This window comes from Frankia casuarinae, from assembly GCF_000013345.1.
GTDB classification, from domain to species: domain Bacteria; phylum Actinomycetota; class Actinomycetes; order Frankiales; family Frankiaceae; genus Frankia; species Frankia casuarinae.
On record NC_007777.1, the window covers coordinates 2,289,660 to 2,405,002 of the forward strand.

The 115,343-nt window shown below is 69.0% G+C and carries 91 protein-coding genes, 1 tRNA gene and 7 pseudogenes (2 of these 99 cut by a window edge); 56 read left to right on the top strand and 43 right to left on the bottom strand.

Features of this window, described 5'->3' with window-relative positions; all coding sequences use genetic code 11:
* The 6 genes from hypE to FRANCCI3_RS09815 all read left to right on the top strand — a co-directional run.
* Positions 1-332, top strand: partial view of a hydrogenase expression/formation protein HypE gene (hypE, locus tag FRANCCI3_RS09790; RefSeq protein ID WP_011436382.1) — the 3' end only. The gene continues 748 nt to the left of window position 1, outside the view; only the last 332 of its 1,080 coding nucleotides appear in the window; its start codon lies beyond the left edge, outside the window; it ends in the stop codon at positions 330-332.
* 602 nt (positions 333-934) lie between these two features.
* Positions 935-1,360, top strand: coding sequence for a cold-shock protein (locus FRANCCI3_RS09795; RefSeq protein WP_011436383.1), 426 nt, complete (start codon positions 935-937; stop codon positions 1,358-1,360).
* 171 nt (positions 1,361-1,531) lie between these two features.
* The gene (locus FRANCCI3_RS09800) at positions 1,532-2,737 is read left to right on the top strand and encodes an ISAs1 family transposase (protein WP_011436384.1); all 1,206 of its coding nucleotides are present in this window, start codon (positions 1,532-1,534) and stop codon (positions 2,735-2,737) included.
* Between the two features lie 297 nt (positions 2,738-3,034).
* Positions 3,035-4,111 carry a toll/interleukin-1 receptor domain-containing protein gene (locus tag FRANCCI3_RS09805; RefSeq protein ID WP_011436385.1) on the top strand — a complete coding sequence of 359 codons (1,077 nt, stop codon included), beginning with the start codon at positions 3,035-3,037 and terminating at the stop codon, positions 4,109-4,111.
* 525 nt (positions 4,112-4,636) lie between these two features.
* A complete protein-coding gene (locus FRANCCI3_RS09810; protein WP_023840405.1) occupies positions 4,637-4,942 on the top strand; it encodes a hypothetical protein in 306 nt (101 codons plus the stop codon).
* Positions 4,943-5,062: 120 nt separating this feature from the next.
* On the top strand, positions 5,063-5,329 hold the full coding sequence (locus FRANCCI3_RS09815) for a hypothetical protein (RefSeq protein WP_023840404.1): 267 nt from the start codon (positions 5,063-5,065) through the stop codon (positions 5,327-5,329).
* Positions 5,330-5,823: 494 nt separating this feature from the next.
* On the opposite strand, the gene FRANCCI3_RS09820 is transcribed toward FRANCCI3_RS09815, so the two are convergent.
* Positions 5,824-7,236, bottom strand: a complete 1,413-nt coding sequence (locus tag FRANCCI3_RS09820) for a hypothetical protein (protein WP_011436388.1) — start codon at positions 7,234-7,236, stop codon at positions 5,824-5,826.
* Positions 7,237-7,567: 331 nt separating this feature from the next.
* Here FRANCCI3_RS09820 and FRANCCI3_RS09825 point away from each other — a divergent pair, with 331 nt between their 5' ends.
* Genes FRANCCI3_RS09825 through FRANCCI3_RS09845 form a run of 5 tightly spaced genes read left to right on the top strand, consistent with a single transcriptional unit; the run spans position 7,568 to position 9,476 of the window.
* Entirely contained in the window at positions 7,568-7,909 is a 342-nt protein-coding gene (locus FRANCCI3_RS09825) for a DUF397 domain-containing protein (protein ID WP_023840402.1), read from the top strand.
* Positions 7,902-8,204 (top strand): hypothetical protein, encoded by a 303-nt coding sequence (locus FRANCCI3_RS09830; RefSeq protein ID WP_070130442.1) that lies wholly within the window; start codon positions 7,902-7,904, stop codon positions 8,202-8,204. Before FRANCCI3_RS09825 ends, FRANCCI3_RS09830 begins: the two co-directional genes overlap by 8 nt.
* Positions 8,201-8,482, top strand: a complete 282-nt coding sequence (locus FRANCCI3_RS27945) for a hypothetical protein (RefSeq protein WP_041257868.1) — start codon at positions 8,201-8,203, stop codon at positions 8,480-8,482. Before FRANCCI3_RS09830 ends, FRANCCI3_RS27945 begins: the two co-directional genes overlap by 4 nt.
* Positions 8,479-8,952: a hypothetical protein gene (locus FRANCCI3_RS09840; protein WP_041257870.1), complete on the top strand. Its 474-nt coding sequence runs from the start codon at positions 8,479-8,481 to the stop codon at positions 8,950-8,952. The genes FRANCCI3_RS27945 and FRANCCI3_RS09840 overlap by 4 nt, the downstream gene beginning before the upstream one ends.
* Positions 8,949-9,476: a hypothetical protein gene (locus FRANCCI3_RS09845; RefSeq protein ID WP_011436391.1), complete on the top strand. Its 528-nt coding sequence runs from the start codon at positions 8,949-8,951 to the stop codon at positions 9,474-9,476. Before FRANCCI3_RS09840 ends, FRANCCI3_RS09845 begins: the two co-directional genes overlap by 4 nt.
* Positions 9,477-9,764: 288 nt before the next feature.
* On the opposite strand, the gene FRANCCI3_RS09850 is transcribed toward FRANCCI3_RS09845, so the two are convergent.
* Together FRANCCI3_RS09850 and FRANCCI3_RS09855 are read right to left on the bottom strand one after the other, a co-directional pair.
* Positions 9,765-10,841, bottom strand: coding sequence for an IS3 family transposase (locus FRANCCI3_RS09850; protein WP_235463097.1), 1,077 nt, complete (start codon positions 10,839-10,841; stop codon positions 9,765-9,767).
* 322 nt (positions 10,842-11,163) lie between these two features.
* Positions 11,164-12,426 carry an IS110 family transposase gene (locus FRANCCI3_RS09855; RefSeq protein WP_011436393.1) on the bottom strand — a complete coding sequence of 421 codons (1,263 nt, stop codon included), beginning with the start codon at positions 12,424-12,426 and terminating at the stop codon, positions 11,164-11,166.
* 523 nt (positions 12,427-12,949) lie between these two features.
* Here FRANCCI3_RS09855 and FRANCCI3_RS09860 point away from each other — a divergent pair.
* Positions 12,950-13,228: pseudogene (locus tag FRANCCI3_RS09860) on the top strand (IS607 family transposase); the annotation flags it as partial.
* 108 nt (positions 13,229-13,336) lie between these two features.
* Here the strand turns inward: FRANCCI3_RS09860 and FRANCCI3_RS26865 are convergent.
* Entirely contained in the window at positions 13,337-13,480 is a 144-nt protein-coding gene (locus FRANCCI3_RS26865; protein WP_011436395.1) for a hypothetical protein, read from the bottom strand.
* A 319-nt stretch (positions 13,481-13,799) separates the two neighbouring features.
* Here FRANCCI3_RS26865 and FRANCCI3_RS09865 point away from each other — a divergent pair, with 319 nt between their 5' ends.
* Entirely contained in the window at positions 13,800-15,083 is a 1,284-nt protein-coding gene (locus FRANCCI3_RS09865) for an ISAs1 family transposase (RefSeq protein ID WP_049760812.1), read from the top strand.
* Positions 15,084-15,092: 9 nt separating this feature from the next.
* Here FRANCCI3_RS09865 and FRANCCI3_RS09870 read toward each other — a convergent pair whose 3' ends face one another.
* Positions 15,093-15,812: a PhzF family phenazine biosynthesis protein gene (locus FRANCCI3_RS09870; RefSeq protein WP_011436396.1), complete on the bottom strand. Its 720-nt coding sequence runs from the start codon at positions 15,810-15,812 to the stop codon at positions 15,093-15,095.
* 149 nt (positions 15,813-15,961) lie between these two features.
* Here FRANCCI3_RS09870 and FRANCCI3_RS09875 point away from each other — a divergent pair, with 149 nt between their 5' ends.
* Positions 15,962-16,498: a DUF1003 domain-containing protein gene (locus tag FRANCCI3_RS09875; RefSeq protein WP_011436397.1), complete on the top strand. Its 537-nt coding sequence runs from the start codon at positions 15,962-15,964 to the stop codon at positions 16,496-16,498.
* Between the two features lie 90 nt (positions 16,499-16,588).
* Here FRANCCI3_RS09875 and FRANCCI3_RS09880 read toward each other — a convergent pair whose 3' ends face one another.
* From FRANCCI3_RS09880 to FRANCCI3_RS09890, 3 genes and pseudogenes are all read right to left on the bottom strand, one after another.
* Positions 16,589-17,791, bottom strand: a complete 1,203-nt coding sequence (locus FRANCCI3_RS09880; protein WP_011436398.1) for a cytochrome P450 — start codon at positions 17,789-17,791, stop codon at positions 16,589-16,591.
* 548 nt (positions 17,792-18,339) lie between these two features.
* Positions 18,340-19,161: pseudogene (locus FRANCCI3_RS09885) on the bottom strand (RNA-guided endonuclease InsQ/TnpB family protein); the annotation flags it as partial.
* 18 nt (positions 19,162-19,179) lie between these two features.
* On the bottom strand, positions 19,180-20,304 hold the full coding sequence (locus FRANCCI3_RS09890) for an IS630 family transposase (protein WP_035958574.1): 1,125 nt from the start codon (positions 20,302-20,304) through the stop codon (positions 19,180-19,182).
* Between the two features lie 70 nt (positions 20,305-20,374).
* On the opposite strand from FRANCCI3_RS09890, the gene FRANCCI3_RS09895 reads away from it, so the two are divergent.
* Positions 20,375-20,725, top strand: coding sequence for a hypothetical protein (locus FRANCCI3_RS09895; RefSeq protein ID WP_011435470.1), 351 nt, complete (start codon positions 20,375-20,377; stop codon positions 20,723-20,725).
* A gap of 726 nt (positions 20,726-21,451) precedes the next feature.
* Here FRANCCI3_RS09895 and FRANCCI3_RS09900 read toward each other — a convergent pair.
* On the bottom strand, positions 21,452-22,351 hold the full coding sequence (locus FRANCCI3_RS09900; RefSeq protein ID WP_011436401.1) for a MurR/RpiR family transcriptional regulator: 900 nt from the start codon (positions 22,349-22,351) through the stop codon (positions 21,452-21,454).
* 283 nt (positions 22,352-22,634) lie between these two features.
* Here FRANCCI3_RS09900 and FRANCCI3_RS09905 point away from each other — a divergent pair, with 283 nt between their 5' ends.
* The 4 genes from FRANCCI3_RS09905 to FRANCCI3_RS09915 all read left to right on the top strand — a co-directional run bounded on the left by FRANCCI3_RS09905 (position 22,635) and on the right by FRANCCI3_RS09915 (position 25,461).
* Entirely contained in the window at positions 22,635-22,841 is a 207-nt protein-coding gene (locus tag FRANCCI3_RS09905) for a hypothetical protein (RefSeq protein WP_131728914.1), read from the top strand.
* Positions 22,834-22,971 (top strand): hypothetical protein, encoded by a 138-nt coding sequence (locus tag FRANCCI3_RS26870; protein WP_157493373.1) that lies wholly within the window; start codon positions 22,834-22,836, stop codon positions 22,969-22,971. Before FRANCCI3_RS09905 ends, FRANCCI3_RS26870 begins: the two co-directional genes overlap by 8 nt.
* A 680-nt stretch (positions 22,972-23,651) precedes the next feature.
* Complete coding sequence (locus tag FRANCCI3_RS26875; protein WP_011436403.1) at positions 23,652-24,614, top strand: hypothetical protein; 963 nt, start codon at positions 23,652-23,654, stop codon at positions 24,612-24,614.
* Between the two features lie 13 nt (positions 24,615-24,627).
* Positions 24,628-25,461: a L,D-transpeptidase gene (locus tag FRANCCI3_RS09915; protein WP_011436404.1), complete on the top strand. Its 834-nt coding sequence runs from the start codon at positions 24,628-24,630 to the stop codon at positions 25,459-25,461.
* Between the two features lie 69 nt (positions 25,462-25,530).
* On the opposite strand, the gene FRANCCI3_RS09920 is transcribed toward FRANCCI3_RS09915, so the two are convergent.
* Entirely contained in the window at positions 25,531-26,142 is a 612-nt protein-coding gene (locus tag FRANCCI3_RS09920) for a DUF4386 domain-containing protein (RefSeq protein WP_201783636.1), read from the bottom strand.
* A gap of 47 nt (positions 26,143-26,189) precedes the next feature.
* Between FRANCCI3_RS09920 and FRANCCI3_RS09925 the strand changes: the two genes are divergently transcribed.
* From FRANCCI3_RS09925 to FRANCCI3_RS09985, 14 genes and pseudogenes are all read left to right on the top strand, one after another.
* Entirely contained in the window at positions 26,190-26,525 is a 336-nt protein-coding gene (locus FRANCCI3_RS09925) for a TetR/AcrR family transcriptional regulator C-terminal domain-containing protein (protein ID WP_011436406.1), read from the top strand.
* 428 nt (positions 26,526-26,953) lie between these two features.
* Positions 26,954-31,153, top strand: coding sequence for a non-ribosomal peptide synthetase (locus FRANCCI3_RS23365; RefSeq protein WP_023841242.1), 4,200 nt, complete (start codon positions 26,954-26,956; stop codon positions 31,151-31,153).
* A gap of 65 nt (positions 31,154-31,218) precedes the next feature.
* Positions 31,219-32,352, top strand: a complete 1,134-nt coding sequence (locus FRANCCI3_RS09935) for a hypothetical protein (RefSeq protein ID WP_011436408.1) — start codon at positions 31,219-31,221, stop codon at positions 32,350-32,352.
* Between the two features lie 24 nt (positions 32,353-32,376).
* The gene (locus FRANCCI3_RS09940) at positions 32,377-35,157 is read left to right on the top strand and encodes a type I polyketide synthase (RefSeq protein WP_011436409.1); all 2,781 of its coding nucleotides are present in this window, start codon (positions 32,377-32,379) and stop codon (positions 35,155-35,157) included.
* Between the two features lie 173 nt (positions 35,158-35,330).
* Positions 35,331-35,468 (top strand): annotated as a pseudogene (locus FRANCCI3_RS24390) (response regulator); the annotation flags it as partial.
* A 109-nt stretch (positions 35,469-35,577) separates the two neighbouring features.
* Positions 35,578-36,834, top strand: a complete 1,257-nt coding sequence (locus tag FRANCCI3_RS09945) for a DUF2254 domain-containing protein (protein ID WP_023841240.1) — start codon at positions 35,578-35,580, stop codon at positions 36,832-36,834.
* 332 nt (positions 36,835-37,166) lie between these two features.
* On the top strand, positions 37,167-37,778 hold the full coding sequence (locus tag FRANCCI3_RS09950; RefSeq protein WP_035732345.1) for a wax ester/triacylglycerol synthase domain-containing protein: 612 nt from the start codon (positions 37,167-37,169) through the stop codon (positions 37,776-37,778).
* 13 nt (positions 37,779-37,791) lie between these two features.
* Positions 37,792-38,337: a WS/DGAT domain-containing protein gene (locus FRANCCI3_RS09955; RefSeq protein ID WP_011436413.1), complete on the top strand. Its 546-nt coding sequence runs from the start codon at positions 37,792-37,794 to the stop codon at positions 38,335-38,337.
* A gap of 216 nt (positions 38,338-38,553) precedes the next feature.
* Entirely contained in the window at positions 38,554-41,649 is a 3,096-nt protein-coding gene (locus FRANCCI3_RS09960) for an FAD-binding and (Fe-S)-binding domain-containing protein (protein WP_011436414.1), read from the top strand.
* Positions 41,650-41,692: 43 nt separating this feature from the next.
* The gene (locus FRANCCI3_RS09965) at positions 41,693-42,733 is read left to right on the top strand and encodes an SDR family oxidoreductase (RefSeq protein ID WP_011436415.1); all 1,041 of its coding nucleotides are present in this window, start codon (positions 41,693-41,695) and stop codon (positions 42,731-42,733) included.
* 179 nt (positions 42,734-42,912) lie between these two features.
* Positions 42,913-43,119: a hypothetical protein gene (locus FRANCCI3_RS25305; RefSeq protein WP_023841235.1), complete on the top strand. Its 207-nt coding sequence runs from the start codon at positions 42,913-42,915 to the stop codon at positions 43,117-43,119.
* Between the two features lie 123 nt (positions 43,120-43,242).
* Complete coding sequence (locus tag FRANCCI3_RS27295; RefSeq protein WP_051623852.1) at positions 43,243-43,644, top strand: hypothetical protein; 402 nt, start codon at positions 43,243-43,245, stop codon at positions 43,642-43,644.
* Positions 43,645-43,996: 352 nt separating this feature from the next.
* The gene (locus tag FRANCCI3_RS09980) at positions 43,997-45,088 is read left to right on the top strand and encodes an enolase C-terminal domain-like protein (protein WP_011436418.1); all 1,092 of its coding nucleotides are present in this window, start codon (positions 43,997-43,999) and stop codon (positions 45,086-45,088) included.
* A 139-nt stretch (positions 45,089-45,227) separates the two neighbouring features.
* Positions 45,228-46,271, top strand: coding sequence for a S1C family serine protease (locus tag FRANCCI3_RS09985; protein ID WP_011436419.1), 1,044 nt, complete (start codon positions 45,228-45,230; stop codon positions 46,269-46,271).
* Between the two features lie 108 nt (positions 46,272-46,379).
* Here FRANCCI3_RS09985 and FRANCCI3_RS09990 read toward each other — a convergent pair whose 3' ends face one another.
* Both FRANCCI3_RS09990 and FRANCCI3_RS09995 read right to left on the bottom strand, forming a co-directional pair.
* A complete protein-coding gene (locus FRANCCI3_RS09990) occupies positions 46,380-48,524 on the bottom strand; it encodes an ATP-binding SpoIIE family protein phosphatase (RefSeq protein ID WP_023841232.1) in 2,145 nt (714 codons plus the stop codon).
* A gap of 159 nt (positions 48,525-48,683) precedes the next feature.
* Positions 48,684-50,897, bottom strand: coding sequence for a PQQ-binding-like beta-propeller repeat protein (locus FRANCCI3_RS09995; protein WP_035941677.1), 2,214 nt, complete (start codon positions 50,895-50,897; stop codon positions 48,684-48,686).
* 247 nt (positions 50,898-51,144) lie between these two features.
* Here FRANCCI3_RS09995 and FRANCCI3_RS10000 point away from each other — a divergent pair, with 247 nt between their 5' ends.
* The 5 genes from FRANCCI3_RS10000 to FRANCCI3_RS10020 all read left to right on the top strand — a co-directional run bounded on the left by FRANCCI3_RS10000 (position 51,145) and on the right by FRANCCI3_RS10020 (position 55,399).
* Positions 51,145-52,317: a cobalamin-independent methionine synthase II family protein gene (locus FRANCCI3_RS10000; protein ID WP_011436422.1), complete on the top strand. Its 1,173-nt coding sequence runs from the start codon at positions 51,145-51,147 to the stop codon at positions 52,315-52,317.
* Positions 52,314-53,153: an isopenicillin N synthase family dioxygenase gene (locus FRANCCI3_RS10005; RefSeq protein ID WP_023841231.1), complete on the top strand. Its 840-nt coding sequence runs from the start codon at positions 52,314-52,316 to the stop codon at positions 53,151-53,153. Before FRANCCI3_RS10000 ends, FRANCCI3_RS10005 begins: the two co-directional genes overlap by 4 nt.
* Before the next feature lie 108 nt (positions 53,154-53,261).
* Complete coding sequence (locus FRANCCI3_RS10010; protein WP_011436424.1) at positions 53,262-53,927, top strand: GPR1/FUN34/YaaH family transporter; 666 nt, start codon at positions 53,262-53,264, stop codon at positions 53,925-53,927.
* A 93-nt stretch (positions 53,928-54,020) separates the two neighbouring features.
* Positions 54,021-54,800: a phytanoyl-CoA dioxygenase family protein gene (locus FRANCCI3_RS10015; protein WP_011436425.1), complete on the top strand. Its 780-nt coding sequence runs from the start codon at positions 54,021-54,023 to the stop codon at positions 54,798-54,800.
* On the top strand, positions 54,797-55,399 hold the full coding sequence (locus FRANCCI3_RS10020) for a phosphonate degradation HD-domain oxygenase (RefSeq protein WP_011436426.1): 603 nt from the start codon (positions 54,797-54,799) through the stop codon (positions 55,397-55,399). Before FRANCCI3_RS10015 ends, FRANCCI3_RS10020 begins: the two co-directional genes overlap by 4 nt.
* A 414-nt stretch (positions 55,400-55,813) precedes the next feature.
* Here the strand turns inward: FRANCCI3_RS10020 and FRANCCI3_RS10025 are convergent, their stop codons facing one another.
* A complete protein-coding gene (locus tag FRANCCI3_RS10025) occupies positions 55,814-56,827 on the bottom strand; it encodes a GlxA family transcriptional regulator (protein WP_023841230.1) in 1,014 nt (337 codons plus the stop codon).
* Positions 56,828-56,928: 101 nt separating this feature from the next.
* Here FRANCCI3_RS10025 and FRANCCI3_RS10030 point away from each other — a divergent pair, with 101 nt between their 5' ends.
* Positions 56,929-58,230 carry an MFS transporter gene (locus FRANCCI3_RS10030; protein WP_011436428.1) on the top strand — a complete coding sequence of 434 codons (1,302 nt, stop codon included), beginning with the start codon at positions 56,929-56,931 and terminating at the stop codon, positions 58,228-58,230.
* A gap of 42 nt (positions 58,231-58,272) precedes the next feature.
* Here the strand turns inward: FRANCCI3_RS10030 and FRANCCI3_RS26880 are convergent, their stop codons facing one another.
* The 5 genes from FRANCCI3_RS26880 to FRANCCI3_RS24400 form a co-directional block, all read right to left on the bottom strand.
* Complete coding sequence (locus FRANCCI3_RS26880; RefSeq protein WP_157858559.1) at positions 58,273-58,440, bottom strand: hypothetical protein; 168 nt, start codon at positions 58,438-58,440, stop codon at positions 58,273-58,275.
* Positions 58,441-58,510: 70 nt separating this feature from the next.
* The gene (locus tag FRANCCI3_RS10035) at positions 58,511-59,740 is read right to left on the bottom strand and encodes an O-succinylhomoserine sulfhydrylase (protein ID WP_011436429.1); all 1,230 of its coding nucleotides are present in this window, start codon (positions 59,738-59,740) and stop codon (positions 58,511-58,513) included.
* Entirely contained in the window at positions 59,737-60,459 is a 723-nt protein-coding gene (locus FRANCCI3_RS10040) for a TenA family transcriptional regulator (protein ID WP_011436430.1), read from the bottom strand. Before FRANCCI3_RS10040 ends, FRANCCI3_RS10035 begins: the two co-directional genes overlap by 4 nt.
* Positions 60,456-61,007: a hypothetical protein gene (locus FRANCCI3_RS10045; protein WP_023841229.1), complete on the bottom strand. Its 552-nt coding sequence runs from the start codon at positions 61,005-61,007 to the stop codon at positions 60,456-60,458. Before FRANCCI3_RS10045 ends, FRANCCI3_RS10040 begins: the two co-directional genes overlap by 4 nt.
* Positions 60,982-62,022 (bottom strand): homoserine O-acetyltransferase/O-succinyltransferase family protein, encoded by a 1,041-nt coding sequence (locus FRANCCI3_RS24400; RefSeq protein ID WP_011436432.1) that lies wholly within the window; start codon positions 62,020-62,022, stop codon positions 60,982-60,984. The genes FRANCCI3_RS10045 and FRANCCI3_RS24400 overlap by 26 nt, the downstream gene beginning before the upstream one ends.
* A gap of 236 nt (positions 62,023-62,258) precedes the next feature.
* Between FRANCCI3_RS24400 and FRANCCI3_RS27955 the strand changes: the two genes are divergently transcribed.
* Both FRANCCI3_RS27955 and FRANCCI3_RS27960 read left to right on the top strand, forming a co-directional pair.
* Positions 62,259-62,558, top strand: coding sequence for a hypothetical protein (locus FRANCCI3_RS27955; RefSeq protein WP_083771072.1), 300 nt, complete (start codon positions 62,259-62,261; stop codon positions 62,556-62,558).
* Between the two features lie 778 nt (positions 62,559-63,336).
* Positions 63,337-63,576: pseudogene (locus tag FRANCCI3_RS27960) on the top strand (DDE-type integrase/transposase/recombinase); the annotation flags it as partial.
* Between the two features lie 40 nt (positions 63,577-63,616).
* Here FRANCCI3_RS27960 and FRANCCI3_RS10065 read toward each other — a convergent pair.
* Positions 63,617-65,053 (bottom strand): DHA2 family efflux MFS transporter permease subunit, encoded by a 1,437-nt coding sequence (locus FRANCCI3_RS10065; RefSeq protein ID WP_082456732.1) that lies wholly within the window; start codon positions 65,051-65,053, stop codon positions 63,617-63,619.
* Positions 65,054-65,293: 240 nt separating this feature from the next.
* On the opposite strand from FRANCCI3_RS10065, the gene FRANCCI3_RS10070 reads away from it, so the two are divergent.
* Positions 65,294-65,698: a winged helix-turn-helix transcriptional regulator gene (locus tag FRANCCI3_RS10070; RefSeq protein WP_011436436.1), complete on the top strand. Its 405-nt coding sequence runs from the start codon at positions 65,294-65,296 to the stop codon at positions 65,696-65,698.
* 336 nt (positions 65,699-66,034) lie between these two features.
* On the opposite strand, the gene FRANCCI3_RS10075 is transcribed toward FRANCCI3_RS10070, so the two are convergent.
* Positions 66,035-66,361 carry a putative quinol monooxygenase gene (locus tag FRANCCI3_RS10075; protein WP_011436437.1) on the bottom strand — a complete coding sequence of 109 codons (327 nt, stop codon included), beginning with the start codon at positions 66,359-66,361 and terminating at the stop codon, positions 66,035-66,037.
* A gap of 394 nt (positions 66,362-66,755) precedes the next feature.
* On the opposite strand from FRANCCI3_RS10075, the gene FRANCCI3_RS10080 reads away from it, so the two are divergent.
* Complete coding sequence (locus FRANCCI3_RS10080) at positions 66,756-69,551, top strand: FAD-binding and (Fe-S)-binding domain-containing protein (RefSeq protein ID WP_236701475.1); 2,796 nt, start codon at positions 66,756-66,758, stop codon at positions 69,549-69,551.
* Positions 69,552-69,625: 74 nt separating this feature from the next.
* Here FRANCCI3_RS10080 and FRANCCI3_RS10085 read toward each other — a convergent pair whose 3' ends face one another.
* Positions 69,626-70,324, bottom strand: a complete 699-nt coding sequence (locus tag FRANCCI3_RS10085) for a GntR family transcriptional regulator (protein ID WP_011436439.1) — start codon at positions 70,322-70,324, stop codon at positions 69,626-69,628.
* A 260-nt stretch (positions 70,325-70,584) separates the two neighbouring features.
* Complete coding sequence (gene ctaD, locus FRANCCI3_RS10090) at positions 70,585-72,300, bottom strand: aa3-type cytochrome oxidase subunit I (protein WP_011436440.1); 1,716 nt, start codon at positions 72,298-72,300, stop codon at positions 70,585-70,587.
* A 709-nt stretch (positions 72,301-73,009) separates the two neighbouring features.
* Between ctaD and FRANCCI3_RS10100 the strand changes: the two genes are divergently transcribed.
* The 3 genes and pseudogenes from FRANCCI3_RS10100 to FRANCCI3_RS29000 form a co-directional block, all read left to right on the top strand.
* A complete protein-coding gene (locus FRANCCI3_RS10100) occupies positions 73,010-73,570 on the top strand; it encodes an LGFP repeat-containing protein (protein ID WP_011436442.1) in 561 nt (186 codons plus the stop codon).
* A gap of 310 nt (positions 73,571-73,880) precedes the next feature.
* Positions 73,881-74,849 (top strand): IclR family transcriptional regulator, encoded by a 969-nt coding sequence (locus FRANCCI3_RS23370; RefSeq protein ID WP_160172397.1) that lies wholly within the window; start codon positions 73,881-73,883, stop codon positions 74,847-74,849.
* Positions 74,850-75,000: 151 nt separating this feature from the next.
* Positions 75,001-75,258, top strand: a pseudogene (locus tag FRANCCI3_RS29000) (PEP/pyruvate-binding domain-containing protein); the annotation flags it as partial.
* A gap of 279 nt (positions 75,259-75,537) precedes the next feature.
* On the opposite strand, the gene FRANCCI3_RS10115 reads toward FRANCCI3_RS29000, so the two are convergent.
* Positions 75,538-77,109, bottom strand: coding sequence for a DHA2 family efflux MFS transporter permease subunit (locus FRANCCI3_RS10115; protein ID WP_011436445.1), 1,572 nt, complete (start codon positions 77,107-77,109; stop codon positions 75,538-75,540).
* Positions 77,110-77,284: 175 nt separating this feature from the next.
* On the opposite strand from FRANCCI3_RS10115, the gene FRANCCI3_RS10120 reads away from it, so the two are divergent.
* Positions 77,285-77,902, top strand: coding sequence for a MarR family winged helix-turn-helix transcriptional regulator (locus tag FRANCCI3_RS10120; RefSeq protein WP_011436446.1), 618 nt, complete (start codon positions 77,285-77,287; stop codon positions 77,900-77,902).
* A 196-nt stretch (positions 77,903-78,098) separates the two neighbouring features.
* On the opposite strand, the gene FRANCCI3_RS10125 is transcribed toward FRANCCI3_RS10120, so the two are convergent.
* The 3 genes from FRANCCI3_RS10125 to FRANCCI3_RS10135 all read right to left on the bottom strand — a co-directional run bounded on the left by FRANCCI3_RS10125 (position 78,099) and on the right by FRANCCI3_RS10135 (position 82,060).
* Positions 78,099-79,331, bottom strand: a complete 1,233-nt coding sequence (locus tag FRANCCI3_RS10125; protein ID WP_011436447.1) for an aminotransferase class I/II-fold pyridoxal phosphate-dependent enzyme — start codon at positions 79,329-79,331, stop codon at positions 78,099-78,101.
* Positions 79,332-79,499: 168 nt separating this feature from the next.
* A complete protein-coding gene (locus FRANCCI3_RS10130; protein ID WP_011436448.1) occupies positions 79,500-80,627 on the bottom strand; it encodes a sulfotransferase family protein in 1,128 nt (375 codons plus the stop codon).
* Positions 80,628-81,439: 812 nt separating this feature from the next.
* Positions 81,440-82,060, bottom strand: coding sequence for an NAD(P)-dependent oxidoreductase (locus FRANCCI3_RS10135; RefSeq protein ID WP_011436449.1), 621 nt, complete (start codon positions 82,058-82,060; stop codon positions 81,440-81,442).
* A 108-nt stretch (positions 82,061-82,168) separates the two neighbouring features.
* On the opposite strand from FRANCCI3_RS10135, the gene FRANCCI3_RS10140 reads away from it, so the two are divergent.
* The 3 genes from FRANCCI3_RS10140 to FRANCCI3_RS24420 all read left to right on the top strand — a co-directional run bounded on the left by FRANCCI3_RS10140 (position 82,169) and on the right by FRANCCI3_RS24420 (position 85,014).
* Positions 82,169-82,558 (top strand): winged helix-turn-helix transcriptional regulator, encoded by a 390-nt coding sequence (locus FRANCCI3_RS10140; protein ID WP_011436450.1) that lies wholly within the window; start codon positions 82,169-82,171, stop codon positions 82,556-82,558.
* Between the two features lie 510 nt (positions 82,559-83,068).
* A complete protein-coding gene (locus tag FRANCCI3_RS10150; RefSeq protein ID WP_011436451.1) occupies positions 83,069-84,148 on the top strand; it encodes a daunorubicin resistance protein DrrA family ABC transporter ATP-binding protein in 1,080 nt (359 codons plus the stop codon).
* Positions 84,145-85,014 carry an ABC transporter permease gene (locus FRANCCI3_RS24420; protein ID WP_011436452.1) on the top strand — a complete coding sequence of 290 codons (870 nt, stop codon included), beginning with the start codon at positions 84,145-84,147 and terminating at the stop codon, positions 85,012-85,014. Before FRANCCI3_RS10150 ends, FRANCCI3_RS24420 begins: the two co-directional genes overlap by 4 nt.
* A 1,839-nt stretch (positions 85,015-86,853) precedes the next feature.
* Here the strand turns inward: FRANCCI3_RS24420 and FRANCCI3_RS29005 are convergent.
* Positions 86,854-88,359: pseudogene (locus tag FRANCCI3_RS29005) on the bottom strand (BTAD domain-containing putative transcriptional regulator); the annotation flags it as partial.
* A gap of 227 nt (positions 88,360-88,586) precedes the next feature.
* Between FRANCCI3_RS29005 and FRANCCI3_RS10165 the strand changes: the two are divergent.
* A complete protein-coding gene (locus FRANCCI3_RS10165; RefSeq protein WP_011436454.1) occupies positions 88,587-89,990 on the top strand; it encodes a DUF2786 domain-containing protein in 1,404 nt (467 codons plus the stop codon).
* A gap of 118 nt (positions 89,991-90,108) precedes the next feature.
* On the opposite strand, the pseudogene FRANCCI3_RS29010 reads toward FRANCCI3_RS10165, so the two are convergent.
* Positions 90,109-90,273, bottom strand: a pseudogene (locus FRANCCI3_RS29010) (IS5/IS1182 family transposase); the annotation flags it as partial.
* 236 nt (positions 90,274-90,509) lie between these two features.
* On the opposite strand from FRANCCI3_RS29010, the gene FRANCCI3_RS24425 reads away from it, so the two are divergent.
* Positions 90,510-91,333, top strand: a protein-coding gene (locus FRANCCI3_RS24425) for an IS5 family transposase (protein ID WP_085949870.1) whose coding sequence is annotated in 2 segments (ribosomal slippage) — positions 90,510-90,861 and positions 90,861-91,333 — 825 coding nt in all. Because the reading frame shifts where the segments join, the coding sequence is not laid out codon by codon here.
* Between the two features lie 21 nt (positions 91,334-91,354).
* On the opposite strand, the gene FRANCCI3_RS10185 is transcribed toward FRANCCI3_RS24425, so the two are convergent.
* The gene (locus FRANCCI3_RS10185) at positions 91,355-91,963 is read right to left on the bottom strand and encodes a heme-binding beta-barrel domain-containing protein (protein WP_011436457.1); all 609 of its coding nucleotides are present in this window, start codon (positions 91,961-91,963) and stop codon (positions 91,355-91,357) included.
* Positions 91,964-92,184: 221 nt separating this feature from the next.
* The gene (nifJ, locus tag FRANCCI3_RS10190) at positions 92,185-95,700 is read right to left on the bottom strand and encodes a pyruvate:ferredoxin (flavodoxin) oxidoreductase (RefSeq protein ID WP_035959116.1); all 3,516 of its coding nucleotides are present in this window, start codon (positions 95,698-95,700) and stop codon (positions 92,185-92,187) included.
* Positions 95,701-95,918: 218 nt separating this feature from the next.
* On the opposite strand from nifJ, the gene FRANCCI3_RS10195 reads away from it, so the two are divergent.
* Positions 95,919-96,887 carry a ParA family protein gene (locus FRANCCI3_RS10195; RefSeq protein WP_011436459.1) on the top strand — a complete coding sequence of 323 codons (969 nt, stop codon included), beginning with the start codon at positions 95,919-95,921 and terminating at the stop codon, positions 96,885-96,887.
* Positions 96,888-97,101: 214 nt separating this feature from the next.
* A tRNA-Leu gene (locus tag FRANCCI3_RS10200) sits at positions 97,102-97,186 on the top strand.
* Here FRANCCI3_RS10200 and FRANCCI3_RS27975 read toward each other — a convergent pair.
* From FRANCCI3_RS27975 to fxlM, 7 genes are all read right to left on the bottom strand, one after another.
* The gene (locus tag FRANCCI3_RS27975) at positions 97,151-97,546 is read right to left on the bottom strand and encodes a hypothetical protein (RefSeq protein WP_082456821.1); all 396 of its coding nucleotides are present in this window, start codon (positions 97,544-97,546) and stop codon (positions 97,151-97,153) included. The genes FRANCCI3_RS10200 and FRANCCI3_RS27975 overlap by 36 nt on opposite strands.
* A gap of 183 nt (positions 97,547-97,729) precedes the next feature.
* Positions 97,730-98,881 carry a hypothetical protein gene (locus tag FRANCCI3_RS10205; RefSeq protein ID WP_011436461.1) on the bottom strand — a complete coding sequence of 384 codons (1,152 nt, stop codon included), beginning with the start codon at positions 98,879-98,881 and terminating at the stop codon, positions 97,730-97,732.
* On the bottom strand, positions 98,878-99,723 hold the full coding sequence (locus FRANCCI3_RS10210) for a thiopeptide-type bacteriocin biosynthesis protein (RefSeq protein ID WP_011436462.1): 846 nt from the start codon (positions 99,721-99,723) through the stop codon (positions 98,878-98,880). Before FRANCCI3_RS10210 ends, FRANCCI3_RS10205 begins: the two co-directional genes overlap by 4 nt.
* Before the next feature lie 12 nt (positions 99,724-99,735).
* The gene (locus FRANCCI3_RS10215; protein WP_011436463.1) at positions 99,736-100,974 is read right to left on the bottom strand and encodes a lanthionine synthetase C family protein; all 1,239 of its coding nucleotides are present in this window, start codon (positions 100,972-100,974) and stop codon (positions 99,736-99,738) included.
* On the bottom strand, positions 100,971-104,066 hold the full coding sequence (locus tag FRANCCI3_RS10220) for a lantibiotic dehydratase (RefSeq protein ID WP_011436464.1): 3,096 nt from the start codon (positions 104,064-104,066) through the stop codon (positions 100,971-100,973). The genes FRANCCI3_RS10215 and FRANCCI3_RS10220 overlap by 4 nt, the downstream gene beginning before the upstream one ends.
* A gap of 85 nt (positions 104,067-104,151) precedes the next feature.
* Positions 104,152-104,346 carry an FxLD family lanthipeptide gene (locus tag FRANCCI3_RS10225; RefSeq protein ID WP_023841893.1) on the bottom strand — a complete coding sequence of 65 codons (195 nt, stop codon included), beginning with the start codon at positions 104,344-104,346 and terminating at the stop codon, positions 104,152-104,154.
* A 70-nt stretch (positions 104,347-104,416) separates the two neighbouring features.
* Entirely contained in the window at positions 104,417-105,643 is a 1,227-nt protein-coding gene (gene fxlM / locus FRANCCI3_RS10230) for a methyltransferase, FxLD system (protein ID WP_011436465.1), read from the bottom strand.
* A gap of 1,136 nt (positions 105,644-106,779) precedes the next feature.
* Here fxlM and FRANCCI3_RS10240 point away from each other — a divergent pair.
* On the top strand, positions 106,780-107,838 hold the full coding sequence (locus FRANCCI3_RS10240; protein ID WP_011436466.1) for an NAD-dependent epimerase/dehydratase family protein: 1,059 nt from the start codon (positions 106,780-106,782) through the stop codon (positions 107,836-107,838).
* A 29-nt stretch (positions 107,839-107,867) separates the two neighbouring features.
* Here FRANCCI3_RS10240 and FRANCCI3_RS10245 read toward each other — a convergent pair whose 3' ends face one another.
* The 3 genes from FRANCCI3_RS10245 to FRANCCI3_RS10255 all read right to left on the bottom strand — a co-directional run bounded on the left by FRANCCI3_RS10245 (position 107,868) and on the right by FRANCCI3_RS10255 (position 110,746).
* Positions 107,868-108,311, bottom strand: a complete 444-nt coding sequence (locus tag FRANCCI3_RS10245; RefSeq protein ID WP_011436467.1) for a hypothetical protein — start codon at positions 108,309-108,311, stop codon at positions 107,868-107,870.
* A gap of 18 nt (positions 108,312-108,329) precedes the next feature.
* Positions 108,330-109,166: an IS5 family transposase gene (locus FRANCCI3_RS10250; protein ID WP_011435557.1), complete on the bottom strand. Its 837-nt coding sequence runs from the start codon at positions 109,164-109,166 to the stop codon at positions 108,330-108,332.
* Between the two features lie 755 nt (positions 109,167-109,921).
* The gene (locus FRANCCI3_RS10255; RefSeq protein WP_011436468.1) at positions 109,922-110,746 is read right to left on the bottom strand and encodes a DUF3050 domain-containing protein; all 825 of its coding nucleotides are present in this window, start codon (positions 110,744-110,746) and stop codon (positions 109,922-109,924) included.
* Positions 110,747-111,915: 1,169 nt separating this feature from the next.
* Here FRANCCI3_RS10255 and FRANCCI3_RS10265 point away from each other — a divergent pair.
* On the top strand, positions 111,916-112,407 hold the full coding sequence (locus FRANCCI3_RS10265) for a carboxymuconolactone decarboxylase family protein (protein WP_236701542.1): 492 nt from the start codon (positions 111,916-111,918) through the stop codon (positions 112,405-112,407).
* Between the two features lie 188 nt (positions 112,408-112,595).
* Here FRANCCI3_RS10265 and FRANCCI3_RS10270 read toward each other — a convergent pair whose 3' ends face one another.
* The 3 genes from FRANCCI3_RS10270 to FRANCCI3_RS26890 all read right to left on the bottom strand — a co-directional run.
* On the bottom strand, positions 112,596-112,856 hold the full coding sequence (locus FRANCCI3_RS10270) for a hypothetical protein (protein ID WP_011436471.1): 261 nt from the start codon (positions 112,854-112,856) through the stop codon (positions 112,596-112,598).
* 163 nt (positions 112,857-113,019) lie between these two features.
* On the bottom strand, positions 113,020-114,282 hold the full coding sequence (locus FRANCCI3_RS23375) for a cytochrome P450 (protein WP_011436472.1): 1,263 nt from the start codon (positions 114,280-114,282) through the stop codon (positions 113,020-113,022).
* Positions 114,279-115,343: the 3' portion of a 2-polyprenyl-6-methoxyphenol hydroxylase and related FAD-dependent oxidoreductase-like protein gene (locus FRANCCI3_RS26890; protein WP_011436473.1), read on the bottom strand. It continues 375 nt past the right edge of the window; only the last 1,065 of its 1,440 coding nucleotides appear in the window; its start codon lies off the right edge, out of view; the stop codon is at positions 114,279-114,281. Before FRANCCI3_RS26890 ends, FRANCCI3_RS23375 begins: the two co-directional genes overlap by 4 nt.

Sequence of the window (115,343 nt, forward strand, 5' to 3'; positions counted from 1 at the left end):
CGACACTCAACGAGATTGCGCGGACCGCGCGGGTGGGAATCGTCATCACCGAACGGCATGTTCCCGTTCCCGAGCCGGTCCTCGACGCCTGCAGCATTCTCGGGCTGGACCCCTTCTACATCGCCAACGAGGGCAAGCTCGTGGCGATGGTCGCGCCGCGGGACGCCGATCGGGTGCTCGAGGCGATGCGCGCGCGCCCACTCGGCCGAAACGCGGCTGTGATAGGTACGGTGACCGCGGAACACCCGGGAATGGTGGTCGCGAGGACCGGTCTCGGCGCGAGCCGCCTGGTGGACCTCCCGGTCGGTGAGCAACTTCCCCGAATCTGCTGAATCTCTGAGCTGTTTTCGAGTCCAGGGTGGACCCGTGCATTCCGGTCCGCGCCTCCGTCGCCGAATTCGACAAGATCCCCGGGCAGGTGGAATGGTGAGGTGCATGCCTGTCGGCCTCTCGGTGGCGGGCTGGGGCTCAGGGAGTGACCGGCTGGCGCGCCGCGGGCGTCCGGCGGAATGCGGAGAGGACGTCCTCCGGACGCTCGGAGACGGGCGTCGGCGGCTCGGGATGGCGGCGATCATGGTCGGGTGGCCGGGAACGGTCTGTACGTGAACATGGTTGTAAGCGTAGACCTCTCGCCCGGCGATGTCGAACACGCGTTCGTTTCTGTGGTCGCGGCTCCGTCTTGGGGGTGTGGTCGTAATCGTGAAAGGATGACCCGTCGTTCCGCGTTGAACGTTGGTCTCAACCGAGGTAGCGTAGGCGGGTATTGGCGCGGTTGTTTCCGTCGAGGGCGAGAGTGGAGGCATCAGGCTTGCGGTCGGTTGGGGCTGTGGTGGTATGCTTCACTCTTAAGTCGTCCGGCCCGCCATGTGGCGGTTGGGCGGACGAAGCGGCGGTGGATAATCGTATGGTCTTTCGGGTGTTGTTGAGGTGAGTCGTGAGTACAGGTAAGGTTCTTCGCTTCGACCATGTTCGGGGTTACGGTTTCATAGCTCCCAGTGACGGTGGAGACGATATTTTCCTACATGCCAACGATCTTCTTGTTGAGAAGAATCTCGTCATCCCTGGGGCCGTCATGGAGTTCGAGATCGAGGAGGGCGAGCGTGGGCTGAAGGCCAGTGCGGCCCGCATCCTCAGGTCCGCGCCCGCGGCTTCGGGTCTGGCCGCTCCGGCGCCGACGAGGGGAACCGTCCACGCGGACGATTCCGACGCTCTCTGCGACGTCCTGCCGGTCGGGGAGTTCACCCAGGAAATCACCGAACTGTTGCTCCGGATCGACCCGACCCTGACGGGGACGCAGATAGTCCGGATCAGAAGCGAGCTGATGGGCGTGGCCGAGAAGTACGGTTGGATCGAGAGCTGACGCGTATCCGGGCAGGGCGACGTCAAAGTAGGTACGGCGTGGCGTCTTGAGTTTGTGGTCGGCTACTGCTAGGGGTCGGGCCGCGAAGGGCCCTGGAACGCGGCAGACGCGGCACCTACAGGAAGATCTGAGTTCTCACGCAAAGGTCTTCCAGAAGCAGGTGCCGCGTCCGTGTCTGTAGTGTCCCCCATGTTGTGGCTTGAGTGTCAGCAGGAGCAGGTTGAGGTCTCGACAGCCGCGCAGGTCGCGGGGCTGGTCGCGGTGTTGCGGCGGGTACCGGACTGGCGCGACCCGCGGGGTGTTCGCTACGAGCTCGCGCCGGTCCTGGCGTTGTGGGTCGCGGGCAACATCGCAGGTCACGACACCACCGTGGCGGTGTGGGAGTGGGCCTGCGCCCTCCCGGTCGGGGTGCTGGCCGGCCTCGGGTTCCCTCGTCGGGTGCCGTCGGAGCGCACGATCCGGCGGATCGTGGAGGAAGGCCCGCCCGGGCAGTTGGACCAGGCGCTGTCGGGCTGGACCGCCGCGGTCGCGCCCGGGCCCGCGGACCCGGGCGGCCTGGTAGCGGTGGCCTTTGACGGGAAGGTGATGAAGGGCGCCCGTTCCCGCCCGCCACAGGGGTCGGTGCGCCAGGAGGCGGTCGTCGAGGCCGTCCGCCACGACACCGGGACCGCGCTCGGGCATCAACGGGTCGTGGCCGGCGACGAGATCGCCTCGGTACGGAGGCTGGTCAACCGGGTGTGTGACCACAACACGCTGGTCACGACCGACTGCCTGCACGCACACGAACCCTTGGCCCGGGCGATCCGGGCGAAGGGCGGCCACTGGCTTTTCTCGATCAAGGGCAACCAGCCCACCGTGCGGGCGAAGCTGGCCGGGCTGCCGTGGGACGAGTTCGGAAACCAGCACGTGACCCGGGAGAAGGCCCACGGCCGGATCGAGGAACGCGCGCTGAAGGCGTTGACCCCCTCCGCGCCGTCCCTGGTCGGGTTCCGAGGTACCCGGCAGGTGGTCAAGCTGGCCCGGACCACCCGCCGTAAGAAGACCACGACCAGCCCGGCTGCGACCTCGACCGAGGAGTTCTACCTGGTCACGAGCCTGTCCACCGACCAGGCCAGCCCCGCGCAGCTGGCCCGGTGGGCTCGTGGCCACTGGACGGTCGAGGCCATTCACCATGTCCGCGACCGGACCATGGACGAGGACCGCCACACCATCCGCACCAAGAACGCCGCCCTGAACTGGGCCATCGCCCGCGATACCACGATCAGCGCACTACGCCTGGCAGGCTACAAGAACATCAGACAGGCCCGCCGAGCCACCATCAGAGACCCTGGGCTCGTCCTCCAGATCATCGCCCTGACCAGCCAAAACAGACTTTGACGGAGCCCTGGTATCCGGGCGTCTTTCTCACGTCCGGCTCTCCCTTCCCCGGACGTGGGAGGGCCTCGGAGGCCTCGGGGCGGGAGGATAAGGATCCCCCCGGGGCGGTCCAGCGGAGTCGGGCAGGTGCCGTCGTTCAGCGTCCCGCGCGGCGGCTGTTCTTCCTGCCGAGGTGTCAACTGCCGCGTATCGTCGCGCAAACGAAAGTACACCGTGTCCTATATCACAGATTCGGGGGCCCGCGGAGTCCGTAGTAGGACGACCTGACGCGGTCTGTGCCGGTGGCACACTGGCCGGGTGACCGACGGGGGCAACACGGACGACGCGACCGGTTCCGATCCGGACTGGGACTTCTTCGTCTCGTACACGGCAGTTGATCGCGAATGGGCGGAGTGGATCTCCTGGCAGCTCGAAGCAGACGGCTACCGCGTCCTCGTCCAAGCCTGGGACTTCGTCCCCGGATCGAACTGGCAGATCCGCATGCAACAAGGCGTCCAACACGCCCGACACACCCTCGCCGTACTCTCCGGCGCCTACCTGACCTCGATCTACGGCCATGCCGAATGGCAAGCCGCCCACGCCGCCGACCCTCACGGCTTCAAACGCAAACTCCTCCCGGTACGGGTCGAAGACTGCCCACGGCCAGGACTCCTCGGCGCCGTCGTCTCCATCGACCTGTTCCACCACGACGCCGACAAAGCCGGCCGACACCTCCTCGACCACGTCCGCCACACCCTCACCGGACGCGCTAAACCCACCACACCCCCCAACTTCCCCACACACCGACCGAACCCACCAACCCACGAACCGGCCTTCCCCGCAAACGAACCCGCACCCACCGACACATCCCCTGACCCGCATGACCAGCAGAGCACCGAAGATCTACTCGCCCACCAACGCCGCACCCTCGGCCCCGATCACACCCACACCCTCGCGACCGCCAACTTGCTCAGGTCGCCCCTGGGCAACCTTGGCGAGCACGCCGCGGCACGCACCCTGTTCGAGGACACCCTCACCCGCCAACGCGCCACCCTCGGCCCCGACCACACCAATACCCTCACGACCGCCATGGCGCTCGGCTGGACCCTGGGCAACCTTGGCGAGCACGCCGCGGCACGCACCCTGTTCGAGGACACCCTCACCCGCCAACGCGCCACCCTCGGCCCCGACCACACCAATACCCTCACGACCGCCATGGCGCTCGGCTGGACCCTGGGCAACCTTGGCGAGCACGCCGCGGCACGCACCCTGTTCGAGGACACCCTCACCCGCCAACGCGCCACCCTCGGCCCCGACCACACCAATACCCTCACGACCGCCATGGCGCTCGGCTGGACCCTGGATCGGCTTGGAAAGCGGCATCTCGGACGTTAGTGATCATTCGGAAAAGATGCCCCCCGGCTGGGTGTATTTGCGCTTTCGGGATCTTCATCGCAGAACCGAAAGTACACCGTGATCTGCGACACAGAACCGAAGTGGATGCGGACGTCCTGCGGCGATCCATACAGGTGGCGACCGTAGTACTTGGTTGGAGTCTCTGGGGATGCCGCCCGACGGTCGGGCCGACTGGGCGCCGAACCTCGCTCGCAGCTCGGTCCGGCTCTCCGTCCCAGCCCTTGGTCTGGCGCTCGCTCCGCACCTCGGGGCTGCCCGCATGGGGTCCGACGACACGAACGGCCATTCCATGAATGGAGGCAGGAAACGGTGACCATGCCGGCAAAAAACGGCGTGGGCGTTTCCTGTGAAACATTCCCATCCGCGCGAAATGCCTGCATGGTGTGGATCTTCAGGGTCTTATGGATGGTGGAAGGTAAGTGAATAGGCGGCCCGGAGTGGTGTTACCAGCACCAATCTCCGGGCCTTGATCCCAAATCCTGCGTGAACAGGAGTGTGGAACCCATGGCCATGGTGCCATATGGGCCGATCGGTGGCGGTAACCGGTCGGTGACGAGCGTGGATCTCCAGGTGCATCCGGCGGAGTCGGCGGATGTGCATCTTCCGATGCCGGGTCCTCGGTTCTCGGTGATGCGTCCGACCCTGCTGCTTCCGGCCGGGGTGCGGGTGAGCGTGGCCGGTGACATGCCGTATGACGTGGCGGCGCGCTGGTGGGACTCGCTGACGGTCGCGGGGTCGGCGGCGAGCCAGTGGTACTACTCGCAGATCAACGGCTGGCCCGGTGGTCATCGTCGGGACGGGGGCCGGTGATGGCGGGCTCGCTGCGGGCGTTGCACTTCATCCGTCAGGATGCCGGCGGCTACGGCGACCTGGCAGACCAGCGGGCGGTGTTCGCGGTGGCATGTACGGCGCGCGGCTGGCGGGCCGGGGGTGCGGTCCGCCAGATCGGGTCCGCACGCCTGGTCGGCGGTCGTCCGGCTGGTCGGGTCGGGGGCGTACGGCGTGGTCGTGGTCGACACGCTGGAACGGCTCGCGGCCACCGAAACCGGGCGGATGGCGGTCCTGGGCCTGCTGCGCCGGACGGGGGTGCGGCTGCTGGTCGCACGCGAACCCCTCGACACCGGCGACGCGATCGGCCGTGCCCTCGCCGATTCCCTGCTCGACCCGGAGGAACAGCGGACACCGCTCGCGGCATGACCTGACCCACGGCTGAGCAAACCCGGGTTCGGGGGCTTCCACGCCACCCGACCCGGGTTTTGATCTTTCACAGAGCCCCGGCTGAGCTGATCTCCTCCGTCGGTCGGGCGGCGGAGGCGATCAGCGGACGTGCCGCGCCTTCCCCCTCCTCCAGAGTGAGGGCCGGGGTTTGGGGCGGAGCCCCAACAACCAGCAACGGCATTACCCTCGCCGGACCTCGCTCGACCCGTCGACCATCCGCGTGGACCAGCGGCACCCTGACCGCCGATCGTCACGGTCGTCACGGACCCCCTGGCGGGGGTCTGACGGGCCGACGGGCCGACGGGCCCACGGGGCGACGCTCCGGCCGGGGTGCCGACCGGAGGGAGGCGGGGCCCCGGCCGGGTGTGGCGATCCCGTAGGCGCGGCGCGCACGGCGACGCGCGGCGCGTGCGGCAGGCCCCCCGCGGCGGCCGAAGGCCGCCCTTGACGGGGTAGAGAACATTGGCGACGATCTAGATGGTTGGGCCTGCTGGGAGCGCACGGCGCTCAGATGAGACCTGTTCACCCAGGTCGCGGACGGGTTCGAGCCGTGCCCACTCCTCGTTGCGGGCGAGGGTGCGCCAAATACCGGCGGCCCGGTTGAAGGTCGGGCCGTTGGTCACTTCCTTGCCGTCAACGATCATGAGGGCGTCGCTTGCTGCGGTGGCTGCCTGTTCGGGGTCCGGGTGGGTGCGGTGGATGAAGGCCCGTGCGAGTGCGAGATGGGTGCCGGCGGTGCTGACGTACCGTCCGGTTCCGCTGAGCATCGCCAACGATGCGCGGGCGTGTGGCTCGGCTTCGTCACCCTTGCCGAGATAGCCGAGTACCACCGCATTGAAAGCTTCGCTGGACTCTTCGTCAATCGGTGAAGGTCCTGGCAGGCGGTTGCCGGTCCAGACATGATCATTCATGGTCCGCAAGGCGGTTAGTGCTTCGTCTTCGCGGCTGGTGATGGCGTAGGCGCGGGCCTGTGCGCAGGCGAGGAGCGGGACGATATAGGGGTGCGCCTGCGGCTGGGCCTGGGCGGCGATGTCCGCAGCGGTCTCGAACTCGCGGGCGAAGAAGGCCACGGCGGAGCGCATGGCGGCAACCGATCCGGCAAGTAGTGGGTTACCGGCTGCCTGGGCGTGTTGAGCGGCGAGGACGAAGAACGTCAACGCGCCGTCGTCATCGCCCATGTCGAAGGCGAGTCGACCACGGTAGAAGGCGTATTGGCCGGCGAGGAGTTCGAGGTCGCGACGGTCGGTGCCGGTGACTCTGGTTTCCAACCGGGCTTCCGCATCGTCCCACGCCTGTTCGACGGGTCCGAGTAGATCCGCGTGCGGTGTCGTGGAGTAGATCCGGGTGAGGCGTTGGATGCCCTGGTGGAGCTGGGCGACACTGAGGGGGTCCGGGGTGGACGCGGCGATGGCGCGGGAGATCTGCGCGGCGCGGCTGGTGGCGCCAGTCGTGGCGGTGCTGGCGGCAAGAAGGATGCCGGTGCCGAGTAGGTCACGGCGGCGCGACGGACTCACCTCCTCGCGGGGCGGCCCGCTGCCGGGCTCCGCCTGAGCGGGAACCATGACGGGACGTGGTAGCACGGGCGGCGGGGCTACGGCCTGTGTCTCACGGTAGCGAGTGGGATTCCGGGTCAGCAAATCTTCCACGGAAACGTGAAACATCTCCTCCAACACCCGGCATGCCGCCGGATAGGGCCTGGTGGCGACCTGGCCGGCGATCCACCGTTTCGCCTGCCGGTCGCTGAGTGGCCCCGGCACCCGAAGATCGTTGTTTTCCCGGCTGAGTGTGCGGGCGGTGGTGTCGAAGACACGGCGGAAGTCGTCGCAACTCCAGTTCCGATCATGAAGTAGTCGGGCGAGCATCGTGTCGCTGCGGGGCGGGGCCATCAGCGGTCCTTCCGACTGTCTGGCGGGGTCTGAGGTCCTGGTCAGGTGCCATGTTCCGACCGCCGGCCTCGAATGTCACGGGATGGCATCAGGAAGGCACGGATGGCATGCGGATGCCGTGCCGTGCCGTCATGGTGGCGGCGTTCCCCTGCGCCCCGACGGTCACTGTGATGCCTGGTTCGGTGGCCGATAGTGATGCCCGGCGGTTCTGGTCGGGTTGGCCTTCGTGTCCTCGGCGGGCGCCGTGAACGGTTCCGGGCGGGCTGTTCCACGCAGGTGGGGCCTGCCCGGGGCCACCTTGTTGTGATCACGAGACGAGGGGGGTCCTGGCGTGGGCCGGTGGGAGGACGAGCACTTTGCCCGGTTGGAGTGTGAGGTGCCGGTGCGGGGCCGGGATCGTCTGGCCTGGTGGCGGACGGCGCGGGCTGGCCTGGGGGCGGTGGAGGTGGCCGCGGTGCCGGTCGGGACGCTCGGGCTGCTGGATGCCCCGGGGGTGGCGGTGCGGCACGGCCGGGTTCCGGCGGGGGCGGGGTTGCTGTTCGAGGCCGGGGAGTGGGCGGTGTTCCTGGCCGGGGTGGGTCGGGGTGAGTTCGGGTTCGCCCGGTTGGCGGCGTTGCCGGTTCCCTCGGTGCCGGTTCCCCCGGCTGCCGGGGCGGGGGCCGGTGATGGGTGAGCAGGCCTGCGCCGGGGGCGGGGCGATGTCCGGTGCCAGGGCTGGTCGGGGGGAACACCCGGGCTGGTCGGAGGCGTGGTCGCGGATCCTGGCCGGTACGGGGGCGGATCAGGCGGCCACGGTGTGGGTGGTGGCGGTGGTCGACGGGCCGGAGCGGGACGTGGACGGGGTGGTGGGTTACTTCGCCACCCCCCGGGACGCGGACCGGCATGCCCGTGCCCACGGATACGGGGAGTGGCTGGTGGTGCCGGCGTTGGTGCTGCACCGGCCGGATGATCCGGTGGTGATCCTGTGACCGGATGGCCGTTGCTGGTCCTGGACGGCGACGGCGTACTGATCACCAGCTTTCCGCGGGCGGAGTTCGACCGGGCGCACCGGTGGGCGCATGCCCGGGCCGGGGAACCGGTGGTGGAACTGCCCATTCTGGTGGAAGACCTGCTGGTACGGGTGACATGGACGATCGGCCGCACCTCGTGCACGGCAACCCGCTGGGGAGTGCTGCCGGACGGGCCGGCGGCACGGCTGGGCTGTCTGCTCCACGGTGGCGCCCGGTCGGGACGGGAGACACGGTGACCCGGCTGTGGGACGTGCAGGCCGGCAACGTTCCAGACGTGGAGCTCCCCGGTGGCGACGGGCTGCTTCTGGCCGGGCCGGTGCTGGACGTGGACTGTAACCGCGCTGTGCAGGTGAGGGTCCGGCCGGTGGAGGACGGGCCGTTGCTGCCCGCGGCGGTGGCGGCCACGGCACAGGACGGGGTGGCCACGGTGACGGCGCACCCCCGGACCTGCCCGCCGGGGAACACCCGGCTGGCGTTTCTGCTCGGCCGGTACATCCACGGGGACCGGGTGGCGGCCGGGGTGGACATGCCGGTGGTCACGGTCGGCTGTGCGCTGCGACCCGAAGAGTTCGGGGGGGTCGGCATCATGCCGGTGTCGCATCGGGTTCGCCTGCTGGACGGCGGTGGCCGGTGGGTGGAACACACGATGTGGGAAGTGATGTCCCTGCCCCGGTACGCGGCCTTGGCCAGAGAGAACCGGCTATGAGCCCAGACGCGAGGAACGGCGATCCGCCAGGCCGGGTGTGGACGATCAAGCAGGGCAGGATTCCCCGGTGGGGCCGCTGTCTCGGCGGCCGGACGGGCGACGGGTTTCTCATCGCCCGGCCGGTCCGTAGCTCTGCGGCGGGCAGCCGGCTGCGCATGGCGTTCTACCCGGCGGGATTGAAGCCGCTGGCGATGGAAGCGCTCGGGGCTGCGATCGCGGCGCCGGATGTGCGGGGCACGGTGACCATCCATACCCGGGGGTGTGCGGTAGAGGCCACGGGGTTGGCGGTAGTGATCGGTCTGCGGCTACGGGCACAGCACCCCAAGGATGATCTTGGGGTGATCACGATGGGGGGTGAGGTTCCCGACCGGTACGACGGGATGCCGGGTGAGTGGGTGCCGCATCGGGTCCGGGTGGTGGGCACGGAGGGCCGGGCGCGGCTGCGCACCGGGTGGGAACTCGTCCCCACCCGGAAGATCCGGGATCTTGCCGCCCGGGTGCGAAGGGACGGCATCCGCCTGTGAGCCCGTGACGGGTAGAGGTCCGCCTGCCTGTCACTGCGGGGAGGACCCTGCCCTGCCCCCAACCACCGGGCGGGGTCCTCCCACCCTGAAGACGTGGCCGGCAGGCCTGCGCTTCCCTGCCGGTCACCTGACCGGCCTCAGATCCGGGTTGCGCCCCCTCGCGCCCGGTTCGGGGTCTTCTCGTATACGGCGGGGACGGTAGTGCTCTACCGGTGGTGGGGATGCTTGGGGCTGGCTGGCAACGGCGGCGGAACCTGTCAAGATTTTTGAGGCAAGATTCTTTGTGGACTAGCCTGCGTTCGATCCCTGTTTCGATCTCTGTCGAGGGATGACCTCCGATCGTTCGGGGGCACCGTCGGTGACCGGCTCGGCCTGGTCGTCGGGCTTCGTGTTGATCCCGGCGGGCTTCGGCAGCGGCGGCGGGACCGGCCGCCGGTTCACGAACCGCTCCGGGTGCGCGGCGTAGGCCGCGTCAAGCACCCGGGCCCGCGCGGCGTGCGCCTGCCCGGCCAGGCCGAAGTAGACGGCCGCCGGCGAGAGATAGCCGATCCCGGAGTGCTTGTGCGCGGTGTTGTACCAGGTGAAGAACCCACGGCAGAACCGGCGTGCCTGCTCGATCGAGTCGAAACGGTCAGGGAACTCGGGCCGGTACTTCAACGTCTTGCACTGCGATTCGGAGAACGGGTTGTCGTTCGAGACCCGCGGTCTGGAATGCGACCGGACGATGTCGAGGTCGGCCAGCAGCAGCGCGAGGGTCTTCGACGTCATCGACGAGCCACGGTCGGCGTGCACCGTCAGCCCCGACGTGTCGACGCCGTACTTCTCGCACGTCTGGCTGACCAGCTCCTTCGCGAGTTCCCCGGACTCGTTCGGCGCAAGCAGCCAGCCCACGACATACCGGCTGTAGACGTCGAGAATGACGTACAGGTAGTAGTACTCGTGTTTCGACCTGCCCTTGAGCTTGGTGATGTCCCACGTCCACACCTGGTTCGGTGCGCACACGAGCAGCTCGGGCTTCACGTGCGACGGGTGCGACGCCTGGGCGCGGCGCTCCCCGGTCTGCCCCGCCGCGGCCAGGATCCGGTAGAACGTCCGCCACGACGCCAGGTAGCCCCCCTCGTCGAGCAGAGTCGCCCACACGTGCGCCGGCGAGGCGTCCCGGAACCGCTCCGAGTTCAACACCTCCAGCACCCGTTCCCGCTCCCGCGCGGACAACGCCCGCGGCTGGACCCGCTCCCGGTGCGGCTTCGGGACCGGCCGCGGCGGCACCGAAGCCGGCGGACGATGACGCCGGTAGAACGTCGCCCGCGACCGGCCCGTTAACTCGCAGGCCTTCTTCACCCCGACAACCCCGGCCAACTCCACCGCGCAGGCGTCAGCTATCCGTTCTCCTTCGGCGACGACTCCCGGGAAATCTCGGGAATGCTTTCGGAGAGCGCCTCCAAAAGCGCGTTGGCTTTTCCCATGATGCCCACCACGCGCCGGGACGCCTCAAGCTCCTTGTCCTTCCGGGCCAGCTCCGCCCGCAACTGCTCGATCTCCCTGTCCCGCGGGTCCGCCGCCGGCCGGCCACGCTTCCTAAAGGGAAAACAGGGTGACCGTTGATCGGGACGTACCCACATGGGGCGTGCCGCCTCAGCGCCGTGGCGGGGCTGGGTCGGGTGGTGTGGTGGTCCGCTGCCTCGGGTCACGCGGCCTTGGTGTCGGTGGGCTGGTCGGTTCGTCTGGTGATGACCGCGTCGTAGCCGAGGGCGTCGAGCTGGCTGATCAGGCGTTGGGCGTGGCGGTTGGGGTCGCGGCGTCGGGTGAAGTAGTCGGCGCCGAGGTCGTGGTAGGGCTCGCCTCGGTCGAGCATGTGGAAGGCGGCGACGAGGATCGAGTGCTCGACGGCGACCCTGGCTTTGGCGGGGCCGCGGCGGGCTTTGATCCGGTGATATTGGGCGTTGAGGTAGCTGTTCTTGGTGCGGCTGGCGGCGCGGGCGGCGTCGTGCAGGTAGATCCGCAGCCATTTCGACCCTTTGCGGGTCCGGCCGCCTTTGGACTTGCCGGCGGACTCGTGCTGGCCGGGGCAGCGGCCCGCCCAGGAGGCGAGCCGTTCGGCGGAGCCGAAGACGGTCATGTCGACGCCGATCTCGGCGATCAGGCATTCGGCCATGCGGCGGTCGACCCCGGGGATCGTGTCCAGCAGGGCGACCTCATCCGCGAAAGGGGCGATCACCCGGTCGATCTCGGTCGAGAGCCGGTCGATGGCCTCGTCCAGGTAGTCCAGCTTGGACAGGATCTCCCCGATGATGATCGCGTGATGGCCGGTGAAGAACGCGGTCAGCGCCTCTTGCAGCGCCGGGATCTTCTTACGGAGCTGGCCCTTGGCGAGCTCGGCGAGCACGACCGGGTCGGTGGTCCCCGCGACCAGCGCGTCGAGGATCGCCCGCCCGGACTTCCCGAGCACATCCGACGCGACCGACGACAGCTTGATCCCCGCGTCCTGGAGGACCTTGTCGAGGCGCTGCGCCTCCCGGGTCCGCTCGTCGATCTGCGCGCGGCGATACCGGGTCAGGTCACGTAGTTCCCGGATCGGCTGGGGCGGCACGAACGACGGGCGGACCAGGCCGTACTCGACCAGCTCCGCGATCCACGCCGCGTCCGCCGCATCCGTCTTACGGCCCGGCACGTTGCGCAGATGCCGGGCATTGAGCAGCCAGCACTCGGCGACCGCGTCCTCCAGAATGTGGAACGGCGCCTTCCAGAAAACCCCGGTCGACTCCATCCCGACCCGGGTCACGCCCAGCCCCGTCAGCCAGTCCCGCAACGCCAACAGCTCACGCGTCGTCGTCCCGAACGTGTGCAACTCGACCCGGCCAGGCCCACCCGGATCGGAGATCCGCGCACAGGCGACGATCTCGTCCTTGTGCACGTCCAGACCGGCGCACCGCGCCACCTGCCGCTCCACCAGACCCCCTCATACATCGAGACAGACCAGGCGGCCGACCGGGGGGATCAGATGATCAAAGAGTCTAAAGGTCGCGCTCGAAGCAGCAGTCCCACGTGCCTGAAGATCCCCACGTCACACTAGAAGACGGGCTCCACCTACGGCACCAAGGCAGCCCGACGTCGACCGGCCGACCACCAGCGATTTTCCATCGCCCCACGTGGCCGGCCAGTAGCCGCGTGAGGTCGATGCGGTGACGCTCGATCGCATCAGCGCCATCCCGGTGGTACTTCGATAGCCGCAGATAGAGCCAGATCGGCCGCGTCCCTGACCGAACCTCGACGCCGTAGGACCGAAAGGGCGGATAGACCACGGCCCGTGTGCGTCGGCCTGGGCGACGCAGGAACGGGTGTTCTTCGCCTGTTTCGGGGTTGATGGCGATGCCTTCGACCGTTCCGTCACTTAGTTCGCGTTCCATAGGGTGTACTTTAGTTTGCACGACTCAGCGCTTAATAATGTACTTTGGCAGGCTATAGTGGGCCATGCCCTGCTACGCGGCACGCAGGTAGCCACGATCGTTGTCGAGTATCGCGACCGGTTCGGCCGGTTCGGCGTCGAGTATGTCGACGCCGACCTTGCCGCGTCCGGCCGCCGGCTGCTGGTCGTCGACCCCGCCGGGGTGGATGAGGACCCCGCCGGGGTGGATGACGATCTGGTCGGGGACGTGACCGAGATCCTGACGTCGCTGTGCTTCCGGCTGTATGGTCGGGAGGCCGCCGCGGACCGGGTCCGGCGCGCGGTCGCAGCCGCCGTCGAGGAAGCCCGTGAGGGTCCTCCAGGCGTATCGGGTTCGCTCTTGACCCGGAACGACGCCCAGCTCGCCGACCTGCGCCGGTATGCCAGCGCAGGTCGGTTCGTTTACAAACGGAACCTATAGCTCGACGAAGCCGGACACGCAGGTGATCGTGTCGCCGCCGATCCAGACCGTGCCGTCCGCATCAGCGGAGATGTGCACCCGTCCGGTCCGGTGGAGCAGTGTTCCCTGGCTCACCGTGTAGGGCAGGGTGACCCGCAAAGTCTGTTTGTGCAGGTAGACGGTGTGAGACGGGGTGCGGGGGGCTGGGGCCGGTGGTGGTGTGAGGATCCGGGCCCGGCTGCTGTTTCGTCGCTGTGAGTAGCGCGTGTGAGGGTGGGTTCCGGCGCCGGCGGAAACGCCACCGATGACGTTCTGTGACAGCCGGTGGGGTGGGTGGGGCGGTGGGGCCGTGGGGTCCGGGGGAACAACGGCGGGCCACCACGGTGAGGGTGGCTGCGGTGAGGCAACGGGGTCCCGGTAGGACGGGGATTGCCTAGATCACCAGCCGTAGGGAGCCCCGTTGCCGGTCCAGTCTCGCATGCCCGTCACTCCCACCGATCTCGGACAGGCCGGGTCGGGGCAGCTGGTCCGGATGCGGCGGTCGCTGCGGGTCCTGGGGGCGCACGGCGGTGAGGTGCAGGGGCTCGCCGACGTACTCGCCGGGGTGCCTGACCCGCGGGACCCGCGAGGGATACGTCACCGGCTCCCGGTGATCCTGGGACTGTCCGCCGCAGCGGTCGCCGCGGGGGAGAAGTCGGTGGAGGAGATCGCGGCCTGGGCTGCGCACGCCCCGACGCAGGTCCTGACCGCTCTCGGGGCGCGGGTCCATCCGGTGACCGGGCAGCCGCAGGCACCGTCGGTGGACACGATGATCCGGGTCCTGTCCGCGGTGGACAGCTCGGCGCTGGCGAGGGCGGTCGGGATGTTCGCCGCGGCCCGCGCCCGCCAGGCCCGTGGTGGTGGGCGGCGGGTGGTCGCGGTCGACGGGAAGACCCTGCGTGGCGCGGCTGGGCCTGAGGGGCGGGCACCGCACCTGCTCGCGGTCGCCGAACACGGCACGGGTGTGGTGCTCGCCGAGCATGAGGTCGGCGCGAAGACGAACGAGGTCACCGCGTTCGCACCGCTGCTCCGCGAACTGCATTCCCATGATCCGCTGGATGGGGTGGTGGTAACCGCTGATGCGTTGCACACGACCCGCGCCCACGCCGACCTGATCGTCACCGAGCTGGGAGCGCACTTCGTGTTCACGGTGAAGGCGAACACCCCGGCGTTGTCGGTCGACTGCCACCAGGCGACCGACTGGACGAAGATCCCGATCGGGCACAGCGCCGAGGGCAGGGCCCATGGACGGTTCGAACGACGCACCATCCAGCTGGCCCAGGCCAGCGAGGCGATCCGTGCCCGCTATCCCCATGCCCGCACCGTGGCGCGGATCCGCCGTCATGTCCGGCGGACCGTGACCACCGGCACGGGCCGGGCCCGGGTCACCCGGACGATCCCGAGCACTGTCACGGTCCACGTCCTGACGAGCCTCACCCTCGACGCGGTCACACCCGCTGATCTCGCGGGCTACGCCCGAGGGCATTGGACGATCGAGAACAAGGTCCACTGGGTGCGCGATGTGACGTTCCGTGAGGATGCCTCGCGGGTTCGGACCGGCCCACTGCCCCGCATCATGACCACGCTCCGTAACCTGATCATCGGGCTGATTCGCCTCGCTGGCCATAACCGCATCGCCCCGACCATCCGCAGAATCCGACACGACAACGCCCTGCTCCTGGCCATCCTCACTCTCGACAACCCCGCTGACCTGCATCAATGACTTTGCGGGTCACCCTGCCGTGTAGGGTGCGCTCGCTCGCCCGGTCCGGAGCAGCCATTGGGCGACGGACGCGTTGAGGCTTCCGGTTACCGGATCCTCCCTCGTCGTGCCGTTCACGGGGAAGAAGGCCCGAACTTCGAACGTCTCGGTCGACTCGGGCGGATACGGGCCGAGCACGCCGAGATGCAGGTCGACGATGCCCGGTTGCAACGCGAGGACCGCCTCGGCGCTGTCGAGTAGAACAGCAATCCATCCCGGCCCGTTATCCGCCCACTCGGCGGCCACGATGTCATCGCGGGCGATGCCCAGCGCCGTGCCGATGCGCTGGACGAGGGCCTCCTTAACCGGCCCCGAGCGTCGCAGCGGGGGTGCGGCGAACGCGAGTCCGTCCGCGGTCCGCCGGACGGGAACGAGCCCGGCACCACACTCCTGAACGACCACATCGCCCCGTTCGGCCGGAGGCCGGGTGGTCAGCCAGGCGTGGCAGGTACCCAGCGTGGGATGCCCTGCGAAGGCCAGCTCGGCACCGGGTGTGAAGATCCGGACCCGGTAGTCGGCGTCCGATGAGGTGGGCGGCAGGATGAAGGTAGTCTCCGAGAGGTTCGTCCACCGGGCGAACCGCTGCATCTCCTCCGGGTCGAGTCCCGATCCGTCGAGCACGACGGCTACCGGATTGCCCTGATACGGGGATCTTGAGAAGACATCGATCTGTTGGAAGGGACGCGGCATCGGCCCAGTGTCCCGCGGGCCGCCGGCTGACCGCGCGGATGCAGGTGAGGAATTCCTGGATTCCGATCGCCAGGCGGCTGGAGGCGATGGAGCGTCACCAGGAGCGGGCCGGCGCGGGAACGCATCCGGGTGCATATCAGCATGAAGGCATGAGTTCCTCCGCCGACACCCATGGCCGACCCCGTCACGCCGAAGCGGGTGGCCGCCCGCATCCGCGTATTTCCAACGAGCGGATCGCCTTCGCCCGGATGCGCACCTCGCAGGACCGCGGGGCGGATCTGATCACCTCCTTCGCGGGATCGCTGCCCTTCGTCTACCTGCATGCGGTCTGGTTCGGCGGCTGGATCCTGTTGAACGAGGGCGTGTTCGGCGAGGGCGCCGTCTTCGACCGCTACCCGTTCGGCCTCCTGACGATGATCGTCAGCTTGGAGGCGATCTTCCTATCGACGTTCGTGATGGTCAGCCAGAACCGTGAGGCCGCCCGGCAGAACCTCCGTGCCGAACTCGACTTCGAGACCAACCTGCGGTCCGAGGTGTGGTCGGTCCACATCGGGCGGGCGCTCGGGCTTGACCCCGACGAGGTGGAACGGGACGTCCAGGAGCTCGTCGCGCACGCCCGCGCGGAGATCCGTAACGGCCAGGCCCAGCCGATGGGTCCGGGAGTGATGGATCCGGGAGTGTCGTGACGCCTCAGGTTCATCGTCGGCGACGACGCGAATCCGGTGCCTGGTGCCCGGCGCCGGGCGTGTGGGGCCGGGTCAACCGAGCGCGACGATTCAGTCGAGCGTGACGACGAGGCCGCGCAGCTCGTAGGCCGCGATCTCGTCCCGGAGGGTGACCTGGGGTGGGCTGGCCATGTGCAGGCCGTCGAGCATGAACAGCTTGTGCAGGAAGATGTCGGTTTCGTGGATGGCGACGTGTGCGCCGGGGCATTTGTGGGGGCCGTCGCCGAAGCTCAGCCCCGCCGGACTCACGCCGTCGCCGATCGGGCGGGCGGGGCGGACTGTGTACGGGTCGGCGCCGATGGCCTGCGTGTCGATGTTGGTGCTGCTCACCGCGATGTCGATCTGGGCGCCGGCTGGGATCGTTAGCGGGCCGTGCGGGCCCGGTAGCTGGATGTCGGCCGTCGTGCGCCGTTTGAGAGTGGAGATGACCGGTTCCAAGCGCAGGAACTCGTGCAGGATCGCGATCCGTTCGGTCTGGTCAGCGTCGTGGTAGCGGGCGCGCAGTGTGTCGTCGGTGAACAGGTGCCAGGCGGCGACGTTGATGAACTCCCGGGTGGTGATCATTCCTGCGGGTGCGAAGGTGACGCACTCGGCGAAGATTTCGGCATTGGTGCAGCCTTGGTCGATCATGTGTGAGATGAGGTCATCCGTGCGTCGCCGACGGCGGGCGCGTACCGCGGGGCGCACGTCGGCGAGGTAGAAGGCGAGGGCGTGGCGGTTCTGCCGGATGAACTGCCTGATGCCGCGGATGCTGGTGACATTCGGCGGTCCGAGGTCTCCCTGGGCGAACCGTTCCAGGCGGGCGGCCATGCCGGGGCGGCTGTTGGTGAGGCCGATCACCGCGGCGGCGACCTCGACGGCGAGGGCGAAGCTGAGCTCGGACAGGTCGACGCTCCGCTCGCGGCGCAACCGGTCGATCTGCTCGTCGGCGACGCGGTGCATCAGCTCGCGGTAGTGCTCGTCGACCCTGCGTAGAGTGAAGAATCGTGCGGTCAGCCGGCGGCGTTCCCGGTGCTCGGGGCCGTCGCTGTGCAGCACCGGTCGGCGGATCCGCTTGGGAATCGCCTTAGATGCGTCGATACCGAGGCCGGCCTGCTTGGTTTCCAAGCTGCGCAGCACCGCCTGCCCGGCGGCGTACCCGCTGATCCGCCATACGCCGTCGGCGCCCTGTACGACCGGGCATCCGCCGTTCGGGTCTTCGCGGTCGATCTTGCGTGCCGACGTCCCGACGTCGGTCACCACGGGATCCGCCATGGATTCTCCTTCCCAGGGCACTCCGGAAACCGGCCGGGGCGCGGCTTCAGGGCCGTCATGACTGACCGGTGCGGCGATGGAGTGCTGCTGATGCCTATCGAATCGTTGGTGGATGCGAGGGAAAGCCGCCGCCGCCGCCCCTGCGGCTGGCTTGTTCGGGTAACGGCTCGAGGCGGAGTCGGGTGGCATCGGAGGAAGCCGTCGGCCGGACGCCTGAAACCTCTTGCAACCACTTGTGAGCCGGCAATGATGCCCCCTGCGCGGGGAATCCGTGACGGTCCCGGCCATGACGGCCCGCCGGGTTCGGCGGCATTCCTCAACGGTTCTGGCCGCTTTTCACGCTCCGCTTTTCACGCTCCGCGTCCGGGTCCGGGTCCCGTCCGACTTTACCGGAAGGATTGGGAGGGCCGGCTCATTCGTGCCCTCATTCGTGCCCTCCGGGGCGCAGCAGCGGGCCGTGATCTGACTACCCAATTGTGTCAGTTGGTGGGCGGGGCGTTCACGCCGAGCGTGGTCACGGCGCTTTTTCGGAAGCTCGCCGTCATGGTCTACGGCAGACCCGGCAAGGCGATCGCGACGGGAATCACGTGTCGCGCCCTTCCGTGCCGCGTGAAGGATTTCACGCCGACCGGGACGCCCTCCGTGTCCCGCCGTGTCCCGCCGTACTTCCCGCCGGATGCCACCTCGGTGGTGCGGGTGACGCTCTTCCCGGCCATGGCCGTGCCGGGTTCCCGCTTCACAGCCACCCGCCCACCAGGGTGGGTCTTACGGTCGGCTCCACGGGCGTTTATCGTCTCCGACGTACTGGCGGCGACGAGGTGACGCAGGTTGACCGCGGCGTTGGCGTCGCGGTCGGCCACCAGCCCGCAGGACGGGCAGGTGAAGATGCGGTCCGGCAGGGTCAGGTTTGGGTTTCGCCCGCCACAGCCGGAACAGGTCTTGCTCGAGGGGTACCAGCGGTCCGCGACCACCAGGGTCGATCCGTACCAGAGGGTTTTGTAGGCGAGCTGGCGGCGGACCTCGGCCATGCCGGTATCGGACACGGCACGGGCGAGGCGGCGGTTACGGACCATTCCGGCCACGGGCAGGTCTTCCACCACGATCGTTTCGTGGGACGTCGCGAGCCGGGTGGTGAGCTTGTGCGGCCCGTCGCGGCGCAGCTTCCGCAGCGACCGGGCCAGCGGCTTCGGGTTCGCCACGGTCTCACCGGTCGACAGGACGGCGAGGTGGCGCACCCCGAGGTCGACACCGACCGTCACGGCGGCACGCTGCCGCCGTGACGGGCCGGTGGGAACCTCCCGCTCGACCTCGACGGTGAACGATACGAACCAGCGGCAGGCCGTGCGCGACACCGTGGCGCCTAGTGGTCGTCGCTGCAAGTTCGCCGGTTATGCGGCGAGGGCGAGGCCGCTGGCGGTCTTGAGGAGATCGGCGCGGGTGTACTTCCAGTCGAACGGGGCCGCGGTCTGGTTGTAGAGGTCCTGGAAGCCCATGACCCGGTCGCCGAGTGCGTCGAGGTCGGCGAAGTCCCCGCGTTCGATGGCCTTGCGCTGCAGGATCGAGAAGTAGATCTCCACCTGGTTCAACCAGGAGGCGTGGACCGGGAGGTGGACGAGCGTCGCGGTCGGATGGGCCGCGCTCATCCGGCGGATCGAGGTCTGGCCGTTGTGGGAGGAGCCGTTGTCGACGACCCAGAACACCCTGCGTGCCGAGGCGTAGGGCTCGGCCGTCATGACCTGGTCGACGAGCCGGTGAAACGGGGCGATGCCGGTGGTCGGCTCGATCCGGCCGATGACGTGGGCATGGTGGACGTCGTAGGCGGCGAAGTAGGCCAGGGTGCCGCCGCGTTGGTACTCGAACTCGACGCGCGGTCCGTGACGGGCCTGGGCGGGCGCGGTCGGGTGGCAGCGGCGCAGTGCCTGCAGTTGGGACTTCTCATCGGCTGAGATCACATAGTCGTTCTCGCCGAGTGGTGCACCGTCCCAGATCCGAGCGTAGAGATCGAGGACCCGGGAGGCCTTCGCGACGAACGCCGGATCCCTGGGGAAGATCCACGAGCGGTGCTGCCAGGGGCGGATCGCATCCCGGGCCAGCCAGCGTCCGACCGACGACGCTGACACGCCCGCCACGATGCCCTCCCGGGCCGCGTGGCGGGCGAGTTCGGCGTTCGACCAGCGTTCCAGCGGCGCACCGACGTCCGCGGGCCGGGTGCACGCCAACGCCTTGACCTCGGCGACCTGCACCGCGGTGAACCGGGCCGGCCGACCCGAACGGGGCCGGTCCACCAGCCCGGCGAGCCCTTCACGGGCGAACCGGCCCCGCCACTTGCCCACGGTGTCCTCGCAGACACCGAGATCGGTGGCGATCGTCGTGTTGCTCGCACCGTCGGCGGCGGCGAGCACGATCGCCGCGCGCAGCCAGTCACGGCGCGGCACCGTCAACGAACGGGCACGGCCCGCCAGAACGGCACGGACGTCGCAGGTCAGGGTGATCGCGGTGGCACGGCGGGACACCCTCCCGGTCCTACCGGGCCAGCCACGCCCCCAAGGCACACCACGATCAACCCCCGGCCACAATCAGACCGTGGCGGGTATCCCGGAATCGACGAAGATCTCCTTGCGGCAGCGTCTCGTCGCGCATGCCGCCACGAACTGGCCCGGGATCAGCGTGTCCACCCGCTACCGGGGTCGGTTCGCCTACGTCACCGCGACCGATCCCGACGGCGACGACCAGCCCCTGTGCCGGCTCCGCTACGGCGGCTACGCCAACCAGTGGGGCTTCGCGATCTGGCGCGCCAGCCACGACGACTACGCCGACTCCGTCCTGGCCGACGGCTCACCGACCGGCACCGCCGAAGCAGCCCTCGACCTCGCCGCCGGCCTCTACCTACCCGCCACCACCCATCACCGACGAACTAACGGCGGCGACCACTAGGAGGCGGGCCCGACCATTCGCCAGCCGCCCGGTCAGCGCGCCCATCGGCTCGCGGACCTTCACCCGGCCGATCCGGGGCAGCTTCACATGCCGGTCGTCGGCCGGCACGCTGGTTGTTGTTCGGGTCGAGCGCGAACCGGTACGCCCGCAACGCCTTCACGCCGGTCGTCCTTCGTCCACCTGAACACGGTGCCCGTCGGGTTGGCCCGAACGGAGAAGTAGCACGTGATCAACCCGCCGAGGCCGGTCCTGAATGAGGGCTCCGCGTAGGTCTCCTCGTAAGTGTCCTACCAGGGGAAGGCCAACCGGCGGGGTGCCCTGTCGAGGACGCTGGGTGCCCGGTCGAGGACAACACGGCCGGCGAACGTGATGACCGCCAACACTCACGAGCGTTCACGAGGTCAGGTCCCAGATTCGCCGGCCGAAGGCCAGTCGAAGGATCGTGGTCACCGCAGGAGCGGGTGCGGTGGGAGGCCGGCGCACGGTTTACACGGTCTGCGTAGTTCGTGCGGTCAGCGCGGGGTGAGAGGACCGCCGCTACCGCCGCCGGCCTGCCGTGGCCGTCTCGCTGGCCGTCTCGACCGTGTATAACCAGCCAACCGCTGGACCGTTTTCCGGTCAACGAGAACGATCAGATCACCGCCGTACCGGACCGGGAGATGGCCACCCTCGCCATGGCCACCCTCGCCGTCACCCTCCGCGGGTTCACCTCCGTGATCTCGGGTGTCAGATCCGGTGTTCGGTGAGTACCTCGGCGGTGAGTTCCTGGGCTTTCTGGGCGCGGTCGGGTTGCGCGAGGTGGACGGCCACGAACAGGGCGTCGAGGACCGTCGCGTGGATGATGCGGCTGCTCATGGCCTCGACTCGATAGTTTGTTTCGCTGCTGCCGGCGACGAGGGCTACGTCGGCCAGCCTCGTCAGGGGGGATCGGAAGAAGCTGGTGAGGGCTATGGTCGTGGCCCCTGCCGCGCGCGCCGCGGCGGCGCCGGCCAGGGTTTCGCGGGTCTGCCCGGTGTGGCTGATGGCCAGGCAGGCGGAGGCGGGAGGCAGCAGGCGCGCGGCCACGTGTTGGACGTGGGCGTCGGCGGGGGCTTCGGCGAGCAGGCCGAGAGTGCGGAAGCGGTAGGCGGCGTCCTGGGCGAGCGGGGCGGACGTCCCCGCGCCGATGAGCAGGACCCGGTCAGCGCATTGCAGGGCGTCGACCGCGCGGGTGAATGCCGCGCGGTCGACGGTGCGGGTGGTCTCGGACAGGGCCGACTCGGTGCTGTGGAGGATCTTTTCCAGGATGGTGGCAGGGGAGTCGGCGTGGGTGACGGCCTCGTGGAGGCCGCGTTCGGGAGGAATCGCTTCGCCGGCGAGACGAATTTTGAGGTCGGCGAAGCCCTTGAGGCCGAGATCCTGACAGAACCGGACCACGGTCGCGACGGAGGTGCCGGTCCGGTCGGCGAGATCGGTGACGGTGAGGTGAACGATCTCCCTCGGGTCGTCGAGGATCAGCTGGCCGATCTTGCGACCGCTGGGAGTGAGAGTCGGCAGGCAGGCGCGTAGGTGCGCGATGGTGCCGCCCGGCCCGGGGGTGGGTTGGGCGGGCTCGTCGATCGTCTCGACGGCCGTCGGTCCGGTCATGGTCTCTCCCAACGTCGTCACCATCCTCGCGCTTTTCGGCTTCCAGCTTGCCGGTGGTGCGCTGTCATCTGCCGCATGGGCCGGATGAAGATCTGTTCCTTTGGTAGAAATCATACTGTATGAAAATTCTATCCATCTAATGCATTCCGTTAAGAGGATGTTTCCTTCTGTCTCCGTCTCTCAGCCCTGCCCCCGCTGAGCCCGTTGACCGTCTGCCGTAAGCGAGGAGAGATATGAAGCTGAGCACCGACCGCATCGTGACCGCCCACGTCGGCAGCCTGCCGTGCCCAGGATGCTGGCCGAAGAGGTGCTCCAGCGGGAGCATCACGACCCGACCCCGGAGCGGGCACAGCGGCTGCCGGGAACCATCCGCCAGGCGGCCGCCGAGGCGGTGCGCCGCCATGCCGAGGTCGGCATCGACGTCGGCAACGATGGCGAGATGATCAAGATTGTCTATGCCACCTACGTCAAGGAGCGGCTGAGTGCCTGAGCGCCTGAGTGGCTTCGACGCGACCGCCGGGGCCAGGCCCATCCCGCCGAAGGCACCCGATCATGACCAGCGTCCCGCCGCCAACCGGGCCGTTCCCCGCACCCGACGCGTACTGCGACTCACCCGCTGAGCATCGACCGCATCGCGGCCGAGTTCGGGGGACGGCCACCGTGGCGGACGGGTCCCTGCTGCCGTGTCGGTCGTACAGTTCCGATCCGGAACTGTACTCGGGAGAACAGCACCTGACCGGGCACAACCCGGGCCGTCGCCAACTCCAGGGTCTGGCGAGTACTGCACACCGACCACCGGCGTCCGCTCCCGACCCGTCGGACGGAATTCTCCGTGATCTGGGCGCTCTATTTCTATTCCCCGAGTTCTGCGTAGCCCTCCTTATCACCCTCCTGGTTCTGGCGGTGCCGGGTGGACCCGGCCCAGGCCGACCTCGTTTACCGCACCCACCATTCCGGCGCGCTGGCGGCCATCGTCCTGCACACCACATCCGCGTACCTGGCCCGTTCGGAGAGCCCGACATAATCGTATCGCCGTCCTCACCTGTCCTGGTGAGGACAGGTGAGTCGGAAGATACCGGCCGAACAACTTTCGCCGGCGCCTCCTGGTGGGTACGAAAAAATCCTCTGCACACACGGCACGGACGGACCGTCCGCGCCCGGTTCCCGCCGCCGTGTTAGCCCGGACGGGGTACCTGGTGAGATCGTGCGGGGTAGCACGAGGACGTCGCAGAGTACTGTCGCCAGGGCGATTCAACGTACACGTACGCCGATAAATTACGCAGGGAAGGGGCGTCCCGCCATGCGCTCGCGAAAAATGTATTTTGCCGCCGTCGGTGCTGCCGGCGCCCTGGCCGCCGCCGTGGCCGGTCCAGCCGGTGCCGCGTTCCCCGACGGGGTGCCCGGTTCCAGTCAGGTCACGCTCCCGGGCGGCTTCGCCCTGCGGCCAGATCTCGACGTGAGTATCGACAACGTCGTCGTCAACCCGACCCCGCCTCATATCGTCGCGCAGATCAACCCGTTGTTCCGCGCCTACTCGATCGGGGCGGCCGACATCAACCGGATCCAGAGCCACCTGCGGTCGCTCGACCTGCGATCGGCAGGCGGGCACGGCATGGTCTCGTGGACGCTGAAGAACGTCACCGATCATCCGGTCGCCTTCGGCTGGTTCTCGAAGGAGGGGCGGGGCGGCAACGGGGTGCTGGCGGCGGGTGCCTCGCGCACCTTGGACACGCATTCCTCCCTCGTCGTGGCCCGCGTGTTCGACCAGTCGTGGAACCCCTCACCCCAGCTGCCGACGATCGGTGTGTCGACCCACGGTCGGCCGGTGCCGGCCAGCGGACAGGGCCCGTCGACCGCGGCCACCACTACCGGCCTTACCGGCACCGGTCCTACCGGCACCGGCCCCGTCGCCCCGGGAGCCGGTATCGTGCCGGGCACGCGGGGCGAGGCGCCCTCGTACCCGCAGGCCTCTGGTGGCGGACAGGCCTCTGGTGGCGGACAGGCCTCTGGTGGCGGACAGGCCTCTGCTGGCGGACAGACTCCCGGTACTGGGGAGTCGACCGGTGGCGGACAGATCCCCGGTACCGCGAAGGCTCCCGGAACGGGAGAAGCCCCGGCCCAGGAGACGGGCTCGACATCACCCGTAACCAGCGGCACGACACCACAGGGCTCGCCCGGGCAGCAGGGCGGCACCGGCACCAGTACCGGCACGACGGTACCGGCGACGCCGATCACGACGAACACCGTCCCCTTCACGGGATGACCGGCTCTATGGGATGACAGAGGTGACGGACGCGGGCACCCGGCGGCCTCGACCACCCGCCGGCTTGTCGGCGCCGCGCGCGTCGGCCGCGCTGATGGTCGCCGTGTGCGGGCTGCTGTTCCCGGCCGCCTGCGCGGTCGGTGGTGAGGGCATCGGCGCCGGCTCTTCGGCCACCGGTATGTCTTCGGCCATCCCCAGGTCTTCGGTAACCGCCAGGTCTTCTCGCGGCGCGGCGGCCGAGCCGGAGGCGGTGAACACGATTCTGACCGCGACCGTCGCCGGCGTGGACGTCTACCCAACGCCCATGTCCACCTGGCCCGCGTCGCGGCTGAGTAACCCGAATGAGGCGGGCGCGCCACGGGTCTTTCTCGTCACGGCGAGACTGCCCGGATGGTGGCAGGTCCTGCTGCCGATATGGCCCAACGGCAGCCGCGGATGGATCAGGGACGACCAGGTCCGCGCCAGCACCACCGCCTATCACCTGCAGGTCGTCCGCGGAGCCCACCAGTTGCGGCTGTATCGCGGGAACACGCTCATATCCCTGTTCGTGGTGGCGGTCGGAACCACGGACACGCCGACCCCCGGGGGGCGGTACTACCTGACCGAACTGCTGCGGCCGCGGAATCCGACCGGACCCTACGGGCCCTTCGCCTTCGGCCTCTCGGGCTTCTCCACCTCACTGGCCTCCTTCGAAGGCCATGCTCCGATTATCGGTCTGCATGGCACCGACCAGCCCCACACGCTGGGGCGTGACGTCAGCCACGGCTGCATCCGCCTGAGTAACAGCGACATCACCTGGTTGGCGGGCATGCTGCCCCTGGGCACGCCGGTCGACATCGTCGCCTGACCGGTCCCATCTCGACCTCGTCGGGGTCTGTCGCGGATGCGACAGACCCCGATGCCGATCTTGAATTACTCAAGGCTGAACCGGCAGCCCGGCAGCCCGGCAGCGGCTGGCCGCGGGGCAGAGCCGGTTCTGCGGGGTCGGCTGGGTGGATGCCGGCGCAGGAGCGCGAAGCCGAGGGTGGCGATCCATACTCCACCAGAGTGTGGAGCCGAGGAAGCCCGCCGATTCCCATGCGGGGACCCCGGGGATCGCGGTGGTCAGGATGTCGCCCTGGTTGAGCAGGTAGATGGCGCTTGCGACCAGGCCCAGCATGCCCACAGCGGCGGGAAGCAGACGGCGGCGGAGGATGATCACGGAGATCGTCGTCGACCAGGCGATGGCGAGCGTCTGGCCGAGGTGCTCGCCAAGCAGGGCGCCGCCGAGCTGGTGTTGTGCGAGCCAGGCGGCGTCGACGGCTGCTCGGGTCGTCGTGTCGCCGGCCATGTACTGCCGTGCCAGCGGCGGCACGACGAAAACCCAGCGCAGGAATCCGGCGAGCGCGAGCACGATCGCGGCGGAGCCGACCCAGGTCGCGGCGCGCAGGACGGGATCGTCCCGGCGACCGAGGGCCGTGGGCAGCAGCAGCGTCGGCGGTAGTAGCAGAGCGTAGGTCCAGCCGGTCGCGAACCAGGTCCAGACCAGGCCGGTGCCGCCTCGATGGAAGGACGGAAGGACGACTCGGTGGCCCGATGGACGGCCCCAACGCGCTCGCGCTCAACGAGCGGCTGCTCGCGGCGCTGGCCGACGGCGGGGTAGCGGCGGCGAACGCGGCCCGGTCCGCATATCTGCTGATCGTGTACGTGCTGGGCGCCATCGCGTTGGAGGCCGCCGAGCCGCACGAGCCGGGAACCACCGAGGCGGAGCGGATCGCCGCCCGCCGTGACGCGTTCGCGGCCGTGCCCGTCGAGCATTACCCACGCACCGCCAGCCAGATTGACGTGCTGGCCGCCTACGTCACCACCGAGCAGTTCAGCTGGGGCCTCGACCGTGTCCTTGACGGCATCGAACGCCTCATTGACCCCTGAGCGCGGGCAGTTCGTCGGCGCGGAGTCAAGGCTGTGGGATATTTTCAGTGGCGCTTCTCGCGCGTCCGCATCGAAAATCTTGTCGGGATTTCAGCGGTACCTCCTGGCCGGGCGGTGAACGGCCAATGAATCGGTCGGAATGGCGTCGGAATGGCGTCGGAATGAAGGTGGATAAAGCCGCTGTTCGGTGCTGCTCGATCGCCATCTCGAATGAATCGATAGCGCTGTGTAATAAGTGTTGACGACCTTCGTGGCGTGGGCCACAGTACCGGTTGAAAGTGGTGCTCGGCAGGTTGACCTGCTCGTGGCGACGAGAGGAAGCCGTTTCGAATTCCAGTAGTCTGGGCCAGGTCGGCTTTCCACATAGCCTCGCCGTGGGGCCAGACCTCCGGTCGGAAAAGTCGACCCAACGTTACGAGAGGCTCGATATGCACAACCCGGAAGGGCGCGGCACCTCGCCAGGTCCGGTGGCGCCGACGAGCGCGCGCCGCCTCGGGTCGGGAGCCGTGCGGTCGGGCGGAGACGTGGAAAGGATTCCGCTGTCGGCGGTGCAGCACGCAATGCTGTTGCACAGTGGCAGCGCTCCCGGCGAGGGATTCTACGTTCTGCAGAAGTTGTTCACGTTGCGGGAGCAGCTGAATCTGGCGGTGTTCGAGCAGGCACTGCGGGACCTGTTCGACTGGCATCCGATGCTGCGGACCAGGCTTCTGCTGGACCATCCGGACGGTCCGAGCCAGGTGGTCAGCAGTGATGTCGATGTGTCCTTGCCCGCGCGGGACTGGAGGCAGTTGGACAGCGCAACTCGGCAACAGAGCCTGCGCGAATACCTCGACGATGACAAGCGCCGGTCCTTCGATTTCGCGGCCGGGCCCCCGATGCGGTTCGCGGTCTTCCGCATGGATAATCATGAATACGAGTTCGTCTGGACGACCCATCATGCACTGATGGACGGGCGCTCCCTTTTCATGGTGAGCGCGGAACTCTTCGAACGGTACGATCACCTGCTCGTCGGGCGCCGGGCCGAGCGTCCCCGTCCGCGCCCGTACCGGGACTACGTCGCCTGGCTGGCCGAGCAGGACCTTGTCGCAGCGGAGTCGTTCTGGCGTGCCGATCTGGCTGGTGTTACGGAGCCCACGCCATTCGTCGTCGACGTGGTCCGCGTCCCCGACCCCGGTGAGAACGTCCTGACGGCCGTGGAGACCGAGCTTTCGGAAGAGATGACCAGGGCACTGGAACTCCTGGTCCGTGAGCAACAGGTAACCGCTAATAACGTCGTGCAGGCGGCGTGGACGGTCCTCCTGCAACAGCTCAGTGGCCGCCATGACGTAGTATTCGGTACAACCCGGGCATGTCGCGGATTCCTGGACGGCGCCCAGGACATGCTTGGTCTCTTTCTCAATACGCTGCCATTCCGCGTCGTCGCCCCGAGCACGATGACCGTGATCGAGCTGCTGAAGCGGCTGCGACGGCATCAGCTGGCGCTGCGAGAGTTTGAGCACACCTCGCCGACCCGTATCCACACCTGGAGTGATATTCCGGCCTCGCTCCCGATGTTCGAGAGTCTGCTCATCTTTGAGAACTACCTGCCTGCTACCCGGCTGCGGTCGCTGGGGGGTTCCTGGCGGCACCGGGAATTCCGTCTGGAGGAGCAGACGAATTACCCGCTCACTCTCTATGCGAACCACGACCACCGCCTCATCCTCAGGATCGGTTATGACCGCCGCCGTTTCACCGACAAGACGGTAGAACGGATGGGATCCCAGGTTCGGCGGTTGTTGGAGGCGATGGTTGCCGCCCCGGAGGTCCCCCTCGGTGCGCTTCCGAAACTTGCCCCGGAGGAGCTGGCCGGCCGGCGGACGAAGGGACTGGCCGGGCCGGTCGGACCGGTTGAGCCGGTTGAGCCGGGGGAGCCGGCTGGAGTTGTCGAGCACGAGACCGACTGGGTACGGCGCCTGATGTCCGTCGAGCCGCTCGACCTCCCGCGCCGTAATCCGGTCGCGGATCCGCCGCACCGGTACCGGGATATCCGATTCCCCGTCCCCGCTGATCTCGCCGGCGTGGAGGAGAAGATGGCCGCACGGGATGGTGACGGCCGGGGGCGCGATAGGTCCGAATGGTTGCTCACGGTGCTGCTGGCCTTCCTGGTTCGATTCAGCGGTGCGGACGGTCCGGACGTCGACCTGTCGTGGGAAGCCGAATCCGACGCCTCGGGCGGGGATGGCATACCGCTTGCCCGCCATCGGCCGTTCCGGGTGCCCTCGCTCAACGAGAGCCGGGGTTTCCTGGAGTTCCGCCGTGAGGTGGCCAGGCAGCTCCGCCTGTTCAGCGGGCGTAGCGGCCACCCCCGCGACCTAGGGGTTCGTCACGCGGAGCTACGTGCGTGCGCGCCATGGGCCGAGCGCGGCATGCCGGTCGCCGTCGAGCTGGTTGACAATCTCGATGTCGCTGCCGAGCCGCGGTCCGCGACCGTGCTGTTCGCGCAGATCCCGCGAGACGGTGAGGGATGCCGCTGGCTCATCGCCGAGAACGTCCTGCAAACTGGTGCGGCCGACACGATGCGCTCCATGTTCGTCGCGTTCCTCGAGGCCCTCACGGGCTCCGCGACGGCCGATCTGACCCAGCTCCCGCTATTGTCGCCCGAGGACACGCAACGTGTGCTTGTCACCTGGAACGACACGGACGCCGACTACCCGCGCGACCTGTGCGCGCATCAGTTGTTCATACGGCAGGCACGTAGCCGTCCCGAGGCACCCGCCGTCGTCTGCTCTGATCGCAGTCTCTCGTACGGCGAACTTGATCGACGGTCGACGCGCCTCGCCGCGTTCCTCGGTCGCCACGGCATCGGTCCCGGCAGCCTTGTCGGCATCTACCTCGAGCGGTCGGAAGAAATTGTTGTCGCTGTACTCGGCGTGATGAAATCCGGAGCGGCCTTTGTGCCGTTGGATCCGGTGTATCCACCCGACCGCATCACTCAGATGCTCACCAGTTCGGGGTCGACACTGCTGCTCACCCGGACGAGTTTGGAGCCCGATGTCCGGGACTGCCCGGCGACCGTCGTCACGCTCGATCAGTACTGGGATGTGATCGCGACAGCCGGGGGCGGTCCGGGCGAGGAACATGACGAGGAATCTGACGAGGAAAAATATGACCGAGGGTCACCGGAGGGTCGTGCTTATGTAATCTACACGTCGGGGTCGACCGGCCGGCCCAAGGGGGTGGATGTCGGCCACCGGGCCCTGACGAACCTTCTGTGCTCGATGGCGCGGACTCCAGGATTTACCGAGTACGACCGCCTGCTGGCGGTGACCACGGTCTGCTTTGACATCGCCTACCTCGAGCTTCTCCTGCCGCTGGTGACAGGCGGGCAGGTCGAGGTGGTACCCGCCGATGTCGCCAGTGACGGGTTCGAACTGCGGAGACGGATCGAGCGGAGCCGCCCGACGGTCATGCAGGCGACCCCGGCGACCTGGCGGATGCTGATCGCCGCGGCCTGGGAGGGTGACCGTGGCCTGACGGCCCTGTGCGGAGGCGAACAGCTGCCTCGCGACCTCGCTGACGGCCTTCTCGCGCGGGTTGCGAAGGTGTGGAACCTCTACGGCCCGACCGAGACGACGATCTGGTCCTCGGTCGACCGCGTGGAGCCGGGTCGGCAGGTTACGATCGGGCGACCGATCGCCAATACCCGGTTTTACGTCCTCGACAGATGGCTTCAGCCGGTGCCGCCCGGGGTACCCGGCGAGCTGTACATCGGTGGGGACGGGGTGGCCGCGGGCTATCTCGGCGAGCCGGAGCTCACCCGGGAAAGGTTCGTCCGAGACCCGTTCGGACCAGACGAGTCCGCCGTCATGTACCGGACCGGGGACATCGTGCGCCACTTGCCCGACGGCCGGATTGACTACCTCCACAGGGTCGACAACCAGGTCAAGCTGCACGGATATCGCATCGAACCCGGTGAGATCGAAGAAGCTCTGCGCCGGCATGACGGCATCGCTGAGGCGGTGGTCTGCCCACGCGACATCGCCCCCGGTAACCGCCAGCTGGTGGCCTACCTCGTCTCGGCCGAATCCGGCCTCGGCGCGCGGCCGGAGGAACTCCGGCGGTACCTACGTACCCGACTACCTCCCTACATGATCCCGGCTGCGTTCGTGACCGTGACACGTCTGCCGCTGACAGCCAACGGCAAGATCGATCGTCGGTCCCTACCGGGGCCGCCTGAGGTTCTCCCGCCCGCAGGCGGAGAGCGGGTCCTGCCCCGTAGCGAGCTCGAGGCGGCAGTCGCCAGCATCTGGCGGGGTGTCCTGGGGGTGCCGGAGGTCGGAATCGACGAGAACTTCTTCGACGCCGGCGGTAACTCGTTGCTGCTCATGCAGGTTCTGATCCGGCTTCAGGCGGAGCTGTCCGAGTCGCTTACGCGGGTCGACATGTTCGCCTATCCGACTGTCCGGGGACTGGCGGCATACTTGTCCACCGCTGCGCCACGCCGGTCCGGTGACGCCGGATCCGGCGCGCCACACCCTCCCGGACGAGCTGGGGCACCCGAAGAATCCGGGGGGCGTTCCCGGTCAGCACTCGCGGGCCTCAGGCGCAGACGTGGTGGTCTCAGCTCCCGCCAGCCACCCGGCGCATGAGGCACCCGGCGCATGAGGCGGGCCCGGCGGCGACGCGTTCGAAAACTCGGCTGGGAAGGTGAGGAATGGTCCGCTGCAAGATCTGTTCACTGAACGCTGGTCATCCGGGAATATCACTTGACAATGACGGCGTGTGCAACCTGTGTAGCCTCGACGTCGCGGTCGAGATGTTCGAGAACTTCACCTACGTGTCCAGAACCTACGAGGAGTTCGCGAACAGCGGGCCGAACGAGCGTGGTCCCTACGACTGCCTGCTGATGTACAGCGGTGGCAAGGACAGCACGTACATGCTGGACAAGTTCGTGAACGAGTACCATAAAAGAGTCGTCTCCTACACCTTCGAAATTCCCTTCGAGAGCAGCCATGCCGCAGCGAACATGCGGCTTGCCCAGGAGAGGATCCCGGCCACCTTCGTCACCGACCGGTCCGACAAGATAAAGGACATGATGAGGGAGGTGTTCAACCGACCGGTCCCGGAGCGGCCGGGTAAGTACCTGGACGAGAAACTTCCCTGTGTCTCGTGCCGGTCATTCTTTGTCATCCGGGCAATCCTGCACGCGTGGCGGAACAACATCCCCTACATCATCCTGTGCGCGGACCCGCAACAGACGCTCACGATGGAGTCGAACGTCCGGAAGATCGTTAAGAACTTCTACCAGATCTTCGGCCGGGACCGGACCGGCGAGTTCTTCTCGGGCGGGCTGGAGGAACTACTGTTCGCCGACGAGCGTGAGCTGCCGAAGATTGTCTTTCCCTTCGTCGCCCTACGCGACGAATACGACCCCGACCGGATCGTCGCGGAGCTGAAGGCGAAAGGAATTTACGAATCCTCGCCATTCGAGACCCACTGCACGCTTTTTCCGCTACTCAACTACTACTCGTTCAGGAATTGGGGCTGTATGTTCTACAAGCTGAACGCGTCGAGTTATGTGCGGGCGGTCAACCGAAACAAGGACTACGACCGGTCCACCTACAGTGTCAAGTTCCCCCGATCGGTCGATGTGGCCGAGGTCGAGGACCGACTCAGGGCGATCGTGTTCGAGATCGCGGCAGGGGAGGGGGACCCCGGCGCGCACGAGGAGGCCCTCGTCGAGGTGTTCAAGCAGCTTGATGCCGGCGAGGACGCCGCCCGGTATGTCGCCCGTAGTTTCCTCGACCTGCGTACCGTGGCCGCGGACATGGGCATCCGACTCGACTGAGAGTCTGCGCTGAAGGGGGAGACGATGGAACGACCAGACGACGTCCGGGATTCCGACATCGCTATTATCGGGATGGCGTGCCGTTTTCCCGGGGCCGATACCGTCGAGGAATTCTGGCAGAATCTGTGTGACGGGCGTGAGACCACCACCTTCTTCACCGAGGCCGAACTGCTGGCAGCCGGCGTCGGCCCCGCACTCGTGGCGGACCCGCGCTATGTGCGGGCCGGGCAGATACTGGCCGACATCGAGATGTTCGACGCCGAGGTCTTCGGGATCACGAGCGAGGAGGCGGAGCTCCTGGACCCACAGCAACGGCACTTCCTCGAATGCGCGCTCACGGCGCTTGAGAACGCCGGTTACAACCCGGACACCTGCCCCGGACCGATCGGTATCTATGCCGGCGCCGGGCTGAACACCTACCTTCTACGCAACCTCTCCGGCCGTTTCCGCCACGGGTCGACGCTGGAACGTTACCGGCTGATGATAGGCAACGACAAGGACTTCCTGGCGACGCGCGTGGCCTACAAGCTGAACCTGCGGGGCCCGGCGGTGAACGTGAACACCGCCTGCTCCACTTCGCTGGTGGCCGTCAATCTGGCCTGCCTGAGCCTGCTGGGCGGAGAGTGCGATCTTGCGTTGGCCGGAGCGGCCCATATCAAGGTGCCACAGGCCGAGGGCTACCTTTTCCAGGAGGGAATGATCCTGTCGCCGGACGGCCGGTGCCGGGCTTTCGACGCCCGAGCGCAGGGCACGATCCTCGGCAGCGGTGTCGGCATCGTGGTCCTGAAGCGGTTGGCCGACGCGCTCGCCGACGGCGACTGGATTCACGCGGTCATCAAGGGAAGCGCGGTCAACAACGACGGCGGCGCGAAGACCGGCTACACGGCTCCCAGCGTGCAGGGCCAGGCCGCCGTGATCGCCGAGGCTCAGGCTCTTGCCGGTTGCGCCGCCGAGACGATCACCTATGTCGAGGCCCACGGTACCGGCACCCCGCTCGGGGACCCGGTCGAGCTCGCCGCCCTGACCGACGTGTTCCTGCGGCAGGACGTGTTCCTGCGGCAGACAGGGGCAGGCGCCCGGTGCGCCATCGGTTCGGTCAAGACCAACATCGGCCACCTGGACGCGGCGTCCGGGATCGCCGGACTGATCAAAACCTCGCTGATGCTGCGACACCGGCGGATCGTGCCGAGCCTGCACTTCGAAAAACCCAATCCCGACATCGACTTCGACGCCAATCCCTTCCGCGTCGCCACGGAGTCCCAGGAGTGGCCGGCATCGGGCACAGCCCCGCGACGTGCCGGCGTGAGCTCGTTCGGCATTGGCGGCACGAACGCCCATGTGATTCTTGAGGAGCCGCCGCCCCGCGAACGCGAGCCCGGGGTGCCGCCTTCGGACGGCTGGCAGTTGCTGATGATCTCTGCCGGCTCGGTCGCGGCGCTCGAGGAGGCAACGGAGAATCTGGCGCGTCATCTGCGCGTGCACCGCGAGACGCTCGACCTCGCCGACGTGGCGTACACGCTCGCGGTGGGACGCCGGGCACGTGCGTACCGACGGGCGCTGGTGTGCCGGGACGTCCACGACGCCGCACTGACGCTCGCGCTCGGGGAGCCCGACCGCGTGTCCACCGGGCAGGTTGCCGACGGCGAGGCCGACGTAGTCTTCGTTTTCGCGCACCGTCTTATGGAGAACGGCGACGACACCCCTCTCGCCGGCCTGTACCGCGACGCCGCCGTATACCGCGACGTCGCTGTGTTCCGCGACGCGGTCGACCGGTGCGCGGTGGCCCTCAAGACTCTCGGGGTGAGGCCGCGGACACCCGACCCGGCGTCGTTGTTGCGTGCGCGGCATGGCGACGCCGTCGCCGCCTTCGTCGGGCAGTACGCTCTCGCCGAGCTCTGGACGGCATGTGGTGTGCGTCCGAGCGCGCTGGTGGGGTTCGGCTCGGGCGATCTGGTCGCCGCCTGCCTCGCCGGGATCTTCCCCCTCGAGTCCGCGCTCGGGCTGGCCTGGGCGCAGGCGCACGGCGAGCCGGCCGGCAACCTCACGCCAGCGGCCCCCCGGTACCCCGTGTGGTCCGCGGCAGTCAACGGTTGGCTGGACGTGGGTGCGCCGGTGCCGTCGGCGGGCTGGGTCGGGCCGCGTGACGAGACTCCCGACGCCGAGGAACGTCTCGCCCTCCTGCTCGACGGTCGGCGCGAGACATCATCCGGGCGGAAGGTTGTGCCATTGGAGATGGACCCGCGCGGCACCCGTCCCGACGACGGCACCCGTCCCGACGACGACGCCCGACACGTGTGGCTGGCGACCGCGGGGCGCCTGTGGACAAGCGGCGTCAGCCTCGACTGGTCGGCGTTGCATGCTGGCCAGGGACATCGGCGCGTGCCCCTGCCGACCTACCCGTTCCAGCGCAGGCGCTACTGGGTCGAGGCGGACGAGCACGCGTTTCCGGCGACTGCCGGAGGAACCGATGCCGGCCCCGCGCCGGCGGAGGGGACGCTGCGCGACCGAGTGGAGACGGCACGGGACGCCGAGAGACCCGCACTTGTCATCGATTTCATCCAACATCAGGTCGCGGAAATGCTCGGACTGGACGATGCGGCACAGGTGGACCCGGATCAGAACCTCTTCACGCTGGGGCTGGACTCGCTGAATCTGATCGAGATCGCGGCACGGCTGGGTGCCGAGCTGGAGCAGGACGTCCGGGCCTCGGTCTTCACCGATCATCCGACTATCCGCGCCTACGTGGAAAAGCTGGCGGCATCGCAGGACCTGCCCGGCACCGGCCCAGGCACCCTGACGGGGTAGCCGGCGGTCCGTGGCGCGGATGCCTCCGGGACAGGCCGCCGGTGTCGTTCGACGTGTCGTGTCTCGGCATCCCGAGAGCCAACCCGCACCCGCAAGGGTGGCTCATCTGCTGGGTGGGAAGGTCGATGGTAACGGCTTGGGCGGGGCGACGATAGCCGGCTACGGGCGAGGCGGCCCTGGTGGAGGTTGCCGCGCATCCGGTGGACGCCGTTCTGCTCGACCTGATGTTGCCGGGTATGGATGGTTTGGAGGTGTGCCGTCGCCTGCGTACCTCAGGGGACCTGCCGGGCCTGGTGAGCCGCGGGCGCTGACCGTCGGCCCCCTGGAGATCCGTTGCGCGGAGGGGGTGGTCCTTCGGGACGGCCGCGACGCGCGCCTCACCTGTGGGTCAGCCGGGCAGCTGACGGGCATCTCCTGGCCATGCTGTCCGCGCGGCAACAAGGCATGTGGCGGTCCCGCGCGCGCCGGCTGTGGACCAGCTTCTGGACGATTCCGGCCCTGTGTACCGCCTTGGCGGTTGGTCTTGCCGTTTCGGTTCCCTGGCTGGATGAGCGGGGGCTGTCCGCCGCGCTGCCGTTCCTGTTCAGCGGCGGGCCGGACGGTGCACGATCCGTGTTGTCCGCGGTCGCCTCCTCCATGATCTCGTTTACCGCGCTGGTGTTCTCGATCACGATCGTGACGCTGCAGCTGACCAGTGGCCAGTTCTCGCCTCGGGTGCTGCGGACCTTCCTTCAGGATCGCCTCACCCAACTGGCACTGGGTGTCTTCGTTGCGACTTTCGTCTATGCGCTGGCGGTCCTGCGCTCGGTCCGCGGCGCGGACACGGCCCGGTCGTTTGTGCCGCGGACGGCTGTCACTCTGTCGGTTCTGCTGGTACTCATCAGCGTTGTGCTCTTCATCGCTTATATCCACCACGTGACCAATGCGGTCCGGGTGTCGCAGATCTTGGCCTCGATCGGCACGCAGACCCGCCGATGCATCGCTCGCCGCTTCGATGGCGTCGGCTCCGTATCCTCGGTACCTCTGCCGACGGCCGCGCGCAGCCCAAGATATAAGATCATAAGCGCCCCGCGGAACGGTATTATCGCCGTGGTGCGAGACCGACCGGTGGTTCGGGCTGCCTCGCAGGCTAATTGTCTGGTTGTGCTCGTGCCAAAGATCGGTGATTTCGTTGCTGCCGGGATGCCGCTGTTCACCGTGCACGATGGCCCCGCCGACGGCCTCCGCGGAGACCTCGACCGGCAGGCCGTGATTGACGCGGTGGATATCGAGATCGAGCGGAGCATGGAGCAGGACATTGCGTTCGGCTTCCGGCAGCTGGCCGATATCGCGGAACGCGCCCTGTCACCAGCCATGAACGACCATACGACCGCGGTGGCGGCGGTCGATCAGGTGCATGATCTGCTACGCCGGCTTGTCACGCGGCACCTGACGCCCCGGGCCCATACTGACCGGGACGGCCAGCCGCGGCTCGTGGTGCCGGAACCCGATCTCGAGGACTACCTGCGGATCGGCGTGGACGACATTAGCCGGTGGGCGCAGGACTCCCCACGGGTGCTCTCCCGGCTGCGCCTCATGCTGCGCGACGTGTACGAGCAGGCTCGGCCTGAGCACCGGGCGCGCATCGCTTGCCGCGTCACCCGCTTGGAGCGCCGCCTCGCCGCCAGGAAAGGCTGACCGGGACGGCTAGATGTCCCGTTGCATCCCCTCCCGTGACTGCCCAGACGTCACCTTCTCACCGCCGGTGAACGTCGCCGATGGGTGTGCTGATGGATGAGGTGTGCGATCGGGGATGCTTGGCGGTTGCCGCGGTCAGTGGTGGCGGTCCTCGTACTGCGCGGCTGTGGTGACGTCTCGGGGATAGGTGCGTAGCGCCCGGAGACCGACGAGGCCGGCGGCCACCATGGGAGCCATCATGATCAGGAAGGTGAGTTGCAGGCCCCGGCGGGGCGGGGGCGCGAGCTCGTCCGGAGGGGCCGGGATACAGCCAGCCGCGGGAACGGCGCCGAATGCCCGCGACCGATGCCTTCTTCCTCGAGGTGGAAGGCCCCCGCAGCCCGCAGCAGGTCGGGGGCGTCGCGGTTCTGAGACTCCTCCCCGGCAGCTCCTCGCCCACGCTCGCCGACATCCGCGCCCATGTCGCTCGGCGCCTGGCGGATATTCCCCCGATGTTGCGACGAGTCGTGTCGCCGGGGCCGTTGTCCGGCTACAGATGGGAACTGGCCCGGAGTATCGACCTGTCCTGGCATGTCCGCGAGGTGACCCGGCAGCCCGGAGCCGTGCGGCCGGATTCGCTGTCCGCCTCGCCCGCGCCCGCGCGATGGGCGGCCGTGACCACCGGCATGGTGCGGCTCGGGCTGGACGGAGCCGCGCCCCCCTTCCCCTGGTCTGGGCGATCGGGACCGGCTCGCCGGGTGCGGATGGTGCGGCTGCGACTGCCCGAGGTTCGGGCAGTCGCGCGGGCCGCGAACGCCCGCGTGACCGACGTCCTGCTCGCCATGGTGGCACAGGCTGGCCCAGCTGCTGGCCGAGCAGGGCCAGCCGTGCGGTGCGGCGGTCCGTGCCATCACGCCGATCTCTCTGCGCACGACAGGCACCGCCATCGGCGACGACCTGGGTAACGCGACCACGGCGGTGCAGCTTGACCTGCCGCTCGACCCGATGCCAGTGTCCTGGCGGTTGCGGGCGATTACCGCCGGTGGCCGGCGGGCGCGGCGCCCGGGGCGGATCCTCGCGGCCGGCGCGGCCCTGCGGGTGATAGGTGCCCTGCCGGCGCCGCTGCGCGGACCCGCGGCTCGCAGCGTCTATCAGGGTCGGCATATTGGAATGATCATATCGAACCTTCCAGGCGCGGCGGGCCCGCGGGAGTTCGTCGGCCTGCCACTGCTCGACACCTACCCGCTGGTCCCCCTCGCCGAAGGCGTGCCGCTTGCGGTGGGGGCACTCGGCTGGCAGGACGAACTCTGCCTCTCGGTGACGACGGATCCCAGCCTTGTGCCGCCGACGGCGGACCTGGCCGGGCGGCTGTCCGCCGGGCTGGACCAGCTGCGTCGCGAGGTGAGCGCCCCGGCGCGCGCCCCTGGGACGGGGTCCGCCTCGGCCGGCTACCAGGGGCGCCCAATCTCGATCGAGTGGGCTGGCCGCGGCTGGCGTCGCCCGGGCGATGCCGGTGACCCGTAAGGACGGCGTGTAGCCGGGAGCGGCCGTGGGTGGGGGCGGATGGTTGGCCGGTCGCCGGTGCGGGAATGGCCGAGGCGGTGGCCTGTCGAGTGCCTGACGGAGAGTGCCTGACGGAGAGTCGGTGCGGGACGCTCGCAGGAGAGGGGTGGGTATGCGCGACTTCCCGATCGACCTGGGGATCAGGCCTGGCGCGGGAATGGGCGCGGGGTGGCCGATATGACCGCGGTCCGGCTTCCTGACCCGGTACGGCGGGTCCGGGCGATGCGTTCTGGTGGTGTGAGCGCGGCGGCGTTGGAGCGGGATCTGGCGGCGCGGGTGGATGGTGAGGTGCGGTTCGACGCCGGCACCCGGGGGGCGTATTCGACGGACGCGTCCAATTTCCGGCAGCTGCCGATCGGGGTGGTGGTACCGAGGTCGGTGGAGGCGGGTGCCGAGGCGGTCGCGGTGTGCCGGGAGCATGACGCGCCGGTGCTGTCGCGGGGTGGGGGGACGAGCCTGGCGGGGGAGTCGACGAACGCGGCGGTGATGATTGACTGGTCGAAGTACTGCACCGGGCTGTTGTCGGTGGATCCGGATGGCCGGCGGTGCGTGGTGGAGCCGGGCGTTGTACTGGACCATCTCAACGACCTGCTGTCGCCGCATGGGCTGCGGTTCGGGCCGGAGCCGGCCACGCACAACCACTGCACCCTCGGCGGGATGATCGGGAACAACTCGTGCGGGTCGACGGCACAGCGGGCCGGCAAGGTGGTGGACAACATCGCCCGCCTGGAGGTGCTGCTGTATGACGGGACCCGGATGTGGGTGGGGGAGACATCCGACGATGAGTATGTCGAGACCGTGCGTGCGGGAGGCCGTCGGGCGCAGGTGTACCGGCAGGTGCGGGAGCTGCGGGACCACTATCTGGCCGAGATCCGGCGGTGCTATCCGGAGGTGCCGCGGCGGGTGTCCGGCTACAACCTGGACAGCCTGCTGCCAGAAAAGCACTTCCATGTCGCGCGGGCCTTGGTCGGCAGCGAGTCGACGTTGGTCACGGTGCTGCGGGCCGAGCTGGAACTGGTGCCGGTGGTGCCGGCACAGTCGCTGGTCGTGCTCGGCTACCCGGACATCGCCGCGGCCGGGGACGCGGTACGGCGGGTGCTGCCGCACGACCCGATCGCGTTGGAGGGCCTGGACGACAGGCTGATCCACTTCGAGCGGGAGAAGCACCTGTACCCGGAGGCGTTGGCGCTGCTGCCCGAGGGATCGGCCGGCTGGCTGCTCGTGCAGTTCGGCGGCCAGACAACCGAGGAGGCCGACCGCAAGGCCCGGGCGATGCTGGACGACCTGTGCTCCTCGCCGCATCCGCCGGTGGCGTCGTTCTTCGACGACCCGGCCCGGGAGGCCGAGCTGTGGGAGGTGCGGGAGGCGGGACTGGGCGCGACTACCCGGGTGCCGGGCCTGCCGGATACCTGGCCCGGGTTCGAGGACAGCGCGGTCAGCCCGGACCGGCTCGGCGACTACCTGCGCGACCTACGCAAGCTGTACGGCGAGTTCGGGTTCTCCGAGGCGTCGCTCTACGGCCATTTCGGGCAGGGCTGCGTGCACAGCCGGATCCCGTTCGACCTGGTCACCGCCTCTGGGGTGGGCAGCTATCGGGAGTTCTTGGAACGGGCCGCGGACCTGGTCGCCTCCTATGGTGGGTCGCTGTCCGGGGAGCACGGCGACGGCCAGCAGCGCGGCGAGCTGCTGCCGAAGATGTTCGGCGCGGACATCGTCCGCGCGTTCGGTCAGTTCAAGGCGATTTTCGATCCGGGGAACCGGATGAACCCCGGCAAGGTCGTGGCTCCCTATCCGATTGACGACAAACTGCGGCTGGGCGCGGACTGGGAACCCGCCGAGACGGAGACCTTCTTCCGCTACCCACATGACGGGGGCAGTTTCAGCCGGGCGGTGCTGCGCTGCGTCGGGGTCGGCCGCTGCCGCCGCGAGGGCGGCGGTGTGATGTGCCCGTCCTACATGGTCACCCGGGAGGAGGAGCATTCGACTCGGGGCCGAGCCCGGCTGCTGTTCGAGATGCTGGCGGGCCACCCGGACTCGCCGATCCGCGACGGCTGGCGCTCGACAGCGGTGCGCGACGCGCTCGACCTGTGCCTGGCCTGCAAGGGCTGCAAGAGCGACTGCCCGGTGAACGTGGACATGGCCACCTACAAGGCCGAGTTTCTGGCCCACCACTATGCGGGGCGCATCCGGCCGCTGGCTCATTACTCGATGGGATGGCTGCCGCTGGCCGCCAGGCTCGCTTCCCTGGCGCCCCGGACGGTGAACGCGCTCGCGACCGCGCCCGGGCTCACCGACCTGGTGAAGCTCGCCGGCGGGGTGGCCCGGGCACGGGCCATCCCGCCGTTCGCGTCCGAGTCCCTGCAGGCCTGGTACGCCCGGCGCGGGCCGCGAGGATCCGGCCGGCGGGGCGAGGTGGTGCTCTGGCCGGACACCTTTACCAACCGCTTCCACCCGCACATCGGGCAGGCGGCGATCGAGGTGTTGGAGGACGCCGGCTGGCGGGTCGTGACGCCCGGCGGGACGGTGTGCTGCGGCCTGACCTGGATCTCCACGGGCCAGCTGGCCACCGCGCAGCGGGTGCTGCGGCGCACGACCCGGCTGCTGCATCCGTACCTGCGGGCCGGGACGCCGATCGTCGGGCTCGAACCGAGCTGTACGGCGGTCTTCCGCTCAGACGCCGAGGAACTGTTCCCGCGCGACCCCGACGTCTCCCGGCTGCGCCAGCAGACCCTGACCTTCGCCGAGCTGCTGTACGACCGAACGCCCGGCTGGCAACCTCCGTCGCTGGGCCGGCCCGCGATGGTCCAGACCCACTGCCACCAGCACGCGGTGCTGGGTTTCAACGCGGACACCGCGCTGATGCGCGAGATGGGGATGGACCCGCGGGTGCTGGACTCGGGCTGCTGCGGACTCGCGGGCAACTTCGGCTTCGAGCGGGGCCACTACGACGTGTCACAGGCCTGCGGGGAGCGGGTGCTGTTTCCCGCCCTGCGCGACGCGCCCGACGGCGCCTTGGTCTTGGCGGACGGCTTCAGCTGCCGCACACAGATCGAGCAGGGCGAGGCCGGTGGGCGGCAGGCCGTCCATCTCGCCGAAGTGGTGGCCATGGCCCGGTTCGGCGACGTGCCGGCAGCCCGGCCGGAGCAGGCTGTCGAGCGGCCCTCGTCGCCACGGGCCGCGTCGCTGGCGGTATTGCCCGGTCTCGGCGTTGCCGCGGCGGCCGCAGGCGGCCTGGCCGCCCGCGCCGCGGGACAGCGGATCCGTGACCACTGAATATCCCGGCACTGGACGTATCGCGGCACTGGACGGAGGGATGATGCGGAGATCAGCTGACCAGCCGGGCGGCCGGCGCGGAGTGGTGGTGGTCACCGGGGGTTCGGCGGGGCTCGGTCGGGCGATCGTCCGGCAGTTCGCGCGCCGCGGCTACGACGTGGGTGTCCTGGCCCGTGGCGAGGATGGTCTGGCCGGTGCGGTAGCGGACGTGGCGGCGGCGGGCCGGCGCGGCCTCGCGCTGCCCGCGGACGTCGCCGACGCCGCGGGCGTGCAGGAGGCCGCCGAGCGGGCGCGCGCGGAGCTGGGGCCGGTCGACGTCTGGGTCAACAACGCGATGGCCAGCGTCTTCGCTCCCTTTCCCCAGATCACCCCGGAGGAGTTCGAACGCGCCACAGTCACCACCTACCTGGGCCATGTCAACGGAACCCGTGCGGCGCTGCGGCACATGATGGCACGTGACCACGGGGTGATCATCCAGGTGGGTTCCGCCCTCGCCTTCCGCGGTATCCCGTTGCAGTCGGCCTACTGCGGCGCCAAGCACGCCATCGTCGGCTTCACCGAGTCGGTGCTGACCGAACTGCTGCACGACGGCAGCAACGTGCGGGTTGTGATGGTACACATGCCCGCGCTCAACACCGTCCAGTTCAACTGGGTGTGCTCCCGGCTGCGTCACCACCCGCGGCCCGTCCCGCCGATCTACCAGCCCGAGGTGGGCGCGCGTGCGGTGGTCCACGCGGCCGAGCACCCACGGCGCAGCATGTGGGTCGGCGTCTCCACCGTCGCCACCATCCTTGGCAACCGGATCGCGCCCGCCCTGCTGGACCGCTACCTCGCCCGCACCGGCTACGCCAGCCAGCAGGCACCCGACGACCACAACCCGATGCTCGGCGAGAACATCTTCTACCCGGTGCCCGGCGACCACGGCGCGCACGGCGATTTCGACGACCGCGCCCACGCCCACAGCCCGGAACTCTGGCTCAGCCAGCACCGCCGCGGGGTGCTCGCCGCCGTGGTCACCGCGGCCGGCATGGGAGTCGGGGCCGGCATGGGAGTCGGGGCCGACCGGATGCCCCGGCACCGGTAGGGGGCCGGCGACGGGCGCGCCGGGCCAGCCTGTTGATCTTTCGGTTGCCTGACGAATCCCAGCGGTAGGGGAGAACGTCCGCCCAGGTGGGAACGCTTACCTTGGCGGCCCGTGCAGATCGGCCGCCGTAGGTGGCACCAAGATTGCCAAAAAAGTCAGTCAGGAGGGAACACTCACTCATGGGCGCATTCGAAGAGGCGAAAGGCAAGATCAAGAAAGCGGCAGCCGATGTGACCGGCAGCGAAGGGCTGCGGCAGGAGGGGCAGCAGCAGGAGGAGAAGGGCCGGGAGCAGCGCGAGGCGGAAGAGGCCCGGGCTCAGGCTCAGGCCCACGAGAGGGAAGCCGAAGGCCACGAGCAGCGGGAGCGGTCCGAACAGGGGACCTGACCACGGTACGGATCGTGGCAACCGAGGCGGTGTCCCGCGGCCTGGAACCAGCCGCGGGACCAACAATGTGCGGGACCAACAATGTGGCGGATCGGTCGGACCGGGTGGGCGGCGCTCAGGGCCATGCGGACCGGGTGGGGGATCCTGCTGGTGGCGCAGCCCGGGCTGGTTCTGCGGGCCGCGGGCGGCCACTCCTCCAGCCGCGCCCGGCCGGCAGCCGTGCGGGTGCTGGGAGCCCGCCATCTCGTCCAGAGCCTGCTACCGCCGGGCCGGCTTGGCGTCGCTGCGGACTGCCTGCATGCCGCGAGCATGCTCGCTTTCGCCGCGGCCGTTCCCGGGCACCGCCGGCTGGCCTTGGCCGACTCCGTGGTGGCGTCGGCGTTCGCGGCGTCAGCGTTCGCGGCCGAGCAGCCAACCCTGCAGGAGGTCTCCGCGGCGAGGGGACGGGCCGCGCGGGGTGCGGGCGACGGCCCCGGCCAGACCGAGGGCGCAGCCGCCCAGCATCGGCGCTGCCGCCAGCCATAGCCAGCCTGTCCGGATCTGGCTGATCAGACTGGCCTGCAAGTCTCGCAGTACCGCCTGGGCGCTCGCCGGCAGAGCCGGCACCGCCCTGGTGACTCGGTCCCGCCGAAGGCTGGTGCGGCTGCCGCCGGTGCCTTGAGGTGACCGGCGGGTCGCGGGGGCCGAGGTTGTCTCCTGGCTTCGCCAGCCAAGGTGAACGTTCGGAGGAGGATTTCGTGCCGGAGGGCCGCCCAGCCCCGCGAGCCTGGCGGATCTTCCGTGGCCACGGAAGCCAACCTCGCCCACCCCGTCCCGGGGCAGCAGCCTGGGCGACCGGGTAGGCGTGGCGGGCCGCGGTTTCGGGGAGACAGCAGGCATGCCAGCGGTTGAGAGCGTGGAGGTCGCCGCCTACCTGGTGCCGACCGAGCAGCCCGAGTCGGACGGGACGCTGGAGTGGGGTTCCGTCACCCTGGTGGTGGTGACGGTCCGGACCGGCGGCCAGGCCGGTCTGGGCTACACCTACTGCCATCTCGCTGCCGCGGATGTCGTCGCGGGAAAGTTGGCGGCGGTGGTGACTGGCCGGGACGCGTTGCGGGTCGGTGCCTGCTGGTCGGCGATGCAGGCGGCGGTGCGGAACATCGGCCGTCCCGGCATGGCCGCAGAGGCGATCTCGGCGGTGGACATAGCGCTGTGGGATCTCAAGGCGCGGCTGCTCGGTGTCCCGCTGGTGGTGGCGCTGGACGCGGTGCACGACCGGGTCCCGATCTACGGCAGTGGCGGCTTCACGTCCTATCCGGACAGCCAGCTCTGCGATCAGTTGTCGGGTTGGGCGGCGGCGGGTATCCCGCGGGTGAAGATGAAGGTCGGCCGGGACCCGGCGGAGGACCGGAAGCGGGTGGCTGTGGCCCGGCGGGCAGTCGGATCCGACGTCGAGCTCTATGTGGACGCGAACGGGGCGTACAGCCGCAAGCAGGCGTTGATGCTGGCGGAGATCTTCGCGGAGCAGGATGTGCGCTGGTTCGAGGAGCCGGTCAGCTCCGACGACCTGGAGGGGTTGCGGCTGCTGCGGGACCGCGGCCCGGCGGGGATGGACATCGCGGCCGGCGAGTACGGCTACACGTTGTCCGGTCTGGAACGGATGCTGGCCGCGGGTGCTGTCGACTGCCTGCAGGTGGACGTCACCCGCTGCGGCGGCATCAGCGGGTTCCTGCGGGCGGCGGCGCTGTGCGACGCGCGGGGGATCGACCTGTCCGCCCACTGTGCGCCGCAGGTCAGCGTGCACGCCTGCACCGCGGTGTGGCATCTGCGGCACCTCGAGTACTTCCACGACCACGTCCGGGTCGAACATCTGCTGTTCGACGGGGTCCTCGATGCGCGGCCGGACGGGACGCTGGTCCCGGATCGGTCGCGGTGCGGCCTGGGCCTGTCGGTGCGGCAGCGGGACGCCGAACGGTTCCGGGTCCGATGACCGCGGCGTACGGCGAGGCGGACCACAGCACCGGGCCGGACGGGTCGATGCGCTGGGCTGTGTGCGCCGGCCCCGCCCGCTGTGCGTTCGGGCTGTTCTGATGGGTATGGCAGGAGCTTCTGGCGGGTATGGCAGGAGCGTGAGCCGGTTGACCGGCTGGATCAGTGGGATCGTCGCCGCTGCCGCGATGCTGGTGGGCGCCACCGGCTGCGGTACTGGCGGCGGGCCCGGCTCGCCGACGGCGGACCGGGCCGCCGCCGCGGACAGAGCCGGGCTCGGCGCCGTTGCGGGCATCGTCTCCGACGTCGAGCCGTCCGTTGTCACCATCCTGGTCGGGAACGAGCTGGGCAGCGGCATCGTCTACCGCGCCGACGGTGTCATCGTCACCAACCAGCATGTGATTGCCCAGGCATCCGGTGGAAAGGCCGAGGTGGCCTTCGCCGACGGCCGCCGGGTGGCCGGTCGGGTACAGGCCGCCGATGAGATCAGCGACATCGCCGTGGTGAAGGTGAACCGGACCGGCCTACCCGCCGCGACGTTCCGTAAGGATCTGCCCCAGGTGGGCGAGTTGGCGGTGGCGATCGGCAGCCCGCTGGGATTCGAGAACAGCGTCACCGCCGGGATCATCTCCGGCGTGAACCGGAACCTGCCCGTATCCGGTCAGCAGGGTGGGCAGGGGCGGCCGCTGGTGGACCTTATCCAGACCGATGCGGCGATCTCGCCCGGTAACTCCGGCGGGGCGCTGCTGGACAGCCAGGGCCGGGTCGTGGGCATCAACGAGGCCTACATCCCACCGTCGACCGGAGCCTCGTCGCTGGGCTTCGCGATACCGTCCGCGACCGCGGTTGACGCCGTTGAGCAGTTGCTGCGCACCGGGACCGTGAAGCACGCCTTCGTTGGCGTCCAGCTCGCCACCCTCACCTCGGCGATCGCTGAGCGGCTCGGACTGGACGTGCGTGCCGGGGCGCTCGTGCTGGCCGTCGTGCGCGGCGGGCCCGCGGGCAAGGCAGGTGTTCTACCCGGTGATGTCATCCGTAGCTTTAACGGCAAGTCGGTCGCCTCCGCCGGGGAGTTCTCCGCCAGGCTGCGCGAGGTATCCCCGGGTGACATGGTGACGCTAGGCGTCCACCGAGACGGCAGGGACCACACAGTGCAGGTCAGGGTGTCCGACCGGCCCGGCTGAGAGCTTCGCCGCCGATGCGGCGTCCCACCTCGGGGCTCGGCCCGGGGCTTCCGAGGATGCATCGACGCGCCGTCACGCGCCTGGGGACAGCGGGTTCGTGGACGAGATCTAGGTGAAGATTTCCGGGCCGGTGTCAGTGCCGGTGTCGAGTTGGCACCAGACCGTCTTGCCGGAGTGGGTAGGGCGGGTGCCCCACCGGGCAGCGAGTGCATCGACGAGGATCAGGCCACGACCGTGTTCTTCCTGCTCGTTGGGGTGGAGGACACGGGGGAGGTGACTGTCGCTGTCGGAGACCTCGATGTAGAGGGCCGTCGGGACGCTGCGGAGCACGAGTTCGCCGGGGACTCGGGAATAGCGGATCGCATTGGTGACGATCTCGCTCACCAGTAGTTCCGCGGTCTCGATGGTTTCGGGCTGCTGCCAGCGACGCAGCGCGGCGTTGACGGCGTGGCGAGCCTGTCCGACGGCCCTGAGGTCGAGGGTGAGAGGGATGGTAAGGGTGCGAGTGTTGATGGCCGCGGCGGCCCGGACGAGCAGGAGCGCCACGTCGTCGTCTCGATTGGCCTGATCGACCAGGCGCATCAGCCGGTCGGCGGTGGCGTCCGCGGTGCCGGCGTCCGCGAGAGCGTGCTGTAGCCGGCCGATTCCCTGGAAGATATCGATATCGCGTGACTCGACGAGGCCGTCGGTGTAGAGCGCGAGCGTCGCCCCGACGGGGAACGGGTAGCAGGTCTGGACGAAAACTTGCCCGCCGATACCGAGAAACGCGCCGCCCCCGCCGGTCAGGAGGCGGACCCGGCCATCGGGATCACGCAGGGCGGGAGGGGGGTGGCCGGCGTTGGCGAGGACTATCGTCGCGGTGGTGGGCTCAAAGATCGCGTAGACGCAGCTCGCCAAGGCACCGTCAGGCCCTGCCCCGATGGTCTGGGCAAGGTTGTCCAGGTGGGTGAGTACGTCGTCGGCGGGCAGATCGAGTGAGGCGAACGCCCGGCTGGCGGTGCGGAGTTGACCCATGACGGCGGCGGCGGTCACACCGCGGCCGGCCACGTCTCCGATGACGAGAGCTACCCGACCCGCCGAGAGCGGGATGAGGTCGAACCAGTCCCCGCCCACCTCGGCGTCGATCGGCGGACCCGGCTCGGCGCAGGGCGACCGGCCGGGAAGGGAGCCCGGCTCGTACCGCCAGGCGATGTCCATTCCGGCCACGGCCGGGATGTCGGGTGCAAGCAGGCTGCGCTGCAGCGTGACAGAAACCTCCCGCTCGCGAGCGTACGCGCGGGCATTGGCGATGGCGGCTGAGATACGTCCACCAAGGTTGGCGGCCATCTCGACGTCGTCGTCGGTGTAGGTACGCCCGGAAACGCCGACATGTACAACCATGACCCCATGAAAGTAGCGCCCCACCAGCAGGGGCACCGCGATCCCCCAACGCAGCAGCAGCCGCCGGAAGTAGTCGAGGAATCCAGGAGTCTGATATCCGCTGATCAACGATTCATCGTCGGCCGCGTGGTGAAACGGGCGACCCGACGCAAAGGCTTGGTAGATCGGAGAGTTTCGGTGGCAGTAAAGGATCTCTCCGGCGGCTGAGAACGGGATGTCGCAACTTTGCAGGGGCGGACCGGAAACGCGTGTTTTTATGGCGCGCCGCAATTCCAACAGCTCCGGTCGGGCGTCTGTGTCAAGGGGTTCGTCGAGCAGGTACACGCTGCAGGTGTCGGCGAATTCCGGTACCATAAAATCGGCTATACTCGCCAGTGTGGCGTCCAGTTCCAGGGATCGCCCGACGAGTGTGCTCGCCCGGGTGAGCAGCCGCAGTCGCCGCTCTGCTTCCGCATGCTTCCGCTCGGCACGGCGCTGATCCGTCACATCGACCAGCGTCACGCCAACCGCCGCGGGCACCCCCTCACGGTCCCGGAGCGGAAAGTGCGAAAAGCGCCAGGTGCGTTCCTCCTGCGGGAAAGCCACGCTCCTGCCGATGATCTCCGTGTCTTCAACTGATTCACCGCTGGCCAGGACCCACCGGGCAAGCTTCCACACCCGCGGGTCCATATCCGGCAGCAGCTCGGGGATGGATGTTCCCGCCAGTTGCTCGGGAGACAGGCCGTATATTTCCCGAAAGGACCGGTTGCTCCGTCGCACCCGCAGATCCGGATCGATAATTACCATCGCCGTCGGACTGAAATCGATCAGTTGCGTGCCCAGTAGCGAATCGAAACCGGCATCCAGTGCGTAGTCCGACGAAACGTCCGACAAGGTTCTCCTCGGCTCAGACGTCATTAAATCACATCCCCCTGTGTGGAATGATCATCTCCTGGTCTAATACCCAGGAACTTAGGATCAAATCAGGCCTGGGACTACGGTGGGTGGCGGTCCCGCGGGTAGGTGCCAGAATTCGGTTGCGGATGGCGCTGGTCATGAGGCAGACCGCGATGCCGGACCGGCAAGCATGGGGCGGGTTGCGGTGGCGTTGATGTCGAGCAGGTGAACGACCGCGTCGGTGCTGAGCACGACGAGGGTGTTCGATCCGAGCAGGACAGGCTGGGTGGTGACGGGCGCCGCGACGTCGCCGACCAGCAGCGGACCAGCGGGGCTGTCCAGTTGCCAGATACTGCCATCGAGCAGCACGATCATCGGTCCGAGTGGGGTATGGACGGCAGTGGTGGGCGCGCCGGTACCAGTGGACCGGTAGGGACCGTAGGCGGGGCGCAGCCCGTGCAGGTGCTGGCGGTCGAGGATGCCGCCGTGATCCGGGTCGAGCCGGTGCGCGATGCCGTCGCCGGTGACGAGCACGATTGCCTCGTCGGTGACCAGGGGAGCGGCTGTGGAGAAGCGGCCGGTCAGGGTGGTGCGCCACCGAGTCTGGCCGGTGGAGAGGTTCAGCCGCTCGAGGGTGGGTCCGGCGGTACGGAGCAGCAGCGCATCGGTCCCGTCAATGGCGACCAGCGAGCTGGAGGGCGGTGGTGTGCCGGGCGGATCGGTCCAGGTGATGGTGCCGTCGCGCAGGTCCAGGGCGGTCAGGCCCGGGGTGGGGCCGCCGAGGGGCAGCACGGCCAAGCGGTCGGTGGCCAGACCGGTTCCGTAGGTGAGCAGGGTGTCGACCTGGCCGAGCTGGTCGCGGTGCCAGGCGATATCCCCGGTGTCGAGGTCCAGGCAGGTGACGCCGCCGACGTCACCGACGATCAGCCGGCCCGCCGCGGTGAGGATGGGGGTGGCTAGCAGCCGGCGTCGCTGCCGGTGTGGGAGGTGTCGGGTCCAATGGGGTGCGCCGGTGGCTGGGGCGAGCGCGGTGAGGGTGCCCGCATGGCTGCACGCCAGGATCTGGTCATGGCCGGCGAGAACGCCGGTGATGGGGTCGTCTGCGGCGCGCACCGTCCACAGCACGTCGACTCGGCTGTCGTTACTGCCGGTGTTGGAGGGGTGTAGGCGGGTCAGGTGTCCTGCGCCGTGGGTGTCGGTGCTCGGTGCGATGACGGTGCCGGCGATGGTCGCGAGGGTGCCCAGATGTTGATGGGCGCCGATCGAGTGGCTGGTGGTGCGGGGCGAGGCCGGGGCATCGGCGCGAGACGTGGTCGGTGACCGTGGCGGTTTCGGTAGCGCCGGGATCGTGTCGTGCCGTAGATCCATAGTTCTCAAGCCGGGGGTGAGGGTGATGAGGCGGAGCTGCGGTGGTGACCAGTCCAGTCCGCCGAAGCTGGCTGCGGGCGTGCTGAGCAGGTGACAGCCGCCGACGTTGCGCTGCGCGTCGGCATGCCAATGTCCCGACAGGACGGCGAGGAGGCTGTCGGGTGCGGCACTGTAGCGGATCAGTTCGAGTGTGTCGTGGTCGGGCTGGTCGTGGGTGAGCACGACGACTGGCAGCCCGGGGGTTCGGGTGGCGAGATCGGTGATTATGAAGCGTTGCTGATCGGTGTCATCGATCGCGCACCAGGCGCTGAACCAGTCCAGGGCGAGGAGGTGCACGCCGGCCAGGTCAGCTGACCACCAGCGCGGGCCCATGGCCTGCTCGTAGCGGGTGAGGGTAGCCGCGCCGAGAAACCCGCCACCGTGGGGGGTGTCGCTGGGGTGGGGTTGGTGGCGGTGGCCGTAATGGTCGTGGTTACCCGGCACGATCTCTACCGGCAGCGGCGCTGCGGCGAGGGAGTCGAGTACGCGCCTGAACTCTTCGGGTGTGCCGTGGTCGGTGAGGTCACCGGTGATCACGGCGAATGCCGCGCCGTGGTCGGCTGCGGTCCGCAGCGCGTGGTGCAGGCCGCTGGTGGTGTCCGTCTGGTCGCCGTAGCGGGCGGCGAGCTCGACCGCCTGGGACGGGTCGCCGTCGATCGCGCTGACATGCGTGTCCGTGATGTGCGCGAATCGCAGCTCCCCTGAGGGAGCCGAGGGTGGTTGTGGATCGCTGCCGGTGCGGCTTGGGTGCAGCTGAAACAGCACCGGCTCCCCCGCTGCCGGGTGCTGCCACCAGCGGCCCGTCCAGCCGTTGGGGCGCCGGGCCCAGACCGGGCGCCCCGGCACGGTGCGGAGGCTGAACGAGCCGTCGTCGCGAGTGAATGTCCAGGTCCGCCCGTCGCTTACCGCGATCCCTGCGAGCGCGTTGCCGTGGATGGTGAGCACGGCGCCGATGATCTGCATGCCTGAGTCTAGTCTCCGACAATAGATCATTTACAACCCTTCGCATCATTATGTATGTAATTTCCTTACGGAAGTAAGATGTTGTTTAGATAAAGTTTCCCTTGGCCTGTCAGTGTCACCGCCATGACCCCACCCGGCCTCGCGCTGCCACCGCAGTCACAGGGGGCGGCCTCGACGAGGCTGTCCGGGTGGCCGGTGCTGTCCGGAACCGTCTGTACCGCTTAGTCCACTTGATGGAGGAACTGTCATGAAACTCAGCAGCGACCGCATCCTGACCACGCACACCGGCAGCCTGCCCCGACCGGCCGGGCTGGCCGAGCTGATCCGGGCCCGGGAACAGGAGACCCTCTCGGTCGCGGACGCCGAGTACCTGCCCGAGCGGATCGCGGACGCGGTTGGCGTGGTCGTCGGCCATCAGGCGCAGGTCGGGCTGGACGTGATCAGCGATGGCGAAATGAGCAAGATCGGGTACGCCACCTACGTCAAAGAACGCCTCACCGGTTTCGACGTGGACGTTGCCGTTCCCGAGGGCGGCGGCCTGTCGATCGCTGATCTGGACGACTACCCTGGCATGGCCGAACGTTCCCTGGCCGGCTTGGAGACCGCGACACCGACCTGTACCGGTCCGATCAGCTACACCGGCACCGCCTTGCTCGATACCGATCTGGCCAACTTCGCAGCCGGCGTCAGCTCAATCTCGGCAGGATCGGGTCAGCCGACCGAGCGGTTCATGAATGCCGCGTCACCTGGAGTTATCGCGCTCTATCTTCCGAACCAGTTCTATGCCAGTTTGGATGAGTACCTGTTCGCGTTGGCCGAAGGAATGAGGGCCGAGTACGAGGCGATCACCGCAGCCGGGCTGGTCCTGCAGATCGACGCCCCGGATCTGGCGATGGGTCGGCACATCCAGTACGCGCACCTGTCCGAGCAGGGATTCCTGGACCGGCTGCGCGTGCACGTTGAGGCGATCAACCACGCGCTACGCAATATCGACCCGGCGAGGGTGCGGGTGCACCTGTGCTGGGGCAACTACCAGGGCCCGCACCACAAGGACGTCGGCCTGGACGTCATCCTGGACACGATCATTCAGCTCAAGGCCGATGGGCTGGTATTCGAGGCCGCCAATCACCGCCACGCACATGAATGGCAGGTGCTGGCCGACGCGAAGATTCCCGAGCAGAAGGTCCTCATCCCGGGTGTCATCGACACCTCCAGCGTCTACGTCGAACACCCCGAACTCATCGCCCAGCGCATCACCCGCTTCGCCGACATCGTCGGCCGCGAGCGCGTCATCCCCGGAACCGACTGCGGCTTCGCGTCCTTCGCCACCTTCCTCGCCGTCGACGAGAGCCTGGCCTGGGCGAAACTCGAATCCCTCACCGCCGGCGCTCGACTGGCCAGCGATCGACTGTGGTCATGACCAGCACCACCCCGACCCACAGCACGACCGAGCACGACGCGGCGCTGCCGGTGCTCGACCTGCGCGAGTTCGACCCTGGCACTGATCCCGCGGTGCGCAGCCGGTTCCTTGAGCGACTGCGCGAGACCTGCCATGACGTGGGTTTCTTCTACCTGGTGGGGCACGGCATCGGTGACACCCTGTTCCGGGAGGTCGAGGAGGTCACCCGAGCGTTCTTCGCTCTGCCCGAAGCCGATCGAATGGCGATCGCGATGACCCGGTCGCCACACTTCCGTGGCTACACCCCACTGGGTGGTGAACTCACGAACGGTCGGGCCGACCGGCGCGAGGAGATCGACCTCGGCGAGGCCACCATCAAAGCCATCCACTACCCTCCGTCCGGACCTGGCTGCGATCATCAAGGCGTTGGCACCCACCGGGACTTCGGGCTGCTCACCTTCGTCCTGCAAGACGCCGTCGGTGGACTGCAGGTGGAGCGCGACGGATGCTTCTTCGACGTCCCGCATCTGCCCGGCGCCCTGGTCGTCAATCTCGGCGAAATGCTGCAGCTCGCCACCCACGGCTACCTCAAGGCCACCGTCCACCGCGTCATCAGCCCACCCGCTGGCGTGCGGCGATTCTCGGTTATCTACTTCTTCAACCCGCGCCTGGACGCCACCCTCACTCCCATCGACCTGCCCGCCGAACTTGCCGCCCAGGCAACGGGCGGACACAGCGCTGACCCGGACAACCCCATCCTCGCTACCTACGGCGAGAACATCCTCAAGGTGCGGCTGCGTGCCCACGCCGACGTCGCGCAACTCCACCACGCAGATTTGCTCGCCGCCGAGAGCTGACCTGATCCACCGGCACACCGCAACCCGCCTTCGTGCTGGCCCGCGCGCCCCGCGCCCCACGGCTCCCACGCGCGCCCAGTCATCCCCTGAACAGAAAGGCGATCCGCCATGACCGTTGATGCCCCGCCCGCATCGGTGGCAACGCATGTACCGCTACTGACCGAGGCCGAAACCCCGCCCGACCCACCGGTCACGAACCCGCTGCGAGGCAACCCCGGCATCGTCGGCATCCCGATTACCATCGCTGGCGCGCTCGGACTCGGCTTGGTCGACGCCGGCTACGTGCCCGCCGAGGCCGCCGCCGCCGGCATCCCGACCATCCTCGCCGCAACCTCGATCGGGCTGCTGCTGGCTACCGTCTGGGCCGCCGCGCTCGGGCAAAATGCCTCGGCTAGCCTGTTCGCCGTTTTTTTCGGCTTCTACGCCAGCTACGCCGCACTCGCCCTCGGACTCGGGCACAACTGGTACGGCATCCCCGATGCCCAGATCGTGCACACGCAAGCCATCTGGCTGATCTGCTGGCTGGTCACCATTGCCATGCTCACTCTGGTCACCATACGGCTACCTTGGAGCTTCACCCTGCTCCTCGGCCTGGTCGACGTCGCCCTCGTCCTGCTGCTCGTCGGCACCCTGGAGGCCAACACCACCTTCATCCATCTCGGCGGGTACGTGGTCTTCGCCTTCGTTGCCGTCGCCGTCTACCTGTATGTCGATCTTATGTGGAGCGAGACCGGTGGCCGTGGACTTCCTCTCGGTAAGCCTCTCGTATCTTGACTCGGTCGCTGTAACAAAGTTGCATCACAGCGTCTCTTCTTGATACAAGAGTTACACAGACGTTCTGGTTGACCGGCTCCTCGGAGGCTCACGTTGCTGACCGATTCCCTTGACCTCACGACCTGGCAGGCCAGTGGCGTTCTTCTCATGGACGGCTTCCTTGGCCCGGAGCGCCTGCGGGAGGTGCGACGCTGGGTCGATGAGATCGAGGCCCTGCCGGGCCGCGAGGACGGTCTGCTGCAGTACGACGAGACCACCGGGGACGGATTCTCGGTGCGGTGCCGCACCGAGAACATCGTGCCCTTCCATGACGGCATGCGTGCCTTGCTCACCCGGGGCACGCTGCTCGACATTGCCAGCATGTTGCTCGGCGAGCCCGCCGTCCTCTACAAAGAAAAGATCAACTATAAGGAACCCGGCGGCGCCGGGTTCGCCCCACACCAGGACGCGCCCGCCTACCCCTTTGTCCGGTCCACCATCACCTGCATGATCGCTATCGACGATTCCACCACCGACAATGGCTGCCTGGACGTCGTCGAAGGCATGCACCACGAGCCGCTCCCCACCGACGATGTCGGCTGCATCCCCGCCAGTCTCGCCGAGACCCTCCTCTGGAAACCCGTCCCCGTCCGCGCTGGGTCGTTGCTCTGGTTCAACTGGTACGTCCCGCACCGCTCCGGAGTCAACACCTCACCACATCGTCGCCGGGCCATCTACCTCACCTACAACGCAGCCTCCGACGGTGACCACCGCCACCACTACTACCAGGAAAAGCAGCACCGCCTAGCCGCCGGCACCGACCGAATCAGCCTCATCGGCCACTTCACCGGCGACAGCCACGTCAGCGCCCGGGGCGCCGAGGAATCTGCATGAATACCGACCGGCTCCTCCACGGCACCTTCACTGGCGCGGACGAGTTCTGCGATGAACTGTTCGCCTACCTCACCGCCGTTGGCCAAAGTCAATACGACGAAACCGTCACCCAACTCGAACACGCCCGGCAAACCGCCGCCCTCGCCGAAGCCGACGGCTATGACCAGGCCGCGCAGGTCGCCGCGCTGCTGCACGATATCGGCCATCTCCTCCTCGACGAACACGACGCGCACCACAATTTCCTCGCCGAAGACCTCCATCACGAAATCGTCGGAGCACGCTACCTGACCCGATGGTTCGGCCCCGATATCGGCACTCCGGTCGCGCTGCACGTCAAAGCCAAGCGCTATCTCGTGGCCACCGACCCCGCCTACGCCAACAGCCTGTCCGTAGCCTCCACCCGAAGCCTACGCGTCCAAGGCGGCCCGATGACTGGCAGAGAAGTCGATGCCTTCCTTTGCCTGCCACATGCCGACCTCGCCATCGCGTTGCGTCGATGGGACGACAACGCCAAGCGAGCCGGCGTCGCGGTACCGGAACTTGACCATTGGCGTCCGGCTGTCTGCCGGCTGGTCAATGAGGCTTCCGCGGTGGTTTGACAGGCGGGTATGGCCCCTGACCGCCCGTCATCCGTGAAGGCGAGGAACGCGTACTGTTCTGTGCGGGTCAGGCCCGTGCCGCGGGCGATACTCGTGCCCGCCGACGCGGAAGTCCAGCTCGTGATGGGCTGTCCCCGGCTCGTTGGGTAGATGGAACCAGCGCTTTCGTATTGCGAAGTCAGCGAAATCGGCCAAGATATGACTTGGCGCTGCCGCCAGGTGCGGGCCAGGGTGAACAACCCGTGAATGAGGGGTGAGCCTGCCGCCGTTGATACGGTGTCGCTGTCCGCTTCGCCGGTGAACTCGGCAAGGGTCGCGCCAAAGTCGGCGCACACGCCGCGCATCGTCCGTTCGCAGGCGTCGAGCATCGCCTCATCGAACACGCCACGCCGGTACTTCGTCTGGACCCGGCTGTTACGGGGCGAGTTCGTCGGCACGCCCACTCGCTCGGCGCGGGCGGCCCTGGTAGGAGGCGCGGTAGGCGGACGGCGTGTTGGCGGCGTCGCGGGCGAGGTGGATCCGCAGGTTGGCGGCGGTCCCCAGTCCGCAACGGGCGGCGATCCGATCCACCGGCAGGTCGGTCACCTCGAGCAGCAGCCGCGCCTCGGCGATCCGGTGGGCGAGCAGCCACTGCCTGGGCGTGACGCCGTACTCGGCGATGAAGCGCCGGGCGAACGTGCGCGTCGCGTAGCCAGCGTGGCCGGCGAGATCAGCGACGGACAGTGGCTCGGCGAGCCGTTCCAGCGCCCAGTCGCAGGTCGCGGCCAGCCTGCCAGGACCGCCAGAGCCGGGCTTTGGACCGGGCACCGGGCGGCGTAACAGCTGGGCTTGGCCGCCTGCGCGATGGGGCGCCACCACCAGCCGGCGGGCGACGCGGGTGGCGACGGCACTGCCGAGGTCGCGCCGCAGTATGTGCAGACACAGGTCGATCCCCGCGCACACTCCGGCGCTGGTGAGGATCCGCTCCCCGTCGACGTAGAGAACGTTCGGGTCCACCTGCACCGTCGGATGGCGGGCGGCGAGGTCGCCCGCGTCCTCCCAGTGGGTGGTGGCCCGCTGACCGTCGAGTAGCCCGGCGGCAGCGAGGGCGAACGCTCCGGTGCACACCGACATCAGTCTGACGCCGCGGTCGGCAGCCGCGCGCAGCGCGTCGAGCACCCCTGGTGCGGGTGTGACCAGTGGGGCGTACCCGGGGACGACGACGGTGTCAGCGGCATCCAGCGCGGCGAGCCCGTGCGCCACCTCCAAGGCGAAGCCGGTGGTGGTGGGCAGCGAGCCAGGCTGCTCCGTGCACAGCGTGAACGTGTAATGCTCGGCCAGGTCCAGGTGGCCGAACACCTGGGCCGGGATCGCGAGGTCCATCGCGACGGTGGCCGGGACCGCGAGGGCCACCACGGCGTGGCGAGTGGCCGTTTCCTTATGCAGCACGGCAGAACAGCCTATTCCGCTGCGCACTCGGCGCCCGGCACTCTGGCCTCGTGTCCAGCAAGCCGCTGCCCCGCCGGGCCGACCCGAAGGATGCGGACCCGATGACGACTCGAGACGCCGCCGACGCACCTGAAGTCGCGTCCCCTGCTGGTCGTAGCCGGCGGAACACGGCGCTGATTTTCGCCGCGACGCTCGCGTTCACGCTGTCGCTGGCCGGGTCGGCGTTGAAGAACACGATTCAAGTGGACTTCTCGCCGATCGCAGTGGACCTTGGTGTCAGCCGCGGGACGTTCGCCTGGTCGACGACGGTCTTCGCTGTGGTCATCGCGGTGGCGAGCCCGGTCGTCGGGGTGCTGGCCGATCGGTTCGGCGGCGCGGCCGTGCTGGTCAGCGGAACGGTGCTCGCCGGTGCCGCCTTCCTGATCTGCGCGGCGGCGCCGGGGGTGTCGCTGTTCGCGTCCGTCTACGGCGTGCTCGGCGCCTTCGCCTTCACGATGCTCTCGTACGTTCCATTGGGAAAGCTTGCCAGCGAGCTGTTCACCGCCCGCGGGGAGGGCCTGGCGTACGCGGTCATGACGAACGGCCCGGCTGTCGGGTTCATCGTGCTGGTGCCGCTGTGGGTGTGGCTCGGCGCGTTCGCGTCCTGGCGGGCCGTCTTCGTCGTCGCCGGTCTGTCGATGCTCCTCGTGCTGACCCCACTTGCGCTGCTGCTGTATCGGCTGTCCGGCCAGGACGAGCCGGCGCCTACGGCGACGCCGGGCACACCCGGGACCGCGGACGACGCGCGGCTCGGCTTCGGGGACCGGTTGCGGCTGGCAGCCGCCAACCCTGTGTTCCTGGCGCTGACCGTCGCGTTCACCGGCTGTGGGATCACGATGGCGTTTGTCGACGTTCACCTGGTCACCGATCTGCACGAACATGGCATGAGCCCGGGTGTCGTCAGTGGCACCCTCGCCATGCTGGGCGTCTTCGAGATCCTTGGCTCACTGGCCGCCGGCCGAAGGTGTGACCGGGGCCGGGTCCGGCAGACCCTGCTTGTCGGTTACGCGCTGCGCGGCGGGGCGATGGTGCTCGTCGCCTTCGACGCGACCGTAACCGCCTCGCTGGCCTTCGGGGTCATCTTCGGGGCGAGCTATCTGGCGACGGTGGTCGCGACCACGCTGTGGATTGGCCGGGTGCTGCCCGAGGGCGCCCGGGCCACCGGCCTCGGTCTGCTGTGGACGCTGCACAGCATCGGCGCCGCTCTCTCCAGCCAGCTGGGCGCGCTGGTCGCCGACTCGTACAACTCCTATACGCAGGTCGCGATGGGCGAGGCGCTGCTGGTCGGGGTGTCGTTCCTGCTGATCGCCCGGCTGCCCGCGCCACGCCCGGCGGCCGTCCCCGCCGGCGCTTCCCGGCAATGAGCGGTCTGCGTGGCACCCTGTCGAGCCCTGGAAAAACCGGGATCACACGCCGTGGCGTTTCGGGCCGGGCCGCCGACTTATGGTCTCCAGCAACACCCGCTTCTCCGGCGTCAGCATGATCGGGAATCGGTGCCCGGCGAGCCGGGCAAGCACCGCGGCCAGCTTCGTCACGGCGTTGTCCGGGGCGCCGGCGGACCAGGTAGCCGGCACCGAGGGCTCCGCGCACCGAGTACCTGCTCATCGAACTGGCCTGGCGCCTGCGGGGCTGTCGGCTGCGGGTTCATCGGGCGCGGGCCCCGGCAGGCCTGGTCGCTGCGAACGCCCGGGCCAGATCGGCGACGATGTCCTCGACGTCCTCCAGGCCGACCGATAGGCGCAGCAGGCCGTCGGTGACGCCGGCGGAGTCGCGCTGTGCCGGCGTGAGCCGGCCGTGGGTGGTGCTTGCCGGATGGGTGATCATCGACTTGGTGTCCCCGATGTTTGTCGTGTTCGACACGAGCTCAAGCCGGTCGACAAACGACCAGCTGGCCTGCTGGCCGCCGTACAGCTCGAAGCTGATCACTCCGCCGTGCCCGGACTGTTGGGCGGCTACCAGCTCCCGCTGCGGGTGATCCGCGCTGCCGGTGTAGTGCACCGCCCGTACGTCCGGTTGGTCGGCTAGCCAGGCAGCCACCACCGCCGTGTTGGCGTCGTGCGCCCGCATCCGCACCGGCAGCGTCTCCAGGCTCTTCAGGAAGATCCACGCGTTGAACGGGCTGAGGCTCGGGCCCGCGGTGCGCAGCACACCGTGCAGCTCGGAGATCAGGCCCGCGCGGCCGGCGACAACGCCGCCGCCGCAGCGGCCCTGACCGTCGATGTACTTGCCGGCGGAGTGCAGAACGAGGTCTGCGCCAAACACGATCGGTTGCTGGAACACCGGGGTGCACAGGGTGTTGTCGACCAGCAGCAGCGCGCCGGCGGCATGTGCGAGCTCTGCGAGGTACCTGATGTCGGCCACGGCCATTACCGGGTTCGTGGGGCTCTCAACGACGAGCATCCTGGTCTGCGCACGCATTGCGCGCGCCCAGGCGGCCGGGTCGGTCACCGGAACGACGGTCGTCATGACGCCGAACCGGTCCAGATAGTGAGCATAGAGCCGGGTCGTGGTGCCGAAGACACCCTCCGCAAGCAGGACATGGTCCCCGCCGCGCAGCAGCCCGAGCGACACCGCCAAGAATGCGGCCATCCCGGACGCGGTCGCTACGGCGGACTCGGCACCCTCCAGCCGCGCGACGCGCTCCTCGAACGCGCGCACCGTCGGGTTCGTGAACCGGACGTAGACGTTGCCGGGGCGCCGCTGCGCGAACTTCTCCGCCGCGTCGTGCGAGTCGTCGAACAGGTAGCTCGACGTGAGTACCAGCGCCTCGCTGTGCTGGTCGTCAACGGACTGGCGATGGCCGGCACGCACCGCCTCCGTCGCCAGTCCGCGGCGGGTGCCGGAGGCCGTACGGTTGGAGGACGGAGGCGTCATGCGGGCAGCAGCCGTCCGGCCAGGTATTCCTGGTAGATGCCCTCGTACATGCCGTAGAACAGCTCGCAGGTATGCGCTACGGCGTAGAGCGCCTCCTGCTGCATCTGCTCCGTCGTGCACAGGTCTGCGACGAGGTCGAGGCCCTGCTGAGTGTGGGTGATGTCCTCGACCTGGTGCACCGAGAAGAACAGCAGGTCCCTCGGCTCGAGCCCGTACACCCGACCGAACAGGATGTCGCGGCTCTCGCTGCCTAGCTTCTCCAGGTTCTGCCCCTCGCTCGCGATGGTGACCGCGGCGGCACCGACGTGATAGCGATCCGGATCCTTCACCGCCGCGAGCCGGTAGTCGATCAGCTCCTGGGTCGTCGGCAGCGCGACGGCGGCATCCCGGGTCTCGTCGTCGATCCCGATCGCTAGCAGGAAGTCCTGCATCAGCTTGACGTGGTTCCGCGTCTTCGAGATCCGCCCGGTCTCCTCCTCGTAGAGGTTGTGCAGCAGGCGCCGCTTGTGCCGGGGGAGCGGGCAGTAGAAGAACAGGTGCTCGACGTAGGTAAGGAAGTGCTTGGTGAGCTGGTAGCCCTGTAGCGCTACCTGCTGGAGGAAACGCGGCTGAGGGTTGTCCGCGTCCAGTAGAAGCCCGAACACCGGGTGGGCGATGGTGAGGTGCTGGTGCAGGGTCTCCTCCAGGGACGCCCTGAACCTGTCCCGCGGGAGCGTCATCGGCTCGTCCTCTCTGCGATGGCGGCTTGTGGGGTGGTGTGGCGGCGAGTGGGATCGGCACGACGGGCCAGCCGGTCGGCCGTGACGGCCTGTAGCTCGGACACGGCGTGAGTCATGTAAAGGCCGCGGTGGCTGATGCCCCGCACTCGGCTGTAGTCGTCCAGCACGCCGTAGGTGGTGAACCCGAAGCCGCTCCAGACCCGGTGGGCTGGGGAGCCTTCGCGGACGTCGATGAGAACGCGCTCCACCCCGACGTCGGCGAGTCGCTCGCAGACGGCGAACACGAGCTCGATCACCGCACCGGTGCGACGGATCCGGGGACGCAGGTATGCCTTGCTGACCTCGCTGAGATGCCGGCAGTTCGGCATCGAGTTCAGGGCGACGACGCACATCGCGCAGACGCCCTCGTCGTCCTGGCCGAGCAGGACGAGCGCTTCGCCTGTGCCGACCCGACGGGCGAGGTCCTCCGCGAAGCCCACGCCCTGGGCCGGCGTAACCGGCTCGGTGAAGCCGAGGATGCCGTCATCGATCACGCTCGCGGCCAGCATCGAGGCGAGGTCCGTACTGTACGGACGAACATCCGTTGGCCAGGACCAGGTCATCCTGGTGCCGTCCGGCGGCTGGTCGGGTAGGTGGGTCATTGATCCTCCCGGTGGATCCGTCGGCGACCCTGCGGATCCAGTTCGCGGTCATGGCGGTCGCCTCCGCGGTCCACCGCCGGGCGACGTCAGGCAGCGGCCCGACAGTGGGCAGCTGTGTGGCCAGCGTGGGAGAGCGCTGGCTGCGGGCGCGCCGGGCGAACGCGGCGAGCCGCCGGCTTGCGGTATCGGCCAGGTAGCCCTCCGGGATCGGCGGGTACGGCGCGTCAGGGTCCGTGAGGAAGACCCGGACGTCGCGGCGGTACTCCCGCAGCAGCATGTCGGGCAGGTACTCCGGGTGACCTTGGACGAAGACCTGACGGACCCCGTCCTGACTGGTCGCTACCGCCCAGTCAGAGCCACCGGTAAGCAGCTCCAGGCGCACGCCGCAGGCGACGAGTTCGTCACGGTCCACAGTGTTCCATCGGGAATGCGGCATGGTGACGACGTCGGGCAGCCCGACGGTGAGCGGGCCGCGTCGTGCGACGGTCTGATGGTCGAGCACGCCGACCCTCTTGTGTGCCAGTCGGCGGCGCTGCACGCCGCACATCTGGTGGAGGGCTAAATGCGCAGACAGACAGGAGAACACAGTGAAGAAATTCCGTCTCCGGCTGAGGTCGAGAATCCGCTCGATCACCGGATAGCCCGGGTCCTTCTCTGGGTGGGAATTCTGTGGCTGTGCGCCGGTCACCACCAGAGCATCGAATGATGCTATTCGCTGCCAATCGCTTCGTGACCCCGGAAGATGGGGATGGCTGGTCGTCGGGTCGAGGTCCACCACATCGACGTGGACTGCCACTCTGGCGCTGTTCGCCGCGTTTCTTATCAGCCGGTCGAACTGCTGCCCTCCTGTTCCTCGGCCGGTGGCCGCCATGAGGTCAACGACTCCGACACGGAGGGATCCATGAGGTGGCTTCTCCGGCATCTTTCCTTCCCCTGTTCGACCGCAAGAATAGCCCCGCGCCGCTGCTCGCGGCCAGCTGTCGACGTGTCAGTTAGTTGATATAAACATTGCGTGCCGCGCGGTCCTCGCCGCACATCATGACGCACGCATGATGAGAGATGACATGATCGTTTCCGTCGAACATGTCACCCCACTCACGATGTGGATAGGCGCACCGGTTCTTCGCGCGGGCGGTCTGGTCGCCCGACCGGGTCGGCCTGGCACTCGCCCGCGTCGTCGTCGACCGGCTGCTCCCGGCCGGGCCGCTGACTGTCGTGGTCGATGACACCCTGTTCCACCGGGCGGGGAAGAAGGTGTGGGCCGCCGGCTGGTTCCACGACGGCTCCGCGAAGGGGCAACCGGCAGGTCGGCTTTGGCGACAACTGGGTCATCGTCGGCCTCGTCTTCTCTTGATCACTTGTTGGCTCCCGCGACCCCAGTCGGCCGCCGCGACACCGATCGCCCCAGTTCCGCGTGCGCGCGTAGTTGATATCGATTTCAGGATCAACCTTCCGTAAACAGAAATGACCGGCACGCGTCTCGCTATGGTCGACCAGTTTTCGATCATCTGCGACTCGATCGACGCCAAGACCAGGATCGACGAAGGTGGATGAAGTGAACGATAGGCAAAATCAAGATCTGTTAATTAAGTGGCACTAGTGGAGGTCTGCGGTCCAAATTTCCCTCTTGCTCCACAATGGGGAGCCTACACCCAGCCTTCATGAACTCTCAAGCCCTTTGGCTGAAGGTGCGGAAATTTGTTGGCAAGCAGTCCGGGCGGTCGCGGTAGGGACCGTCCTTGCCCTCTCTGTCGGGGTTGAGTGAGACACCCTCGTGGGTGTGAGCTGGCTACGGAGGGCGTGATCGGAGATCCATGATGTTCATGGAGCCTGAGTCGCAGGAGGCTCCGGCCGGGTCACCGCAGGCGCGGGACCCGGCGCCGCGTCCGTCGCGGCGGGTGTTCAGCACGGCGTACAAGCTGCGGATCGTCGCGGAGTACGAGAACGCCCCGCACGGCGAGAAGGGTGCGATCCTGCGCCGGGAGGGTTTGTTCTCCTCGCATGTGGTGGAGCGGACCCGGGCACGTGACGCGGGGGCGCTGGGAAGAGCAGGCGTCCCGGCCCGCGCTCCGGGGAAGAATCCGGGGAAGTCGGCGGAACAGATCGAGTTGGAGCGTCTGCGCCGCGAGAACGAACGGTTGAAAGCGAAACTTGCGACGGCAGAAACCGCGCTGGCTTTTATGGGAAAAGCACGCGCTCTCTCTTGCGGCAGGTCTCCGAGAGAGCGGACTCCGAGTACCGGATCGTCCGGGCGGCGGGGCAGACCAGGGAACGCCGTGCGCAGGCGACCCACCCGCCGCGGGTCCGCCCCGAGCTGTCCGCGACCGGACCGTCACAGGTCTGGTCGCGGGATATCACCGCGTTGAAAGGACCCGAGAAAGGCGTCTGGTACCGGCTGTACGTCATCATCGATATCTACTCCCGGTATGTGACCGGCTGGCTTGTCGCTGCCGCCGAGGACGCGGTGGTCGCGAAGGATTTCCTTCTACCCCGTCCCCGACGGCTGGCCCCGGCGGTTACTGTCCCGCGGCCGGCACCCCCGCCGGCTGCGTCGGGTCGTCGGTCTCGGCTGGGTGGGCGTCGGCGGTCCGTGCGCTGTCGGCGGCCCGCGACTGGCCGGGCGGGCGCAGGACGAACAGGGCGACGAGGACGGCCGCGGCGACCAGGGCCGCGCTCACCGCGTAGGCGAGGTGGAACCCGCCGGTGAGGGCGGTGGTGGTGCTCCTGCCGTGGTCGAGCAGCGAGTCGGTGCGGGAGGCGGCAAGGGTGGCCAGGATCGCGGTGCCGAGCGCGGCGCCGATCTGCTGGGTGGTGTTGGCCACCCCGGATGCGACGCCGGCCTCGGCGGGGTCGGAGACCGCCATCGCCTGGCCGATCAGTGCGGGCATCGCCGCGCCGAAACCGATACCCAGCAGGACGAACACCGGGGCGATGTCGCTCGCGTAGCTGCCGTCAGCCGGTAGCCGGGCCAACAGTAGGAGCGCCGCGGCGACCAGCAGCAGCCCGACGACGATCACCGGCCTGGGGCCGAACCGGGTGTTCAGCGGCGACGCGAGGCCCAGCGAGACGGCCGCGATGGTTAGCGGGGCCGGCAGGAACGCCAGCCCGGTGCGCAGCGCGTTGTAGCCGAGCACGTCCTGCAGGTACAGGGCGGTGCAGAACTGGTAGCCGAACAGGCCGGCCACCATCAGGGTCAGGATGATGTTCGCTCCCCCGACCGCGCGGGAGCGGAAGATGCGCAGCGGCAGCAGTGGCTTGGCCGCTCTGGCCTGGCGGCCCACGAAGGCGGCGAGCAGGAGCAGCGAGGCGGCGAGCGACCCCAGCGTCCCGCCGTCGCTCCAGCCGTCCGCCCCGCCCCGGACGACGGTGTAGACGCCGAGCATCAGCCCGGCGGTCACCAGCCCGGCGCCGAGAACGTCCGCGCTCTCGCGCAGCCCGAGCCCGGCGATCGGGGGCAGCACCCACAGGGCGAGCACCACCGCGAGGACACCCAGCGGCACGTTGACGTAGAAGACCCACGGCCAGCTGAGACTCTTGGTCAGCACGCCGCCGAGGATGAGCCCGATCGATGAGCCGGCCGCGGCGACGAAGGCGTAGCAGGCCAGTGCCTTGGCCCGCTCCCGGCTGTCAGGGAAGATCGTGACTATCATGCCGAGTGCCACCGCGGAGGCCAGCGCCCCCCCGGCGCCCTGCAGGAAGCGGAACGTGATCAGGAGGCCGCCGGTGTTGGCCAGGCCGCAGGCCAGCGAGGCTGCCGTGAACAGGCCGAGCCCCCCGATGAAGACGGGCCGGCCGCCCAGCAGGTCACCCAGCCGCCCGGACAGCAGCAGCAGGCCAGCAAAGGCGATCAGGTATCCGTTCACAACCCAGGCCAGGTTCGCCTGGGAGAAGCCGAGGTCCTGCTGGATGGTCGGCAGCGCGACCGTAACGATCGAGCTGTCCAGGATGGCCATCAGGTTGCTGGTGCAGAGCACCCCGAGGGCGAGCCAGCGGGACGGGAGCGCCGGGGGCGGGGCCGGGGGAGTCGAGTCGGTCAACAGTCTTCCTTGACGTCGAGGAGGCCGGACGGGCCGCGGCGGCGGGCCGGTCGCGGCCGCCAGCCAGGTGCGGCGGTTCCAGCCGCCGCATGGGGCATGCCTTGTTACGGAAGCCATCATGTGTGACTGTGGGAGTGGCCGGAAGGAGGCACTTTCATGTTTCAGGGGAACAGCGATGTGATCGACTCCCCCGGCCACGAGGCCGAGGCCTGCACCGTCTTGGAGGTGCTGAACCGGATCAGTGGCAAGTGGGCCATCGGCATCCTGCTGCGGATCAGCGACGGACCGGTCCGGTTCACCGAGCTGCAGCGGTCGATCAGCGGCATCAGCCGGCGGATGCTCACCCTCACACTGCGTAACCTGGAACGTGATGGGCTGCTGACGCGGGTCGTCTACCCCACGGTGCCGCCGAAGGTCGAGTACCAGGCCACCGATATGGCCCGGGAGCTGTATGCCACGCTGCGGACGCTCACATCGTGGGCCGAACGGCACCGCGACGACATCGCCGTGGCCCGCGCGGCCTACGACCGCAACCACGGCCCCCAGGGTGGGGTCGAGTAGAGCACCCTGGAGGCCATGATGCGAAGATGCATCCGAGTATGACGCTGGGTGACTGTCGCTGGGCTGGAGCGATCCCGTCCGGATGCCAGTCCTGGAACAGGGCAGCCCGTACACCATGCGCCAGTGCCCGTACTGGGCGGGAACGTCCCGCTACGGTGCCCCGGTCCGCGTCCGCCACCGAATTCCGTCGATCAACTGCCGGCGTGTCCACGTCGGCGGCTGACCCGGTCTCTTCCTCATGCCGATACGCCGGACCACGGGAATAGCGGCGTCTGGTTGGATGTCACGGAGGTTTCCGACCGGGGCTCCGCCTGTCGTCGCCGGCGGCCCGACCGATCAGTCGGACACAGCGAGTTCGCCGAGCTCCGACCAGTCGTCCTGCTCCAGAACCGTGTTCACGATGCGCGGCGTCTCGGCGAGGTACTTCGGCAGTGTCTGCCGGGCGGCCCTGAAGTGGTCGGACTGGACGTGCGCGGCTCCGGCGTCGCCATCCTGGAATGCCTCGACCAGTACGTACTCGGTCGGGCTCTCAATGTTGCGGGACCAGTCGAACCATTTGCAGCCCGGCTCAGCGCGGGTCGCCTCGGTGAACGCCCGTGAGATCTCCGGCCACTGGTCGGCATACTCCGGCTTGATCCGGAACTTGGCGGTGATAAAGATCATTATAGACCCTTTCCGAGCTCATGGCTCTTGCTGTGGGCGACGGACCGCCTGGGGTACCGAGCTCCAATGACTGTCTCCACACCATCGACGACGGGTGGCCCCCACGCTCGGCACCTCGCCCATGGTCGTAGCAGTCACAGCCGCCACGGGCAGTCTCGATTTGAGAAATTTCGGGGTCTGCCGCGGGTTCGTGATCAGGGCTCGATGCGCTGGGTGGCAGGGACGCTGGGTGGCAGGGACGCCGTAGGGCAGCCGAGGTGTCACGACGCAGTGTGGGCGAATGTATACTTGTCAGACTTTCCTTGTCCGGGGAGGGCAGGCAATGAGTCTTGAGGGGCGTCCCACCGGCGCGGAGGTAGCGGGGAGCCGCGGCGGACCTGGCCAGGGGCCGGCCGTGGCAGGCAGCCCGGTCCTGCGCTACGCGATGGCGCGGGATGCGTCGCACTATCACCTGGTGCCCTCCGCGGTGGAACGTGTTGCCGGCGTGGGCGATGTGGCGGGGCTGTTTGCGAGATGCCGGCGGAGTGGTTCGTACCTGACGTTCCGCTCGGGCGGAACGAGCCTCAGCGGCCAGGGCGTCACCGACGGGATCCTGGTCGACGTGCGACACGGTTTTCAGTCGGCCGAGGTGCTCGACGGTGGTCACCGTTTGCGCGCCGAGCCTGGCGTGACCGTCCGTGCGGCCAACGCGCGGCTGCGTCCGTACGGGCGGAAGCTCGGCCCCGACCCAGCGAGTGAGGTCGCCTGCACCCTGGGTGGAGTCATTGCCAATAATTCCAGCGGAATGGCCTGCGGCACCGGGCAGAACGCCTACCAGACGCTTGAGGCGATGACCGTGGTGCTACCCAGCGGATCCGTGATTGACACCGGTGCGCCGGACGCGGATGAACGGCTGCGCGCACTGGAACCCGATCTGTATGCGGGCTTGCTGCGGCTCCGCGAGCGGATCTGCCGCAACCCGGCGTCCGTGGCGACGCTGCGTCGGCAGTTCTCAATGAAGAACACGATGGGCTACAGTCTCAACTCGTTTCTCGACTACGAGCGTCCCGTCGAGATCCTGGCCCATCTGATGGTCGGTAGCGAAGGCACGCTCGGGTTCGTCGCCTCGGCCACGTTCCGGACGGTGGAGCTCTTTCCCCACGCCTCGACCGGCTTGGCGGTGTTTCGTGACCTCGCCACCGCGACCGCCGCGTTGCCCGAGCTGGTCGACGTGGGGTTCGCGACGATCGAACTGATGGACGCTCGGTCCCTTGCCGTTGCGCAGACCCTCGGCGCGACACCGGCTGAGATCGGCTCGCTGGAGGTGCGTGACCATGTTGCGCTCCTGGTGGAGCTGCAGGCAGCGACCACCGAGGAGCTTGCCGACAAGGTGTCCGGGGCCGGCGGCGTGTGCGATGGGCTCGAGATCGAGTCGCCCCTGGAGTTGACCTCGGACCCGTGGCGCCGAAAGGACCTGTGGCATGTGCGCAAGGGTCTCTATACGGCCGTCGCGGGAGCGCGCCAGGCGGGGACCACGGCGTTGCTGGAGGATGTGGCGGTTCCGGTGCCGCACCTGCGGGCAGCGTGCCAGGAACTCACGAAGCTGTTCGACGCGCACGGCTATCAGAACAGTGTCATCTTCGGCCATGCCAAGGACGGCAATATCCATTTTATGCTCACCGAGACCTTCCGGGATCCCGCGCGGTTGGAACGCTACCACGCATTCACCGAGAAAATGGTTGAGCTGGTGCTCGAGCACAAGGGGACGCTCAAGGCGGAGCATGGCACCGGCCGGATCATGGCGGGGTATGTCCGTCGCCAGTACGGCGATGAACTGTATGACGTCATGACGGAGGTGAAGCGGCTGTTCGACCCGCTGGGAATCCTCAACCCGGGGGTCGTGCTGTCCGACGATCCTCGCTCCTATCTGCGCAATCTCAAGGATGTGCCGACGGTCGGCTACGGCGCGGACATGTGCGTGGAGTGCGGGTACTGCGAACCGGTCTGCCCGAGCCGGACGCTGACCCTGACTCCTCGGCAGCGGATCGCCCTGCTGCGGGAGCGTGAGGCCGCGCGGCGGGAGGGAGACGAGGGGCTCGCCGATGAGCTGTCCGCGGCCTACCGCTATGACGTGGTCGACACCTGCGCGGTCGACGGTATGTGCCAGACCGCTTGCCCTGTGCAGATCAACACCGGATCACTCGTGCGAGAGCTGCGCGCCGAGAGGGTGAACAAGGCCGAGGACGCGCTGTGGCGCTCGGCGGCCCGCCACTGGGGGGCGACCACCACACTGGCTGGGAAGGCGCTTTCTGCCGCCGCCGCACTGCCGCCGACGTTGCCGACAGCCGCGGCCTCCCTGGCCCGCAGAACGTTGGGCACCGACAGGATGCCTCAGTATGACGCCTCGCTGCCCCGCGGTGGGTACCGGCGCCGGGCGGTCGCGGCTGCCGCAGAGGCGTGCGCCGTGTACTTCCCGGCGTGCGTCGGGGCCATGTTCGGCTCGTCGTCATCCAGCGGCGGGGTCATGCCCGCGATGCTGACGCTGTGCGCGCGTGCCGGGGTAGCGGTACGGGTACCCAGGGGTATCGCGTCGATGTGTTGCGGTATGCCGTGGAAGTCGAAGGGTCTCAGGGGTGGCCACGAGGTCATCGGGGCCAAGGTCCTGCCGGCGCTGCTCGCGGCGACTGACGGCGGCCGCCTGCCGGTCGTGTGCGACGCGGCGTCATGTACAGAAGGTCTGGAGGAGCTTCGCGCCGAGGCAAAGCGGCTTGGCGGCGCCTACGAGGCACTTCGTTTCGTGGACGCGCTCGAATTCGTGCGCGCCGAAGTCGTGGGCCGCCTCTCGGTGACCCGCCGGGTGGCGTCCCTGGTACTGCACCCTACGTGCTCGACCGAGCGGCGGGGCACCACGACTTTACTCAGGGAACTCGCCGAGCTGGTCAGCGACGAGGTGGTCGTGCCGCTGGACTGGAATTGCTGCGCGTTCGCCGGTGATCGCGGACTTCTGCATCCCGAGCTGACTGCGGCGGCGACGCTGAACGAGGCACGTGAGGTCAACTCCCGCGCCTTCGAGGTGCATGCGTCGGCCAACCGGACCTGCGAGATCGGAATGTCACGCGCAACGGGGCGCGAATACGTCCACATTGTCGAGGCGCTGGAGTACGCGACTCGCCCGATCCGTGATTCTGCCCATCCAGGCGGTGCCGGCTGAGAACGTGACGTGTCGGAGAACGCCGATCGACGACTTCCCGTGACCTTGATGGATGCGCGACCCGAGCGAACGTGTCACCCGCGCGCCGTCGCGGCTTCGTACGCGAAGTCCGCCTCCGGGCCCGGTTCGGCGCCGAAAGCGCCCGCGAGTCTCTCTCGCGCGCGGGAGAGGTGTTTGTGGAGTAAGATCGTTGCCGCGTCCTGATCGCCGGTCACGATCAGCTCAAGCAGGCGAGCGTGCTCGCCGTAGATTGATTCCGCGCTCAGCAGCGCCCGACCCTGCACCTGCGACATGCACAGCCGGACTTCACCGGCGAGTTTGTGGTACATGCCGCTGATGCGGGGGCTGGACATCGAGTCGACGAGGCTGATGTGAAACCGCATGTCGGGCTCGACGATCGCGATCTGAGGGCCATTGATCACCGACTTGATCTCGTCATTGGCCATCTGGGCCTGCGCGGGAACGCGGCGGGCCGCGGCGAGCAGCCGGAGTGGCTCGCGCTCGAGGCAGTAGCGCGTGTTGTAGATGTCGCGAACGTCGTCCGGGCCGAGCTCGGGGACCCGGGCGACCTTGTGACTGCCGCGGACAAGGAGACCGGCCGCGACCAGCTTCTCGATTGCCGCCTTCGCGGTCGGGCGAGCGACATCGTACTGGGTGGCGACGCCTACTTCGGTCAGCGCCTGGTTGCTGCCGATAGTGCCGCTGAACAGCTCGGTGCGAAGATTTTCGACCACCGCGTCTATGAGCGATACCGGCTGTACAGGGCGGCGCATCACCCAGTCACCTTCCAGTACATGCGAGTCAGGCGGGTTGGTGACCCTCATGGAATCAACACGAGCTAGCCGAGATTACAACCGTCGGTCGTCGTAGCCCCGCGCGGTCTCGACCTCGGTGGGCGCACCTCACGGCGGGCCGCATCGGCCAGCAGCGCCGTGAACCGGACCAACCCATGAGGGCCGGGGCCTGTCAGGGCTGAACCGCCCCGGGCTCTTGAGAGCCCGGGGCGGTTCACCCGCCCACGTGAGCCGCGTTCTCAGGTATTCAGCTCCGGGGTGTCGTGGGTCGGGGTGAGCTCGGGGGTGGCGTGGTAGTCGACCGCGCCGGCCGCCTGCGGGTAGTGCAGGTCGAAGGCGGGCCGCTCGGAGCAGATCCGCGGTAGCGAGGTGAAGTTGTGCCGCGGCGGTGGGCAGGACGTCGCCCATTCCAGCGAGTTGCCGAAGCCCCACGGGTCGTCCACCGTCACGATCCGACCCTTCCGGTACGACCACCACAGGTTGTACAGCAGCGGCAGGGTCGACAGCGCAAGCAGGGAGCTGCCAGCGGTGGCGATGGTGTTCAGCGTGGTGAAGCCGTCGTCCGGGCCGTAGTCGGCGTATCGGCGCGGCATGCCCTTGACGCCGAGCCAGTGATCCACCAGGAAGGTCAGGTGGAAGCCGAAGAACATCGTCCAGAAGTGCACCTTCGCGAGCCGCTCGTTCAACATCCGGCCGGTGACCTTCGGGAACCAGAAGTACACCCCGCCGAAGCCGGCGAACAACAGGCCGGCGACGACGTAGTGGAAGTGGCCGACGACGAAGTAGCTGTCCGAGACGTGGAAGTCGATCGGCGGGCTGGCCAGCAGGACACCGGTCAGACCACCGAACAGGAACGTCACCAGGAAGCCGACGGCGAACAACATCGGCGCCTCGAAGGTGAGCTGTCCGCGCCACATCGTGCCAATCCAGTTGAAGAACTTGACCCCGGTTGGCACCGCGATCAGGAACGTCAGGAAAGCGAAGAACGGCAGCAGCGCCGCGCCGGTGACGTACATGTGATGCGCCCACACGGCGATCGCCAACGCCCCGATGCCGATGGTCGCGTAGACCAGTCCCTTGTAGCCGAACAACGGCTTGCGGGAGAACACCGGGATGATCTCCGTTATCATCCCGAAGAAGGGCAGGGCGATGATGTACACCTCGGGATGCCCGAAGAACCAGAACAGGTGTTGCCAGAGGACTGCGCCGCCGTTACCCGGGTCGAAGATGTGCGCGCCGAACCGGCGGTCGAACTCCAGGGCGAGCAGCGCGGCCGCGAGCACCGGGAAGGCGACCAGAACCAGGATCGAGGTCACCAGCAGGTTCCAGCAGAAGATCGGCAGCCGGAACATCGTCATGCCGGGCGCCCGCAGGCAAAGGATCGTCGTGATGAAGTTGACCGCGCCCAGGATGGTACCCAGACCGGAGACGGTCAGACCCAGCACCCACAGGTCACTGCCGATGCCCGGCGAGTAGGCAGCGTTCGACAGCGGCGTATAGGCGAACCAGCCGAAGGAGGCGGCGCCGTTCGGCGTAAGGAAGCCCGCGGTGACCGTCAGGCTGCCGAACAGGAACAGCCAGAACGACAACGCGTTCAGCCGTGGAAAGGCCACGTCAGGCGAGCCGATCTGCAGCGGGATCAGGTAGTTCGCGAACGCGAACGCGATCGGCGTCGCGAACATCAGCAGCATCAGCGTGCCGTGCATCGTGAACACCTGATTGTACTGCTCGTTCGACAGGTACTGCAGGCCCGGTCGGGCGAGCTCGGCCCGGATGAGCATCGCCAGGATTCCAGCGAACGCGAAGAATACCAGCGAGGTCATGAAGTACAGCAGCGCGATGTCCTTGTGCGACGTCGTCCGCAGGTACTGCGCCAGGGTTTTCACAACCCTGGGCGGGAGCTCGCCCGCCGGCGGGTCCGTGTGCCCGGCCGGCCTATCGTGCACAAGTGTCACATTCCGCTCCCGATGGTGTTGCCGCTGCCAGCGGTGGTGCGCGCGGCCCCGGCGTCGGGTGTCACGACCGCCGCCGGGCAGCCAACAGTGAATGTGTCATTACCGTCGGCGCGGACGGGTCCGCCGAATAGACGGCCCCACGCCGCGCGGCTCGGCGCACCGGCCGAGGAACCTGCCGGCACTAGTCACGTTATCCGCGCATCGGCCGCCGCGGCCCGGTCTGACGTCCTACATCCAGAGGCACTCCGGCACCCGGAGCGGGCGCAGAACGTCCTGCCCAGGCGGGTCCACCATTGGTGGAATCACCTTCTCGGCCGAGGCCGCCGCCACAGCGAAGGCCGCCCTGGCCACCAGTATGAGCGGCCGGGGCATCGCGTTCGGCATCCCGGTGGATCTCCCCGAGCTCCGTGCGCCACTCGTCGAGGTAGCGCAGGCCTCCGGGAAAGCCTCAGCCCGAAGCCGGCGGAGGTGAATCCCCGCCTGGTACCTGCGGTCCGCGTCGCGCAGGAAGGCGGTCCACCCAGTGGACCGACGTCTTACGCGACGCAGATCGCGAGCGTACTTTTGGGCGACGGGCTCTCGCGCGAACACCGCGAACACCGCGAACACCGCAACGTCGCGAACACCGCAACGTCGCATTCCCCAATGGCCGGGCCCCGAACATTCCCATCACCACAGTCCAACATTCCCGCTATCACAGGAGGAAGACATGTCCCTCGTCAGACGGATCCTCGTCATGCTGCTCGCGACGGCGGCAGCGGCGATCACCGTGGCCGGGCTCGGAACCACCGCCGCGTCCGCGGCCCCCGCCTGCAACCCGAAGCTGGCACCCTACGGACTCATCGGCGCACGCTGGAACCAGCTCGGCGGCCCCCGCAGTTACCTGGCCTGTCCGACCAGCGGCGAGCGCGACGTCTACTTCACCAACGGTGAATGGGCTGGCCGGCGGCAGAGGTTTCAGGGTGGGGAAATCACCTGGTCTCCCCGACAGGGGAAGCGGATGGTGATCACTGCGTGGGAGGCGAACGGTTACGCCCACGTGAGTTGGGGGCCCACCGACCCGTACCACTACGACAAGTTCATCGTCCGCTGGACCGCGTACGGCAACACCTGGCAGCGGGACGTGACCGGAGGGACATCCGGGCAGTTCCGCGTCGTGAGTGAGACCAACGGCGGCTACCAGTTCCTCATTGAGGGCTGTGACAACGGCGGCATCGGCGGGTCGAAGTGCCGCCAGGGCTGGACCCTGCCCACAGCCACCCGCCGTTAGCCACCGCAGGCCGCTGCCGGGCCGCGTGTCCGCGCCCATTGCCGTGTCCGCGCCCATTGCCGTGTCCGCGCCCATACAAACACCTGTGCTTCGATTGATGTCCTCCGGGTATCCGTCGACTTTGCTTGATGATCGAACGCGAAACTGCTCGGGCACTCCCGCCGGACGTCGGCTTCACGACATCGGGGAGCCGCATGAAGTCGTGAGACCAGCCGATCAAGTCTGGATAAAATCCGACGGAAGGCGAGGTTTTCCTCACTCAGGCAGCTACGTCATCGGGGGTGACCGGATGTCCGGATCCGGCGGACTGGTGGCGCGAACGCGCTCGCGTGGACCTGACGAGTGCACGGCCGAGGGGGCCCATGACCGGGCCCAGGACCGGACCAACTCGGCTGGTTCACCACAGGCGGCAGGTTCCGCCGAGCCCGCCGAGCATAGTGCGGCACCGCGCGCCGCTGCCGCTCGCGGGCCGGCGGCGCCCCGGGGACGCGGGGTACTCGAAGGCGCCTTCGACATTCTCGACGCTCTGTCCTGGTTCGACTCCGTCGGCCTGTCGGAACTCGCCAGGACCGCCGGGCTGCCCAAGACGACGGTACATCGGCTGGTCGAGCAGATGTGCGCGCTCGGGGTAGTCGATCGGGACAGCGGCGGCTACCGGATCGGCTCCGGCCTGCGCCGGCTGGCAGCCCCGGACCGTTCCCTGCACCGGCTGGCACGGATCGCCCGAGACCCGGTCGCCTCGCTCAGCGCGGCCACCCGTACGGCGATCGCCTTGGTCGTCCTGCGGGAGAGGCGGCTGGTGCTGGCCACCAGCGCCGCTGGGGACCGTGGGATCGACCTGCGGGGCAGCACGAGTTCGCTACGGCTCGACACCGCCGCCGGCCAGATGCTGCTTGCCTGCCAGCCGGAGCTGGTGCCGCCGCCCTCGATGTCCGAGCGGGAGTGGAAGCGGGCCCGTGCTGTCATCCGGCGCGAGGAGGCGGCGTTCGACCAGCAGGATCTTGTGGATGGGATCTGCTGCGTGTCGGTGCCGGTGCGTAGCCGTGACGGGGTTGTGGTGGCCGCGCTCACCGCCTTGGTAGTGGCCCAGCGCATCCCCGCCGGCCTGGTCGGGCGGATCCGGCACGCCGCGGGGCGGCTTGGCGGACGCCTCACCGGTCCGTTGGAGGGGCGTCCGCTTCCGTGTGGCGCGACTGACGACAAGCGGGCACGAGGCCGGCTGGTCCTGGTCGAGGACCGGTCGGACGTCCCCGGCGGGCAGGGACCGGGCGTAGCCTAGACTCGGACAGGTTCGGTAACCAGGGCTCCGGCAAAGTTGCTGGTTAGCAACTGAAGTTCATGATTGTCTGTAGGGGTCGTTCGGGGCGGCTGGCGTGGTGGCGGAGCGCCTGGGGGCGGGACCGTCACCGGCCAGCCCCCCGCTGTCCGGCGTGCAACCAGCCATCGAAGGGATCGCCATCCCGGGCGATCTCGCGGCGGCGATCATCCGCGCGCTCGCCCAGCTCGGCGGGCAAGCCGCGTATGCCGTCCGGTCCAGTGCGACGGCAGAGGACCTGCCGTCGGCCTCCTTCGCCGGCCAACAGGACACGTACCTGAACGTCGTGGGGCCGGCGGCGATCCTCCAGCACGTCAGCCGGTGCTGGGCCTCGCTGTTCACCGAGCGGGCCGTGACCTACCGCCAGCGCAACGTTGCCGGCCCCGAGGTCTTCGCGCTCGACGAACTGGGCAAGATCACCCTTGCCGCCCACGGTGACCATCGCACCGCCGTCACCGACAACAGCGCCGGCATGTTCGCCGCCGCCTCGGGCGACGCCCTCATCGCCAAGGACGGCGCCGCCATCGCCAGGACCACCTATCGAGAGTGGCTCGCGCGCTGACTCGGCCGGGGCGTGCACGACATCCGTCGTGTGGGACCCGGCCGGAATCCTTGTAGATTCACGTGGTCGACGACCGGCGTTTCCGGCGGGCTACTCCACCACCGCTACCGGTTCGCGCTGCGGGGCCGCCGGCTGGGCGTTCGCGGGGCCGTGCGCCACGGTGGCAGCGGGGCGGCCGGGGAGGAAGAGGCTGGCGACGAAGCCGACGGCGGTCAGGGCGACGACCCACCAGAACGTCACGCCGAACGCCTCGGCGACCTTGTCGGCGACAGGGCCGGGAAGCTTCACCCCCGCCGACTCGGCGAGCGCACCCTCGCCACCGACGCCCGGCAGCCGGCTGGCGATGGCGTGCTGCAGTTCGACGGCGACCAGCGCGGTGGCCAGCGACCCGCCGACCCGCTGCAGGATGTTCAGCGTCGTGGTCGCGCGCGGCACCGCCGCCTGCCCGAGCGTCGCATAGGCGGCGCCCATCGCGGGCATCATCGTCGCCCCGAAGCCCAGACCGCGCACGAACAGCGAGAACGCCAGCAGCACCTCATTGGTGTGCGCGTCGACCTGGGTGAACAGCAGCGTGCCGAGCAGGGCGAGGACCATGCCGAGCGGGACGACCGACCGGGCGCCGCGGCGGTCGGAGACCCGTCCCGCGATCGCCATGGAGATCATTGCGCCCAGTCCCTGTGGCGCCATGAGCAGGCCGGCGTCACTGGCGCTCTGCCCGCGCGCGACCTGGTAGTAGAGCGGAAGCAGGAACATCGCACCGAACAGCATGGCGCCGATCACGAAGGTCGTGACGCTCGCGATGCTGAACACCCGGTCGCCGAACAGCCGCATGTCGAGCAGGGCGCCGTCGCGGCGCAGGGCGTGCACGACGAAGCCGGCCAGCAGCACTACGCCGACGGCGATGCTGACCTGCACCTTCGCAGCCCCGAAGCCGCCGCCGTTGCCCGCCTCGGACAGGCCGTAGACGAGCGCCGCCAGCCCCGGCGAGATCAGCGCCAGGCCGGGCAGGTCGAGCCGGTGGTGCGCCGAGCCGCGGTCATCGCGTGGCAGCACCCGCCAGGACAGGAACAGGGCGAGCACGCCGATCGGCACGTTCACGTAGAAGATCCAGCGCCAGCTGAGGTGGTCGACGATCAGTCCGCCGATGACCGGGCCGAGCACCGGCGCGATGAGCATCGGGACGCCGATGATGCTCATGACCCGGCCGATCCGCTGCGGGCCCGCGGCCTGGGCGAGCAGGGTCATGCAGATCGGCATGATCATGCCGCCGCCGAGGCCCTGCAGGACCCGGAAGGCGATCAGCGTCCCTGCCGACCAGGCGAGGCCGCACAGGGCACTGCCGGCGACGAACAGCGCCAGCGAGATGTTCCACATCCGCGTCGCGCCGAACCGCTCGACCGACCAGCCGGCCAGCGGGATCACGACGGCCAGCGCCAGCAGATAACCGGTGGTGACCCAGGAGATCGTGGACAGCGACGTGTGGAACTCGTTACCGAGCGCGTGGATGGCGACCGAGACGATCGTCGTGTCGAGGATCACCATGATCGCGCCGAGCATCACTGTGGCGGACAGTCGGATCAGCGCCGGGTCCAGCTTGGCGGCCGAGGCGGGCCCGGGCGCGGCGGTGGCGGGCGGCGAGGCCGCGTTGGGTTGGTCAGGCACGTTGATCTCCGTGGCAAAGGCGGCAGACGCCGGGGGCGGTCGGTCGCGTTCGGACCTGCGGCGACCGGACGGGACAAAGCTGGTCGCCGCCCAGCATCCGACGCTCGTTGAGTTGTGTCAAATATATCGTCGTGACAACGAGACGTTCGCGGCGGCTTGCCGATACGATCGACGCATGATCGAAGCCGCTCGGGAGGCCGCCGGGGAGGCGACTGCCCGAGATGCGACCGCCCGGGACGCGACCGCCCGGGACGCGGGCACTCGCGAGGCGGGCACTCGCGAGGCGGGCACTCGCGAGGCGGGCACTCGCGAGGCGGGCACTCGCGAGGCGACAGCTCGCGAGGCGTGGCGCGCCATGCTGGCGCTGACCTTCAGCGGCGAGGCGCCCAGCCGGATGCACACCGTCTGCCAGGCGTTTGATCTCACGCCGGCCGCTTTGAAGATCCTTCTGGTGCTGTCGGGGGGCCCGCGCCCGATGCGCGAGCTCGTCGAGATGTTCCGCCACGACCCGAGCTACCTGACCAGCGTCGTCGACCTGCTCGAGCGCCGCGGCGTCGCCCGGCGCGAGCCGCACCCGACCGACCGGCGGGCCAAGACGGTCGCGATGACCGAGGAGGGCCGACGCGTTCTGGCCCAGGCCCAGGAGATGCTGTCCGTTCCCCCGGCGTCGCTGCAGGTGCTCTCGCCGGATGAGCAGCAGCAGCTGCTGCGCCTGCTCATCCGCGTCGTCGACGCGGAGCCCACTATTCCCACGGCGCTGCGCCCGCGTCCCGTCACGTCCCCATCTGACTGATCGGTTACGCTTCTGCTCCTACTGACCGAGTGACCCCGTCTTCGCTGTCCACAAAAGCGGGATCGTTCCACTGGCGGCGGCGGTCGCCTCGTCGGCAGCGGCCTGGGTGACCGGGCTGGTGAGATGGCTGGGCATGATCTGAGAGATCATCGTGCCGCCGCCGTGGCCGGCCCGCGGACGACCGAGCAGCGCTGGTTCAGAACTCGTACTTCTGCTTGAGCTCGGCGAGCGTGTCGAGGAAGCCGTCCAGGTGTTCGTCGGACAGCCGGTTGTTCACCATCAGCCGGATCACGGTCTGGTTCTTGTTCACCGCCGGGTAGCCGAACATCGGTACCAGATACCCGCGATCGAGGAAGTCCTGCCGGACGCGTACGGCGGTGTGGTTCGAGCCCACCGAGATCGATGTGACGTAGGTCGGCGTGGCGTTGATGGTGCAGCCGATCCCGAGCAGTCGCTCCCGCAGCCGGTCGACTCGGTCGAGGTAGCGTTCCATCACGGACGGGTCTTGTCTCATCCGGCGCAGCACATGGACGATGGCGCCGGCGGTCGGCGGCTGAATGTTGGTGGTGAACACCGACGTGCCCGACAGGAAGCGGAACGCATCAAGAGCGTCGGCCGGTCCCGCGAGGGCGCCACCGCCCAAGCCGATGGACTTGCCGAACGACACCATCAGGAAAGTCGCCCGGCGCAGCTCCTCGTATTCAGCGGCGAACCGGTGGCCGCCGTTGCCGTAGACCATGAAGCCGTTCGCGTCGTCGACGAAGCTGACCGCGCCGAACTCGTCGCACAGGTCGAGGATCTCGCCGACCGGAGCCATCGAGCCGTCGGAGTACACGGTCAAGAATCCGACAACGACCCGCCGGCCGCGGAGGTTTTCCAGCACCTGCCTGAGATCGGCAATGTCATTGTGGCGGAAGTTGATCAGGTTACGTCCGAACTTGAATCGTTCAACGGCCTTCCACATGCTCCAGTGGCTGTCCCGGTCGAGCACGAACACCGTGTCGGCGTTGTCCACGCCGGGCTGGTCGTTGAACGAGAACCTGGCGCTCATCGCGTGCACGAACCCGACGTTGGCCAGCAGCCCGGTGGCGTAGGTGAGCGCCTTCTGCCGGCCGGTGATCTCGGCGACCAGCGCCTCCAGTTCCAGGTGTGGCCGGGCGACGCCCTGAACCACTCGGGAGCCGCCGACGACCAGGCCATAGTTCATCGCCGTCTCGACGAAGACGTTGCGCACGTCCGGGTCGTGTTGCCATCCGAGGATGCCGATGCCGGCGAAGTTGACCACTTTTCTGCCGTTGATGCTTATGACCGCGTCGTTGCGGTCGTCAAGCTCGGGAGTCGCGATCAGTTCACCGCTTCGCCTCGCGCTTTCGACCCATTCGGAGAAACCCCAGCGGGCCAGCGCCGGCTCCGCGGACAAGGCAGTCATGATCGTCCCTCATTTCGGCGAGTTAGGCCCAGGAGTGTTGGCGTCTTCTCGTTGCTCGGTGGTGGAAGGGCAAATGCGAGACCGCTGGACGGCGCAAACAGAGCAGGCCGAGACCAGGTCAGCCCACGACGGGGCCACCGAGTTCGGAGCCACCGAGTTCCGGTCGGTTCAGAGCAGGGTGCCGAGTCGGGAGTCGACTTCCTCGGCGCTGATGCCGAATTGGGCCAGGTCGTAGCGGTGCGAACGGAGGCGTGCGTCTTCGGCCAGCACGGCCGACATGGCCGGGCGGACCTCGTTGGCCAGGTCCCATCCGAGGTGGCGGTAGATGTCGGCGACGACCGCCAGCGGGTCGGCGGTGAACTCGTCGAATTCGACGTCGTAGAATCTGGCCTGGTCGTGTTTGGCCCGCTCCGTGGCGAATCGCGCAAGAGTGCGAGTGGCGAGTGCGAGCAGGGTAGGGCCGATCACCTCGCCCTGGAAAACTGAGGACATGCCCGCGGCAAGCTTGCTCGCCATGCTGCACGCCGATCCCAGTACCGTACTAGCGGGTCTGCGGTGGGTCTGGATCACCATTGCGTCGGGGTAGGTCGCCAGCAGGGCATCCAGACAGGGCATGTGACTGGAGGACTTGAGTACCCAGCGTCGCCCGGGGTCATGCAGCCCGATCAGTTGGAGGTTGCGGCGATGCCGCCGGTACGCTTCGGTCGAGTCCCGGCCTGCCAGCCACGCGGAGTACGTCGGCACGTACCCGGTGAACTCGAAATACGGCGAGACCATCGACTGGCGGGTCAACAGCCAGCACTCCTCGACCTCGCCGGCTTTGCGATTGTGGATGCCCAGGTAGCCGGGATGTTGCTCGACAAACTTGTCGACGCCCCCCTGGACCATCTGGAAGATCGGGTTGGTAGGCCAGGTCGAGCGTGCGGGCCGGGGCTGGGGAGCGTAGCCCAGCCACAGTTCGAGCCCTTGGTTGGCCGAGTCGGCGGTGAGTAGCCGGTGCAGGGTGGTGGTGCCGGTCCGCGGCATACCGACGATGAACACCGGCCTCTCGATCGGGACCTGGGCGTGCTCGGGATGTCTCTGCCACCCGGCCTCACTGAACAGGCGGGCCATCAGGATGCCGCACAACTCGTCCTGGACCAGCTGGACGCCGTGCGGCGTCAGGCTCGCCTCTTCCTGATAGGAGGCCAGGAGCACCTCGAGCCCTTCCAGATAGTCCGCCGGGCCGAAGTCGGTGAGTCCGGTGAGATCGGATGCCGTGGTGTGTAGCTCCTCGATTGTTTGGATCTTGTCCACTGAGTACGCTCCTCTGGTCCGTCAGCAGACGGCTTCAACAAATTCTCGAGATACAACGACCGGTTCCTCCCTGAGGGGCAGCAGGTGGAACCGGCCTTTTCGCGGAGCGTACGGAGGGTGTATAGGGGTCTCCGCGGCTGGCCAGCCGGAAAACATCCAGTTTCCCAGGCCGGCTCTGGACGCCGTGCCCGATGCCGCTCCTGATTTATCCGCGCCGGCGGGTCCCGGTGCAAGATATGGCCGTCGATCCGGATGACAATGCGAACGTCATGACCGCGTCCCTTCCGCAACTGTCGCGAACGTCCTGGTAGGCCATCGGCGGCACCCGTTCGCCGGGTGCGGCAGTCTGGGCAGCTGAACATGCCGGCGAAATACTGGTCTCCACTGACTTCGAGCCAATCATAGCCGATACGAGTGGGTGATCGACGTTCTGCGCCCGGGGCCAGCCATCGACAATTGAGATCGGCTGATACGAACATCAGAGCCAGCACGGCCGTGGGTTGATACCCCGCTGCTTCGGGCCCATACTTCCTGCCTCGCGGCAACCGAGGTCGCCACGGTCGCATCACGCCACCCATCCCCCGCCGTTGACAACCTGATGGCCGCGCCTGAAGTGACAACGGCGGGCCCGGCCAGGCGCGTGGATGTCCGGGCATAGAACGGCGGGTAACATTTTATCGCGAACGGGTTACGGCTATAGGTCAGCGCGGACTTGCTGGCCGCGTAAACGCTGCCACCCGGCTCGGGGATCCGGTCGGCGGCGTTACTGCCGATGGTGATGATCCGACCGCCCGCTGGTCATGGATCGGCACCTACTGGACGCTGACGGTGGCGCGGTGGTGGCGCGGTTCCTCGATCTCGTCGAGCAGCGCGATCGCGAAGTCCGCGTACCCGATCCGGCTGGCCGGGTCGCCGTGCTCGGCGACCCGGTACCGGCCGGTGCGCGCCCCGTCGTGGTCGAAGTCCCCAGCGGGAGCGACGTACACCCAGTCGAGTTCGCAGGCGCGCAGCACGTCGAGGCCCGCCGCGTGGCCGAGGAAGAAGGAACGGTACTCGTTCGGGTAGCCGGGCTCGTCCATCAACGCGGCGCCAGATGCCCCCGGCAGGATCGAGGAGAGGCCGACGACCACCAGGCGGCGCACGCCCGCCCTGGCCAGCCCGGTGGCCAAGGCGCGGGACGACGCGGTGAAGAAGTCGTGCGCCGGCGTGGACAGGTCGACCGCGGCGCTGATCGCCGCGTCCTGTCCGGCCGCCGCACGCTCGACACTTACCGCATCAGTGACATCACCCGCAACCACCCGGGCGTCGGACGGCAGGTCGCCATGACGTGCGGGGTCGCGCATCACGGCGGTGACCCGGTGGCCGCGGCGACCTGCTTCGGCGAGAACCTGCCGCCCCGCACGCCCGCCCGCGCCGAACACCACAATGTTCACGGCAACCCCTCTCCCCGTATGCCGGTGCCCTTGCGCCTGCCGGTGCGCGGACGCTATCGGGGATGGCGGTTACCGCGGGGATACCGGCTGGCTGGCTATCGTGAAGCGGTGAGGAAGCCCCTGCCCGCCGACATGTTCGACGAGCTGTGCCCGTCCTCGCTCAACCCGATCCGCTTCGGCGACAAGTGGGCAGCGCTCATCATCCGCTGCCTTGAGGACGGGCCGCGCCGGTTCTCCGAGCTGCGCGTGCCGCTGAGCCGGGTCACTCCCAAGGTGCTCACCCAGTCGCTGCGTTCCCTTGAACGGGACGGCCTGATCACCCGCACCGTCCTGGATGCCAGGGCCACCGCCCATGTCGAGTACGAGCTGACCGCGCTGGGCCGCAGCATGCTGGAGCCGATGGCGGTCGCCTGCGCCTGGGTCGCCGAGCACTGGGACCAGCTCCTCGACGCCCGCGAGGCGTATGACCGCGCCCTCCGCCTCGACCGCGCCGGATGAGGCGGCGTGGCTATCGCCGACGCGCCGCACAGTTCTGGACACATACCGAAACGTGCGGAGCGACGCCGATCCAGCCGAGCGAGACCCACAGCGTGACCGCTACCTCGGCCGTTTCCAGTTCGACACCGGGACCCTCGCCATCTTCGACCAGCGCCCCGACGTCCCCCGCCATCGGCGAACGCACCGGCGTCACCACGACCGCCGGTCCCGCCGGCCGCGCGATCACTCTGCTTCGCGGGTGACGTGCCTGCCCGCATCGTGCATACGGGCGGGCACGGGGCGGACCGGGCAGGCCGTCGGTACCGGAGGCGGCTCCGGCCGGTGGCGGCGCCTGTGTCCCGCCCGCGCGGCCGGTCGAAGGCCGGTGAAACCGGCGTGCAGGGGCGGTGATACCGCCGTTGTCTAGCGTTCTGGCCAGCTCATCCGACGCCTCCCTCGACCCGACGCCCCCGTTGTCGATCCCCCGTTGTCGATCCCCCGTTGTCGCGACACCCCACGGAAGGAAGACGGATGACAGCCATGCCCGCGGTCCAGGCCGGTGGTCTGGTCAAGAGATTCGGCGATTTTCACGCCGTCGACCACATCGATCTCGAGGTGCACCACGGCGAGATCTTCGGCGTGCTCGGGCCCAACGGCGCCGGCAAGACGACGATGCTGAAGATGCTGGCCACGCTGTTGGCGATCGACGACGGCCGGGCCGAGATCTTCGGCGTCGACGTCGCCGCCCAGCCGCACCGGGTCCGTCAGCTCATCGGCGTGACCGGCCAGTACGCCTCCGTGGACGAGGACCTCACCGCCACCGAGAACCTGTGGCTGTTCGGCCGGCTCCAGGGCCTGCGCTCGGCTGACGCGCGCGCCACCGCGCGCCGGCTGCTGGAGCAGTTCGGTCTCGAGGAGGCCGCCGAACGACAGATCTCGGCGTTCTCCGGCGGGATGCGCCGCCGCCTCGATCTTGCCGCGTCCCTCATCACCCGGCCACCGTTGATCTTCCTGGACGAGCCGACGACCGGCCTCGACCCGCGTACCCGCGGCCAGATGTGGGACACCATCCGCGAGCTCGTCAACGACGGCTGCACCGTCCTGCTCACCACGCAGTACCTGGACGAGGCCGACCAGCTCGCCGACCGGGTCTGCGTGATCGACCACGGGCGCAAGGTCGCCGAGGGCACGCCGGACGAGCTCAAGACCCAGGTCGGCGACTCGACGCTGCAGCTTCAGCTCGCCCCCGGCGCTGACCAGGAGCGCGCCCGCGAGGTGGTGCTGCGGGTGCTCGGCGAGGAGCCGGTCACCACGCCCGAGTCCGGCCGGCTCAACGTCCCGCTCGACGTCGCCGACCGGGCCGCCGACGTGCTGATCGCGCTGCGCGGGGCCGCCGTCGCGATCGCCTCGGTCAGTGTCGCCAAACCGACCCTCGACGAGGTCTTCTTCGCCCTCACCGGCCACGGCGCCGGTCCCGGCCACGGCGGCCCGGGCGACGCCGGCGACCCGGGCGACGCCGGCGACCCGCAGACCGCCGGCGGCCCGACCGGAGCGGTACCCGACCAGGACGCGACCGGCCCCGACGACCACGCCACGGAGGTAACTCGATGAACACCGTTCTCGCCGGGCCGTCGGCCGGGCCGGCCGCAGGCGCGCCGCGGCCGGCCTCGGCCGTCGACCCGGCAGCCGCCGTTGCCCGTACCCGGGCCCGCGCCGGGGTGGGGGACACCCTTACCCAGAGCTTCGCGATGGCCTGGCGAGCGCTGAAGAAGATGCGCCGCAACCCGGAACAGTTCTTCGACGTGGCGCTCCAGCCGCTGCTGTTCACCGCGATGTTCGCCTACGTGTTCGGCGGCGCGATCTCCGGCGACGTCCACAGCTACCTGCCGCTGCTCATCCCCGGCATCGTCGCCCAGACCGTGCTCACCACCTGCATGGCCACCGGTACGCAGCTGCGGGAGGACATGGACAAGGGGGTCTTCGACCGGTTCCGGTCCCTGCCGATGTCCCGGATCGCGCCGCTGGCCGGGCCGATGATCGCCGACCTGGTCCGCTACCTGATCGCGGCGAGCCTGACCTACCTGATGGGCCTGATCCTCGGCTACCGGCCCGGCGGCGGCGTGCCCGGCGTGCTCGGCGCGATCGTGCTCGCGGTCCTGACCGGCTGGGCGATCGCGTGGGCGTTCACCTGGATCGGCACGGTCGCCCGCAGCGCCCGCAGCGTGCAGGGAATCTCGATGATGATCCTGTTTCCGCTGACCTTCCTGTCCAACGCGTTCGTGCCGGCGAAGACGCTGCCGGGCTGGCTGGAGACCTTCACCAGGGTCAATCCGGTGTCACACCTGGTCTCCGCCACGCGGGACCTGGCCAACAACGGCGTGCTCACCGGGCAGGTCGGCTGGACGCTGCTCACCGGTCTCGCCGTGATCGTGATCTTCCTGCCGATGTCGGTCGTCAGCTACAAGCGGCACCTGTAGCCCGTGCCCCGGCGATGCCCCGTCGCGGCCCGGTGGTAGATCGGCCAGCCGCTCGGCCAGCCGTTCGACGAGGATGCACGCCTCGTCGAACAGCTGTGCCGGGCGCCGGGCCTCGGCGTCCGACCGGGCTGCCGGGAGTGCGCCGGGTGCCCGGCGCTCGGCGAGCGCCTCGACCCGGGCCCACCCCAGCGACGGGATCGTCGCGATGTAGGAGAAACGCTTCGCCAGCGCGAGCAGCTGGACCGCCTCCCGCACTGTCATCCCGGCCGGCATCCCGGCCGGCCGGCCGTCGCGAAGGCCCCAGACGCCGAACGCGAACAGCAGCGTCCCGCACGCCGGATAGTCGATCGTGGCCCGGCTGCGTCGCAACGCGTCGGCACACCGGACGAGACTGGCGCGAAACAGGTCGTGGCCGGTGGCGAGGTCGTCGGCGCTGGCCGCGTGCCAGGCGAAGGCGGCGAGCGCCACCGCGTCGCCGGCCAGCACCCAGGGCTCGACGCCGGTCGTTGCGACGCCGGGCCATCGCAACGCCCGCATCCCCGCTGCCGCGTCCAGATGCTGGCGCAGGCCCACAGCCGTGTCGCCGCGCACGATCGCGAGCTCGGCCCGGCCGATCGCCGCCATCATCGGGCCGCCGTACACGGCCCCGTCCGACGGGTCGATCTGGGCGAGATACTCCTCGGCCGCGTCGAGCCGGCCGCCGTTGACGGCGTCGAACGCCAGCAGCACCCGCAGCTGTGCGACGTCGTCGCGGGCACCGAGCCGTTCCAGGACCGGCAGGGCCGCCTGGGCGTGGGAACGGGCGACGGCGAAATCTCCGCGCCGCATCGTCAGCTCGGCCAGCCGGGTGTGCACCATGGCCGTCAGCCACGGCCCTTCCCGCGGTGTGGCCAGGGCCAGCGTCTGCTCGGCGGCTGCCGCCGAGGCCAGTGCCTCACCGGCGTTCTCGTGCAGATGGGCCAGCCACACCAGACAGACCAGGCGCAGGTGCCGGTCGGCGCCGTCCGCCAGCCGCACGAGCTGTGTCTCGGTGTCCGTGGGCTGTGCCGGGTCGAGGGCGAGCAGCACCCGCGCCGTGTTGGCCAGCCACGGGTCGCCCGCAGCCTCGGGGCCGAGCCGCTCCAGCAGCTCGCGGATCGGCGCCGGGAGAAGCCCGTCCCCCACGAAGATCGCGACCGTCGCCATCGCGGTCCCGGCAGCCACGGCCGCCTGAGCCGCGGCGGGCTGCGGTGTCCAGCCGGACAGCATCGCGGTGACCGCGTCGATCAGCACCGACATCCGGAGGTGCTCGCCGCGGATCGCCCAGAACATACCGAGCACCGCCAGCAGCCGCACGACCGTCTCGGTGTCGCCGTCGGCCACCGCGTCACGCAACTCGTCGGCGAGGTTCGTCTCCTCGGCCGCGATCGCGTCGATCGCCGCGAACTGCCGCTCCGTGACCAGACCCACGCCGTGCCGGGTGGCGTAGCCGACCGCCCAGTCCCGCTGGGCCCGTCGCGCCGCGACCTGCTCGCCGGATTCGGCCAGCCGCAGCCGGCCGAACTCCCGGACCGTCTCCAACATCCGATAACGCACTCCGCCGGCCGGCTCGCGCACGCTCAGCAACGACTGTTCGACGAGGTTCTGCACCGCGTCGACCGCGTTGACGGGATCGGAACCCGCTGCCTCGTCGGCGGGGCCGGGGGCGGCGAGGATCTCCTCCGCCGCCTCCAGGGTAAAACCGTCCGGGAACAGCGCCAGCCGGCGCAGCGAGCGCCGTTCCGGCTCCGCCAGCAGGTTCCACGACCAGTCGATCACGGCGAGCAGCGTGCGGTGGCGGTCCGGGGCGGCGCGGTCTCCGCCGCGCAGCAAGGCGAACCGGTCCGCCAGCCGCCGGTCGACGTCCTCCACCGACATCGCCCGGACCCGAGCCGCCGCCAGCTCGATCGCCAGCGGAAGCCCGTCGAGCCGGTCGACGATCCGGCCGACCACCTCACGGTCGAGCCGGACGGTGGGGCGGGCCGCGGTGGCACGCTGGCTGAACAGCTCGACCGCGTCGGCGCGGACCAGCTCGCCGAGCAGGTAGACCCGCTCGGCACCGATCGCGAGCGGCGCCCGGCTCGTCGTGAGCACCCGCAGGTCGGCGGTGGCCGTGACGAGGAAGGCGACCAGCTCGGCGACCTCGGCGACAAGATGCTCGCAGTTGTCCAACAGCAGCAGGCCCGGCCCCCGCGCCAGTCGCGCGGCGATCCGCGCGCGCAGGTCGGCGCGCTGCGCGGGGGTCAGCACCCGGCGGTCGCCGATCGAGTCGCGGACGCCGAGCGCGGAGCCGACCTCGCCGATCAGGTCCTCGGGCGCCGCCACCCCGACCAGGTGGACGACGTGCACCACCGGCAGCGTGCTGTCCCGGGCGAGCAGATGGGCCAGGCGGGTCTTCCCGAGGCCACCCGGCCCGACGATCGACACCACCCGCGACCGGTCCAGTAACGCCCGCAGCCGCTCGACGTCGTGCTGGCGGCCCAGCAGGGGAGTGGCGTCGTATCGGATCCCGCCCCGGACGGGCCGGTCGAGGGCGAGCAGATCGCGCTGGACCCGGGTGAGTGTCTCCCCGGGGCTGGTCCCCAGCCGTTCCCGCAGGTCCCGGCGGTAGCGCTCGAATCGTCCCAACGCCGCCGCGGGCCCGCGCACCGCGGCCTCGCTGCGTAGCAGGTCGACCAGCAGGTCCTCGTCGTCGGGCTGCTGCGCGTGCGCCGCCTCCAGGAGCCCGAGCGCCTTGGCATGCTCACCTGTACGACTCGTGGCCCGGGCCAACAGCAGTCGGGCCGCCGCCAGGTCGCGGCCGGCCGCCCGGCGCACGCCGGCGAGCGGCCCGGAGCCGTTCACCGGCACCGGCGGCAGCGCCGCGCCGAGGTCCAGCGCAGCGCGGGCCCGCTCGACGGCGGCCCGCGGATCGACAGCGACGAGTTCGGCGGCCTCGGCCACCAGCCGGCCCAGCAGACAGCTGTCGACCTGCGTCGGCAGGAGACCGAGCCGGTAGCCGTCACCGTCGCGCACCACCGCACCGGCACCGCACGCCGCCCTGGTCCGCGAGACGACCACCTGAAGGCCCTTGGCCGGGTTGGCCAACGACCCCTCGCCCCAGATCATCTCGGCCAGCCGCTGCGCCCGCACCGGCCGGCCGGGCTCGGATGCCAGCGCCGCCAGCAACGCCCGGGGGCGGTCGCCCATCACCGGGGTGCCCTCCCAGCGCACCCCGTCCAGGAGCATGAGGCTCACGACCACTCTGATCAGTCTAGAACGGCAGCCAGGAACGATCCGTACGTCCCCAGGAGCGTTGCCAGGGCCGGTTCCGCGGTCGAGCGACATGGTCCGGGCGACGGCATGGTCCGGGCGACGGCATGGTCCGGGGCTGGTTCGTTCGGGCCGCCCGCCGAGCACATCGCCATGACGAACCTCAACGAGGTGAATAAGTGGATCATTCTGCCGTATGGCCGCGGAGTTGATCACCGAACCTGGGGTCGGTCCTTCTCGCTCCGGTCGACATGCGATCCTTGGGGACGAGAGATCAGGACTCCCGCTGAGCGAGGTGATGGGTGGGCAGCCGGAACCGGGAACGACGCAAGGCAAAACAGAAGGCCCGCGCGAACCGTGTCCGCGCCCAGGCGCCGGAGTCCGGGGCAGGGGCCTTCTACCAGGAGGAGCGCGGCCAGCGGGAGATGTTTCGCCGGATCGCCGATCAGCTGGTCGCGGCGGCGCTGAACGCCCAGCTCGCCCGGGATGAGGCGGCACTGGCCGAGTACGTGGAGTTGCTCGTCGCCGCGCCGGGCGGGCCGGCCGGACGCCGAGTTGTCAATCGGTCCCTGGCCGGGTGGTTCGACCGCACCGTCGAGGCCGCCTGGCAGCGCGGCTGGCAGCCGGCTGACGTGCACCGGATCGTGAACCGTCAGGCAGGCCAGCGCCAGGCGCGACTCGCCGTCGACGCCATCGCCGGCCAGATGCGGCAATACGCGGCCGCCACCGTCGACGAGCGGTGGAAGAACCAGCTGTATGATCTTAACGCCGTTCTGTGGTGGGAGGATGACGGCACCTGGCTGGACGCCTGGGGTGACCGGGAGGGCCGGGACCGGGCGGAGGCGCTTGCCGACACCCTTGGTCTGCTCACCCTTCTGCACACCCTTCCCGCGATCGAATCCCTGTGCCCCCCGCCAGGCACCACACGACGCGACCCACCAGGTCGCCCCGCGGGACGCGGCCACGGCCAGGCGGACCCGGGCCACCGGGCCGGGGCCGGCCGGAGCGCCGACCCACGCATCCTCGACAAGGTCCGGGCGCTGCTGGCGAAGGCCGAATCAACCGGGTTCGCGGACGAGGCTGAGGCGCTGACCGCCAAGGCACAGCAGCTCATGGCCCGGCACAGCATCGACGAGGCGCTGCTCGCGGCGCGGGAGGGAACCCGCGACGAGCCGGCCGGCCGCCGGGTCGGCGTCGACAGCCCTTACGAGGCGGCCAAGGCCAGCCTGCTCGACGTGGTCGCCGGTGCAAACCGATGCCGTTCGGTGTGGACAAAGAACCTCGGGTTCGCCACGGTGATCGGTTTCCAGCCTGACCTCGACGCCGTCGAACTGCTGTACACCTCGCTCCTGGTCCAGGCGACCGCGGCGATGATGCAGGCCGGGTCCCGCCACGGGCGGTCCCGCACCCGGTCGTTCCGCCAGTCGTTCCTCGCCTCGTTCGCGGTCCGGATCGGCCAACGCCTGACGGCCGCTACCGAGCAGGCCAGTGAACAGGCCGCGGTCGAGGCGGGCGAGAGCCGGCTGCTGCCTGTGCTCGCCGCCCGTGGCGACGCCGTGAAGGAGGCAGCCGAGACGATGTTCCCGCAGGTCGTCGCCCGGGCGGTGAACGCGACCGACGGCGAGGGGTGGGCGTCCGGCCGGGCCGCCGCTGACCTCGCCTCCCTGCACACCTACGGCGAGGTGACCACCGCCCGGTCCCGATAGCCATGGCGCCGGAGCCGGCCCTCGCCTCACCGGTCACGCGATCATCCTGTTCGGGGCGGGACAGGCCCGCGTGCGGGCGCACCTCGCGCATCCGCTGGGAGTGAAGGGCTTCGCCGTCTCATGTGGGGGGTGGGAGTTTCTTCCGGCAGGTGATCGTGGCGGCCAGAGTGAGGAACCCGAGGAAGTTCCGGCCATCGCGTTCGTAGCGGATGGTCAACCGGCGGTAGCCATCCAGCCAGGAGATCGTTCTCTCGCCTTTCCACCGATGCCGGCCGAGACGTTCGGTGCTGTCCACCGTCGTGTTCACACTGCCCGCCGGAGACGCACCCACCTGGCTGGACGCGCGTCAGGGCTGTTCGCCGCGCGCTGGATCATCGACATACCCGGGGGGAGCTCACTCGTCGAGTTCGTAATCGAACCAAATGTGGTGGGTGTCGTCGGAGTCGATCTCCATGCCGCCGGTGCCGCGGATGCCGGTAAGAGCGTGTCTCGCGTGGCCGCTCCGGGTACATATCGATCATGGATGTGTTGGGGAGCAGCCTCGCCGGGCGGCTGGTCCCGGACGAGTTGTGGGAGCTGGTGGAACCGCTGCTGCCCCGGTTCGAGGCCCGCTGGCAGGGCGGTGGGACTGCCCCGATCGAGGATCGGGCGGTGTTTACCGCGGTGGTCTACGTGCTGACCTCGGGGTGTGCTTGGCGGCATCTGCCGTCCGAGTTCGGGGTGTCGGTACCCACGGCGCACCGTCGGTTCCAGGCGTGGACCCGGGCGGGTGTCTGGCCTCGACCGCACCGCAAGATCTTGGATCTGCACGGTGTGGCCGGACGGGTCGACTGGTCATCGGCGATCGTGGACGCGGCCAGCCTGCGAGCGAAAAAGGGGGAAGCCTGACCGGTCCGAACCCGGTCGACCGCGGCAAACCGGGCTCGAAGATCCATGTCCTGACCGACGCGGGCGGGCTGCCGCTGGTCGTGGCGGTCTCCCCGGCGAACCCGCACGACAGCGGGGCCTTCGTCCCGCTGGTGGCCAGCATCCCGGCGATCCGTTCCCGCCGTGGACCGCGGCGGCGCCACCCGGCCAAGCTGCGTGCGGACAAGGCCTACGATCAGCCGGAACGACGGCGTTTCCTGCGCCGGCGCGGTATCGCGGTGCGGATCGCCCGCCGTGGTGTGGACAGTACCGAACGCCTCGGCCGGCACCGGTGGAAAGTCGAGAGAACCCTGGCCTGGCTCGGTGGCTACCGCCGTCTCACCATCCGCTACGAACGCAACGGCTACAACTTCCTCGGGTTCCTCTGCCTGGCTGCCGCGATCACCTGCTGGAAGAAGCTCCCGCACTCGACGTGAGACACGCTCTAAGCCGGGCGGCTAAGCGTCGGACAGGCGCCGCAGCACATTGCGGTCCGTATGGGCGACCGGGTCGGACACCCGCTCGTGATCGATGGTGGTCGTGGAGGTGTAGGCGAAGCTCCCGTTGCCGGTGACGGTGATGCTCACCTCGTAGCGGATACTGTTCGCAGCGCGCGCCAGGTAGGGGTTGGACAGGATGCCGTACGTGGGGGAGCCGGCCTGCGCCCGCAGGGTGAAGTCGGTCGCGTCCGGCGCCACGGCACCACCGGCGATCAGGACCGCACCGCGGGGCACCATGAAGCACCGCATGACGTGGCCGAGATTGGCGTCCCACAGCCAGTAGCCGATCTCAGTGTGGAACGCCTTCTCCTCGCCAGCCCGCCACGCGGCCATGTGGTAGTCGAGGCCGTAGAGACACTGCGGGCCGTTGTCCACGGGACCGAAGGGCTTGAAGGTGACCCTCTCGCGGTACGGGGTCTCGATAATCGTGCCCTCGGCGTTGCCGAAGGCAACGTCCACCCCCTGGTCGCCCTCCCACGCACCGGCCAGGGCCGCCAACGGACCGAACTCCGGGCCGACTTTTCCCGCCTTCTCCGTCTTCCCTGGCTTTCCTGTCGTTTTCGTCACCGCAAATCCTCCTTGAACGAGGAACCACCTACAGGTGGCACAATTCCGGAACATGCCCGGAACATCTCGACATTACTGTCAAATTCCTGCAAGCCGCTGTTGCGCGACTCTCAAGCCGCGCCGGACGGCACATTCACCGTGCTCACGGGCTCGCCCTCAAGATCGAACATTTCGCCGGTCTGTGGGCACGGCGCTTTGGTGGGTACGGCGCCGCTTCAGTCTTACGTGGTGGTGTGGCGGGGGTGGGCGGCTTCGTGTTCGTAGGTCTGCCAGCGCCCGAGGATGTCGCGTTGGGCGAGTGCCGCGAGCTCGTCGGCTTCGTCGGGGTTGACGGTGTTGAGGAGGGTGAACCGGGATTCGGTGGCGGCGAACTCGCTGAAGGGGATGGACGGTGCCCGCGAGTCGAGGGAGAACGGCCTTTCCGCGCGGGGGTCGACCCGGTAGAGCGGCCAGTATCCCGATTTCACCGCGGCTTTCTGGTGGGCCAGGCCGTCGGTCATGGTGATGCCGTGGGCGATGCAGTGGCTGTAGGCGACAATGAGGGACGGGCCGTGCCAGCTGGCCGCCTCGTTGAAGGCTTTCACCGTGTGCTGGTCGTTGGCGCCGAGGGCGACCTGCGCGACGTACACGTCGCCGTAGGCGGCGGCGAGCAGCCCGAGGTCTTTCTTGCGGGTCCGTTTGCCGCCGCCGGCGAACTTCGCGACCGCGGCGCGCGGCGTCGACTTCGACGCCTGCCCACCGGTGTTGGAGTACACCTCGGTATCGAGGACGAGCACGTTGACATCGCGTCCCGACGCGAGCACGTGGTCGAGGCCGCCGAAGCCGATGTCGTACGCCCACCCGTCCCCACCGATGATCCACACGCTTTTGTCGACGAGGTCGTCGAGGACAGCGTCGAGGGTGGTGTCGTGGTCGACGGTGGCCAGCCGCCGGCGTAGTTCGGCCACCCGCTGGCGTTGGTCGAGGATGCCGGCCTCGGTCGACTGGTCGGCGGTGAGCAGCGCCTCGACGAGCGTGCCGCCGACCGTCGCGGTCTGTGCGCGCAGCAGTCGGCGGGCCTCGCGGGCCCGGCTGTCGAGCGCGAGGCGTATCCCGAGCCCGAACTCGGCGTTGTCCTCGAACAGCGAGTTCGCCCAGGCCGGGCCGCGGCCGTCGGTGCCCGCCGACCAGGGTGTGGTCGGCAGGTTGCCGCCGTAGATGGACGAGCATCCCGTGGCGTTGGCGACGATGATGCGGTCACCGAACAGCTGCGTGAGCAGTTTGAGGTAGGGCGACTCCCCGCAGCCGGCGCAGGCGCCGGAGAACTCGAACAGCGGCTCCCGTAGCTGCGAGCCGCGGACCGTGTCCGGTGGGGCGAGCGCCGGTGGGACCGCCGGCAGCGTTTCGCGGAACGCCCATCCGGCACGTTCCTCCTCGAAGCGGGGTGCGGCGTCGACCATGTCCAGGGCGCGATGGCCCTCGATCTCCCGGCTCTTCGCCGGGCAGGCCTCGACGCAGATGCCGCAGCCGGTGCAGTCGTCCGGTGCCACCTGCACCGCGAGCCGGAACGCCGCGAGGGTGCGGTCCTTCGGCTTTTTGTGCCGGAACGACGCCGGCGCGTCGGCGAGCCGCGCCGGGTCGAACAACGTCATCCGGATGGCGGCGTGCGGGCAGGAAATCGCGCACTTGCCGCAGTCGATGCACAGGTCCGCATCCCACACCGGAAGCTCGCGGGTCAGGCCGCGTTTCTCGTACCGGGCCGTCCCGACGGGGAAGGTGCCGTCAGCCGGTAGTGCGCTGACGGGAAGCAGGTTCCCCTCCCCTGCCATGATCCGCGCCGTCACCTGCCGGACGAATGCGGGCGCCTCGCCGAGCAGCTGCCGGCGCGCCTGGCCCGTGACCACACGAGCCTGCAGGTCGACCTCGTGCAGGGCGTCGAGCGCGGCATCGATGGCGGCGAAGTTACGCTGCAGCACGGCGTCACCGCGTTTGCCGCGGGCGGCGCGGACCCCGTCCTTGACCGCCGCGATCGCCTCGTCGCGGTCCAGCAGACCGGACAGCGCCAGGAAACAGGTCTGCAGCACCGGGCTTACGATCCCGGGCATGCCGGCCTGCTTCGCCACCCGGTCGGCGTCGACGACGAACAGGCGCGCATCCCGGTCGAGCAGGTGCCGCTGCGCGTCGGCCGGCAGATGCTCCCACACCTTCTCCGGCGCATGCGGGCTGTTGAGCAGCACGGTGGCACCCGGCGCGGCCACGGCGAGCACGTCCACCCGTTCCAGCAGCGAGGACTGATGACAGCCCACGTACTGGGCGTTCTGGATAAGCCACGGGGAGTCGACCGGTCGTGGCGACAGCCGCAGATGCGAGACCGTCATCGACCCCGACTTCTTGGAGTCGAACACGAAGTACGCCTGCGCGTGCAGCGGCGTGCGAGCTGCGACGATACCGGCCGTTGCCCGCGTGGCACCCACCGTGCCGTCGCTACCGAGCCCGTAGAACACCGCCCGCAGCACGTCATCCGGCTCCGGGACACGGTCGTCGTCCACCTCGAGCGACAGGTCCGTGACGTCGTCGCGGATACCCACCGTCACCTCCCGGCGCGGCGCCGCGCCGGCCAGCTCGTCGAACACCGCCGCCGCCATCGCCGGGGTGAACTCCTTCGACGCCAACCCGTAACGGACACCGATCACCCGCGGCATCCGCTCGGGCCGTTCCGCGAACGCGGCGACGACATCCAGCCGCAACGGCTCACCCGACGCGCCCGGCTCCTTCGTCCGGTCCAGGACCGCGACCGACCGCACCGTCGAGGGCAGGCACGCGAGCAACGCCCGGCCGTCGAAGGGACGGAACAAACGAACCTGGACGAACCCGACCCGCTCGCCTCGCTCGACCAGCCGGGTGACCGCCTCCCGCACCGCCGACCGACCCGACCCCATGACGACCACAACCCGCTCGGCCTCGGGATGACCCTGATACTCAAACAGACGGTAGGCCCGGCCCGTCGCCGCGGCCAGCCGGTCCATCACCCCCTGCACAATCCCGGGAACCGCGGCGTAGAACGTGTTCGACGCCTCCCGGGCCTGGAAGAACGTGTCGGGATCCTGGGTGGTGCCCCGGATCACCGGACGGTCGGGGGACAACGCCCGGCGGCGATGGGCATCGATATGCCCGGCAGCCAGCAGACCACCCAGCGTGCCGTCGTCGAGCAACGCCACCTCGTTCAGCTCGTGCGACGTGCGGAAACCGTCGAAGAAGTGCAGGAACGGTACCCGCGACTCGAGCGTTGCCGCATGCGCCACCGCGGCCAGGTCATGCGCCTCCTGCGGCGACGCCGAACACAGCATGGCGAAACCGGTCGACCTCGCCGCCATCACATCACTGTGATCACCAAAGATCGACAGTGCGTGCGTGGCCACGGTCCGGGCCGCGACGTGAAGAACCATCGGCGTGAGCTCGCCGGCGATCTTGAACATGTTGGGCAGCATCAGCAGGAGACCCTGCGAGGCGGTGAACGTCGTCGACAGCGCACCCGCCTGCAACGCCCCGTGCACAGTGCCGGCGGCACCACCCTCACTCTGCAGCTGGACGACCTCGGGCACCGCACCCCACAGGTTCGGGCGGCCCTTCGCCGCCCACGCATCGGCCAGCTCCCCCATAGCCGACGCCGGGGTGATCGGATAGATCGCGATCACCTCGCTCGCCAGGTAGGCCACCAACGCGGCGGCCTCGTTCCCATCGATCGTCTTCTGACCCATACATCCCAGACTCAGGCGTCCGGAGGCGGATCGAGGAGGGACTTCCTTCCCGTCCCCGAAGGCGGAAGTCACCAGTATCCGACTCCCGACGACGTTACCGATCCAGAAACAGCCGTAGTCTGCTGGTGAACCGGACGCGGAAGCATTGCGGGTCCGGCCGAGGAGACACGACGTCCCTCCGCCGCCGGGCGGAGCGCGCGACCGGGAGCGAGGATGCGGTGAAGGCCGTGGCGATCGCCAGCTACAAGGGCGGGGTAGGCAAGACCACGCTCACCGCAAACATCGGCGCCGCGATCGCCCGGCTGGGGAGACGGGTACTGATGATCGACCTGGACCCGCAGGCGAACCTGACCTTCTCCTTTTACCGACCCGAGACCTGGCGGACGGACCTCGCCGACCACCGGAGAACCGTCAAGGCGTGGTTCGAGTCGTGGCGGCCGGAGACCACCCCACCGCCCCTCGCGGGGTACGTGACCACACCATCGGTCGTCAACGCCGCCGTCGCCGCGGGCGGCGGCACGTTGGACCTGCTCGCGTCGCACCTCTCACTCGGCGACATCGAGATGGACCTCACCGCCAGGCTGGGCGGGGCGCGGGCCCACCGGTCCACCAGGTACTACTTCGACGTCTACCAGCGGCTGGCCACCGGGCTGGCGTCCTTCTCCACGTACGACTACGACCTTGTGCTCATCGACTGCCCGCCGAACTTCGGAGTCATCACCCGGGCCGCGATCGCAGCCTGCGACCACCTGCTCATCCCGGCCCGGCCGGACAACCTGTCGACGCTGGGCATCGAACATCTGATGAGCAGACTGGGCCGGTTCGTCTGGGAGTACAACAGGGTCGCGGGGTTGCAGTCCGGGATGCATCCGGCCGTGAAACGACTCGAACCGCGGGTGCTCGGTGTTGTTCTCATGATGGTCCAGTACTACGGCGGTCGGCCGACCAGCTTCCTGCGGCCCTACATCCACCAGGCATCTGGTCTCGGACTCCCGGTGTTCGAGTCGATGCTCCGCGTGAGTAACCGGAGCTTCGCTGGAGCGGCTGGAACCCAACTGCCGGCGGTGCTGTCCGCGGATCTCCCGCCCGAGGTGGCCCGGGAGCTGATCAGCCTGGTCGAGGAGTTCCTCCGACGGGTCGGGGCGGCCAGCCGCATGGCGGGCCCGTCGCATAGGCCCGTCGCGTAGGCGAGGCCCAGAGGCCCCGGCGTCCGGCCAGTCATGATCGACATCCCCCGGGGTGCACCTCAAGTAATGATCATACTGCTTCTCGTTCTCGTCGAAGCGGGCCAGAACTCGCAAGTCGGGACTTGATCGTCTGATGGTCGGGGGTAGCGACAAGCACCCCCTTGGAGCGTGTAGCATCGCAGTCGTTCGCGGGTGAGACATCCGCGAACCACCTGTCCGGGTGGCGGAATGGCAGACGCGCTAGCTTGAGGTGCTAGTGCCCTTTAACGGGCGTGGGGGTTCAAGTCCCCCCTCGGACACTCTCGTTCGTACATGATCCCTTGAGGCTTGGCCTCGGCGATCACTCGGTGGGCTCCTGGTTCGTAGGTGAGTTGCAGGCCGAGTTGGGTGTAGATCTCGGCTTTATCGGCCGGGTCGGCTTCGGTGAGAACGGCGACGATGTCGCCCACGGCGGTGACCATGTCGTGGATCTCCTGTTCGGTCATGGGGGCTGCGCCGTCCGGGTCGAGGCCGGCGCGGGCGGCGTGGGCGTTGATGTGGTTCGCGGCCTGCGTCTGGGTCCAGCCGCGGGCGTGGCGATGGGCGGCGCGGGGGCGGTAGTGGTAGCGGCGGGCGAACTCGATCGCGATCTCGTCGTGACTCATCCCGACCGCGCGCATCCGCGCCCGCAACTCGTCCTGCTCTACCCGCTGGCTTGGCTTGGCCGTCACGACGGGCTAGATCCCCTCGGAAATCCGGTGGTCGATCTTCCGGTGGTTCCTGACTGGAACCATTCTCACGGTAGTCCTTCTGTCACGGACCGAGCGGTACGGGATGACGTCGGTCCTCGGCCGACCTGTTGTTCAGCTTGTCGCTGTTGTGCACTCGCAGTGCCTGGCGTGGCGTCCGAGACATCCACGTAGCTGATCTTCGGCGAACTTCACCGTCTCCATCAAATCGCCGTACAGCGATTCCGGGATGCTTCCGGCATCGAGCCCGGCGGCGCGGAAGACATCGGCCAGGGTTTGGCGCTGCGTCGTCGTCATCGACTCCCGGAGGCGGTGCGCGAGCGTGTCGCGGGCCGTGTACGCGTCCTTGAACGTACCTGCGATCAGCGCCCGGCGTAGTACGTCGATGCGCGGATGGTCGTGGCCGTCGGCGAGGTCGAGCGCGATCATGCCTGCTCGGGCACGGAAGACCATGGTCGAGAGGTCGGGCTGCCGCATCAGGGTGAGCGCGGTGGCGAGGAGCGGGGCGATCTGCGGGCCGGTGTCGGCGCCAGCCTGTCGCAGACAGTGCACCCGCAGGATTGTTTGGATCGCCTGTTCCCACGGTTCGGGGGTGGCGCTCTGGTCGACCAGCGCTGCTGCCTGCTCGGTGTGCCCGGCCTGGGCGAGTGCCAGGACGGTCGCCTGTCGGCCGTCGAGCAGTCGGCGGCCGACTCCGCGGTGGGCCGCGGCTTGTTCGGCGGCTTCGTGCCAGCGCCCGGCCCGTGCCAGTGCCCGGACTCCGTCCGCCAGGAGCGCCGTCCAGGTCAGGGTGCGCATGGTCCGATGGTCGTCGGAGGCGCAGGTGACGTTGTGGAGACTGACGGACCGTCCGTCGATCAGTGCGCTGGTCTGCGTGCGCGCGGCCTCGTGCAGGGCCTGGAGGATCGCGTGAGCGCGGTTGCCGTCACCATCGCGGATCAGTTGGCGCGGGAGGTTGAGCACCGGTTGGAGGGCGAGTTCGGCGGCTGAGGCGGGCAGGGGCCGCGCCTGATCGAACAGCGTGTGTTGGCGCCAGCACAGGTCTTGGGCGAGGTCTGGTTGTCCGCAGTCGGAGGCGATCAGCGCCGCCTTGTTGCAGACTTCGGCCGCTCGGAGGAGCGGGAGACCGTCCGATGTCCGTGCGGCCAGGTCGTGCAGCTGTCTGACTCGGTCTTCGAGGGGGAGGCCGGGTGGTCGGGGGCGTTGGACCAGCGGGAACCAGGCGAGCAGGTTCTCGTCGGCCGGGTCTGTTCCGACGTTCGTCATGCCGGTTCCCGATCGTGCGGCTGGTGATCGGAGGCGGGGTCGTGCCCGAACACGACGGTCTTGGCGGTGTGCGCGAGGACGGCTTGCGCCGTGTGGGGAAGGCCGTGCCGGTTCCAGGCGAAGATGATGTGGTGGGCGAGGACGGCGCGTAGGCCGCGGCGTAGCCGGCCGTCGGTGGCCAGGGCGGCCAGTTCGGTGCCGGCGGCGGCGAAGTCGCTGGTCCAATCGGTGAAGGCCGGCGGCAGGGTGTCCTTGGCCAGGCTGTCGGTGTCGATGCTCATCAGGCGCCGCAGGCCGTCACGCAGGGTGCGGAGCCTGTCGTCGGGGGTGCGCTCAGGTGGTTGCCGGTGCTCGGCGACTCGCGCCCACACGTCTCCTTCCTCGTACCAGTCGAGCCCGGCGGCGCGTAGCAGGTGCGAGCACAGCAGGACCGACAGTTCACGGCGGCGCCGGTCGGCCGGTTTGTGGCTGGTGCTGTTCAGGTAGGTGAGCAGGTGTCGGCTGTCGAGGTGGAAGAGCCGGTGGGCGGTGTCCATGCCTTCGGCGCCGCCGAAGGCATGGCTTTCTGGTTCGTAGAGGGTGGACGTGGCGTCCTCGATGCGGCGTGTCTCCCGGAGATCGGCGAGACGGGTGTGGATGTACGCCTTGGCCTCTCCTGTCGTCTGGCGGGGCAGGTAGCGGATGCGCCAGCAGGGCGCCTTGCGTACGAAGAACCAGGAGGTGATGAGCCCGTCGGTCTCGGCGGTGTCCAGCAGAGGGGCGAGGTGGTCCACGGCGGTGCCCTCGGCGTTCGCCCAGTCGGGGAAGGTGACGTTGACCTGGTGCCAGGTGCGGGTGTCCATGTCGGCTCCTGATCAGGCCAGCAGGAGGAAGGCGTCCCAGCCCGACGTCGGGGCGGCGCCGGTGCCGGCGGTGTGCAGGGCGAGGGCGGCGCCGGCGGCGCCGTCGAGAAGTTCGGGGTCGCGCACGGTTGTGCCCATCTGTGCGATCAGCCTGGCTGACAGGCCGGGGAGTTCGGCGGTGAGCTGGGGATGGTGGGAGTCGGCCGCCATGCGCCAGGCGGACTGGAGTAGCCCGGCGGTGCCGTGACACAGGCCGATCTCGGTGAGCTGGTCGAGTTGCGCCTCATCGCGAAGTGCCGCGAGGAGCGCGTTCTCGGCGGCTTGCTGGCGTGCGGTGTCGCGCAGGGCCATGCCGGCGAGCTGTTGGGCGCGGGCGGTGCCGCTGACGCCGTAACACCAGGAGGGGCGGGGCCGCAGGGTTGCGGCGACCTTGCCTTCACGGACCTGGCGGAGGGTGATGAATCCGGGCCACCAGGGGCCGGTGTCGCCGTGCTGGCACCAGCGGTCGGTCCAGGCGCAGATCCGTGCGATCGCGTCGTCGGCGCCACGGACCGGCAGGCCGCGCAGGTGGGCCAGGGCAAGCAGGGCGAGGACGGCGCTGATGCCGTGCGCGAGGCCGACGTTGCCGTGTCCTTGGGGGAATTCGGGGCTGGGTTCGCCGTTGGGTGCAGAGTCCGTCCACCAGGGTGGGAGGTCGTCTCTTCCGGCCAGTGGTTCGGTCAGTCTGACCAGGTACGACAGCAGTTCGCCGGTGATCGGGTGATCGGGGTGGCGGCGCAGGTGGTAGACGCCGAGTCCGGTCAGGCCCCGGATCAGGTCGAACTCCTTCATCGCGGGCCGCCGGCTCTGTTCGATGCGTGTGTGGGCCGCGGCGAGTCGGGTGCGGGTCATGGCGACGACGGCCTGATCCAGATGGGCGAGGGCACGGTGGTACCGGCCTGATGGTCCGGCTGCGGTGTGCAGGGTGAAGGCCAGGGCCGGAGCGCCCAGGTACAGGCCCGCGTTGGCCGCCGCGGTCAGGGCGTCGGACGCGGCGGCGGACAGCCAGGCGTGCACGGTGCTCCAGTCGCCGTACCCGGAGCGGGCACGTTCGATGTGCAGCAGGGCGATGCCCGCCGCGCCGCCGGCGAGCGACTGCGGCCACGCCCTTCCCCCGGTCGGTCGGTGGGCGGCCCAGGCGGTGTGCGGGTCGGCTAGTGCTTCGGCAACAGTGTTCGCGGCGGCGAGCGCGTCCGGATCGGAGCTGGTCATGATGGGTTCCTCGTGCGCGCGGTCCAGCTCAGTGCGGCGGCGCGAGCCAGGTGCAGGCAGGCGCGTTCCCCGGCCAGGCTGACTCCGGCCATGCGGACATGGTGGAGATGCAGAAGATCAGGCAGCAGGGAGGTGGGGGCCTCCGCGCGGGTTTCCTGGAGGACGTGTCGGTAGGCGGTGAGTGCCTCGCGCCGGTGCGCCCAGCAGGAGAGGACGTGCTCGCCTCCGGGCTGTGCGGCCAGCGCGCGTGGGTCGGCCGGGTTCGCCAGGGCGACGGTCTGCTGGTACAGCGCGCGGGCTGGGGCGGACGGCTCCGTCCGGGTGTGGCTGATGAGCCAGCTCGTCGCCTCGGCGGTGTCGCCGATCAGGCCGGTCACGATGGCGAGCATGCTGGCGGCGGTCAGCGCGCGACGGTCGGGCCCGCTCTTCTCCCTGGAGGCGGCGAGCTGGGCGAGGGCCGCCGCTGAGTCGGCGGCGAAGTACGCCTCCGCGGCGTCCATCGCGGCGGTGCCCCCGAAGCGTGAGGTCTCGGGGAAGTAGGTGTCCCACTGCGCGCGGGAGATCAGGCCGGCGCGGCGGAGCCGCTGGGTCCAGGCACCGATCCGGTCGGCGGTCGGCGCCACACCGTCGGCGGTGACCGCGAGCCGCAGGCGCAGATGGTCGTCGGGGTCGTGGTAGCGCAGGAACCACCAGCGCGCCTCGCCCGCGGCCTGCTGCCCGTTCAGCTCGTGGACGAGGTGCGGCAGATGGCGGGTGAGGATGTCGTCCTGGCAACCGAGGCCGGCGTAGATCTTGACTGAGAACCGTGCGTCGCAGCCCGGAAGATGCCCATGATCGCGGCCAACGACCTGCGCCCGGCTGAACCAGCCCGGTGTCGCCGCCGGCGCGGCGACCGCTGCCAGGGGGACGACGATCTCGTGGGCATGCCCGCTGACCCAGCCGGCCGCGTCGGTGTCGGGGGCGGCGCGCAGCAGCGCGGCGCCGGAGCGGTCGAGGTGGGAGCGCAGCAGTACCCGGTGGGCCGGCTCAGACAGGTCCAGTCCGATGCGCTGGTCACCGTCGCCGAGGTAGACCGCCGAGGGGAGGTTGACCTGCTCCCGCCAGCTGGCCAGGGCACGGTCCCACTCCGTCCAGCCGGCCGCGGAGCCGGGCAGGTCCGCGGTCCCCAGCAGCCAGCGCGCTGGTGAGAGGACTGTTCGTCCATGCCGCAGCGCCGGCAGGAACGGTAGCTGGGCCGCGACCCCCCAGTCGAAGGGGGCGCAGGGAACGCTCAGCGCGGCCGGCGCCTCGGCGAGGAAACGCGCCAGCGGATGCGCGCGTCGCACCGGCTCCACCGCGTTGAGCGCCACCGGTTCCACCAGTTGGCGGCGGGAGAGCGAGAGCAGATAGATCCGGTGCACATCGGCCGTCACCACGATGTCGTCCAGAGGCAGCGAGTCCCCGTCCTCGCTGTCGTCGTACTCGCCGAGGGAGAGCCGGTGCGCCATGATCTGGGGGGCGCGTCCCACCGTGTCGGTGTTCGTGTAGCGAGCGGGCGCGGAGATCTGCACGCTCAGCGCGTCGCGGCTCGCGGTGGGAAGACCCGCGTACAGCGCGCGCATCCGCGCACTGTCCTTCGCGTCGAAGAGGTCGAGGAGTCGTCCGGTCGTGGTGCCGGCTCTGCGTGACACCCCGACGACCGCGAGGGTGAACGCGCCATCGTCGAGCGAGCGGGTGCTCGTGGCGTGGACGCGCAGGGTGAGTTCCGTGGTGGGCTGAACGTGGGCGTCCTGGTCGACGACCGTAAGGTCGCTGATCATCCTGTCGTCGAGGACGATCTCCCGTTCGCGGCGCAGCGCGGCGTTCTGCGCCAACGCCAACAGCTTCGCGTCCCGATCGGTGAACGTCACGCCCGCGGGTGCGGGACTGCCGGCGTAGCCGGCGGGATAACCCAGTCCGATCTCGGGGTCGACCGCGTCGAAAACGGGAACCAGAGCGCACGGCCCGTACCGTTCGAGGAACCGGCCATGCCAGGCGTCCCAGCCGGAGCTGAGCGTCGAGCGCCGCGCCAGGCGCACCAGCACGCCCGCCGCCGCTGCGGCCTCGACCGCGACCGCGCGGGGCACAGCCAGCGCCCAGTCCATCCGCAGATCAACCCGGAGTGCCGGCTCCGCCGAAGGGTGGACCTCAGCCATGTCCTCGCCGAGGCGCTCGCGGCTGCTGCGCGCGACGGTCCAACTCGACGCGCTGTCGTGGCTCCGCAGCCCATCGACAATCCCGTTCAGGCGTTCGGCGACCCAGGCCGCCTCGACGGTGACCGGCCCGCCATTTAGGGTCGTCTGGAGCACACCCACGACATGACGGAGAGGATCGCTCGCCGTCATCGGAGGCCGCAGGTTCGTGAGCAGGAACCGCTGCGCCACCAGATCGGCCAGAAGTCTGTCGACGACGTCGGCAGGGACCGGAGCGAACTCGGACGCGAGCCTGGCCGCGAGGTCGGAGAACCGCACCGAGCGGCGGCCGATACCCATCGCGGCGCGGACCGGTGCGTGCGCCCGCACCTGCACGCGCGTAGGAACACCGTCGGTGCCTCCTGCGGCACGGTGCTCCAGCACCAGATGGCCGTCCCGCTCGAACACGAGGTTGTTCGCCACCACATCCAGCCGCGCTCGGACGACCGGATCGGCTTCCAACCGGTCGACCACCGCGCAGAGCCAGCCAGCCTCGACCCGCGCGACGGCACGGTGCGCCACGCCTGCGCGCACCGAGGCGTGGTCAGCGACACGCACCGGCGCGACCCCCGCGAACAGGCCGAACGGTGTCGCCCGTCCCGACGCGCGAAGCCGGTAACGCATCACCGACAGCACTGCCCGCCGCACCCCGGCCTGGGGCACTTGGCGTCCGTCGCGGATCTCCCGAACGCGGCGAGCGAGCACAGGGCTGGCCTGCTCCAGCGCCATCTCGAAGGCGCGATTCTGCATCACCTCCCGTAACCAGAGGCGCCAGGACTCTGGTGTGGCCGCCGGTCCGACCAGGTCGGGCCATCGCTCGGCCACGTCCACGGGCGGGTTCACCGCGGCACGCACCACCAGGGAGTCGAGATGCTGATACACCAGCCGCTCCGTAGTCGGGCGGCGTCCGTCCGGCCGCCGAGGCCGGCCGTACGGACGCCGCGTTCTCAGGTCGTCGGGGCGCTGGTTACGGGCAGGTGGTCGAGCAGGCCGTCTCGCACGTCGTGCCGCAGCCGTCGTCGGTCATCCGGATGAGCCGGTCAGCGGCCGGTCCGGACTCGACGATCGAGATGTCCAGGTCCCATGTGGTGAAGTCCTCCTCCTGGTCTCGTCCCGCCTGCGGGGGCACGGCCAACACCGGGTCATCGAGCTGGATGGACATGAAGACCTCCTGGGTTGTGATGGTGGTGGTGCATTCCGGCTCCCGAGCATCCGTTCGGGAGCGCGGAAACTCAGGGCCAGCGGACAGCGACAGCGCCGTGCCGTTTCGGCACCAGCCCCACGGACGGCGCCGGCGTCCCCGCGGCCTTCGGGACGTATCGGATGTGGGCGGCACCGGAACGGCGGTGATCGCTGGCCCACCGGCGGAGCAGTTCCACGTAGTGCTCGGCGACGCGATCGGCGTCGGGACCGTGCGCGACGACGCCGCTCTCGAATCCGCCGGTCTTCTCGTTCGGGCGCTTGGTGCGGTAGGCGAAACTGCCACCGCTGACCAGCGTGGGCACACCTCTGGCGGCCGAGGGCGCGAAGCGGCCGTTCTGGACCTGCGTCTCGTCCACATGCAGGTGCGCGACCTGGGCCAGATTCGTGACGAGGAAGAACTCCAACTCGTCAGGAAGATCGAAGGCCGCTCCGGACCAGCGTTCCAGCCTCGGCGTGGCCAGCGCGTCGCGCAGCCCCTCGACGTCGAACTCCTGGGACGGGTCGTCGACCCGAAGCACGACCTCGTCGGTAATAGGGACGAGCCTTTCGCGGAACGTCCCGATGCCCTGCATCGGGACGAATCCGCACAGGCGATAGCTGCGGCTGACCAGACCGACGTCACCGTCCTCGTCGACCCGGTCGAACGCGATCGACCGGGTCAGCCCTCGTAGCCGGAGCGGCACAACGAGCCTGCCGCCGTTCGTGAGCTGCTCCTGCCAGGCTGGTGGGATGTCCCAGGCCCCTGCGGTCACGATAATCCGGTCGTAGGGTGCTTTTTCGGGTACGCCGGCCTCGGCGTCGGCCGCCACGACTTCAACATTTCGATAGCCGGCCGCGTCCAGACAGGCGCGGGCCCGGCTCACGATCTCCTGGTCGATGTCGACGGACGTCACCGAGCCTCCGTCGCCGACCATCTCCTGGATGAGGGCGGCGTTGTAGCCGCCCGAGCCAACCTCCAGGACACGCATTCCCGGTTCAAGTTCGGCCTGCTCCAACATGACCGCCTGAATGTGCGCGGCGGACAGCGAGCTGAGCGCCGCACCATTCCCATCGCGTTTAATCACAAGTGCTTTGTTTGCGGCGTAGACCGCCTCCAGCGGTTCGTCGGGTGCGAAAAGGTGCCGAGGCACCCTGCCCACAGCCGCAGCCACCTGCCCAGTCTTGATCGCGTCCCCCGTGGTGCGAAGCTCGTCCACCATCGCGGCACGCAACGTGGCCGCACTGTCGGTGGCGCTCGAATCTTGGACTGAAGTCATTTTTCGACACCTTAATGAGACGGGAAATGGCAGTCTAGGTCGCTCCTCTGACCCAGAATATGGAAGTGGCGATGAGCTAGGTGAAGGGAATGCTCCGATGATGTGTCGGCGGCAATGTCGAGTACGGCCGGGTGAGTACGACGCGACTGCGCCCCTGTCCAGCGCCAGCTCTTCCAGACGCCGACTCTCACGAATGGTTCGATCGGGAAGATGTACCGCGCCGGGGAAGATGCGGCTGGCCCCGGCCGCACCGGCGGATCTGGTCGGCCATCCGCTTCGCGGCCACGGCCACGCTGGGTCCGTAGGTAGTGCAGGTGATGTGCTCGAAGCCGGTACCGGCCCCATCGACCCGACGCGGCTCCCCGGTCGGCCAGGGCTGGCCGTCGGCGAACGCCGGTCGCCCCAGCGCTGGGGGGGAACGGCGAGACGCGCGCACGCGGACCGGGCGCGAACGCGACACAAGGACATGATCATCTCGCTTCCCTCGGGTGGTACGGCCCGCGCACCGATCAAGATCGGTGGATGCCGCGTATGGCGCCACACCACGATGGCTGGAGCCCGGGGGGCAAGTCATTCCCACCACGACGAAGCTTCTCTTCGGCTCCCGAGAGACACCTGACCTGCGCAGACAGTGGTGTCAGGGTGCATCTATCCGGCGCGATCATGCCGATTCGTTCGGCAGGCCCGCCGGCCTCGGCCTCGATCACCTGTCTGGGACCACGGCGACCTGAACCTGCTACCGCGTTCCGACGGCGTCTGGTCCGGCTCCACCGACGATGCGGCTCCTTCGCGCGACCCGCGGCGCCTCTCTCCCGGCTGATCCTGAGCGGACGGCTGTCGGTGACAGACGGCTACGGACTCGGCCGGCAGCGGGAGGCTGCGGCCTCCGAAGCTGATCGACTGCCGGTGTCTGCCGCGTCAGGGCAGGCACGCGCTGCCCTCGGCTGCGGCGGCTGGGTGTGCGCTTGCGCCTTGGTCTGGCGACATGTGCCGGGCGGCTACGGCGTTGGGCCAGGGGCTCCGCCGACCCGCGTCCGGACTGGCGGCAGGTCGCCTCTCCTTCGCAGTGTCCGCGACATCGACGATCACACGGAAGCGCCGGCCGCACAGGAAAGTCCTTTTGAGACGATTGCGCCATGCGCCTGCTGATCCTGGGAGGAACCTGGTTCGTCGGCCGTGTCCTGGCTGAGGACGCGGTGGGCCGTGGCTGGGCGGTCACGACGTTCAACCGGGGTAGGTCCGGACCGGATGTCGCAGGGGTCCACCCGTTGCGCGGCGACCGAACCGACGTCCAGGATCTTGAACGCCTCGCGGCGGCGGGGCCGTGGGATGCCGTGGTGGACGTCGGCGGAGCGGAGCCCCGCTCGGTCGGCCTGGCCGCTCAGGTTCTGGGCGCGCAGGCCGGTCGGTACGTGTTCGTGTCGACCGTCTCGGTGTATCGCGACTGGCCCGCGTCCCCGGTCGACGAATCCTCACCTCTACATCCGGGAAACCCCGATCTTGTGGTGGAAGATCCTCGCTGGGACGCGGTGCGGTACGGCCCCCACAAGGCCGGGTGTGAGGCCGCGGTCCGGCGGAGCGTTTCCCCGGATCGGCTGCTCATGGTGCGGCCGGGGGTGGTTCTCGGCCCGTACGAGTACGTCGGACGGTTGCCGTGGTGGCTTCGGCGGATGGCGCGCGGCGGGCGGGTGCTGGCCCCCGCACCCGCCGACAGGCCGATCCAGCCTGTGGACGTGCGTGACCTCGCGTCGTTCCTGCTCGACCTGATCGGGCGGTCGGCCAGCGGCATCTTCAACGTCGCGGCGCCCACCGGCCACGCGACCTACGGCCGGATGCTGGACGCGTGCGCTGCGGCGACGCGGGACGTCCGAGGCGCAGATGAGATCGAGGTTGTCTGGGCGGAACCCGATTGGTTGGTCGAACAGGGGGTGCGTCAGTGGACGGAGATCCCGCTGTGGCGGGTGCAGCCAGGGACATGGCGCCTGGATGCGACCCGCGCGGCGGCGGCGGGCCTGCGTTGCCGGCCGATCGAGAAGACGGTCCTGGCCACGTGGGCGTGGCTGGCGGCCGGTGGCGCTCCGGTCCGGCATGAACGTCAGGACGAGCACGGTTTCGACCCCGACAGAGAGCGCCGCCTCGTCGACCTGTGGGAGTGCCGGTCACAGGCCGCCTCCGGCGAGAAGGGCCTGGTGTGAGTGGGCGTTCTGCACGCTTTCGTCGGGCCTCAGCTTGAGTTGATCTCTGGGGTGGCCGGTGGGTCGGGCTGGGGCAGGACGAACAGGCCGGGATCGGGCTCGGTGAGAACACCCCGCTCTACCAGCCGTTTCAGCCGGGCCCGCATGCTCTCGACATGCCGGGGCTCGGTGCCGCCACCCAGCGCCCGGCACACGTCCTTGGCGTGCAGCCCGTTCCCGCCCCGGGTGAACACGGCCAGCACCTCCCGATACCCCGGCGGCAGCGGCTCGGCCGGTGCGGCGTCGTTCTCGGCGGCCAGGTCCAGCACCGTCTCCCGGGTGATCTCCAACCGTTCCAGGGCACGTTCAGCGGCGGCGAGCTGCCCGGTGAGCCGGGCGATCTCCTCCCGCAGCTTTTCGACGGCCCGCCCGGCGCGGGCCCGCCGAGCCTCGATCTGTTCCAGCACCTCCCGCACCGGCACTCCGCTCGTCATTCCCGACACTCCCGCCGGTCAGACCGGCGGGTCACGCCAGGTCGGGGTGGCCGCCCCGGTCAGCCGGCGGGCCATCACCTCCACCATCGACCAGTGGATCATCGCTACCGCGCTGGCCGGTTTCGCCTCGTAGTCCCGGGCCAGCCGCCGGTGCAGCATCAACGTGCCCAGGGTCTGCTCAACCCGCCACCGCTTCGGGAGCGGGGTGAACCCCCGCGCTCCCGGCTCGCGTCCGACGACCTCGACATCGATGCCCAGACCGGCGCCGTGCTCGACGACGGTGGTCTTGAACCCGGCGTCCACCCACGCCTTGCGCACCGGCGGGGCGGCGGCGGCGACCCGGTCCAGCAGGGCGGTGCCGATGGTGTTGTCGTGCACGCTGGCCGCGACCACGACCACGGCGATGAGCAGTCCCAACGTGTCGACGGCGATCCCGCGTTTACGGCCCGGGCTTTTCTTTCCCGGGTCCAGGCCGGTCGTGCCCTTCGGGGCGTTGGTGGAGGACCGGACGGTCTGGGAGTCCAGCACGACCGCGCTCGGGTCGGCTTTCCTGCGGTGGTGCTCACGGACCAGCCAGCGCAGCAGGTCGTGGATCGTCTCGGTGGTGCCGTCGTCGCGCCACTGGCCGAAGTAGTAGTACACCGCGGACGTCGGGGGCAGGTCGTGGGGCAGGTAGCGCCACTGGCAGCCGGTCCGGGCCTGGTAGAGGACCGCGTTCACGATCTCCCGCATGTCGTAGCCACCCTCGTGCCCGCTAGCCGAGGGATGCCGGGCCTTCCACGCGGTGAGGACCGGGCGGATCAGGTCCCACGCCTCATCGGACAGGTCACTGGGGTACGGCTTGCGTTCTGCCATGTCTTCCAGCAGAACGCGCCAGCCGGCGAACGCAAGACGATCAACTCCGCACCCCAGAGATCAACTCAAGCTGAGACCCGGCGAAAGCGTGCAGAACGCCCACTGACAACAGGATCAGCGTGCCGGTCGACCACTATCCAGACGGGCTGCCTGCGGCCGGCAGCCCGGTCCGGTGCGACGACAGAGAGGGCCGCCGCGCGAGACCTGGTGACGGTGCGCCTGGACATGGAGGCGTTCGTGTCCGAGACGAACCTCGGACGGCCCCTGAAGGGAGCGACGACGGCCCGCGCGGAGCAATGGTGATCCCTCGCCCCCGGTCGAGGCAGGGCCGGGCGCGACCAGGCCGCCAGGCCGCACCTGCCGGCCTGGTCGCGCCCACGGCGGCGGCACGCATAGACCCTGCGCAGGAACGAGCGTTCCGAGCCAGGACCAGCCAGGCCGCCGCCCTCTACGCCTGGTACGAGGACGCGCTTCGACAGCTACACCGCCACGGACCGGGCCACCGGTCTGGCCCCTTCCCCTGTCCAGAGACGGAGCCGGAGTGCGGCACGCCGGCTAGCTCGGCTTCCCGCACGCCGCCCAGGCGATCAGTCATCCGCCGGCGCCGAGTGCAGGGCCGCGGACCCAGCAGGGAGACGGTCTACGCGATCATCGACCACCCATCGAAAGCGCTAGCCCCGCCGCTCTCGCCGCGCACGTCCGCCGACGCTGGGCCATCGAGGTGCGACATGAAGTCGCACTGTCTGTCAGGCGGGTTAGCCCGCGGGCACGGGCTCGTCGCCGGGACAGAGCCGAGATCCCTCGACGGCCAGGGCGATGCCGGTCCACAGCTGGTTGCGGGCACGCAGCGCGTCCATCGTGGTTCGGGTGCATTCCGCCCACAAACGGTCGTCTTGGCCGCAGAGGTCGACCAGCATCTGCATCGCCATAGGGGTATGCTCCTCGCCGTCCACCTGGATGTGGCGGACGAGGTAGTCCCGGAAGGTGCGCAGCCGTGGCTCATCGGCGTTGGCGCGGATGACGTGGTCGAACATGTCCGGGATGAGGTCCTCCCGGCCGAAAGCGAACGCGGCGGCCTGGCTGTGGGCCGGGGCGTTGGTAACGAGATCCCAGGTCCAGCGAACGAAACCGGCGGCCGGAGCGGGGGCCTCGGCGGCGACCAGCGCGGCAGGCACCTCGGTCCCGTCCGAGATCAGCTGAAGGAACTCCTTGATCCGCGAGGTGTCGGCACCGGCCTCCTCCATCGCGCCAAGGTAGAGCTCGAAGTGGCTGGTGAAGCCGCCGAGGAGCTCGTCGCTCTCCTCGACCAGGACGATGTCGTTGATGAGCCGCCGGCCGGCGGCCCGGCCCCGGGGAACCCACGGGATATCCACGCAGGTGAGCTCTGCCTGGAGCGACTTGAGCAACGACATGAAGTCCCAGACGGCGAACACATGGCTTTCCATGAAGACCTGCACGTCGTCCAGCGTCCGCATGCAGCTGTAGATGGGATGGTCGATGATCCCCGACCGCTCTTTGTCGATCTTTCGACGAATCTCCTCGATCCTAGGGTCGATGAGATCCCAGTTATAGCGCGACATGCGTCCACCTTATCTCGGTCGGTGCCCGGGCGGATTGAGCCCTCGCGGGCCCGGTCCTTGCCACGAGTCATGAGAGATCGGGCGGTGGAGCTGGAAATCGCTCTCGCCGACCCGGTGTTCCGTTTTCCGTGATCCCGTCCCCGCGCCGGGCGTGATGGTGAAGATTTTCGTCTCCGGGCTAGCCGGCCCACGCGAGATGCCGCGAGAGATTCTCGCCGCCGATATCTACAGCGTTGTGCCGGCGAACCGGCACGGACTTCCCGTTCGTAACCTGGTCGCTGGCGACCGTGAGGCAGCCGACCTGCGGCAGGAAATCTACGGCATCAGTGGCCCGCTCGTGGTCAACACGGCAATCAGACCTCTCCTGGCGTCGGAGGAGCGCATGGTCGCGCGCCTTGGCGGAGCTCCGTCAGCGCTATTTCGGGATTCGGTACGAGGAACCGAAGCGCAGACCTGTCGCACCTGACGAGCTACCGGAACAGTTTCCCTTGCAACTTCGCGAACTCATTGAGGTTGTTCCCGGAGATGGGGCTGTCCGCGAACAATGGCGAATGCTCTAACATCAGCACTCGACGGACTTTCAGGACCGCCGCCCGGCGCAACTCTAGCACGCGAGGCGACGATGTCCAGCGGCGAATCGAACAGGCGTGGCCGACAGAAGCTCGTGAAACTGCCACTATTTTTTTCGGAACTCGAACGCGTGCACCCGCTGACCTGCGGGTTCTTTACCGGACCTGAACCGGGGCGTCGGGTGCGATCAGGCCGGCGCCCGGCGCGGACGCGACGGCTGGCCAGGTCACGGCGCTGCTGGAGGCCTGGGGTGCTGTCGCCCTGGCGACATGGAGAGAGCGGCGCCCTGCCGCGCGGATGGTCTCGGGGGCGGGCAGCCACGACCGGTGGCGATCATCCGGGAGGCAGGCAGGACCCCACAGTGCATGCGGCCCGGCGTCCTCGGCGGGCAGGTCGTGCGGGGCCGGGGCGGCACGGAGGCGGGCTGCGGAGCGGCGGGGACCCTGGACATGTAATGTCCAGGGTGTACACACGGGCGCTGGCCGGTCACGCGACAGAGTCCGCGCAGCGTTGAGCGCGCTCGGACTGATTCGCCTGTGCGCCTGCCTGACGCCCCCGCTCACCGGACCGGCTCGTGCCGCCCCATGGATAGTTCCTGGATGTTTTCGACTAAGGATGTGAATAAAATCAAGGCGCGAATGGACCTCCGTGCGACCGCTGGCGATGGTCTGCGGGCGTTGTCCGCTCTGGAATCCTACATCAATGCGAGCGATATCTCCCGTGGCGTTCTGGACCTGGTCCGGCTGCGGGTGAGCCAGATCAACGGATGCGCCTTCTGTGTCGACCTGCACGCCTACGACCTGAAGCAAGCGGGTGAGAGCGACGAGCGGATCTGGGCGCTCGCTGCCTGGCGGGACGCCCCGTACTATTCCGAGGCGGAGCGGGCGGCACTGGCGTTGGCGGAGACGGCGACCCGACTGCACGACAACCCGAACGGTGTCATGGAGCCGGTGTGGGACCTTGCCGCCATGTATTATCCCGAGGGCCAGCTCGCGGTCCTGGTACTGGCGATCGCTTCCATCAACGCGTGGAACCGGATCAACGTGGCCAACCGGCAGGTGGCCGGCGCGGCCCGGCACGCAGGCCCCTGACCTCCCAGCGACCGACAGCCTCCCCGAGGCGGACGTCGGCATGCTCGACGGTGATCGGTGGCGTTCGCCGGCGCGGCTGGCCGGCGTCCGCGCATGGTCGTGCACAGGCCGAGGGCAGGCGGCCGGCGTGGCCGTCAGGCGACCACTGAGCGACTGAGCGCTGCCCGCCGCCACCGGGAGACCTGGCTTCATACGAACAGCTCCGAGGCCCGGAAGAAACGGTCGATCCGCTTGATCATTCCGACCCCCAGCCCCTGTGTCACCAAGGCCTCGACGAGCCGCTCGATTTCGCCGGGCTCGTCGGTCAGGGTTCTCGCTAGCAGGAGCACCTCGCCCGCCTCCGCGGTTTGGTACTGCTCCCGCACGCCGTTCACGGATGCGATCCGTTCGCACAGATCCGCGAGCGGGACAGCGCCAGCACGCCCGATGATGATATAGTTGGCGGTCACCCCTAACTCCTTTCGGACGGTATGCACCCGTCCAGCTCTCGCAATCTCTCCCGATCGGTCCAAGCCGGCGGCCCGAGTGCCCCGCGCTGCCGGTGCGAGGTGGCGGCCGCGCCGGGCCGGCGTCGCTCAGGAGACGCCCGTCCGCCCACCCCGCACCGGGCCACTACGCCAGCAGCACGGGGACGGAGGAGTAACTGTGCGGATTGAGATGCCGACCAAGCTGTGGTTCGCCGCTCAGCCTGAGCTGCGGGTACCTGGTGAACAGACCACCGACGACGGCCCGGAGCTGGATCCTGGCCAGGGCCGCGCCCAGGCAATAGTGAGGCCCGGAGCCGAACGCCAACGACGACCCCGCGGCGCGGGTTGGGTCTATCTGGTTCGGCTCCGGAAACATCGCGGGATCGCGCAGCGCGGCGCCGAGCAGAAGAACGACGTGGGCGCCCGCCGGAACCTCGTGACCCGCGACGACAGTGCCCGACTCGAGCGCTCTGCGCCCGACGATGTGGATCGGTGCCGCGAGCCGGATCACCTCCTCCACGAATGGCGTGGAGTCGGGCCCCCTGAGATCGCCGAAATCGGTGCCTCTGGGGTCCCGCAATATTTCCACCACGGCGTTAGCGATCAGGCCGATCGTAGTCTCGACCCCGGCGACCACGACCGCGACCAGGGTGGCCAGCACATCGCTCGTGTCCAGCCCGCCCGCGTCGGCTGAGGCGAGCAGCCGATGGACTAGACCGTGTTCCCATCGCGCACCCAGCCGCGCCGCAAGCTCCGACCGCTGTTCGATGATCCTCTTGAAGAACGCTACGAGCGTGCGGCTGGCCTCGGCCGCGTGCTTAGCGTCGTCGGCCGAGTGCCACATCAGGGGGCTGCCCAGCACGACGAGTCGCGGCATCAGGCCCGGCAGGAAATCCAGCTCTCCAGGGCCGACTCCGAGGAAGGTGCTCAGCGTGTACAGCTGGAGCGGCCAGGCGACGTCATGGCACACATCAATCGCCTCGCCGGCTTTGGCGGCGCCGGCCAACGCGCCGAGGACCTCGTCGGTGGCCGTCTCCAGACCCTCCTCAAGCAGCCGCAGCGCCCGGGGCACGAGCAGGCTCTGCGCGACCGTCTTGACGGCGCGATGATCTGCGCCGTTCAGGAAGAGAAGCGAGTCGAAGAAGGGCGACCATGCCTCGTCGGCCCAGCCCGGACGATGACGGGCCCGCAGCGCGGCATCCTCCACCGCCAGGCGAGGGTCCCGCAGAGATTCCGAACAGCGGGCGTGGCTCACCAGGTACACAGTGCCCAGGGGAGATCGGAACGATTCGCCCTGCTGATGGAGCTCCGCGTAGAGGGGGAACGGATCCGGCCGGGGAAGGGTGGCAAGTAGCGTGGTCAGCAACTGGTTCGGGCCCTTGGACGCTCGCGGTGCGGTGTTCCTCACCAGGGCCCTCGCTCCAGGTCGGCCGCGGCAATGGCACCCACTCGTCCGGCGAGCCGTTGTCCCTCGGCCCAGTCGAGGTCGTCGGAATGAACCCGGAGGTCCACGTATCGGGTACCGCACAGGACGTCCCGCTCCGTCACGGCCTCCAGGACCGCGACAAGCTCCACCCGGCTGCTGGCGTCGAGCTTTCCCGGCCGGATCGACAAGGGCAGGCCGCCTCCCGGCGGGGGGGCCGGAACCGAGGAGTTGGCGGGCAACGGCGACCAGGGGTGCGCGTCCCGGCGAACTGTCGGCGTCCGGCGCGCGGCCGCAGCGGAGATGAGCTCGTACCACGCCCCGTCCTGGGCCTTCAGCCGAGACGCCGTGCCCTGTCCGGTACGGGTGGCAAGTGACCAGGCGAGTTCGGGGGTCGAGAGCTCGTTCCAGCGGTTCGTGACGGTTGACAACCATTCGGCGCTACGGCTCGCTAGTCGCTGCGCCCGCCGGGTCCGCACCTGCCGCACTTCGTCGAACGAGACGATGGCTTCTCTCGGGTCGCGGCATTTCGCGACGTGGTCGCCGAGAACGATGCCGTCCTCGATCGCCAGGCTGGTGCCGAGCCCGACCGAGAAATGCACCGGGTGGGCCCGGTCCCCGACCTGAACGGACTTCCGTGTCGGATCTTCCGGGTAACCGGTCTTCCGGAATCGTTGCACTGTAGGCGAGGCATCGTCGAGCGCGTGGCCGGCGAGCACGTCGGCGAACAGACGCTCGCAGACGGTCCGCACCCACGCGTCAGCCGGGGCGGTCTCGTCGGGTGCGAGGCGCCGCGCCGCCCGCCATGCCGCCGCGGCGCCTTCGACGATGAATGCCGAGTGGCCTAGGCGATAGGTGTAGGCATGGGCGGTCAGAAGGTGCCCGTCGACCTCCGCGAAGGCGAAGGTGAGGCAGTCGAAGGCGCGGCGCGTACTGAGCCAGACGAACAGATCATCCGAGTCGCGGACCAGAGCGCTCGACACGTCCGGCACGCGATCGTGCCGCGCGCCGCGCGCGTCGATCACGAGGTCGGCGTCGTCGAGGTC

What these genes read in the sequence shown, in the direction of transcription:
- FRANCCI3_RS09810 (WP_023840405.1), top strand. Translation starts at nt 4,637, where the DNA reads ATGGCCATGGTGCCATATGGGCCGATCGGTGGCGGTAACCGGTCGGTG.
- FRANCCI3_RS09820 (WP_011436388.1), bottom strand. Translation starts at nt 7,236, where the DNA reads ATGGCCCCGCCCCGCAGCGACACGATGCTCGCCCGACTACTTCATGAT.
- FRANCCI3_RS09830 (WP_070130442.1), top strand. Translation starts at nt 7,902, where the DNA reads ATGGGTGAGCAGGCCTGCGCCGGGGGCGGGGCGATGTCCGGTGCCAGG.
- FRANCCI3_RS09845 (WP_011436391.1), top strand. Translation starts at nt 8,949, where the DNA reads ATGAGCCCAGACGCGAGGAACGGCGATCCGCCAGGCCGGGTGTGGACG.
- FRANCCI3_RS09865 (WP_049760812.1), top strand. Translation starts at nt 13,800, where the DNA reads ATGCCCGTCACTCCCACCGATCTCGGACAGGCCGGGTCGGGGCAGCTG.
- FRANCCI3_RS09870 (WP_011436396.1), bottom strand. Translation starts at nt 15,812, where the DNA reads ATGCCGCGTCCCTTCCAACAGATCGATGTCTTCTCAAGATCCCCGTAT.
- FRANCCI3_RS09875 (WP_011436397.1), top strand. Translation starts at nt 15,962, where the DNA reads ATGAGTTCCTCCGCCGACACCCATGGCCGACCCCGTCACGCCGAAGCG.
- FRANCCI3_RS09880 (WP_011436398.1), bottom strand. Translation starts at nt 17,791, where the DNA reads ATGGCGGATCCCGTGGTGACCGACGTCGGGACGTCGGCACGCAAGATC.
- FRANCCI3_RS09900 (WP_011436401.1), bottom strand. Translation starts at nt 22,351, where the DNA reads ATGACCGGACCGACGGCCGTCGAGACGATCGACGAGCCCGCCCAACCC.
- FRANCCI3_RS26875 (WP_011436403.1), top strand. Translation starts at nt 23,652, where the DNA reads ATGCGCTCGCGAAAAATGTATTTTGCCGCCGTCGGTGCTGCCGGCGCC.
- FRANCCI3_RS09915 (WP_011436404.1), top strand. Translation starts at nt 24,628, where the DNA reads ATGACAGAGGTGACGGACGCGGGCACCCGGCGGCCTCGACCACCCGCC.
- FRANCCI3_RS09925 (WP_011436406.1), top strand. Translation starts at nt 26,190, where the DNA reads ATGGACGGCCCCAACGCGCTCGCGCTCAACGAGCGGCTGCTCGCGGCG.
- FRANCCI3_RS23365 (WP_023841242.1), top strand. Translation starts at nt 26,954, where the DNA reads ATGCACAACCCGGAAGGGCGCGGCACCTCGCCAGGTCCGGTGGCGCCG.
- FRANCCI3_RS09935 (WP_011436408.1), top strand. Translation starts at nt 31,219, where the DNA reads ATGGTCCGCTGCAAGATCTGTTCACTGAACGCTGGTCATCCGGGAATA.
- FRANCCI3_RS09940 (WP_011436409.1), top strand. Translation starts at nt 32,377, where the DNA reads ATGGAACGACCAGACGACGTCCGGGATTCCGACATCGCTATTATCGGG.
- FRANCCI3_RS09945 (WP_023841240.1), top strand. Translation starts at nt 35,578, where the DNA reads ATGCTGTCCGCGCGGCAACAAGGCATGTGGCGGTCCCGCGCGCGCCGG.
- FRANCCI3_RS09950 (WP_035732345.1), top strand. Translation starts at nt 37,167, where the DNA reads ATGCCCGCGACCGATGCCTTCTTCCTCGAGGTGGAAGGCCCCCGCAGC.
- FRANCCI3_RS09960 (WP_011436414.1), top strand. Translation starts at nt 38,554, where the DNA reads ATGACCGCGGTCCGGCTTCCTGACCCGGTACGGCGGGTCCGGGCGATG.
- FRANCCI3_RS09965 (WP_011436415.1), top strand. Translation starts at nt 41,693, where the DNA reads ATGCGGAGATCAGCTGACCAGCCGGGCGGCCGGCGCGGAGTGGTGGTG.
- FRANCCI3_RS25305 (WP_023841235.1), top strand. Translation starts at nt 42,913, where the DNA reads ATGGGCGCATTCGAAGAGGCGAAAGGCAAGATCAAGAAAGCGGCAGCC.
- FRANCCI3_RS27295 (WP_051623852.1), top strand. Translation starts at nt 43,243, where the DNA reads ATGCGGACCGGGTGGGGGATCCTGCTGGTGGCGCAGCCCGGGCTGGTT.
- FRANCCI3_RS09980 (WP_011436418.1), top strand. Translation starts at nt 43,997, where the DNA reads ATGCCAGCGGTTGAGAGCGTGGAGGTCGCCGCCTACCTGGTGCCGACC.
- FRANCCI3_RS09995 (WP_035941677.1), bottom strand. Translation starts at nt 50,897, where the DNA reads ATGCAGATCATCGGCGCCGTGCTCACCATCCACGGCAACGCGCTCGCA.
- FRANCCI3_RS10000 (WP_011436422.1), top strand. Translation starts at nt 51,145, where the DNA reads ATGAAACTCAGCAGCGACCGCATCCTGACCACGCACACCGGCAGCCTG.
- FRANCCI3_RS10005 (WP_023841231.1), top strand. Translation starts at nt 52,314, where the DNA reads ATGACCAGCACCACCCCGACCCACAGCACGACCGAGCACGACGCGGCG.
- FRANCCI3_RS10010 (WP_011436424.1), top strand. Translation starts at nt 53,262, where the DNA reads ATGACCGTTGATGCCCCGCCCGCATCGGTGGCAACGCATGTACCGCTA.
- FRANCCI3_RS10020 (WP_011436426.1), top strand. Translation starts at nt 54,797, where the DNA reads ATGAATACCGACCGGCTCCTCCACGGCACCTTCACTGGCGCGGACGAG.
- FRANCCI3_RS10030 (WP_011436428.1), top strand. Translation starts at nt 56,929, where the DNA reads ATGACGACTCGAGACGCCGCCGACGCACCTGAAGTCGCGTCCCCTGCT.
- FRANCCI3_RS10035 (WP_011436429.1), bottom strand. Translation starts at nt 59,740, where the DNA reads ATGACGCCTCCGTCCTCCAACCGTACGGCCTCCGGCACCCGCCGCGGA.
- FRANCCI3_RS10040 (WP_011436430.1), bottom strand. Translation starts at nt 60,459, where the DNA reads ATGACGCTCCCGCGGGACAGGTTCAGGGCGTCCCTGGAGGAGACCCTG.
- FRANCCI3_RS10045 (WP_023841229.1), bottom strand. Translation starts at nt 61,007, where the DNA reads ATGCTGGCCGCGAGCGTGATCGATGACGGCATCCTCGGCTTCACCGAG.
- FRANCCI3_RS24400 (WP_011436432.1), bottom strand. Translation starts at nt 62,022, where the DNA reads ATGCCGGAGAAGCCACCTCATGGATCCCTCCGTGTCGGAGTCGTTGAC.
- FRANCCI3_RS10065 (WP_082456732.1), bottom strand. Translation starts at nt 65,053, where the DNA reads ATGGCCATCCTGGACAGCTCGATCGTTACGGTCGCGCTGCCGACCATC.
- FRANCCI3_RS10070 (WP_011436436.1), top strand. Translation starts at nt 65,294, where the DNA reads ATGTTTCAGGGGAACAGCGATGTGATCGACTCCCCCGGCCACGAGGCC.
- FRANCCI3_RS10075 (WP_011436437.1), bottom strand. Translation starts at nt 66,361, where the DNA reads ATGATCTTTATCACCGCCAAGTTCCGGATCAAGCCGGAGTATGCCGAC.
- FRANCCI3_RS10085 (WP_011436439.1), bottom strand. Translation starts at nt 70,324, where the DNA reads ATGCGCCGCCCTGTACAGCCGGTATCGCTCATAGACGCGGTGGTCGAA.
- FRANCCI3_RS10100 (WP_011436442.1), top strand. Translation starts at nt 73,010, where the DNA reads ATGTCCCTCGTCAGACGGATCCTCGTCATGCTGCTCGCGACGGCGGCA.
- FRANCCI3_RS10120 (WP_011436446.1), top strand. Translation starts at nt 77,285, where the DNA reads ATGATCGAAGCCGCTCGGGAGGCCGCCGGGGAGGCGACTGCCCGAGAT.
- FRANCCI3_RS10125 (WP_011436447.1), bottom strand. Translation starts at nt 79,331, where the DNA reads ATGACTGCCTTGTCCGCGGAGCCGGCGCTGGCCCGCTGGGGTTTCTCC.
- FRANCCI3_RS10150 (WP_011436451.1), top strand. Translation starts at nt 83,069, where the DNA reads ATGACAGCCATGCCCGCGGTCCAGGCCGGTGGTCTGGTCAAGAGATTC.
- FRANCCI3_RS24420 (WP_011436452.1), top strand. Translation starts at nt 84,145, where the DNA reads ATGAACACCGTTCTCGCCGGGCCGTCGGCCGGGCCGGCCGCAGGCGCG.
- nifJ (WP_035959116.1), bottom strand. Translation starts at nt 95,700, where the DNA reads ATGGGTCAGAAGACGATCGATGGGAACGAGGCCGCCGCGTTGGTGGCC.
- FRANCCI3_RS27975 (WP_082456821.1), bottom strand. Translation starts at nt 97,546, where the DNA reads ATGCGCGCGGTCGGGATGAGTCACGACGAGATCGCGATCGAGTTCGCC.
- FRANCCI3_RS10205 (WP_011436461.1), bottom strand. Translation starts at nt 98,881, where the DNA reads ATGACGAACGTCGGAACAGACCCGGCCGACGAGAACCTGCTCGCCTGG.
- FRANCCI3_RS10210 (WP_011436462.1), bottom strand. Translation starts at nt 99,723, where the DNA reads ATGGACACCCGCACCTGGCACCAGGTCAACGTCACCTTCCCCGACTGG.
- FRANCCI3_RS10215 (WP_011436463.1), bottom strand. Translation starts at nt 100,974, where the DNA reads ATGACCAGCTCCGATCCGGACGCGCTCGCCGCCGCGAACACTGTTGCC.
- FRANCCI3_RS10225 (WP_023841893.1), bottom strand. Translation starts at nt 104,346, where the DNA reads ATGTCCATCCAGCTCGATGACCCGGTGTTGGCCGTGCCCCCGCAGGCG.
- fxlM (WP_011436465.1), bottom strand. Translation starts at nt 105,643, where the DNA reads ATGACTTCAGTCCAAGATTCGAGCGCCACCGACAGTGCGGCCACGTTG.
- FRANCCI3_RS10240 (WP_011436466.1), top strand. Translation starts at nt 106,780, where the DNA reads ATGCGCCTGCTGATCCTGGGAGGAACCTGGTTCGTCGGCCGTGTCCTG.
- FRANCCI3_RS10245 (WP_011436467.1), bottom strand. Translation starts at nt 108,311, where the DNA reads ATGACGAGCGGAGTGCCGGTGCGGGAGGTGCTGGAACAGATCGAGGCT.
- FRANCCI3_RS10250 (WP_011435557.1), bottom strand. Translation starts at nt 109,166, where the DNA reads ATGGCAGAACGCAAGCCGTACCCCAGTGACCTGTCCGATGAGGCGTGG.
- FRANCCI3_RS10255 (WP_011436468.1), bottom strand. Translation starts at nt 110,746, where the DNA reads ATGTCGCGCTATAACTGGGATCTCATCGACCCTAGGATCGAGGAGATT.
- FRANCCI3_RS10265 (WP_236701542.1), top strand. Translation starts at nt 111,916, where the DNA reads ATGTTTTCGACTAAGGATGTGAATAAAATCAAGGCGCGAATGGACCTC.